Here is a 115,343-nt window from a genome sequence, read left to right as displayed (position 1 = left end):
ATGGCGCCGCTGCTCGGCGAGGTTTCGACGAACCTCGGCCTGTCGGCCGCCCAGGCCGGTTTGCTGACCACGTTGCCGGTGCTGTGCCTTGGCCTGTTCGCGCCACTGGCGCCCGTGCTGGCGCGGCGCTTCGGCGCCGAGCGCGTGGTGCTGGGGATCCTGCTGACGCTTGCCGGCGGGATTGTGCTGCGCAGTTCGTTCGGCCAGGTTGGTCTGTTCGCTGGCAGTGTCCTGGCCGGTGCGAGCATCGGTGTGATCGGGGTGCTGTTGCCGGGTATCGTCAAGCGTGACTTCGCCCGGCAGGCCGGTGCCATGACCGGTGTCTATACCATGGCCTTGTGCCTGGGCGCGGCAATGGCCGCCGGTGCAACGGTGCCATTGAGCGAGCGGCTGAACCATAGCTGGGCCCTGGGGCTTGGGTTCTGGGCGGTTCCGGCTTTGCTGGCTGTCGTGTTCTGGTTGCCGCAGACCGCTCAGAAACAAGGCGTCCACCAGGCGGCATATCGGGTTCGCGGGTTGTTGCGCGATCCACTGGCCTGGCAAGTGACCTTGTACATGGGGTTGCAATCGTCCCTGGCCTACATCGTGTTCGGTTGGCTGCCATCGATCCTCATCGGCCGTGGCTTGACCCCGACCCAGGCCGGCCTGGTGTTGTCGGGTTCGGTCATCGTGCAGTTGATCAGCTCCCTGGCGGCGCCTTGGCTGGCGACCCGCGGCAAGGATCAGCGCCCGGCCATCGTGATCGTCATGGTCATGACCCTCGGTGGGCTGTTCGGTTGCCTCTATGCTCCCCTCGATGGTTTGTGGGGTTGGGCGATCCTGCTGGGGTTGGGGCAGGGGGCGACGTTCAGCCTGGCTCTCGCGCTGATCGTGCTGCGTTCACGGGACGCCCATGTGGCCGCGAACCTCTCCGGCATGGCCCAGGGCTTCGGTTATACCCTGGCCTCCCTGGGGCCTTTCGCAGTGGGTGTGGTGCATGACTGGACCGGCGGATGGCAAGCTCTGGGCTGGATCTTCGGCTTGATCGGTCTGGGCGCGATCATCGCTGGTATCGGCGCCGGCCGGGCGTTGTACGTCGGGGTCCGCAGCGAGAAAATCACCAACCTTCGCTGATGTCATTTTCATGGCGAATGACGATAGTGTTCTCGACAGTGGCGGATTATTGTGGCGAGTCTATTGAAACGCTTTTCGGAGTCCGCCCATGAGTGATGCCCACAACGCCCTGATCAACCGGTTCTACCAGGCTTTCCAGCGCCTGGATGCCGAAGCCATGAGCGCCTGCTACACCGACGACGTGGTTTTCAGCGACCCGGCGTTTGGCGAGCTGCGCGGGCGTGATGCCGGTGATATGTGGCGCATGCTCACCACCCGCGCCAAGGACTTCTCCCTGACCTTCGATAACGTGCGCAGCGATGAGCGTTCCGGTGGCGCGCATTGGGTGGCGACTTACCTGTTCAGCCAGACTGGCAACGTTGTGGTCAATGACATCCAGGCTCGCTTCGTGTTTCGCGATGGCAAGATCTGCGAGCATCACGACAGCTTCGATCTGTGGCGCTGGTCTCGTCAGGCCTTGGGGACCAAGGGCCTGCTGCTGGGCTGGACGCCGCTGGTGCGCAATGCGGTCAGGGCTCAGGCGCTCAAAGGGCTTCGGGCGTTTCAGGGCAGTCGCTGATAAGATCGCGACCTGATTCCCATTTCTGTTGAACATTTCGTGACGACTGCCAACAACACTGCCGACCTGCCTGCGGAGGTTGCAACCGAGCCGGGCAAGCCCTGGTTCGTCTACCTGGTGCGGGCCGCCAACGGCGCGTTGTACTGTGGCATCAGCGATGATCCGGTGCGCCGTTTCGCCAAGCACCAGAGTGGCAAGGGCGCACGTTTCTTTCTTTCCAGCCCGGCGGTGGCACTGGTCTATACCGAGGCCTGCCGTGACAAGGGCGAGGCCTTGCGCCAGGAGCGGTTGATCAAAAAGCTGCGCAAAAGCGCCAAGGAATGTCTGGTGGCGAGTGGGGCGCCGCATCATCCATCACACTGATGAGCCCTCATCAGGTGGGTAGGCCGTACGTCCATGGCGCGCTAAGCTTGCGCACTTCCTCCCTGCATTGGCAAATCTCATGTCAGAGCTGATCCTTCATCATTACCCGACGTCTCCCTTCGCCGAAAAAGCCCGCCTCTTGCTGGGTTTCAAAGGCTTGTCCTGGCGCTCGGTCCACATCCCGCCGATGATGCCCAAGCCCGACCTGACGGCGTTGACGGGCGGCTACCGTAAGACGCCGGTGTTGCAGATCGGCGCGGACATCTACTGCGACACGGCCCTGATTGCTCGGCGGCTGGAGCAGGAAAAGGCCACGCCGACGCTGTTTCCCGAAGGTCGGGAAATGATCGCTGCATCCTTTGCGGCCTGGGCCGATTCGGTGGTATTCCAGCATGGGGTGAGCCTGGTGTTCCAGCCAGAGTCGATGGCCGTGCGTTTCGCCAAGTTGTCGCCTGAGGCGATCAAAGCATTCATTGCCGACCGCGCCGGGCTGTTCAGTGGCGGCGCCGCCACGCGTTTGGCTGCCGAGCAGGCCAGGCATCAGTGGCCGACAATCATGGCGCGCCTTGAGCAGCAGTTGCAGCGCGAAGATGGCGACTTCCTGTTGGGGGAACCGTCGATTGCCGACTTCGCCATGGCTCACCCACTATGGTTTCTCAAGGGCACGCCGGTGACTTCGCCACTGGTGGACGCGTATCCGGCCGTCTCGGCCTGGCTGGCGCGGGTGTTGGCTTTCGGCCATGGTGCATCGAGCGCGATGAGTTCCGAAGAGGCCTTGGAAGCGGCCCGCAACGCTACGCCGGCTGCGTTGCCGGATGAGCCATTCGATGAGTCGAGCGGGTTTGCAAAAGAGCAGCAGGTGAGCGTCGCCGCGACTGACTATGGCGTTGATCCGGTGGCGGGGGAGTTGCTGTTTGCCGGGCGCGAAGAATTGATCCTGCGCCGTGAGGACGAACGCGGCGGTGTGGTGCATGTGCACTTTCCGCGGTTCGGATTTCGGATAGAGGCCTGCTAGGCAACCCATAACCGGTGGGAGCGGGCTTGCTCGCGAAAGCGGTGTATCAGCCTATGTCGATACCGAATGTACCGACGCCTTCGCGGGCAAGCCCGCTCCCACAGTCAGTTTGTGGCGATCACAGGATTTATATTCATCGCCGATCCGGTGTGGGAGCGAGCGTACTCGCGATTGGGGCCGACAGATTCGCAGAGAGCTATGTCGCAGATAAGGCCTTGAGGATAGTCTCGGGCTCATACCCGCGAATCAACGTGCCATTCACGTCCAGGATCGGAATTCCCCGACCACCCAGCGCCTCATAGGCCTTGCGCGCTTCGGGGTCTTTCTCGATATCGAACTCGCGATACGGTACGCCTTTCTCATCCAGGAACCGTCGCGTTGCCTTGCAGTAGCCGCACCAGTCGGTGGCATACAGCGTAACGCGGGCATGGCTGCGGATCTGCTGCGAGACCATTTGCGATGGGTTGAACAGCCGCTCGATCTTGCCCCAGTTCTGGTACGCCACCACCACCAGCAAAATCAGCAGGAACTTCCTCAGGACCCCGCCGAGCATCAATTGCGCCGCTTGAGCTGGTCAGTCAGAGACGTCGGCAATCCCTTGATGATCAACGTACCGGCTTCTTCGTCATATTCGATCTTGGAACCCAGCAGGTGCGCTTCGAAGCTGATGGACAAACCTTCCGCCCGGCCGGTGAAGCGGCGGAACTGGTTGAGGGTGCGTTTATCAGCCGGGATTTCCGGCGACAGGCCATAGTCCTTGTTGCGGATGTGATCATAGAAGGCTTTCGGGCGGTCTTCGTCGATCAGTTCGGACAGTTCTTCCAGGCCCATGGGTTCGCCGAGCTTCGCCTGGCTGCTGGCGTAATCGACCAGGGTCTTGGTCTTTTCCCGGGCATCGTCTTCCGGCAGGTCTTCGCTTTCGACGAAGTCGCTGAAGGCCTTGAGCAGCGTGCGGGTTTCGCCGGGGCCGTCGACGCCTTCCTGGCAGCCGATGAAGTCGCGGAAATACTCCGAGACCTTCTTGCCGTTCTTGCCCTTGATGAAGGAAATATATTGCCTGGACTGCTTGTTGTTCTGCCATTCCGACACATTTATCCGTGCCGCCAGGTGCAACTGGCCCAGGTCCAGGTGCCGGGACGGGGTGACGTCCAGCTCATCGGTGACCGCCACGCCTTCGCTGTGGTGCAGCAGGGCGATGGCCAGGTAGTCGGTCATGCCCTGTTGATAATGGGCGAACAGCACATGGCCGCCCACCGAGAGGTTGGACTCTTCCATCAGCTTTTGCAGGTGTTCCACTGCCACGCGACTGAATGCGGTGAAATCCTTGCCGCCGTCCAGGTATTCCTTCAGCCAGCCGCTGAACGGATGTGCCCCGGACTCGGCATGAAAGAACCCCCAGGCCTTGCCTTGTTTGGCGTTGTAGCTCTCGTTGAGATCGGCAAGCATGTTTTCGATGGCCGTGGACTCTGCCAGTTCGGAGTCCCGGGCATGGAGCACAGCAGGGGTGCCGTCGGGTTTTTTGTCGATCAGGTGGACGATGCAATGACGGATCGGCATGGGCTTCTCGGCTGATGAAAGAGAGGAGGGCACGCTCCCCCGAAAAGCGCCCAGTGTACCGCAATCACTGGTTTTGGAGCGCTGCGAAGGGGATTTCGGAGCCGTCCGACGGCCCATATGCATTTTTTTACCGAATTAGCGCAATAAAGCTGACCAAATGGGTAGCTAAGGGCGGATATTTCACAGGCGTTGTGCTAGTTTTGCCCGGTCTTACGCGAAGGCACTGCGTTAAGCATGCATTCAGCATTTGTCAGGTCGAACCAAACCCGGATTTCGGCATCTATTACCCCGACCCGTCGTGGTGATGACCGAGGGTGTCCGGTCCGAAGAGATCGGGCTCGATGGCTGACACTGCACTCTGCAATCCATATGAATTTGATAGGGAAGGAACACTACATGGCTCTTACCAAAGACCAACTGATCGCTGACATCGCTGAAGCCATCGACGCGCCGAAAACCACCGCGCGTAACGCTCTGGACCAGTTGGGCCAAATCGTTGCCGACCAGCTGGAAAGCGGCGGCGAAATCACCTTGCCAGGTATCGGCAAGCTGAAAGTCACCGAGCGTCCTGCCCGTACCGGCCGCAACCCTTCGACTGGCGCTGCCATCGAAATCGCTGCAAAGAAAGTCGTCAAGCTGGTTCCGGCCAAAGGCCTGGTTGATTCGATCAACGCCAAGTAAGACGCTTGAAAAAAACCGTGCGGCGGAGCAGTCCGGGCACGGTTTTTTGTTGTCTTGAATAAGAGGGACGGCGCAATGCAGCCCATTCAGTCCTTGCGAATCCATCGCGCCTGACGCCAGGCCTGCTGTTGTGCCTCCGTGTGGAAGGTCCAGGCCACGAAGCGGCTCTGCTTTTGTCCCTGGGACATCTCCACCACCTGGCTGTGCATCGCGCCGGCCTTTTTCAGTGCGGCTTGAATCGGCGGCAGGTTCGAGACCTTCGACACCAGGGTGCTGAACCACAGGACCTGCCGGGCCAACTGCGCGCTTTCACCAATCATTTGGGTTACGAAGCGGACTTCTCCACCCTCGCACCAAAGTTCGGCGGCCTGACCGCCAAAATTCAGGACCGGCAACTTGCGCTTCGGATCAGCCTTGCCCAGGGCGCGCCATTTACGCTGACTGCCGCGGGTGGCCTCCTCCAGGGAGGCGTGGAACGGCGGATTACACATCGTCAGGTCGAACTGCTCGGCGTCATCGAGAAGGCCCAGCAGGATCTGCTTGCGATTGGTTTGCTGGCGCAATTGGATAGCCTTCGTCAACCCGTTCGCCTGGACGATGGCCTTGGCCGAGGCGATAGCCGTTGGGTCGATCTCCGAACCCAGGAAGTGCCAGCGGTAGTCGCTGTAGCCGATCAACGGATATACGCAGTTGGCGCCGGTGCCGACGTCCAGCACCTTCACCGCTGCCCCCCGAGGGATTTCCCCTTCGTTATGGCTGGCGAGCAGGTCGGCGAGGAAGTGCACATAGTCCGCGCGACCCGGTACCGGCGGACACAGGTAGTCGGCCGGGATGTCCCAGTGGGCAATGCCGTAGAAGGATTTGAGCAGCGCCCGGTTGAACACCCGTACAGCTTCAGGGCTGGCGAAGTCGATGCTTTCCTTGCCATAGGGGTTGATGATCACGAACCTGGCCAGCTCCGGCGTGCTCTTGATCAATGCCGGGAAGTCGTAACGGCCCTGGTGGCGATTGCGCGGGTGCAGGCTGGCTTTCTCTCGCGGCGCTACGGCCTTGGTTTCGGCGGCTGGTTTGGGCTTCTGGCGTGCGGGTCTGGGGGTGCGAGGCGCGGTCATGGGCGGGTCGATTCGGGGGTGGCTCAAAAAGTGGCGGGTATTGTCCCACATCCCGCACCGTCTTGAGGCTTGCGCCGATTAAATGTGGGAGCGGGCTTGGGAGTGGGCATGAAAAAGGGAGGCCGTTGCGGGCCTCCCTTTTTCATTGCGATATGCCGTTACAGACTGGCAATCCGCGCATGCTGTTCGGCCAGTTTGCCCAAGGCCTGTTCCGCCTCGGCCAGTTTGGCCCGTTCCTTCTCGATGACCTCGGCCGGAGCCTTGTCGACGAAACCGGCATTGGACAGCTTGCCACCCACTCGCTGCACTTCGCCTTTGAGACGCAGGATTTCCTTGTCCAGGCGCGCCAGCTCGGCTGCCTTGTCGATCAGGCCGGCCATCGGCACCAGTACTTCCATCTCGCCAACCAGGGCGGTAGCGGACAGCGGCGCTTCTTCGCCGGCAGCCAGGATCGTCACTGATTCAAGCTTCGCCAGTTTCTTGAGTAGCGCTTCGTTTTCGTTGAGGCGGCGCAGATCTTCGGCGTTGGCGTTCTTCAGGAACAGGGTCAGCGGCTTGCCCGGGCCGATGTTCATCTCGGCGCGGATGTTGCGCAGGCCGAGCATGAAGGTCTTGAGCCATTCGATGTCGTCTTCGGCCGCCGGATCGATGCGGCTTTCGTTGGCCACCGGCCACGGCTGCAGCATGATCGTCTTGCCTTGGGCGCCTGCCAGCGGGGCGATGCGCTGCCAGATTTCCTCGGTGATGAATGGCATGAACGGGTGCGCCAGGCGCAGGGCCACTTCCAATACCCGGACCAGGGTCCGACGGGTGCCGCGCTGGCGTTCGACCGGTGCGTTGTCGTCCCACAGCACTGGCTTGGACAGCTCCAGGTACCAGTCGCAATACTGGTTCCAGATGAACTCGTACAAGGCTTGCGCGGCCAGGTCGAAGCGGAATTGGTCCAGTTGGCGGGTCACTTCTGCCTCGGTGCGTTGCAGCTGCGAAATGATCCAGCGGTCCGCCAGGGTCAGCTCAAAGGCTTCGCCGTTCTGGCCGCAGTCTTCACCCTTGTCCAGCACATAGCGAGCTGCGTTCCAGATCTTGTTGCAGAAGTTGCGGTAGCCTTCGACGCGGCCCATGTCGAACTTGATGTCGCGACCGGTGGACGCCAGCGAGCAGAAGGTGAAGCGCAGGGCGTCGGTGCCGTAGCTGGCGATGCCATCGGCGAATTCTTCGCGGGTGGCTTTCTCGATCTTCTTCGCCAGTTTTGGCTGCATCAGCCCGGAGGTGCGTTTCTGCACCAGGGTTTCCAGATCGATGCCGTCGATGATGTCCAGCGGGTCAAGGACGTTGCCCTTGGACTTGGACATCTTCTGGCCCTGGCCATCGCGTACCAGGCCGTGGACGTAGACGGTCTTGAACGGAACCTGCGGCGTGCCGTCGGGGTTCTTGATCAAGTGCATGGTCAGCATGATCATCCGGGCGACCCAGAAGAAAATGATGTCGAAACCGGTGACCAGCACGTCGGTGGAGTGGAATTTCTTCAGGAACTCGGTCTGTTGCGGCCAGCCGAGGGTCGAGAAGGTCCACAGGCCCGAGCTGAACCAGGTGTCGAGTACGTCGTTGTCCTGCTGCAGCGCAACGTCGGGGCCGAGGTTGTGCTTGGCGCGGACTTCGGCCTCGTCGCGACCGACGTAGACCTTGCCCGATTCGTCGTACCAGGCTGGAATGCGATGGCCCCACCACAACTGGCGGCTGATGCACCAGTCCTGGATGTCGCGCATCCACGAAAAGTACATGTTCTCGTATTGCTTGGGCACGAACTGGATGCGGCCGTCTTCTACGGCGGCAATCGCCGGCTCGGCCAGCGGCTTGGTGGAAACGTACCATTGGTCGGTCAGCCACGGCTCGATGACGGTGCCGGAGCGGTCGCCTTTCGGTACTTTCAGGGCGTGATCGTCGACGCTGACCAGCAGGCCGGCGGCGTCGAACGCGGCAACGATCTGCTTGCGCGCCTCGAAGCGGTCGAGACCGGCGTATTCGGCGGGAATCTGGCCGTCGATACTGTCGTTCAGGGTGCCGTCGAGGTTGAACACCTGGGCTGCCGACAGGACATTGGCATTCTTGTCGAAAATGTTCAGCAGCGGCAGGTTGTGGCGTTTGCCGACTTCGTAGTCATTGAAATCGTGGGCCGGGGTGATTTTCACGCAGCCGGTGCCGAATTCGGGGTCGCAATAATCGTCACCGATGATAGGAATGCGGCGACCGACAAGGGGCAATTCCACGAACTTGCCGATCAGGGCCTTGTAGCGCTCGTCGTTCGGGTTCACCGCCACGGCCGAGTCGCCCAGCATTGTTTCCGGCCGGGTGGTGGCGACGATCAGGTAGCCCTTGCCTTCGGCGGTCTTGGCGCCGTCGGCCAACGGGTACTTCAGGTTCCACAGGAAACCTTTCTCGTCATGGTTTTCCACTTCGAGGTCGGAAATGGCGGTGTGCAGCTTGGTGTCCCAGTTGACCAGGCGCTTGCCGCGGTAGATCAGGCCGTCTTCATGCAGACGCACGAAGGCTTCCTTCACCGCTTCCGAGAGGCCATCGTCCATGGTGAAGCGCTCGCGGCTCCAGTCCACGGACGAGCCGAGGCGACGGATCTGACGGCTGATGTTGCCACCGGACTCGTCTTTCCATTCCCAGACTTTTTCGAGAAATTTCTCGCGGCCCAGGTCGTGGCGATTCTGGCCCTGGGCTTCGAGGCGGCGTTCCACCAGCATTTGAGTGGCGATACCGGCGTGGTCGGTGCCCGGCTGCCACAAGGTGTTGCGACCCTGCATGCGTCGGAAGCGGATCAGGGCGTCCATGATCGCATTATTGAAGCCGTGGCCCATGTGCAGGCTGCCGGTGACGTTCGGCGGCGGGATCATGATGGTGTAGGAATCGCCCGCGCCTTGCGGAGCGAAATAATTCTCGGACTCCCAGGTGTTGTACCAGGAAGTTTCAATGGCGTGCGGCTGGTAGGTCTTATCCATGCGCGGCGGGACCCTATTGGCATTTATTCAGGAAAAGCCGGGAAGTATAGCGGGCGGGGCAGATGCAAGCCACTGGCGGGAGGCGCCGGGCGCAGAGTTTGTGGACACCGTTGAACCTTGTGGGAGCCGAGCTTGCTCGCGATGGCGGCGGGTCAGTTGCATCCAATGCTGGATGTGCCGCCGCCATCGCGAGCAAGCTCGGCTCCCACAAGGTGTTCGCTGTGAGGCAGGAAAATTACTCGTACTGGCTCAGCAGCCGTTCCATCCTGGCATCCAGCCGGCGCCTGATCTCGGTCTCGATGTGCGGGGCGAAGTCGTCGATGACGTCCTGCATGATCAACTGCGCGGCAGCGCGCAATTCGCTGTCCAGGTGCAGCAGGGCGTCGGGGCCCTTGGGCTCTGTCTTGGGCGCCGGCCTGGGCTCGGGCTGGCCGGTGATCGGCTCGAACAGCAGGGGGATCTGTTCTTCATGCACGGGCTCATGCATGACCGTGTCGGTCAGCAATGGCGGTTGCAGGGTGTCGTCGCCGAGCAACTGGCGGATCGACTCAAGGTCATCCAGCAGGTGAGGAGGCTTTTGCGGTGGTTTTGGAGTGTCCATCGTAGGCTCAGAGTCGCTGTAAACGGTGGTCTTGCAGAGGATAGCCCTGTTCGCGGTAGAAACGGAAACTCTCCCGCGCGGCTTGCCGGATGGCCGGATCCTCCACCACCACTTCCGCCACACGGGCGAAACGCGAAGCAAAGGCCGGCACTTTCAGATCGAGGTTGACCAGCAGGTCCTGGTGTTGGCCGCAGTCTTCTCCCAGCCCCAGCACGATCAGTCCTTCGGGTTCGCTTTCGGCCGGGCCATGGGGTACGAAGCTTTCGCCCTTGAAGGCCCACAGGCGTGCGTCAAGTGCTTCGCGCTGGGCGGCATCGCTGCAATGCAGGTAGATGCGATGTCCCATGCGCCAGGCTTTTTCAGTGAGCTTGCAGGCGAAATCCAGCCGGGCCGACGGATCGGCGCTGGGCAGGATATAGAAGTCGACTTTGGTCATTGCAGTTCCTGAGCCACCGATGACACCGTCCGCAGACGGTGCCATCGGCAGTCATTGGTGTCAGGCCTTGGCACGGTCCAGCAGGTACTGGGTCAGCAGTGGAACCGGACGACCGGTGGCTCCTTTATCCTTGCCACCACTGGTCCATGCCGTACCGGCGATGTCCAGGTGCGCCCAGTTCAGGTTCTTGGTGAAGCGTGACAGGAAACATGCCGCAGTGATGGTACCGGCCTTCGGGCCGCCAATGTTGGCAATATCAGCGAACGGGCTGTCCAGTTGCTCCTGATACTCGTCGAACAGTGGCAACTGCCAGGCGCGGTCATCGGCTTGCTGACCGGCGCTGAGCAATTGCCCGATCAGTTCGTCGTTGTTGCCCAGCAGACCGGAGGTATGGGCGCCAAGGGCAACGACGCAAGCGCCGGTCAGGGTTGCGATGTCGATCACCGCCTGCGGCTTGAAGCGTTCCGAGTAGGTGAGGGCATCGCACAGCACCAGGCGGCCTTCGGCGTCGGTGTTGAGAATTTCCACGGTCTGGCCGCTCATCGTCGTGACGATGTCGCCCGGGCGCGACGCCGTTCCGCTAGGCATGTTCTCGGCGCAGGCGAGGATGCACACCAGGTTGATCGGCAGTTGCAGTTCGAGCACGGCGCGCAGGGTGCCGAACACGCTGGCAGCGCCGCCCATGTCGTATTTCATTTCATCCATGCCGGCACCGGGCTTGAGGCTGATGCCACCGGTGTCGAAGGTGATGCCCTTGCCCACCAGCGCGTAAGGCTTCTCGGACTTCTTGCCGCCGTTGTACTGCATGACGATCAGGCGTGGCGGCTGGGCGCTGCCCTGGCCGACGGAATAGAAGGAGCCCATGCCCAGGTCCTTGATTTTCTTCTCGTCGAAGACTTCGACCTTCAGGCCTTTGAATTGCTTGCCCAGGGCCTTGGCCTGTTCGCCGAGGAAAGTCGGGTGGCAGATGTTCGGCGGCAGGTTGCCCAGGTCGCGGGTGAAGGCCATGCCATTGGCGATTGCGGTGGCGTGGGTCACGGCGCGCTGGACTTCAGCCTGGGCGGCCTTGATGGTCAGCAAGGTGATTTTTTTCAGGGCGCGGGGTTCGGCCTTCTGACTCTTGAACTGGTCGAACTGGTATTCGCCGTCCACCAGGGTTTCGGCCAGCAGGCGGGTCTTGCCGTAGCTGTCGCGGCCCTTGACCACCAGTTCATCCAGCGCCAGTGCGGCATCGCTGCCACCCAGGCCCTTGAGGGTGCCCAGCACGCCAGCGATGATCTTGCGAAACGGACGGTCGCCCAGTTCCGCATCCTTGCCCACACCCACCAGCAGCACGCGCTCGGCCTTGAGGTTGGGCAGGTTGTGCAGCAACAGGCTTTGGCCGACCTTGCCGGCGAGGTCGCCGCGCTTGAGCACGGCACTTATGGCGCCGCCGCACAGGGCGTCGAGCTGGGAGGCGACGGCGCCGAGCTTGCGGGCTTCGCCGACGGCAACCACCAGGGTGGCGGTTTTCAACGTTTCTGGGCTAACGCTTTTTACAACCAGTTCCATGTCCGGATCCCTGAATAAATGGTCAAGATGTCGGGCGCCACGCGTCTTGAGTGAAGCAACGTGAACGGTATCGCGCCGGCGACAAAGGCCGCAGTTTGAACCCCGGGCCCCGAAGCTGACAACCCTTGGGGCAGCTATCTTTGCGGCTTCAGCCACCGGTTTAAAGCGCGCGAAGTGACAGGCGCCTCCAATCACAGGATAATGCTGCTCTTTTTTCGGCGGCTCGTGATGGCGAGTGGCTCGATTGCTTGTTTGGCCCCTAGCCTGACAATCCTGGAGTGTCTGGTTTGATCGTTTTTCGATATCTATCCCGCGAAGTCCTGCTGACCCTGAGCGCTGTCAGTGCCGTGCTGCTGGTCATCATCATGAGCGGGCGCTTCATCAAGTACCTCGCCCAGGCCGCTTCCGGCGCGCTGGATCCAGGCTCCCTGTTCCTGATCATGGGTTTCCGCCTGCCAGGTTTCCTGCAACTGATCCTGCCGCTGGGCTTGTTCCTCGGCATCTTGCTGGCCTATGGTCGCCTGTACCTGGACAGCGAAATGACGGTCCTGTCGGCCACCGGCATGAGCCAGCAACGTCTGTTTCGCATTACCCTGTTCCCGGCGACGCTGGTGGCATTGGTGGTCGCCTGGCTGAGCCTGAGCCTGGCGCCCCAGGGCGCCAACCAGTTCCAGTTGCTGATCAACCAGCAGGACGCCCTGACCGAGTTCGATACCCTGGTGCCGGGGCGCTTCCAGGCTCTTCGCGACGGTACGCGCGTCACCTACACCGAGCAGCTTTCGGATGACCGGGTCAACCTTGGCGGCGTCTTCATCACGCAAAAGAACCTGTCGTCCAGCAGTCAGAAGGATCGCGGTATTTCCGTGCTGGTGGCCGAGAAGGGGCGCCAGGAGATCAATCCCGACGGCAACCGCTACCTGATCCTCGAAAACGGCTATCGCTATGACGGCAAGCCGGGGCAGGCCGACTACCGGGCCATCAAGTACGACACCTACGGCGTGCTACTGCCCAAGCCCGAGGCCAGCGAGGAGGTCACTGACCGCGACGCGATGCCAACCGCGATCCTGCTGGGCAGCGATGACATCCGTGCGCGCACCGAGCTGCAATGGCGCCTGTCGCTGCCGTTGCTGGTATTTATCGTGACCCTGATGGCGGTTCCGCTGGCCCGGGTCAATCCGCGCCAGGGTCGTTTCCTCAAGCTGCTCCCGGCGATTCTCCTTTATATGGCTTACCTGACCATCCTGATTTCCGCCCGCAGTGCCCTGGAGAAAGGCAAGATCCCGCCGGCATTGGGCTTGTGGTGGGTGCATGCGATTTTCCTGGCCATCGGCCTGGGGCTGCTCTACTGGGAGCCGCTTCGCCTGAAGCTGGCGAGCCGTCGCAGCGCGCTGGAGGTGGTCCGTGGTTAAACTCGATCGCTACATCGGCAGCAGCGTGTTCATGGCAATCCTCGCGGTGCTGGGGATCATCCTTGGTCTGGCGACCCTGTTTGCCTTCATCGATGAAATGAGTGACGTCAGTGATACCTATACCCTGACGGACGTGGCGAGCTATGTATTGCTGACCGCGCCAAGGCGCCTGTACGACATGCTGCCGATGGCGGCGCTTATCGGTTGCCTGATCGGCCTGGGCAGCCTGGCCAGCAACAGTGAACTGACCATCATGCGTGCTGCCGGGGTTTCCGTCGGTCGGATCGTCTGGGCGGTGATGAAACCGATGCTGGTGCTGATGCTGGTTGGAGTCCTGATCGGCGAGTACATTGCCCCGGCCACCGAGAACACTGCCCAGGCCAACCGTTCCCTGGCCCAGGGTGGTGGCGATGCACAAAGCGCCAAGCATGGTCTGTGGCACCGCCAGGGTGACGAATTCATCCACATCAACTCGGTCCAGCCCAACGGAATCCTCTATGGCGTGACCCGGTATCGCTTCGACGAGCAACGTCACATGCTTTCGTCGAGCTTTGCCAAGCGCGCCCAGTTTGTCGAGGATCATTGGCAATTGAGCGGTGTCACCACCACCCTGTTCCATGAAAAGAACACCGAGGTGGTCGCGACCCCGCAGGAGCGTTGGGATGTGGCGATCAGCCCGCAGTTGCTCAGCACGGTAGTCATGGCACCGGAATCCCTGTCGATTACCGGTCTGTGGGGGTATATCCACTACCTGGCCGACCAGGGCCTGAACAACGGCCGCTACTGGCTGGCTTTTTGGGTCAAGGTATTGCAGCCGCTGGTCACTGCCGCCCTGGTGCTGATGGCCATCTCCTTCATCTTTGGTCCGCTGCGTTCGGTAACCCTCGGTCAACGGGTGTTTACCGGCGTGCTGGTGGGCTTCACCTTCCGCATTGCTCAGGATCTGCTGGGGCCATCGAGCCTGGTGTTCGGTTTCTCGCCCCTGTTCGCGGTGCTGGTGCCGGCGGGTGTCTGTGCGTTGGCTGGGCTCTGGCTGCTGCGCCGGGCTGGGTGATCCCAGGGGCTCTGTGGCGAGGGGATTTATCGAAACGTCGCACCGCCCCGCTGGGCTGCGCAGGCAGCCCCTAAGCAGTCGCCCTTATCTGTCTGACACGCCGGCGTCGCCTGGTTTTGGGACTGCTTTGCAGCCCAGCGGGGCGGTGCGACGTTTCGCTAAATCCCCTCGCCACAGATAAACCCATTGCCATGATAATGTTCGCGACATCAATCCTCGACAGGCGAACGTGACGCTTGCGCGCTGTATCAGGTACAATTCCCGGCTATTTTTCGGCGGGCCTTGCCTGCAGCCTTTTTGAGTGTTGATCCGTGAGTGATTTGAGTCATATCCGCAATTTCTCCATCATCGCCCACATTGACCATGGCAAGTCGACGCTGGCTGATCGCTTCATCCAGATGTGCGGTGGCCTGACCGAGCGTGAGATGGAAGCCCAGGTCCTGGACTCCATGGACCTCGAGCGTGAACGCGGGATTACCATCAAGGCCCACAGCGTCACTCTCTATTACAAGGCCAAAGACGGCGTCACTTATCAGCTGAACTTCATTGATACCCCGGGCCACGTCGACTTCACCTATGAAGTCAGCCGCTCGCTGGCGGCCTGTGAAGGTGCGTTGCTGGTGGTCGATGCCGGCCAGGGTGTCGAGGCTCAATCGGTTGCCAACTGCTACACGGCCATCGAACAGGGCCTGGAAGTCATGCCGGTCCTGAACAAGATCGACCTGCCCCAGGCCGAGCCGGAACGCGTCAAGGATGAGATCGAGAAGATCATCGGCATCGACGCTACCGACGCGGTCACCTGCAGTGCCAAGACCGGCCTGGGCGTGGATGAAGTGCTCGAGCGCCTGGTGACCACGATTCCCGCGCCGACCGGCAACATCGAGGATCCGCTGCAGGCGTTGATCATCGACTCCTGGTTCGACAACTACCTGGGTGTGGTGTCCCTGGTTCGCGTGCGTCACGGCCGCGTGAAGAAGGGCGACAAGATCCTGGTCAAGTCCACCGGCAAGGTCCATCTGGTGGACAGCGTCGGTGTATTCAACCCGAAACACACCGCCACCGCCGACCTCAAGGCCGGTGAAGTGGGCTTCATCATCGCCGGCATCAAGGACATTCACGGGGCGCCGGTCGGTGACACCCTGACCCTGAGCTCCACACCGGACGTCGATGTGCTGCCAGGTTTCAAACGTATCCAGCCCCAGGTCTATGCCGGCCTGTTCCCGGTCAGCTCCGACGATTTCGAGGATTTTCGCGAAGCCCTGCAGAAGCTGACCCTGAACGACTCGTCGCTGCAATACACCCCGGAAAGCTCCGACGCCCTGGGCTTCGGCTTCCGTTGCGGGTTCCTGGGCATGCTGCACATGGAAATCATCCAGGAGCGCCTGGAGCGCGAGTACGACCTGGACCTGATCACCACGGCGCCGACGGTAATCTTCGAGCTGCTGCTCAAGAACGGTGAAACCATCTACGTCGACAACCCGTCCAAGCTGCCAGACCTGTCGGCCATCGAAGACATGCGCGAACCGATCGTGCGGGCCAACATCCTTGTGCCTCAGGAGCACCTGGGCAACGTCATTACCCTGTGCATCGAGAAGCGCGGCGTGCAACATGACATGCTGTTCCTCGGCTCGCAGGTCCAGGTGACCTACGACCTGCCGATGAACGAAGTGGTGCTGGACTTCTTCGATCGCCTGAAATCCACCAGTCGCGGCTATGCTTCGCTGGACTATCATTTCGATCGTTACCAATCGGCTAATCTGGTGAAGCTGGATGTGCTGATCAACGGTGAGAAGGTCGATGCCCTGGCATTGATCGTGCACCGTGACAACGCGCACTACAAAGGTCGTGCGTTGACCGAGAAGATGAAGGAACTGATTCCGCGGCAGATGTTCGACGTGGCAATCCAGGCCGCCATTGGCGGGCAGATTGTGGCGCGTACAACCGTCAAGGCACTCAGAAAGAACGTATTGGCCAAATGCTACGGCGGCGACGTCAGCCGTAAGCGCAAGCTGTTGGAAAAGCAGAAGGCCGGTAAAAAACGCATGAAGCAGGTCGGTAATGTGGAAATTCCACAGGAAGCCTTCCTTGCGGTGCTCAGGTTGGATAGTTAGGTCCTATGTCGCTAAATTTCCCGCTGTTGCTGGTTATCGCCGTGTTTGTCTGCGGTCTGTTGGCGTTGATTGATCTGTTGTTCCTGGCGCCTCGGCGCCGGGCGGCTATCGCCTCTTATCAGGGCAGCGTCAGCCAGCCCGATGGTGTGGTGGTCGAGAAGCTCAACAAGGAGCCGTTGCTGGTCGAGTACGGCAAGTCGTTCTTTCCCGTGCTGTTCATTGTGCTGGTGCTGCGTTCGTTCCTGGTGGAGCCGTTCCAGATCCCGTCCGGCTCGATGAAGCCGACACTGGACGTGGGCGATTTCATCCTGGTGAACAAGTTCTCCTACGGGATCCGCCTGCCGGTGATCGACAAGAAAATCATCGAGGTGGGTGATCCACAGCGCGGCGACGTGATGGTGTTCCGCTTTCCCAGCGACCCTAGCGTCAACTACATCAAGCGCGTGGTCGGCTTGCCCGGCGACAAGATTCGCTACACCGTCGACAAGCGTTTGTACGTGAATGGCGAACTGGTGGCCGAACAACTGCTCGGCTCCGAGCCAGGCACCCTGGGCAGCGCCGAGCTCTACCAGGAGAAACTCGGCGAGGTCGAGCATCTGATTCGCAAGGAAATGAGCCGCTACCGCGCCACGCCGGACCATTCGTGGACCGTGCCGGCCGGGCACTATTTCATGATGGGCGACAACCGCGACAACTCCAACGACAGCCGTTACTGGGATGATCCGAACATTCCCAAGGACATGCTGGGCATGGTCCCCGACCGGAATATCGTCGGCAAGGCCTTCGCGGTCTGGATGAGCTGGCCGGAACCCAAACTCGGACACCTGCCGAATTTCTCGCGGGTTGGCCTGATCAAGTAAACACACGGCGCTGTTGAACACAGCGCCGAATGCATTTCTGGAGCCTGTACAAGGCGCCAACGTTAGTCAGGACTTCATTTTTGAACACAGCGTTAATTGTCCCAAGCCAACGGCGTCTTGCCGACCTGGCGGTGGAATCCAGCCACGAACTCAGCGTGGGTAAACCGTGAGCGTTTCTCTAAGCCGCCTCGAGCGCCAGCTCGGCTACAACTTCAAGGACCCGGAGCTGATGCTCCTGGCCCTCACTCACCGCAGTTTTGCCGGGCGTAATAACGAACGCCTGGAATTCCTCGGTGATGCCATCCTCAACTTCGTCGCTGGCGAGGCACTGTTCGAGCGCTTCCCGCTGGCCCGCGAAGGCCAGTTGTCGCGTTTGCGCGCGCGGCTGGTAAAAGGTGAGACCCTGGCCGTGCTGGCTCGTGGTTTCGATTTGGGCGACTACCTGCGCCTGGGCTCCGGCGAGTTGAAAAGCGGCGGTTTTCGGCGCGAGTCGATTCTGGCCGACGCCCTGGAAGCTCTGATTGGTGCGATCTACCTGGATTCGGGCATGGAAAAGGCTCGCGAGCGCGTGCTGGCCTGGCTGACCTCCGAAATCGACAGCCTGACGCTGGTCGACACCAACAAGGATCCGAAAACCCGTTTGCAGGAGTTCCTGCAATCGCGCAGTTGCGAGCTGCCGCGCTACGAAGTCGTGGACATCCAGGGCGAGCCGCACTGCCGAACCTTCTTCGTCGAATGCGAAGTGGTCCTATTGAATGAAAAAAGCCGTGGCCAGGGCGTGAGCCGCCGTATCGCCGAGCAGGTGGCGGCCGCCGCAGCATTGATCGCCCTGGGCGTGGAGAATGGCAATGACTGATACAACCGTTACCCGTTGCGGCTATGTCGCCATCGTTGGCCGGCCGAACGTGGGCAAGTCCACATTGCTGAACCATATCCTGGGCCAGAAACTGGCGATCACCTCGCGCAAGCCCCAGACCACCCGCCACAATATGCTGGGTATCAAGACCGAGGGCGACGTGCAGGCGATCTACGTCGATACCCCGGGCATGCACAAGGGGGGCGAAAAGGCCCTGAACCGCTACATGAACAAGACCGCTTCGGCAGCGTTGAAAGACGTCGACGTGGTGATCTTCGTGGTCGACCGTACCAAGTGGACCGAAGAAGACCAGATGGTCCTCGAACGCGTCCAGTACGTGACCGGCCCGCTGATAGTGGCGCTGAACAAGACCGACCGTATCGAGGACAAAGCTGAGCTGATGCCGCACCTGACCTGGTTGCAGGAACAGCTGCCCAACGCCCAGATCATCCCGATCTCGGCCCAGCACGGCCATAACCTGGACGCGCTGGAGCGGGTGATTGCCGAACATCTGCCAGAAAACGATCACTTCTTCCCTGAAGACCAGATTACCGATCGCAGCAGCCGTTTCCTCGCCGCGGAACTGGTGCGCGAGAAGATCATGCGCCAGCTGGGCGCCGAGCTGCCGTACCAGATCACCGTGGAAATCGAAGAGTTCAAGCAACAGGGCAAGACCCTGCACATCCACGCGCTGATCCTCGTCGAACGTGACGGCCAGAAGAAAATCATCATTGGCGACAAGGGCGAGCGCATCAAGCGCATCGGCACCGAGGCGCGCAAGGACATGGAGTTGTTGTTCGACTCCAAGATCATGCTCAACCTGTGGGTAAAGGTGAAGGGTGGCTGGTCGGATGATGAGCGGGCACTGCGTTCGCTGGGTTACGGCGACTTGTAATCCGTCCGGCAGTACACCACGGACTGTGTGGGAGCGGGCTTGGTGGGAGCAAAGCTTGCTCGCGATACAAGCGACTCGGTTTCAAGAAGACCGCGTTGTGTTCATCGCGGGCAAGCCTTGCTCCCAGCAGGCTCGCTCCCACAGTGGTTTCTGGTTGTTGGTAATACTGCGTTTCCTTATTGAGAACTGCGACCTCCATGTCCCCCACCCATCCCATCGCCCAAGTCGCCTACGTCCTGCATTCGCGCGCATACCGCGAAAGCAGTGCTCTGGTGGATTTCCTCACGCCGCAAGGGCGTCTGCGGGCGGTGTTACGGGGCGCGCGGGGCAAGGCCGGAACGCTGGCGCGGCCGTTCGTGCCCCTGGAGGTCGAATTCCGGGGGCGGGGCGAGCTCAAGAATGTCGGGCGCATGGAAAGCAACGGAGTCTCGGCCTGGCTCAACGGCGAGGCGTTGTTCAGCGGCCTGTACCTCAATGAGTTGCTGATCCGCCTGTTGCCCGCCGAAGACCCGCATCCTGCCGTCTTCGATCACTACGCCGCGACACTGCTGGCCCTGGCCGAAGGCCGGCCGCTGGAGCCGCTGCTGCGATCCTTCGAGTGGCGGTTGCTGGATGACCTGGGCTACGGGTTCGCTCTAGACGCCGACCTGAACGGCGCGCCCATTGCCGCCGATGGCCTTTACCGCTTGCAGGTTGATGCCGGCCTGGAGCGCGTCTATCTGCTGCAACCCGGTCTGTTCAACGGCGTCGAGCTGCTGGCCATGGCCGAGGCCGACTGGAGCGCGCCCGGCGCTTTGTCCGCGGCCAAGCGTCTGATGCGCCAGGCTTTGGCGGTTCATCTGGGTGGCAAGCCGCTGGTCAGTCGCGAGCTGTTTCGCAAGCCCTGATCAACCCGTATGCTGTGGGCCGAATCTCTGTCCATTCAAGGAGCGCTTTTCGTGAGCACCAGCAATCGCATTCTTCTCGGCGTGAACATCGACCATGTCGCCACCCTGCGCCAGGCCCGCGGTACCCGCTATCCGGATCCGGTCAAGGCTGCACTGGACGCCGAAGAGGCGGGCGCCGACGGCATCACCGTGCACCTGCGTGAGGACCGTCGCCATATCCAGGAACGCGATGTGCTGCTGCTCAAGGACGTATTGCAGACCCGTATGAATTTCGAGATGGGCGTGACCGAAGAAATGCTGGCATTCGCCGAGCGTATCCGCCCGGCGCACATTTGCCTGGTACCGGAAACGCGTCAGGAGCTGACCACCGAAGGCGGCCTGGACGTGGCGGGGCAGGAAGCGCGGATCCGGGCGGCAGTGGAGCGGCTGTCGAAAACCGGCGCCGAAGTGTCGTTGTTCATCGACGCCGACGAGCGGCAGATCGAGGCCTCCAAGCGGGTCGGTGCCCCGGCCATTGAGCTGCACACCGGCCGCTACGCGGATGCCGAAACCCCCACGGATGTGGCCGATGAGCTGCAACGAGTGGCTGACGGTGTCGCGTTCGGCCTGGCACAGGGCCTGATCGTCAACGCCGGCCATGGCCTGCACTACCACAACGTCGAAGCCGTGGCGGCCATCAAAGGCATCAACGAGCTGAACATCGGCCATGCGCTGGTGGCCCATGCCTTGTTTGTCGGGTTCAAGTCGGCGGTGGCGGAGATGAAGGCGCTGATCCTGGCGGCCGCAAAAGCCTGATATCAGCACAAAACTCGATACGGGTGCGATCCATTGTGGCGAGGGGATTTATCCCCGCTGGGCTGCGTAGCAGCCCCAAAGCGTTCTACCCCGTCTATCTGGCACACCGAGGCGCCAGGTTTTAGGGCTGCTGCGCAGCCCAACGGGGATAAATCCCCTCGCCACAGGTTCATCACCGCATCAGGGTTTGTGTGGGGCCGTCAGAGCGGCGGGGTTTCCTGGTTCGGCTTGCTCTTGTCGACGCCCGGCACATGCAGGTTGCCTTCGGCCACCTGGTTGCCTTCGAGCTGCGGCTGCGTGACCCAGGTCAGGATGTCGTAGTAGCGGCGGATGTTCGCCACGAAATGCACCGGCTCGCCGCCCCGGGCGTAGCCGTAGCGGGTCTTGCTGTACCACTGTTTCTGGGACAGGCGCGGCAGGATCTTCTTCACGTCCAGCCACTTGTTCGGGTTCAACCCTTCCTTGGCCGCCAGCTTGCGGGCGTCGTCCAGATGACCGCTACCGACGTTATAGGCGGCGAGGGCGAACCAGGTACGGTCCGGCTCCTGGATGCTCTCGTCGAGTTGCTCCTTCATGTAGGCCAGGTACTTGGCGCCTCCCATGATGCTTTGCTTCGGGTCCAGGCGGTTGGACACGCCCATGGCCTGGGCGGTGTTCTGGGTCAGCATCATCAGGCCGCGCACACCGGTCTTGGACGTGACCGCCGGTTGCCATAGCGATTCCTGATAGCCGATGGCGGCCAGCAGGCGCCAATCGACTTTTTCCCGCTTGGCGTAGGCCTTGAAGTGTTGCTCATACTTGGGCAGCCGTTGCTGCAAATGCTGGGCGAAGGTGGTGGCGCCCATGTATCCGAGAACATCGACGTGTCCGTAATAGCGGTCTTTCAGGCGTTGCAGGGTGCCGTTCTTCTGCACTTTGTCGAGGTAGGCGTTGATTTCGTTGAGCAGGCTGTTGTCTTCTCCAGGGGCCACCGCCCAGCTCTGACTGCGGGCATCGCCCAGGTCGAAGGCCACGCGGACGTTGGGGAAGTACACCTGGTTCATCGCCACTTCGTTGGAATCCACCAGGGTCAGGTCGATCTGGCCCTCATCGACCATGCGCAACAGGTCGACCACTTCAACGGCGTCGGATTCCTCGTATTCGATGCCCGGATACTGCTGTTTCAGTTGCGCCAGTTGCTCGGCGTGGGTGCTGCCCTTGAGCACCATGATCTTCTTGCCCGCCAGGGCTGCCGCGTCCGTGGGGCGTGACTGGCCGTTGCGGTAGATGACCTGCGGGGTGACCTCCAGGTAGGAGTGGGAGAACCGCACCTGTTTCTTGCGTGCCTCGCTGCTGACCAGGCCTGCGGCCGCCAGCACCGGGCCGTTGGGTTTGCCGATCTGGCTGAACAGGTCGTCGAGGTTGTCGGCAGTCTCGATTTTCAGTTCCACGCCCAAATCGTCGGCGAAACGCTTCACCAGCTCGTATTCGAAGCCGGTTTCACCGTTGCGATCCTCAAAGTAGGTGGCAGGGCTGTTTCGGGTAACCACCCGCAGCACGCCATCCTCCTTTACGCGCTCCAGTGTGTTGGGTTTCTCAACACAGCCACTGAGCACCAGGAAGAGTCCGGTTGCGATCAGCCATTTGGCGTACCGCGGACGCAAAGCCATTGGGGAAAACATCTGCGCAGTATACGCAAACGGCCCTTACCGCCATATCTCGACAGCGAAAGGCCAGTCTGCTAGCGGTTGCAAAACATGTCTGCAACACAAGCCGGCTGGCGTGCGGCGGGTTTTGGGTCGATTAAAAAAATCTCGAAACGAACACCGGAACAGACGTTCAACAAGGGTTTCGACGCAAAGACCGACATTCGGCCCGTATCGCGGATGCCGTTTCGGGTGCCGTTGCCGACGGTTTAGGCTAGAATGCACGGCCTCAAAGCACACCCCCTTCCCGAGGCTGTCCCGAAGATGTTGATCCTGCGCGGCGCTCCTGCCCTTTCTGCCTTTCGCCACAGCAAACTCCTTGAGCAACTGAGCCAGAAGGTTTCGGCTGTCAGTGGCTTGTATGCTGAATTCGCTCACTTCGCCGAAGTCACCGGCGGTTTGACCGGCGACGAACAGCAGGTGCTCGCGCGCCTTCTGAAATACGGTCCCAGCGTTCCCGTCCAGGAGCCGGCCGGTCGCCTGTTCCTGGTGCTGCCGCGCTTCGGCACCATTTCGCCGTGGTCGAGCAAGGCCAGCGACATTGCCCGTAATTGCGGTCTGGGGAAAATCCAGCGCCTGGAGCGCGGCATTGCCTTTTATGTCGCCGGTGAGTTCAGCGAGGCCGAGGCCCAACTGATCGCCGACAGCCTGCATGACCGCATGACCCAGGTCGTGCTGGGCAACCTGGAGCAGGCCGCCGGCCTGTTCAGCCACGCCGAGCCCAAGCCACTGACTGCCATCGACGTGCTGGGCGGCGGCCGTGCCGCGCTGGAAAAAGCCAACGCCGAACTGGGCCTGGCCCTGGCCGAAGACGAGATCGATTACCTGGTCAACGCCTTCCAGGGATTGAAGCGCAACCCCCATGACATCGAACTGATGATGTTTGCCCAGGCCAACTCCGAGCACTGCCGTCACAAGATCTTCAACGCCAGTTGGGACATTGACGGCCAGAGCCAGGAAAAAAGCCTGTTCGGCATGATCAAGAACACCTACCAGATGCACAGCGAAGGCGTTCTGTCTGCTTACAAGGACAACGCTTCGGTGATCGTCGGCAGCGTTGCCGGCCGCTTCTTCCCGAATCCCGAGACCCGCCAGTACGGTGCGGTCCAGGAGCCGGTGCACATCCTGATGAAGGTCGAGACCCACAACCATCCGACCGCGATTGCGCCGTTCCCTGGCGCGTCCACCGGTTCCGGTGGCGAGATCCGCGACGAAGGTGCAACCGGTCGCGGCGCCAAGCCCAAGGCCGGCCTGACCGGTTTCACCGTGTCGAACCTGCAGATCCCGGGCTTCGAACAACCGTGGGAAAAGCCGTACGGCAAGCCTGAGCGCATCGTCAACGCCCTCGACATCATGATCGAAGGCCCGCTGGGTGGCGCTGCGTTCAACAACGAATTCGGCCGTCCGGCCCTGACCGGCTACTTCCGTACCTTCGAACAATCCATCACCACCCCCCGTGGCGAAGAAGTGCGCGGCTACCACAAGCCGATCATGCTCGCTGGCGGCATGGGCAACATTCGCGCCGAACACGTGCAAAAAGGCGAGATCGTGGTCGGTTCCAAGCTGATCGTCCTCGGCGGCCCGGCGATGCTGATCGGCCTGGGCGGCGGCGCTGCTTCCTCCATGGCCACCGGCACCAGCTCGGCGGACCTGGATTTCGCCTCGGTGCAGCGGGAAAACCCGGAAATGGAACGCCGTTGCCAGGAAGTCATCGACCGTTGCTGGCAGTTGGGTGACAAGAACCCGATCAGCTTCATCCACGACGTGGGCGCGGGCGGCCTGTCCAACGCCTTCCCGGAGCTGGTCAACGACGGTGGCCGTGGTGGCCGCTTCGAGCTGCGCAACATTCCGAACGACGAGCCGGGCATGGCCCCGCATGAAATCTGGAGCAACGAGTCCCAGGAACGTTACGTCCTGGCAGTCGGCCCGGCCGACTTCGAGCGCTTCCAGGCCATCTGCGAGCGTGAGCGCTGCCCGTTCGCCGTGGTCGGCGAAGCCACTGCCGAGCCGCAACTGACCGTCACCGACAGTCACTTCGGCAACAGCCCGGTGGACATGCCACTGGAAGTGCTGCTGGGCAAGGCCCCGCGCATGCACCGTTCGGCCGTTCGCGAAACTGAGCTGGGCGACGATTTCGATCCGTCCACCCTCGACATCGCCGATTCCATCGAGCGCGTCCTGCACCACCCGGCCGTGGCGAGCAAGAGCTTCCTGATCACCATCGGTGACCGCACCATCACCGGCCTCGTGGCCCGTGACCAGATGGTCGGCCCATGGCAGGTGCCGGTGGCTGACGTCGCTGTGACCGCCACCAGTTTCGACGTCTACACCGGTGAAGCCATGGCCATGGGCGAGCGCACGCCGTTGGCCCTGCTGGACGCTCCGGCGTCGGGCCGCATGGCGATCGGTGAGGCGCTGACCAACCTCGCGGCCTCGCGCATCAGCAAGATTTCCGACATCAAACTGTCGGCCAACTGGATGTCCGCCGCCGGGCACCCGGGTGAAGACGCTCGGCTGTACGACACCGTCAAGGCTGTCGGCATGGAGCTGTGCCCGGAACTGGGCATCACCATTCCGGTGGGCAAGGACTCCATGTCCATGGCCACGCGCTGGAACGAAGACGGCGTGGACAAGAGTGTGACCTCGCCGCTGTCGCTGATTGTGACCGGTTTCGCCCCGGTCACTGACATCCGCCAGACCCTGACCCCGCAACTGCGCATGGACAAGGGCACCACCGATCTGATCCTGATCGACCTGGGTCGTGGTCAGAACCGCATGGGCGCCTCGATCCTGGCCCAGGTGCATGGCAAGCTCGGCAAGCAAGCGCCGGACGTTGACGATGCCGAAGACCTGAAGGCGTTCTTCGCCGTCATCCAGGGCCTCAATGCCGACGGCCACCTGCTGGCCTACCACGACCGTTCCGATGGCGGCCTGCTGACCACCGTAATGGAAATGGCCTTCGCCGGTCATTGCGGCCTGAGCCTGACCCTCGACAGCGTGGCGGAATCCGCTGCCGAAATTCCGGCCATCCTGTTCAACGAAGAACTGGGTGCGGTGATCCAGGTTCGCCAGGACGCTACCCCGGACATCCTCGCCCAGTTCAGCGCGGCAGGCCTGGCCGATTGCGTCTCGGTGATCGGCCAGCCGATCAACAACGCCCACGTCAACATCACCTTCAATGGCGATACCGTCTTCGAAGGCCAGCGTCGCCTGTTGCAGCGTCAGTGGGCTGAAACCAGCTACCAGATCCAGCGCCTGCGGGATAACGCCGATTGCGCCGATCAGGAATTCGACGTACTGCTGGAAGAAGACAACCCGGGCCTGAGCGCCAAGCTCAGCTACGACGTCAATCTGGATGTGGCCGCGCCTTACATCAAGAAAGGCATTCGTCCGCAAGTGGCGGTACTGCGTGAGCAGGGCGTCAACGGCCAGGTGGAAATGGCGGCGGCGTTCGACCGCGCCGGCTTCAACGCGATCGACGTGCACATGAGTGACATCCTGGCCGGTCGTGTCGACCTGAACGACTTCAAGGGCATGGTGGCCTGTGGCGGCTTCTCCTACGGCGACGTGCTGGGTGCCGGTGAAGGCTGGGCCAAGTCGGCGCTGTTCAACAGCCGCGCTCGCGACGCGTTCCAGGGCTTCTTCGAACGCACCGACAGCTTCACCCTCGGCGTGTGCAACGGTTGCCAGATGATGTCCAACCTGCACGAGCTGATCCCGGGCAGCGAGTTCTGGCCGCACTTCGTGCGCAACCGTTCCGAGCAGTTCGAAGCTCGCGTGGCGATGGTCCAGGTGCAGGAGTCGAACTCGATCTTCCTGCAGGGCATGGCTGGTTCGCGCATGCCGATCGCCATCGCCCACGGTGAAGGGCATGCGGAATTCGAAAGCGAAGAAGCGTTGCTCGAAGCCGACCTGTCCGGTTGCGTGTCGCTGCGGTTCGTCGACAACCACGGCAAGGTCACCGAAACCTATCCGGCCAACCCGAACGGCTCGCCGCGCGGAATCACCGGCCTGACCAGCCGCGACGGTCGTGTGACGATCATGATGCCGCACCCTGAGCGCGTATTCCGCGCGGTGCAGAACTCGTGGCGTTCGGATGACTGGAACGAAGACGCGCCCTGGATGCGCATGTTCCGCAACGCTCGCGTCTGGGTGAACTAAAGGCGTGTACAAGCTCTGCTTCTTTGTCCCGGCCAGCCATGTGGAAGAGGTCAAAAGCGCCGTATTCGCTGCCGGTGGCGGACGGATCGGCGACTATGACCACTGCGCCTGGCAAGTGCTGGGCCTGGGCCAGTTTCGCCCCTTGGACGGCAGCCAGCCGTTCATGGGCGAAGCGGGGCAGGTCGAGCAGGTCGAAGAATGGAAGGTGGAGCTTGTGGTGGCCGATGAGTTGATTCGCGTAGTGGTGGAGGCCTTGAAACAGAGCCATCCCTACGAGACACCGGCGTATGAGGTGTGGCGGTTGGAGGGTTTCTGATCCTCTGCCCGTGGAAATGAGAAACCCGCTGATTGATTCAGCGGGTTTTTTATTGGGTGGACGGTTTGTTGCAGTCAGCGACGGCCTCTTCGCGAGCAGGCTCGCTCCCACAAGGGATTCGTGCTGTTCCCAGCATACCCTGCGGGAGCTAGCTTGCTCGCGAAGGGCCCGGTCAGACAACGCAGCTCCAGACCCCGGCATCGACCCAGTCCATCGCCTCTACTGATGCCGACGCTCCAGGCGACAAACCTCTTTCTCGATACCGATGCACTCGACCGGTTCGCTCACACCTTTCTCGAACCGCCGAGCATTCATCAACAATCCGCCCTTGATGCCACCGATGAATGCGTAGGCGCCCTCACGTGCGCCGGTGGTTCGGCCTGATAGATCCACCGCCACGGTGTTGGGCCTGACTTCATATACCCAGCCGCCGTTCGAGGCTTGCTCGGTGGCCCAGAGCTTGGCTTCGCCATAGTCGCTAAACGCTACGACGACCGATTGAGCCAAGGGAGACTCCGGCTGGGTGGCCAGTCTCAGATTCGGCGCAAGAGCGTTCCAGGCCTGCAGGCCCTGGCTCAGTGCATCCGCACCTTGCACGGGGTTGATTATCGTAGAGCCGACGGCCCAGAGGGACTTCTTGGTCGTTACCCAGGCCAGCCCCTCTGGAGGCTCCAGACGAGCCCAGTCGATGGCAATTGCCGCAACCTGCTGCATCGTCTCGTGGCCGGTGGGTTCACGGTAGTCCGGGTTTGTCACGCAGTTGGCCAGGTTGGTTGCCTTGCAGGCCTTGCTGATGAAGTACCCCTTGACCCCACCCGGATAGCTGATTTCCTCCTCGCGAGGGAACGGGCCTCCTGATTGCTCCTGATCGATTCCATGGGGAGCCTTGAACTCGTACACCCACTCGCTGGCGTAGTGCTGGGCGATGAACTGACTGCGGGTTGTGCTGCTGAACACCGTCCCGGCGGAGCCGCCCGCATGGTTGTACCAGTTGTATATCCATTCGTTCTCGGGGATGCCCGCGGCTTTGGGCAGCAGCCCGTCCTGGAAAGCACTGAGTCCCTGGCCCGTTGTATCTCCCCGGTAGAGCGTGTCCATGTCGCTACGCCAGCGCAACGATGGCGTGGTCTTGCGGATATCCACCTCCGGATTCGCCGTGACCTGAAGCCAGGCTTCGTACCAGGGCTCTGTTTCCGGATCTTGACTGCCTTGGGTCGCTGCCCACCCATGAGGGCCAGGCTGCCAAGTAGCTGCCAGTACGACCGCGACAGTCGTCGCCCGTATAAACGTGTCTTTTCGAGTCATGATTGGATGCCTCAGCTGGAACGAGGAGCCAGTCGAATCACATACGTCATGACTACCTATTCTTCGACGTGACAGGTTTGCTTATCGATTGCGGCGAGAGGGCGCCGCTGGGGCGCGCCTCGGTCCGCCGTGTGAACTCAAAGAATAGGTGACGGAAAGTCTGTCAGTCGTATTTTTGGATCCAATCGTGTAACAAACTGCTCCAGTGAAGATTGCTAGAGGGACTGCACACAGGTTTTGCGGTTGTTCAGCATCACCCTTAGTGCTTCGCTCATTGCATTAGCCCGATTGCCCACCAGTACATGCCAGATGCCGCTCTCCATCTGGCTGACACCCTGGCAACCCAGAACCCTCAGATCAGCCTCGGATAGCCGCCGGGCATCTTCGAGCTGCACCCGTAGCCGCGTATGGGCGACGCATTCCAATGCCAGTACATTGTCTTGGCCGCCCAGTGCGTCCAGCCATTGCCCGGCCTGCTCCGCGCTGATCGTGGCCGGCTCGGCCTGTACCGGTTCACTCAACGGCCTGTCGACTGAGCGTGTCATCGGCAAGCCCAGGCGGATTTCATCGGCAATGCTGTCGGCCATCGGCCCAACCACCACCTGTAAGCTGCCGCCGTTGCCGGGACGCACCACGGCCATGGCGCCCAAGGCCTTGAGTTGCGCATCGGAGGCCTTGCTGCGGTCGACCATGTCCAGTCGCAGGCGCGTGGTACAGGCGCCGACGGTAATCAGGTTGTCGGCGCCGCCGAGTGCCGCGATGTAAGCCCCGGCCCGTTCATTCTGGGCAATGACCGGTTTGTCTGCGCTCGGGACGTCTTCACGGCCCGGAGTCTTCAGGTCGAAGCGGCGGATGCAGAAGTCGAACACGGTGTAGTAGATCACCGCATAGGCCAGGCCCACCGGCACCACCAGCCAACCATTGTTCGATCTGCCCCAGCCCAGGACCATGTCGATGAAGCCGCCGGAGAAGGTAAAGCCCAGGCGGATGTTCAGCCAGTCGGTGATCGCCATCGACAGCCCGGTGAGCAAGGCATGCAACAGGAACAGCAGTGGCGCGAGGAACATGAAGGCGAATTCCACCGGTTCGGTGACCCCGGTGAGAAACGATGTCAGCGCCATGGACAGCAGGATCCCGCCCATGACTTTGCGCCGCTGGGGCAGGGCGTTGCGGTACATCGCCAGGCAGGCGGCGGGCAGGCCGAAGAGCATCACGGGGAACATGCCTGTCATGAACTGGCCGCCGTTGGGGTCGCCGGCAAAATAGCGGGTCAGGTCGCCGGTCACCACCGCACCGGTGTGCGGGTCGGTGAAGCTGCCGAAGATGAACCAGGCCATGTTATTGAGGATGTGGTGCAGGCCGGTGACGATCAGCAACCGGTTGAACACCCCGAACACGAACGCTCCCAGGCTGCCGCTTTCCATCAACAGCGCGCCGAAGCTGTTGATGCCTTGCTGGATCGGTGGCCAGACCAGGCCGAACACCAGTCCCAGGCCCACCGCGCTGAAGCCGGTGACAATCGGCACGAAGCGCCGGCCGCCGAAGAACGCCAGATACTCCGGCAGCTTGATGTCCTTGAATCGGTTGTACAGTGCCCCCGCGAGCAGGCCACTGATGATCCCGGCGAGCATGCCCATGTTGATGCTGGCGTCGAGCACCTTCAGCGTGGCGATCATCACCAGGTAACCGATGGCCCCGGCCAGCCCCGCCGTGCCGTTATTGTCCCGGGCGAAGCCCACGGCGATGCCGATGGCGAAGATCATCGCCAGGTTGGTGAAAATGGCTTGCCCGGCATCATGGATGATGGCGATGTTCAGAAGATCGGTGTCGCCCAGGCGCAGCAACAGGCCGGCGATGGGCAGGATGGCGATGGGCAGCATCAGCGCCCGGCCGAGACGTTGCAATCCTTCGATGAAATGCTGGTACATGGCGGATCTCCCTTATTGTTCTTCGACGTACTCAGCCCAGGGGCCAGTGTTGATGACAGGCCTGGCGCACGGCAGCGGCACTGCCCAGGCCCAGCAATTCGGCGCTGAGGCAGGCGCACTTGACGGCATCAAGGTCGCGTACCCGCGCCTTGATCTCGCCGATCTGCGCCGGGCTGACCGACAGTTCGCGCACACCCAGCCCCACCAGCACCGGCGTCGCCAGAGGATCGGAGGCCAGGGCGCCGCACACGCCGATCCAGCGCCCATGCCGGGCCGCGCCGGCGCAGGCCTGGGCGATCAGCCGCAGCAGTGCCGGGTGCAGGGCATCGACCCGGGCGGCGAGGCCGGCGTGGTCGCGGTCCATGGCAAGGGTGTACTGCGAGAGGTCGTTGGTGCCGATGGACAGGAAGTCCGCGTGCTCGGCCAGTTGTTCGGCCAGCAAGGCGGCCGCCGGCACTTCGATCATCACCCCCAGTTGCGGCCGTTCGCTCAGGCCCAGTTCACTGGCCAATGCATCAAGGCGCTGGCGGATGTTCAGCAGTTCGTCGACTTCGGTAACCATCGGCAACAGGATCCGGCAACGGTGCAGCGGACGGGTTTGCAGCAAGGCTCGCAGTTGCTGGTCCAGCAGTTCCGGTCGCACCTGGGCCAGGCGAATACCCCGCAGGCCCAGCACCGGGTTGGCTTCGGTCGGCAGCGGCAGGTAGTCCAGTTGTTTGTCGCCGCCGACATCGATGGTGCGGATGATCACCGGCTTATCGCCCATGGCATCGAGCACGGCTTGGTAGCTTTGACGCTGTTCTGCTTCGTCCGGGGCTGTGTGACGGTCGACGAACAGGAATTCGGTACGCAACAGCCCCACACCATCAGCGCCGTTAGCCAGAGCCTCGGCCGCATCGGCGCTGGAGGCGACGTTGGCCGCCACTTCGACACTTACGCCATCAACGGTGCGGGCCGGTGTGTGGGCCAGGGCTTGTTGTTGAGCGCGGCGAGCGGCTCGCCGAGCGTGTGTCTGTTGCACCTGGGTCATGCGCTCGGCGGTGGGGCGCAGTTCGAGCCGGCCTTCGTCGGCGTCCAGCACCACCGACTGGCCCTGTTCCTGTTCCAACAGTGCAGCGCCCAACGCTACCAGGCACGGCATCCCTTTACCTCGGGCCAGGATAGCCACGTGGGAAGTGGCGCCACCCTCGACCATGCACAGGCCGGCCACGCCTTGGGCGCGGAGTTGCAGCAGGTCCGATGGCGTCAGTTCCTGTGCGGCGACAATCGCGCCGGCAGGCACGTCGAATTGCCACGCTTCTCCCAGCAGTGCCCGCAGTACCCGCTGGCGCAGGTCACGCAGATCGTTGGCGCGCTCGGCCAGCAGCGTACTGCCCAGTTGCTCCAGTACCCGACATTGCGCGTCTATGGACTGGCTCCAGGCGTGGGCCGCGGCGCTGCCCTGGTCGATGCACACATGAGCGGCATCCAGCAGGGCCGGATCTTCCAGCAGCGCCAGATGGGCGCTGAAAATCGCTTCTTCGTCGCTGCTGCGCCGGGCCCTGGCGTGGTCCAGGGTCCGGTGGATATCACGGCTGACGTCGGCCAAGGCACGGCTCAGTTGCTGCCGCTGATCTTCGACGTCGTGGCCGCCCGCATCCTCGGGCAACTGAATGCCATTCAGCCGAACCAGCGGTCCCGTCACAAGGCCGGGGGCGGCGCATACGCCGTACAGCACGCCGTCTTCGGCAGGACGAGCATGGGGTTTGAGTGCAGGCGCTGCGGCGTGGGCTTCTTCGGTCAATGCAGTGGACAGGGTCGTCAGCAACGCTTGCAGTGCTGCTTCGGCATCGTTGCCTCGGCAACTGACCTGCACTTCTGCCTGCTCGGTGATGGCAAGGCCCATCATCCCCATCAGGCTGTCGCAGGAGGCCGACTTGCCGCCGAAGTGCAACTGCGAGCGACTGTTGAAAACCTGGGCGGTCTGGCGCACCAGCGCCGCGGGGCGTGCGTGCAGGCCGCCGCGGTGGGCGATGCGGATCTGGCCGAAGACCTCGATGCCGACGTCCGGATGTTCGTCGGTCGAAACGCCTGTAGCCATGGCGACGATATGCAGCAGCGGCTCGCCGACTTTCACGCCCCTGAGGGTGACGGGGCGCGCCTGGAAGTGCTCGCCATTGGTGATGATCAACAGGCTGACCAGGCTCTTGCAGTGTCGTGCCACTTTGTCCACGTCATAACGCAGCAATGGCTGGCCGTTGCTGACCCGGGCGCCTTCCTTGACCAGCATGGAAAAACCGTCGCCACGCAGCTCGACGGTGTCCAGCCCCAGGTGCAGCAGCAGTTCGGCGCCGTTGTCGGCCCGCAGGGTCACGGCGTGGCTGGTACGGGCGACATGGATCACTTCGCCGTCGCAGGGCGCGTAGAGGGTGTCGTTCAGCGGATCGATGGCGATCCCGTCGCCCATGGCACCGCTGGCGAACACGGCGTCCGGGACATTGGCGAGGGTGAGCACCGGGCCGCTGAGCGGGGCGCTGAGGGTCAACTCTTTATTATTGTTGGGCATGGCGCGCTCTCATCAGGCTGTCATTAGTCAGTGCGTACGGGTGACTTTGCTCAGGTGCCGCGGTTGGTCAGGGTTCAGCCCCCGGGCCACGGCAAGGTGAGCGGCCATTCCATAAAAGCTCTGGATCGCCAGGATCGGATCCAGTGCCGGGTGCTCGGCGCGAGTCAGGGTCAGGTCGCGTTCGGCGATGTCATCGGGCGCCGCCAGCAAGACCCGGGCGCCGCGCTGGCGCATGTCGGCGGCCAGGCTCAACACGCCGGACTGTTCGGCACCGCGAGGTGCGAAGACCAACAGCGGGTAGTTCTCATCAATCAGCGCCATCGGCCCGTGGCGAACCTCGGCGCTGCTGAAGGCTTCGGCCTGGATCGCCGAGGTTTCCTTGAACTTGAGCGCCGCTTCCTGGGCGATGGCGAACCCGGCGCCACGGCCGATCACCATCAACCGCTGGCAGGTGCGCAGAGCCTCGACGGCAACACTCCAATCCTGACGGGCGGCCTCGCGCAAACCTTCGGGCAGGACGTTGCCGGCCTCCAGCAATTGGGCATCGTCCTTCCACTGGGCCACCAGCCGTGCGCTGGCGCTGAGGGTGGCGATGAAACTCTTGGTGGCGGCGACGCTGCTTTCGACGCCGGCACACAGCGGCACGCTGAACTCACACGCCGCTTCCAGGGGCGAGTCGAGCGCATTGACCAGGGCCACGCTCAGGGCGCCGCGCCTGCGCAACAGCCGCAGGCTGTTCACCAGGTCCGGGCTCTGTCCCGACTGGGAAAAACCGAACGCTACCTGACCGCTGACCTTGAGCGGCGCCTGCTGCATGGTCACCACCGACATCGGCAGCGACGCCACCGGCAAGCCCAATTGCTGCATGGTCAGGTAGGCGAAGTAGCTGGCGGCGTGATCGGAACTGCCGCGGGCAATGGTCATCGCCACTTGCGGCGGCTGACGGCGCAGGCGTCCGGCGATTTCCTGCAGGGCCGGGTCCAGTTGCTGCAACTGGCGTTCGACGGCTTCGCTGGCGGCGAGGGCCTCTTCAAGCATTTTGGAGGTCAATGGCTTCTCCTTCGACCATCACGTCGGTCAGGGTCAGGGAACGGTCAAGGCGCACGCAGTCGGCCCAGGCGCCCGGTTGCAGGCGTCCACGCTCAGGCAGGCCGAGGTAGTCGGCAGGAAATTGGGACAGGCGTTGCGAGGCTTCGGCGATGGACAGGCCGATTTTCACCAGGTTACGCAGGGCCTGGTCCATGGTCAGGGTGCTGCCGGCCAGGGTGCCATCGGCCAGCCGCACGCCACCCAGGCATTTGGTCACGGTATGGCTGCCCAGCTTGTATTCGCCGTCGGGCATGCCGGCGGCCGCGGTGGAGTCGGTGACGCAATACAGGCACGGGATCGAGCGCAGGGCCACGCGCATGGCGCCCGGATGCACGTGCAGAAGGTCCGGGATCAGCTCGGCATAACGGGCGTGGGCCAGCGCCGCGCCGACAATCCCCGGTTCGCGGTGATGCAGCGGGCTCATGGCGTTGTACAGATGGGTGAAACTGCTGGCGCCGGCGGCCAGCGCGGCGACGCCTTCTTCGTAGCTGCCCAGGGTGTGGCCGATCTGCATGCGCACGCCCCGGGCACTGAGGGAGCGGATCAGCGCATCGTGGCCGGCAATTTCAGGGGCGATGGTGATCACCCGGATCGGCGCCAGGGCCAGGTAGGCTTCCACCTCGGCCATCAACGCGGTGTGGGCGAAATTCGGTTGCGCGCCCAATTTGCCGGGGTTGATGTAGGGGCCTTCCAGATGTACGCCGAGTACCCGGGCACTGCCATTCTGCCGTTGCTCACAGAACTCGCCGAGGGCCTGGAGTACGCGGGTGATCTCTTCGCCCGGTGCGGTCATGGTGGTCGCCAGCAGCGACGTGGTGCCAAAGCGCACATGGGTGCGGGCGATGGTGTCGAACGCCGGGGCGCCCTCCATGATGTCCTTGCCGCCACCGCCATGGACATGCAGGTCGATGAAACCGGGCAGCAGGTAAGGCAGGTCATTGTCAGCCGGATCGCAAGGCTGGCCTTCGACGGACACGAGCTTGCCGTGGGCGTGGATCAGGCGGCCGCGAACCCAGCCATGGGCGGTGAGGATGTTGTCTTCGGACATAGGCAGTCTCTGATGTCTGGGGAGGCAGTGCTGCTAGCGCCGGAGCTCGGCGACAAAGTCGTAGTAATCGTTGCGGCAGTAGGTGTCGGTGACTTCGATGGGGGTGTTGTCTTCCAGGTAGCCGACCCGTGTCATCAACAACATGGCGGTGCCGGGGGCGATGCCCACCAGGGCGGCGAATTCGTCCGAAGCGTTGATGGCCTGGATGTGCTGCAGGGCGCGCACCACCGGTTTGCCGATGCTGTCGAGAAACTCGTAGAGCGAAGCACCAATGGCCTGGGGCTTGGGAATGATGGCGGCGGGCAGGGTGCTCATTTCGATGGCCATGACTGTGTCGTCGGCCTTGCGCAGGCGTTTGAGCCGCGCGACCTTGTCGGTGGGTGAAAGGCCCAGGCGGATCAGTTCTTCGTGGGTGGGCGGAGTGATTTCCCGTTCCAGCCAATGGGAGCCGGGCACGAAACCCTTGAGCCGCAACATCTCGCTGAAGCCGCTGAGGCGTGACAGCGGTTGTTCCAGGCGCGGGGTGATGAACGTGCCCGAGCCTTGGTTGCGGCGGATCAGGCCTTGCTCGAACAACACTTCCAGTGCTTTGCGGGCGGTGACTCGGGAAATGCCCAGTTGTTCGCTCAAGCTGCGTTCGGACGGCATGGCTTGTTCGGCTTTCCATTGGCCGGCGTGAATCGCGGCTTCCAGGTTGCGGGCCAGTTGCAGGTACAGCGGCGTGGCTTGGGTGTCGTCGGGGCGCAGGGCCAGGATGTCGTTCATAGAGTGTCCGATGCGGTTGTTGGGGGTGTTGTCGCTCGGTGTTAGGGGTGGAAATTAATACCACTTGAATACCACGTCAATGAGAGTTGCTCATGGTTCTGTGGGTATGACGGTGGTCTTTTGATGAATGGATTTCAAGTGGTATTACTTTGAGTCGTTTTGGCGGGAGGAGACCGTAGCTGCTGAGGGTGTCTCTCGGGGAAGTGGTATTTGCGTACCGGACTTGGGTCTGATTTTTTCTGCCGACCGGCGGTTGTTTTGAGGGAGAGTTGGATGGTGTGTATATCCATTTCTTCGGTAACGGCGACTTATGGTTCCGCTCTTACCGGCGTTTTTCAAGGTAGTTGTCGCGTCACCGTCTAACTATGCTGCTCTTTTCTCGGCCTGCAGCTCTCGATCCGGATTCAGCAGCACCGTGCCTATCGGCTCCCAGTTCCGTGTTCGTCCAGACCAGCGTTCCGGGCTTTTCTTTCGGGCTTGCTCGTACAGTTCATGACGCTGAGCCAGGATCTGTTGATCCTGCCCTCGATGCCGCTCCGCCGGGGTCACGAAGCGGATCCGGCTATGCCGGTGTTCGTGGTTGTACCAACGCATGAAATCCCTGACCCAGATGCGTGCGGCGTCCAGGCTGGCAAAGCCATCTGCCGGCCATTGCGGGCAGTATTTCAACGTTCTAAACAGCGATTCCGAGTATGGATTGTCATTGCTCACACGCGGTCGGCCACGTGACGGTGTGATGCCCAGGTCATGCATCTTGCTCAACAGCGTCAGTGATTTCATCGGGGCACCATTGTCCGAGTGCAGTACCAGCGGTTCATGCAAACATTGCTCGCCGATCACGCTACGCTGCAGCAACGCAGCCGCCTTCTCACCGCTTTCCTCTTCGTAAACCTCCCAGCCCACGGCCTTGCGGCTGTAAATGTCCTCGATCAGGTACAAGTAGTAATACTTGCCACGCACCGGCGACGGCAGGTAGGTGATGTCCCACGACCACACCTGATTCGCCCCCTTGGCCGTGTGGGTCGTCGGTGCCGCATGCCGTCGCGGGCGCTGGCTACGACCTCGATGCTGTTGTTGACCCGCAGCCCGCAGCACCCGATAAAACGTGGCTTCCGATGCCAGATAGCGCTGTTGATCGGCCAGTCTCGGCACGATCTGACTCGGCGGCAGGTCGGCGTACGCCGGGCTGTTGCACAGCGTCAGGATTGCCTGTCGCTCGATCTCGCTCAACGCATTACGCGGCGTGGGTCGTAGTGTGGTCGTTCGGGCGTCAGCCTGAATAGCCTCGGTTTCAGTCCAGCGCTGCAAGGTTCTGAGCGAGAGGCCGACTTCCTGGCAGGCCCTGATTTTCCGGGCTCCGGCCATTTGCGCTTCATTCAACCAGGTTACGAGTAACTGCCGCTCTGGCAAAGCCGTTAGCTGTCCTCGTTGTCGATCCCCCAGTAATCGTTGAGCTTTTTTCGCAGCACCAACAACGCGGCGGTTTCAGCCAGCGCCTTGTCTTTGCGGCGCAGTTCACGCTCAAGTTCCTGGATGCGTTTCTTGTCCTTACGGGCTTGTTCGCGATCGTCTTTTTGCTGGGCTTTTTCCGTCTTCTGGCCACTGATGAAGGCTTGCCTCCAGGCGCTGATTTGCTCGGGATACAGGCCTTTACGGCGGCAGTACTCACCCAGTTCAATCTCGGACAGGCCGGCGGCTTCAAGGACGACAGCAAACTTGATTTCGGCTGTCCAGTTCTGGGTCGATGAGGTGTTATCGGGCACTGCGTTTCCTTCAGAACCGACCTGCTTGCGCCAGTTCGACAAAGACATTTCGCTGACCCCTTCGCGCCGGGAAACCTCGGCCATCGACAGGTTGAGCGGAGGAAGCAGCATCTTGAGCAATGCGGCTTTGCGTTCAGGTGAATAGTACGGCACGAACAGTCTCTTTCCGCCCCCGATCTGCTTTTTCAGGAAAATTCGGAGAGGCGACAACTATCCTGACACCGGGGGGGATCGCCCTGATCAATACCATGGGCCAGTTCGGTGGCATTGTCAGCCCAGTCATGGTGGGGCACATCAAGGATCTAACCGGTAGCACCACCCCGGCACTCTACGTGATTGGCTTCACCAGTCTACTGGCAGCAGCCCTGCTGTATTGGGCCTTACCGGAACGCCTAAGAACCAGGGATCAGACTCGGCAGTGAAATACTGGTTTGCCAGGGTCGCCCATGCTGTGTGCGACCCTGAGCTGGTTCTGAATTGGCTCCGCTTGACAAGCTTTCCCTGAAAGTCAGCGAACCCTTGCTCCTCAACCTCTCAGCAATCCTTGAGCGCATAAACAGCCTATAGTCGAGCTCGTTCGCCAGAAAAAGAGCAGACCTCGTAAACCACAGGTTCTTGCTCCGTTCTCGATCGATCATTCAGAACGAAAAGCACTGAAAAAAGCCGCCCCATAGGTGTTATCGTGCCCTCACTGAAACCTCTTTACTTTCGCTGGATATCTTCGTTATGAAGAAAAAAACCACACCTGAACAACAGGCGCTGATCAGTCAACTGGAACAAATTGCGGAAGGCTTGAGCCAGACCTTCAGCCCATTTTGCGAAGTCGTATTGCACGACCTGCGGGATCCCGAGCACGCAATACTGGCCATCCATAATAATCTTTCTGGCCGTGAGACCGGACATCCTGCTACGGAGTTGGGACTTGCCCGGATTGCTGACCCAGCTTATCCCCAGATCATTGCCAACTATCCCAATCAATTTAAAGATGGTCGCCAGGCCAAAAGCACCTCGATTGGAATCAAAGATTCCACTGGACGGTATGTGGCCGCGCTCTGCATGAACATTGATCTCACCCTGTTCAGGGGGTTGCAGGGCATGCTGGATCAGTTCGGATCTTTCAGTGGCGATCGTCCGCATGAGTCGCTCGAATCGAGCGGTGCAGAAACCATTCGAGCGCGCATTGATCAGTTTGCTACACGGCTATCCACCTCTCCCCGTGCGCTGAAAGCCCGCGATCGGAGAGTACTGCTTCAGGAGTTGAAGGAGTGTGGCCTCCTGGATATCAGAAAGGCCATGGAGACGGTCGCCTCACACCTCGGCGTATCCCGCGCAACGGTGTACAGCGATACGAGATGACCAGCACCTCATATCATCTCGGCTATACGGGACAGCCTTTAGCTCTGAGCATCAAATCAAACCGGTCAGGGTCGAGCGTATCTTCTTCAATCCCGTTGAGGACAGACGCTTCTCGATCCAGCAACTGGCGGCAGCTTTCATAAACTCTGGGAAGCTGATCCGGAGCGATGGCAACTACGCCATCAGAATCGCCCACCACCAAGTCTCCAGGATTGACGACCAACCCTGCACACGATACTGGGACATTGATCTCGCCGGCTCCGTCCGTGCTTGGGCCGCGGTGAACGCAACCGAGGGCGAAAACCGGCATCTTGCCGTCCAGCCAGTCGTCATGGTCGCGCAGCATGCCGTTTACGACGATCCCGCGGATTCGGGCTTTGAGCGCCATTGCCCGCATGATCCCACCGATGATGGCTCTGGTCTGGTCACCACTTCCGTCCACCACCAGGATGTCGCCAGGGCGCGCCATCTGGATGGCTTTAAGCGTCATCAAATTATCGCCGGGGCGCACTCGCACGGTAATCGCTGTTCCGCACATGTGGCCGCGACCGTGAAATGGACGAAGGCCTAAACCGCCTACGTTGCGACCCAAGCAGTCACTGATGATTGCGCTGGGAACTTCGCTGAATGCGGTCAGCCACTCCTCAGGGATGGCGGCGGGTGACGGATTGATATAGAAGCCCGTAGGCCAAGTTTCATTCGACGTGACACTGAGCACCATCGATCTCCTCTGAAATGCCAGGAATGGACGTACCTTCAGCGCTTCAAGTTGCGTTGGTCACAGCACGTGCGACAGCCTCGATTTCTACCAAGTACCCATGGTGCAACTCCGGAACCGGTACGACAGCGCGAGCTGGGCGATGACCGCCCAACATTTCGGAGTAGACCCGGTCGAAGGCCGGCCAGTGTTTCACGCCTGCTACGTATACAGTGACTTTGACCAAGTCAGAGGCTTCGCAGCCTGCGGCATGCAGAATGGCCAGCAGGTTGTTGAGTGCAATTTCGGCCTGTTCGGTGAACGACGCGTCGATGTTGTGAGTGCCGTCCGGACTAACTGGAAGTTGGCCAGAGATGTAGAGCGAGCATTGGTGAACAAACGCTTGCGAGTAATGACCAGCCGGTTGCGAAGCCGCATCGGTGCTAACAATTTTCATAGGTAACCTTGTAGGGAGGGAGCCGACGCTGCAGACAAGTCCACGGCGTCAGCTCTTGGTGTATCAATGAGCGTTTGTGAAAGCCGCCTGCACCTTGCCAGGCTCAGTGACGCCGCTGGCGATCAGCAGTTGGGCGAGAATCCGCGACTTCTGTGGGTTCAGATCCATGGAAGCCACAAAGCCGCTTTTGGTGTCATCCACTTCAATGTTGCGGTTGACATAGCCTTTGCTCACGCGAGTCGAGCGGACAACCACAATTCCCTGTGCGGCTGCTTTTTCAAGGGCCGCGAGGGCCTGCTTCGAAGTGTTGCCATCGCCCTTGCCTGCCAAGATGATGCCCTTGGCTTTATCTTCAATGGCATGCTCAATTTGCTTGGCATCCATGTTCGCGTGGCTGTAGATGATGTCGACACGTGGCAATGCCGTGCCTTGAGGCAGTGCCAGCGACGGAGTACGACGCATATCAAGCGGCTGGACATAGCGCACCTGCCCCATGTCCACGTAGCCCAGAGAGCCCAAGTTGGGAGACTGCATCGTTTGAACGCTGGTGCTGTTGGTTTTGGTGACCCCGCGCGCTCCATCGATCTGGTCGTTCATTACAACCAGGACGCCGCGGCCTCTCGATTGTTTGTCCGTTGCCACCTGAACCGCTTCATAGATATTGGCCGGGCCATCAGCGCTCAAACCGGTGGTCGGCCGCATCGAGCCGACCAAAACGACGGGCTTGTCGGTCTTCAGCACCAGATCCAGGAAGAAGGCTGTCTCCTCCATGGTGTCCGTCCCATGGGTAATCACCACGGCGTCCGCTTCGTTCTTGTCGAAGGCTTGCTGAATGCGGTTGGCAAGCTTGAACCAGACTTCATCGTTCATGTCCTGCGAGCCGATTGAGGCAATCTGTTCGGCAGAGATTGAGGCCAAATCCCCAAGTCCCGAAACAGCGGCCACCAACTGTTGAGGGCCAATAGCCCCGGCGTTGTAGGCTCCGGTGCCACGATTATCGGCGGAGCCTGCGATAGTTCCACCCGTTGCAAGTAACAGTACACGTGGCAATGGCATTTGTTGAGGATTCGAACTCATGGTTTTTTCCTGGGCGAGCGCAGACGGAACACCAACGGTTAAGCCTGCCAGAATTGAGAGCATAAACCCCGCCAAAAACTTGCGACTTAAGTTATGGCTGCTATTGAAGCTCAGGGATTGGATAGTCATTTTCCGCCTCTCTTGTTGTTGTTGTTAGAGTTATGTTTTTTATCAAACGACTTGAGGACTTTTTTCAGCATCGATTGCTGTTTCAACTTCCTCGACCTCATCATCGTGTCGTCCTATGACAGCTGTCGCGACACCGCAGCCGAAAACGTTGGTGGCAGTGCGTCCCATGTCCAAGATTGGGTCAACAGCGAGGATGAGAAGTAGGCCTGCTTCCGGAAGACCGATCATCGGCAGTCCCGCGGCCAGGACGACCAGAGAGCCTCGCGCAACACCTGCAGTACCTTTACTGATAACCAACAGGGTCAACAGCACCATGATCTGGTGGGAGGATGTCATTTCGATGTTGTACGCCTGGGCGATGAACATCACGATGAAGGCTTGGTACATCATCGAACCGTCCAGGTTGAATGAATAACCCAACGGCAGGACGAAACTGCTTACGCGCTTGTTGGCGCCGAACTTGTCCATGGCGGCAATGGTTTTCGGATACGCGGCTTCGCTGCTCGCCGTGGAGAAGGCAATCAGAATTGGCTCACGCATATGCTTGAACAGGTCTTTGATGCGAGGGCCGAGTGCCAGGTAGCCGGCAAGCGTGATCAACGACCAAAGCAGCGCCAGCCCCAGGAAATATTGCCCCACCATCTTGCCAAAGGTCACGACCATTTCCAGACCATGCACGGTGATGGTAGCGGCGATAGCAGCAAATACAGCCAGTGGAGCCACGTACATCACGTAGTCGGTGACCCTGAACATGACATTGGCCAGTTCTTCGAGCATGTCCACGATGATGGACTTGCCTTTGCCCTTGACGAACGCCAATGCGGAACCGAAGAACAGTGAGAACACAACGATCTGCAGCACTTCGTTCGTCCCCATTGCCTCAATAATGCTTCGAGGGAACACATGGGTTAGAAAGATCGGCAGACTAAAGCCCGAAGTGTTCAAGCCCGTGTTTACGGCTTCACCGCTTACTGTCAGATTGAGTCCGACACCTGGCTGGAAAATATTGGCTAATAGCAAACCGATGGACAGGGACGCTAGAGAGGCGATCAGGAACCAGGTGATGGCTTTGAAGCCGACACGGCCCATCGAACCGTTCCCTGACATGCTGGCAACGCCGGTCACCAAGGTAGCAAGCACCAAGGGTGCGATAACCATTTTGATCAGACGTAAAAACACATCAGTGACCAGATTCAGATATCCGGAAATTTCTTTTGCGGCCGCAGCATCCAGCTGACTGTGGAGCGTGCCTCCAAGGACTACGCCGAAAATCATCGCGATGACTATCGCTTTAACGAGAAGGCGGCTTTTCATGTGCACCTCTTTTTATAGCGGCCTAATTTAGGCCATATTGTCTGGGCTAATGTATGTTCATTGGATTTCGGCAAGACGCTGCCGTCAGGCGCTGTAGAGCGCCTGATTTTTTCAGTAACTAAAGCGAGTCTTCCTTAGCGTTGGAGAAACTTACCAAGCTTGTCGATATCAATATTACCGCCTGTAATAATGATGCCGACGCGTTTACCCTGGAGCTCATCCTTGAACTTTCTCACTGCGGCAAGGCCCAGGCATCCCGTGGGCTCGACCACAATTTTCATGCGCTGAACGAAGAACGTCATTGCAGAAATCAGCTCATCGTCAGTGACCGTTACAATTCGGTTCACACCCTTCAAAATAATTGGAAAAGTGTAATTACCGAGATGCTGGGTTTGAGCGCCATCAGCGATGGTATCCGGGGTGTCGATGTGAACAATCTCTCCTGAATTGAAAGATTGTTGTCCATCGTTACCGGCTTCAGGTTCAACGCCGATCAGAGTGCATTGAGGTGCCAGTGCGCGCGTCGACAAGGTGGTTCCCGACAGCATCCCGCCGCCACCCAGGCCTACGAACAAGACATCCAGTTGACCGACGCTTTCAAACAGTTCCTTGGCGGCAGTACCCTGACCGGACAAAACGTCTGGATGATCGTAGGACGGGATCAGCGTCATGCCACGCTTGGCGGCCAGCGCCCGCCCGATAGCCTCGCGGTCTTCGGTATAACGGTCATAGAACATAACCTCGGCGCCATAGCCTCTGGTAGCCGCGACCTTGGCTGCAGGAGCATCAGTTGGCATAACAATGATGGCCGGGATCTTCAACAATTTGGCCGCCAAAGCGATGCCTTGCGCGTGGTTTCCCGAAGAGAAGGCTACAACACCACCGCGACGTTGCTCTTCGTTGAATTTCGCGAGCGAGTTGTATGCTCCCCGGAATTTGAAAGAGCCAGTACGTTGGTAGTTTTCACATTTGAAAAACACCTTTGCACCGACTTCCTCATCGATCGTACGAGAGGTGAGAATAGGCGTGACGTTGGCTGCTCCCTCGAGTCGCGTTGCCGCATCGACTACGTCTTGATAAGTTGGCAGAGTGATTTGCATAGCAAAATATCCTCAAAGATTTACCACGGCCAAGAAATATCGTGGCCAATACCTTCGATATTGGCTTGCTTGAACAGAAGCTGGGCAACTGTCAGGTCTTGCAGCGCCAATCCCGTCATGTCGAAGAGGGTGATGTCATTGGCACCACGGATGAATTCGACTTTCCCTGTCAGCAGGTCACCGATTTCCATTACTGGCGAAGACGGCACCCATTGCGTTTCGCCAAGCTGACGAGCTTGGGCTTTATCGTCGACAAAGATTTTGGCCTTGGGCAGAAGACCATTCGGCGCTTCCCTTTTGCCCTTGGTGTCCGCCCCCACGCAGTTGAAATGCGTACCAGGTTGAACGGCTTCCAGGTCAAACAGTACTTTTCCACCGGGCGTTGCTGTGATGACTACATCACTTTGTGATACGGCATCGTTTGCCGATGCGCTGTGGCGCACGGAGACACGTTCGGAAAACTGCGATTCAAATTGCGCACTCGGTATGCCATCCGCCGTCAGGTAGGTGACATGCTTGATGCCGGACATCACACGAAGCGCATAATCAACTTGAATGCTTGCTTGTACGCCAGTGCCGAAAACGCAGAGTTGCGAGCTTTCTTGACGAGCAAGCATTTGCAGCCCCAAAGCTCCGGCAGCACCTGTTCGGAATGTCGTAATGGCGTTGCCATCAATGATGCACAGCGGCCGTCCAGTTGCAGGATCTATCAGCAGGATAGTCGCTTGATGACGCTCACCTTGCAGGGTGCGGTTAGTGGGCCAGAAACCGGCCGCTTTGAACCCGAGCACGCCCTGATTGGCGATACCACCGGATTTGATTCCAAAGATGCCACCCGTGCTAAGCGCTTCGCGAACCACAGGGAAGACTTGGCCATCTCCTGCGCTATGCAGATAGAAGGCTTCGCGTACGGCGAAGAGAATCTGCCCGGGTAGCACTAGGGCATTGACACTGTCCCTATCCAACAGTTTTAGCATTTCGTTCTTGGACATTTCATGCGCCTGGCACAACACATTTTCAGACACATTATCCAAAATCAGACATTTTGTAAACAGAAGTCATAACCGCCCGTCATGAACGAGTGCTCACTCAGCTAAAAACCAGGCAAGGCTGGAATGTCCTGTGGCAGAGGCGGCGCTTTACGCACTACGGGTCGATCACAGTAGTCGCCTGGTAAAGCCAAACCCGACCCATGTTTGGTTCGAATGGTTGTTGGACACTGCTAGAGGAACAATCATCGCACCGTGTCGAAATGTAGGTTTGTGAGTGGTCAAATGAAGCAATGACCGTTTGGTCTTTGTGCACACGCATGCACGCGCTGTTCGGCGCGGCGGATGAACCCTTGCGACCCAGTTCGTCAGAAACAAATCCCAAACTATGTGTACGCGGGTAAAATGGCATAATATGCCAATGGTTGAAAACCGTTTGACCAGCGCTGGAGCTAATTATGGCGACGCGAAACGTAGTACTCACACCTCACCAGGAACAGGTTATCCATGACCTGGTCCAGTCCGGCCGTTACCAGAATGCGAGCGAAGTGATGCGAGAAGGTTTGCGTCTATTGGAACAGCGCGTCGCCGAAGACACCGCAAAAATTGAGGCCCTGCGTCAGGCGACCTCGATCGGCATCATGGACCTTGAGCGCGGGCGTTTTACTCAGTTGAACGAAGGGGATCTGGAGCACTACCTCGAGGGCTTGAGCCTGGAGGCAACGATCCCCGCGAAAGAGCAACACTGAGCATGCCGCCGTATCGGATTTCCAACGCGGCGCGCGCCGACATTGTCGACATCCTCAGGCTCTCCCAAACGCAGTTCGGCGATCAAGCACGCCAGCGGTATCAGGCGCTGATCCTCGCGGCGCTGCAAGCGATTGCCGACACGCCTTATCGCATTGGCAGCCACGACCGCGATGAGCTTGCGCCGGGCCTTCGCAGCTATCACCTCATCTATTCACGTCAGCAGGCCAAACAAACCCATGGCACGGTCAAAAGCCCGCGCCATATCGTGTTCTATCGCGTGGCAAACGACGACGTGATCGAGGTCGTCCGACTTCTTCATGACGCCATGGAAGTGCAACTGCACTTGCCTAATGACTGATCACCTACCTGGCCAAAGGCTTAGCTGGCCATGAACAGCGAAGGTAAGGCGCCCGTCTCTCATCTCAACCTGAGCGCCCTCGCTGTCAGCCGACTCGCGGCCAATTGAAGCGGGAGGTTCTGGGGCCGACCGGATTCTCGAGATCCACGACCAGAAACACGAGGCTCAACTTTGCGTAAATGTCACGCACAAAAAAACGCCACTCATTGAGTGGCGTTTTTTCTGAATCTTGGAGCGGGAAACGAGACTCGAACTCGCGACCCCGACCTTGGCAAGGTCGTGCTCTACCAACTGAGCTATTCCCGCGTCTTGGTGTGGCGCATTCTATAGATTCAGATTACGCCGTCAACCCCTTGATTCAAAAAAGTTTTATTTCTTCTCCACATCCGTCCGCAGATGCGGCCAGGCGGCGCGCAGGTACTGGACCATCGACCACAGCGTCAGGCCGGCGGAAATCAGCAGCAGTGCGTAGCCCAACAGCACCCAGAAGCTGAAGTCCGAGGGGTTGGCCAGGAGGATGACCAGGGCGAGCATCTGCGCGGCGGTTTTCCATTTGCCGAGGTTCGACACGGCTACCTGGGCGCGGGCGCCCAGCTCGGCCATCCACTCTCGGAGTGCCGAGACGACGATCTCACGACCGATGATCACTGCCGCCGGTAAGGTCAGCCAGAGGTTGCCGTGTTCCTGCACCAGCAGCACCAGGGCCACCGCGACCATCAGCTTGTCGGCCACCGGATCCAGGAACGCTCCGAACGGTGTGCTCTGCTCCAGGCGGCGAGCAAGGTAACCGTCCAGCCAGTCCGTTGCGGCGGCGACGGCAAAGACCGAAGCGGAGGCCATGTAGCTCCAGTTGTACGGCAAATAGAACAGCAATATGAAGATCGGAATGAGCAGGACGCGTAGAACGGTAAGCAGATTTGGGATATTCATCGGCACAACTGGCTGCGAGGTTGACGGGCATTCTACTCGCTATGCAGGTTTGCATAAATCGACTCTGCGAGCTTTTTACTGATACCAGGGGCTTTGGCGATCTCTTCGATGCTGGCACGAGACAGCTCCTGCAATCCACCGAAATGTTTCAACAGGTCCCGCCGCCGTGTCGGGCCGACCCCTGCCACACCTTCCAGTGTGGACGTGCGGCGAGTCTTGCCACGGCGGGCACGGTGACCGGTGATGGCGAACCGGTGGGCTTCGTCACGGATTTGCTGGATCAGGTGCAGCGCCGGGGAGTCCCCCTTCAGGGTGAACTCATGGGCCGCGTCATTCAGGTACAGGGTCTCGAACCCGGCCTTGCGTGTGGCCCCCTTGGCCACACCCAGCAGGATCAGGTCGGGAACCATCAGCTCATTGAGTACATCGCGGGCCATGGACAGTTGGCCCTTGCCACCGTCCACCAGCAGGATGTCCGGGAGCTTGCCTTCCCCGTCCTTCAACTTGCCGAAGCGTCGCATCAATGCCTGGTGCATCGCTGCATAGTCGTCGCCGGCGGTCACGCCTTCGATGTTATAGCGGCGGTAATCGGACTTGATCGGGCCTTCCGGGCCGAACACCACGCAGGACGCCACGGTGGCCTCGCCACTGGAATGGCTGATGTCGTAGCACTCCAGCCGTTGCGGCGGCTCGTCCAGATTGAGGACATCAGCCAAGGCATCAAACCGCGCCGCGACGTGCTGGCGGTTAGCCAAGCGCGCACCCAGGGCCTGCTCGGCATTGGTGACCGCCAGCTGTTGCCAGCGCGCCCGGGTGCCGCGCACGCGGTGGCTGATGGTCAGCTCGCGACCGCGAAGCGTATGAATGGCTTCAATCAGGCTAGGAAAGTCCTCGTGGACCACGTTGACGATCAATTCGCTCGGCAGGTCGCGTTCCGGACTGCTGACGTAGTACTGGCCGAGAAAAGCCGACATGACTTCGGCCACGTCTTCCTCGATACCCACCTGGGGGAAGAAGTTCTTGCTGCCCAACACCCGACCGCCACGCACGCTGATCAGGTGCACGCATGCACCGCCCGGATTGATGAAAGCCGCGATCACGTCGACGTCGCCGCTGCCGCCTTCCATGCTCTGCTGGTCCTGCACGCGGCGCAGCAAACCGATCTGGTCTCGCAGCTCGGCGGCCCTCTCAAACTCGAGATTGATCGCCGCCTCTTCCATCGCACTCGACAACTCATCGGCCAGCGCATTGCTGCGGCCTTCCAGGAACATCACCGAGTGACGTACGTCCTCGGCATAGATTTCAGGCTCGACAAACCCAACGCAAGGCGCCTTGCAGCGTTTGATCTGGTATTGCAGGCAAGGCCGGGTGCGGTTCTTGTAATAGCTGTCCTCACACTGGCGCACGAAGAAGGTTTTCTGCAGCAGGCTCAGGCTTTCACGAATCGCACCGGCGCTGGGGTAAGGACCAAAATACCGACCCTTGGCCTTTTTCGCCCCACGGTGGATGCTCAAACGCGGGAACGCCCCATCGGACAGGAACACGTAGGGGTAGGATTTGTCGTCGCGCAGCAGAATGTTATACGGCGGCCGCCATTCCTTGATCAGCGTCTGTTCGAGCAGCAGCGCTTCGGTTTCGTTGGCGGTGATGGTGGTTTCGATCTGCGCGATGCGCCCCACCAATGCGGCGGTCTTGGGCGCCAGGCCGGTCTTGCGAAAGTAACTGGCCAGGCGCTTCTTGAGATTCTTGGCCTTGCCCACGTACAGCAGGCGTGCGTCGCCGTCGAACATGCGGTACACGCCAGGGCGGCCACTGCAGGTGGACAGGAAAGCACTGGGATCAAACGGTTCGGTCATTATCAGGCGCTGGCATCGACCATGCCGTGACGCACTGCCAGCAGCGTCAACTCGACATCACTGCTGATCGAAAGCTTCTCGAAGATACGGTAACGGTAGGTATTGACGGTTTTCGGTGACAGGCACAGTTTATCGGAGATGATCTGCACTTTTTGACAACCGACAATCATCAGGGCGATCTGGATTTCCCGCTCAGATAATGCGTCGAAGGGAGACTCGTTGGTCGGTTGGAACGATTTGATCGCCAACTGCTGGGCAATCTGCGGACTGATGTAGCGCTGCCCGGCGAAGACCAGGCGGATGGCCTGGACCATCTCGTTCAAGCCGGCGCCCTTGGTGAGGTAACCCGCCGCCCCCGCTTGCAACAACCGGGTCGGGAACGGATCTTCTTCACAGACGGTCACCGCGACCACCTTGATATCCGGGTGACTGCGCAGCAGTTTGCGCGTGGCCTCCAGGCCGCCGATGCCAGGCATCTTCACGTCCATGAGGACCACGTCGGGTTTCAATTCACGCGCCTTGATCAGGGACTCCTCCCCGGATTCGGCCTGACCAACCACCTGCAGACCGTCGATGTCAGCCAGCATTCGTGTAATGCCCGTACGAACGAGATCATGGTCATCGACCACTAACACCCTAATCAAGCAGACACCTCACCATTTTGGTCTTATATGGACTGCGTTACACCTTAGCAAAAAGCTTCCGGCAGACCTAGCGCCAAGAGGCATTAAAAAGTTACAGCGAATCTTCCTGGGACAAGTGATCCGAGGCCTCAAGCATCGGCGTCTCGCTGCATCCTCAGGAAACACTCATCCTCGCCCGCGACGTATAGTCCCATGCGTTCATAGAGCTTCCTCGCCGGATTGTCCTTGAACACCGTCAGACGCAATGCCGGACGCCGTTCCAGGGTCACCATGTCCCAGACCTGTCCGATTGCCCAGGTACCGGCACCCTGCCCGCGGAATGCCTGATCGATCTGCAACTCCCGGATATACAGCGCCCGGGCATCACGGCTGAGACTGACAAACCCCAGCACCCGATCCTCGCGACTGATAATCCAGTTCTGGCGAATGATCCACGCCAGGTCGAACGCCTCATCCTGCCAGAGCAAATCATGACGCAGGTAATACGGCAGCATGTTGGCGCAGGTCAATTGCCGGACGAAATCGATGTCCGTAGCCGTGGCCGCACGCCATTGGAAACTCATGGCCACCTCGTCAAAGATCAAAACCCGAGTTTGTCATAATGCCAGCCAGACTCAACACCATGAACAATTGCACCTCGGCGATAGAAACTTCTTATTGAACCCGCGCCCCAGCGTCGAGTAAGCTCGGGACCATTCATCGGAGACAGACCATGTTCAACGCCCTCTCACCGCTTCGTCCCGTCAGCGCCCTGCGCTCGGTTGCGGCTGTCCGGGCGAACAGCGTTGCTGCTCCGGTCAATTTTTATTTTGGGTATTGGTTTAGCCACTGGCGCGCCTGATACCCAACCGGCGCCCACTTTAAACGGGTCGCCTTCCAGAGTTCATAAACCCCCGGTCGGCCTCCCGACCGGGGGTTTTGTTTTTTCAGCCCTGTACGTTTGCAACACCAACAACTTTGAGGATCGAGCCATGAATTACACCACTTATTACCGTTACGACTTTTGCGCCTGGCGATTTACCAGCCTCCGCTCGGGACAGCCTGCCGCCTCCGATCGGTCACCTATCGGTGGCATGCAAACACTTGAGGCCAGTACGGCCAACTGTCGAACACCCCACTAGGGCCGGCGCGGGAACGAACCCGCTGCCCGCCCAGGAAGCCAGATCATGAATTCGTCCGTCTCTGCTTTGCCGCTGTCCACGCTCAACCCTGCCAATGAAGCCCTGACCCTGCGTCTGCCCAGCTCGTTGCAGCTCAAACACCAACTGCCCCTCAGCCACGGGTTGAGCCAACAAGTCGACGCCCATCGCCAGGCCATTCGTGCAATCCTCGACGGTGAGGACGCTCGCCTGCTGGTCATCGTGGGGCCCTGCTCCCTCCACGATCCTAAATCCGCCCTCGAATACGCCGCCAACCTGGCTCGTCTGGCCCACGAGGTGAGCGACCGCATGCTGCTGGTGATGCGCGCCTATGTGGAAAAGCCCCGCACGACGGTGGGCTGGAAAGGCCTGGCCTACGACCCCGATCTGGATGGCAGCGATGACATGGCCGCCGGCCTGACCCTGTCCCGGGATCTGATGCGTGAAATGCTGCAGCTGGGCCTGCCCGTCGCCACCGAACTGCTGCAACCCATGGCCGCCAACTACTTCGACGACCTGCTCAGTTGGGTCGCTATTGGCGCACGCACCACCGAATCGCAGATCCACCGGGAAATGGCCAGCGGCCTGGGCATGCCCGTCGGTTTCAAGAACGGCACCGACGGCGGCGTCGGGATCGCCTGCGACGCCATGCGCTCCGCCGCCCATCCCCACCGGCATTTCGGCGTCGACAGCCAAGGACACCCTGCAATCATCCAGACCCAGGGCAACCCCGACACTCACCTGGTGCTGCGGGGTGGACACCGCGGCCCGAACTACGACCGCCAGAGCGTCGCGCAGATACACAGCGACCTGAGCCGTCTGAAAATACCGGCCCGGATCATGGTGGATTGCAGTCACGCCAACAGCGGCAAGGATCCCTCGCGCCAGCCAGAGGTATTCAATGACGTGCTGGCGCAGCGGCTGCAAGGGAACCGCTCGTTGATCGGCATGATGATCGAGAGCCATCTGTTCGAAGGCTGCCAGCCCATCAGCCCGTCAATGCGCTACGGCGTATCGGTGACCGACGGGTGTCTGGGCTGGGCATCCACCGAGCAACTGCTGCGCCAGGCCCATCGTCAGTTGCTATCGGCCAACTGAGCTTCGTGCGCGCCCTCCTTCGGGAGGGCGCTCCTGGAGCGCACATGCACCTCGACCCCGGCGAAAGGCTGGCTCACATCGTCCAGGCGCTCGACCTGATAGCGAACGCGCACCGATCTGCCTTGTTGACTCTGCCAATAGTCCGCCGGGACTACGAAGGTCATCGGCTGACCGACGTTGGCCGGGACGATTTCGCGCTCGCCGACATAGGCATAGCTGCCATCGCATTGCAGCCAGACCAACTCGCCAATCTCGAAGCCGGCGGTCTCGATGATCACGCTCACCCCTTTCTCCTGTTCGTCGACATTCAGCCCTCCTTCCTTCAGACCCAGGATCCGGGGCGCTTTCAGCGGCGGGCGGACCAGAGGGCCGATATGCAGCGACAAGGACTCGGCACGGCGTACGGAATGCCCGCGCCTGACGACGTAAGAAAGGTCCAGGTGATGCCCCTGATGCGGGGCGATCAGCGCATGATCTATCCAGAACGAGACCTCGCGACCGACGGCATGGGCTTCGATGTCCAGCACGTCACGCCAGAGTGCCCTGGAGTCCCTGCTGCCGATCAGGATCAACCGGTCCCCGACAGCCATTCTTGAATAGGGCCGAATGGTCACGCAGGTGCCCTCGGGGACACGCTTCGGATCGAGACTGCCGCCCACCGCATCTGTGGCAATGGCCGGCAACAGTTGCGGCGCTACGTCACCGATCACCAGTTGCAGGGTCTCCGAATGCATGGGCGCCGGAAGTCGTTTACCGGTGACTTGATAAAAGATCTCCAGCGAGCCGCCGTCCAGCTCGGCGATGTGGGGTTCGCGCACGACGAAGATGACGTCCCGGCCGACCTGTCGCTCCGTGATGGACCTGCGTATTTCATGCCGGTACGGCTCACCGTCCGAATTGAGCCCATGCCAGAACAGCAGGACCTCATCGCCGCACGTCATCAACGGATAGGGTTTGAGGGTGATGGCAACCTTACTCCAGGCCGGGTTGATCACCCCGCCCTTCGCTGCCGCCAGGATGGGGGCTCGGAGTTTAGTCCGAGCGCTAAGCCGGGCTCGCCGGCCAAATGGGTCAGTGGTCATGTATGGATTCCAGTCCTTGGATGAAGACGCCTTCTCCTGACGGCGCCAGATAGAACCATTAAACCCCGCTCCTCGCAGGCTCGCAGTCAGACAAGACGACAGCGTGGGTGGTCCCCTTGCTCTTGAGACTGTAGCTGCATGCAACGGGGCCTATCAGAAGCATCCCGAAACCAAACACATCATTCGGCCACTTTTCTGATTCTTCCGGCCTTCTCTAGTCCGTTTTCGGTCGGCCACAGCGGTTTCTTCCTACACCCCAGGGCAGGAGCCTGCATTACAGTGGTGTCGCAAATTCAACATGAACCTCTTCGAAAAAGGTACGAACATGCAACGGAATGCAACCACTCAATTTCCTATCCTGTTGGTACACGGTTTGTTCGGGTTTGACAGGGTCGCAGGCTCCGAACTTTTCCAAGGCATCAAGCAGGCACTGCGCCGCGCCGGTGCACGGGTATTCATTCCCTACCTGTCGGCAACCTACGCCAATGAGGCTCGGGGTGAAGAGTTACTGGCCCAGATTGATCGGGTCCTGAGCGGAACCGGGGCCACAAGGGTCAACCTGATCGGACATGGCCAAGGTGCATTGGCGTCCCGTTACGCCGCCGCACTGGCACCCACGAAGGTCGCCTCGGTGACGTCGGTCAGCGGCCCCAACCACGGCTCCGAACTGGCCGACTTCCTGCGCAAGGCCCTCACGCCCGGGCGCCTGCCGGAGCATGTCGCAAGCAGAGTCGCCACGTTATTTGTCGACTTCATTTCATTGTTGAGCGGCCAGGCACAGCTACCACACAACGCCATCGCCGCATTGGCGGCACTGACCACCGAAGGCGTGGGCGCATTCAATGACAAATACCCGCAAGGCTTGCCCAGGAGTTGGGGGAGCAAAGGACCGGATCAGGTCAACGGCGTGCGTTACTACTCCTGGAGCGGCACGTTGCAAGACATACCCGGCGCAGGACCCGAGGCAACGCCCCCTTACCAGGCATTCTGTCGGGCGTTTTCCGAGTACTTCATTACTGAAGCCGGACAGAACGATGGCCTGGTGGGTCGTTTCAGCTCGCATCTGGGCAAGGTCATCCGCTCCGACTATCCGATGGATCATATGCAGGCCATCAATCAACCGTCAGGGTACGCGCACAAGGGGGCAACCCCGCTGGAACTTTATGTGCGGCACGCCGAACGCCTGCGCAAAGCAGGCCTGTGATCGGCAGGTTCAAGGTTTTGACGCATTTTTGACAACAAACCCTTTAATGATTCCGGTAGGCTCACTCCCTTTAAATCCATTGAAAGGAATTTCCCATGGCCAAAGCCACTGCCCGCCACATCCTGGTTTCCAGCGAAGACAAGTGCAACGAACTCAAGGCTCAGATCGAAGCCGGTGCCGATTTCGCCGAAGTCGCGAAAGCCAACTCGTCGTGCCCGTCCAGCCGTCAGGGTGGCGACCTGGGTTCGTTCGGCCCAGGCCAGATGGTCAAGGAGTTCGACACCGTCGTGTTCAGCGCGCCGATCAACGTGGTGCAGGGCCCGGTCAAGACCCAGTTCGGCTATCACCTGCTGGAAGTGACCAGCCGCCAGGACTGAGGGTAACGGTGGCGAGGGAGCTGCTCCCTCGCCACAGCAATCTCCTCGCCACACCTCTGACCACAGGACTGGCGACCAGCGCGCCGCTCGCGTACAAATCGTGGTCATCGACTACCCGGCGTTAAGGCTGACAATGCGACTGGCGTTTTCCTCACTGTTCTTGACTGCCGCGCTCCTGCTGACAGGCGCCGCAGGCGTGACTGCCGCACCGCAACATGCCTTGACTGTCTACGGCGAACCGGCCAAATACCCCGCGGGCTTCAGCCATTTCGCCTACGCCAACCCCCAGGCCCCCAAGGGTGGCACCCTGCGCCGCTCGGCCATCGAGATCGGCCAGTTCGACCACCTGCTGCCCTACATCGACAAAGGCATCGGGGTCAGCCAGATCGACGGTTTGCTGTATTCCCCCCTGGCCCAGCGCTCCCTGGATGAGCCCTACACCGTGTACGGCCTGGTCGCCCAGGGCATGGAGCGCGCAGGCGACGGCCTGTCCCTGCGCTTCTACCTGAATCCCAAGGCCCGATTCGCCGACGGCAAGCCCATCACAGCCGAGGACGTGCGCTACAGCTTCGACCTGCTGATGACCCAGGGCAGCCTGCGCTATCGCACCCAGTTCGCGGCCGTTAAAGGCGTCGAAGTCGAAGGCGAGCGCACCGTTCGCTTCGATTTCAAGAACAACGAAAGCCGCACCTTGCCCCTGGACATCGCCACCCTGCCGGTATTTCCCGAGCACTGGTGGAAAACCCGCGACTTTGCCAGCGGAGGCGGTTATGAAGCGCCGCTGGGCAGTGGGCCATACCGGGTCGGCAAGGTGGATTCCGGACGCAGCATTACCTTCGAACGCAACGCCGACTGGTGGGGCAAGGACCTGCCGGTCAGCCGCGGGCTCTATAACTTCGACCATTTCAGCATCGAGTACTTCGGCGACACTGATGTGGCGCGCCAGGTGCTGCGCGGCGGCGCCTACGACTACAACCGCGAATTCTCTGCCACAGGCTTCTCTATCGGCTACGACAGCCCGGCGCTGCGCGACGGGCGCCTGCAGAAAGCCCACCTGGCCACCGAAGCCCCGCAGATCGCCCAGGGCTTCGTGTTCAACCTGCAAAAACCGCAGTTCCAGGATCGCCGCGTACGCCAGGCCCTGGCGATGCTCTGGGATTTCGAATGGAGCAACCGGCAGATGATGCGCAACCTCTATGTGCGTCAGCAGAGCTTTTTCTCCAACACGGACCTGGCCGCCCGACAGCTGCCCGATGCCAGCGAGCTGGAGATCCTTGAACCGTTGCGCGGAAAAATCCCCGAAGAGGTCTTCACCCAGGTGTTCCAGGCCCCGAAGACCGACGGCAGCGGCGTGATTCGCGACAAGCAGTTGCAAGCCCTGGCGCTGCTGGAGCAGGCCGGCTGGAAACCCGACGGTGATCGCCTGGTCAATGCCGAAGGCGAGCCGCTGAGCTTCACCTTCCTCAACAGCCAGAACGGCATGGATCGCCTGCTGCTGCCCTACAAGCGCACCCTGGCGCAGATCGGCATTGACATGAGCATCCGTCGCATCGACCCATCCCAGTACGTCAATCGCCTGATGAGCCGTGACTACGACATGATTGTCACCGGCTACCCGGTCAGCACCTCGCCCGGCATCGAACTCTACAATTACTTCGGCTCGGCGGCGGCCAACGACCCGGGCGCCAACAACTACATGGCCCTGCAGAACCCCGCCGTCGACACTCTGATCGACGGGCTGGTCAAGGCCACCACCCAGGACGACATGCTCCGTCACGCCCACGCCCTGGACCGGGTGTTGCAATGGAATTACTACTGGATTCCCAACTACTACCCACCGGGCAGCTCGACCGTGTGGTGGAACCGCTTCGGCATGCCGAAGGTGCAGGCCGCCAATGACGAAGCAATCGAAAGCTGGTGGGAAGTCAGCACCACACCGTTGACCAATGAGCAGATGACCGCCGAGCGAATCAGGCGTGGCAGCTCTGGAGGACGTCACTGATGTGGGCCTATGTAGTGCGACGCCTGCTGCTGATCATTCCGACCCTGGTGATCATCCTGCTGGTCAATTTCGTCATCGTCCAGGCTGCCCCGGGTGGCCCGGTGGAACAGGCCATCGCCCACCTGCAGGGTATTGGCGGCGCCAGCGTCGGCAGCTCGGGCAATGCCATGACCGCCAGCTCCCGGGCCAGCCGCGGCCTGGACCCGCAACTGATCAAGGACATCGAGAAACAATACGGCTTTGACAAACCGGCCCATGAACGCCTGTGGCTGATGCTCAGCAGTTACGCCCGCCTGGACTTCGGCAAGAGCTTCTTCCGTGGCGCCACGGTCACCGACCTGATCCTGGAAAAGATGCCGGTGACCATTTCCCTGGGGCTGTGGGCCACGCTGATCACCTACCTGGTGTCGATCCCGCTGGGCATCCGCAAGGCGGTGCATCACGGCTCGGCCTTCGATGTCTGGAGCAGCACGGCGATCATCATCGGCTACGCCATGCCAGCATTCCTCTTCGCGATGTTCCTGATCGTGGTGTTCGCGGGCGGAACTCCCCTGAACTGGTTCCCGGTGCGCGGGCTGGTGTCGGACAACTTCGAATCGCTGTCAATCCTGGGCAAGATCACTGATTATTTCTGGCACCTGGTGCTGCCGGTCACATCACTGGTGATCGGCGGCTTCGCCACCCTGACCATCCTGACCAAGAACTCGTTCCTCAATGAAATCACCCGCCAATACGTGGTCACGGCGCGGGCCAAGGGCATGAGCGAGCGACGGGTGTTGTATGGCCACGTGTTCCGCAACGCCATGCTATTGGTGGTATCGGGAATTCCCCAGGCTTTCATCAGCGTGTTCTTCGCCGGGTCGTTGCTGATCGAGGTGATCTTTTCCCTCGATGGCCTGGGCCGCATGAGCTACGAGGCAGCCGTATCCCGGGACTATCCTGTGGTGTTCGGCTCGCTGTTCATCTTCACGCTGTTCGGCTTGCTGATCAAACTCATCGGCGACCTCTGCTACACCCTGGTGGACCCGCGCATCGACTTCGCCGCGAGGAACGCCTGATGTTCGGTTTCTCGCCCTTGGGCCGACGGCGTTTCGAGCGTTTCAAGAAGAACCGCCGCGGCTGGTGGTCGCTGTGGTTGTTCATCGGCCTGTTCATCCTGACCCTGGGCGGCGAGCTGATCGCCAATGACAAGCCGCTGGTGGTGAGTTATCAGGGCTCGCTGTATTTCCCGGTGTTCAAGCGCCACACCGAACAGGAATTTGGCGGCCAGCTGCCGTTCCAGGCCGACTACCGCAGCAGCTACGTGCAGAATCTGATTCACAAGGACGGCGGCTGGATGCTGTTCCCGCCGATCCCGTTCAGCGACGACACTCCCAACTACGACCTCAATCAACCGGCCCCGAGCCCGCCTACCTCCGTGAACTGGCTGGGTACCGACGACCAGTCCCGGGACGTGCTGGCCCGAGTGATCTTCGGCGCCAGGGTGTCGATCCTGTTCGCCCTGGCACTGACGGCCATCAGCGCCCTGATCGGCATCACCGCCGGGGCATTGCAAGGTTATTACGGCGGCTGGGTGGATCTGTTGGGGCAACGCCTGCTGGAAGTCTGGTCCGGGCTGCCGGTGCTCTATCTGCTGATCATCCTGTCCGGTTTCGTCGAACCGAATTTCTGGTGGCTGCTGGGGATCATGGCGCTGTTCTCCTGGCTGGCCCTGGTGGACGTGGTCCGCGCCGAGTTCCTGCGCGGGCGCAACCTCGAATACGTCAAGGCCGCCAGGGCCCTAGGCCTGACCGACCGCAAGGTAATCGTGCGGCACATCCTGCCCAATGCGATGAACGCGACCCTGAGTTATCTGCCGTTCATCCTCACCGGAGCGATTTCCACCCTCACCGCCCTGGACTTTCTCGGCTTCGGCATGCCGGCCGGCAGCGCGTCTCTGGGCGAGCTGATTGCCCAGGGCAAACAGAACCTGCAAGCACCCTGGCTGGGGCTGACGGCATTCTTCACCCTGGCCCTGATTCTTTCCCTGTTGGTGTTTATTGGCGAGGCGTTGCGTGATGCATTCGATCCCAGGTCCTGATCCGGACGCGCATGACAACCTGATCGAAATCCGCGACTTGAGCGTGGCCTTCGATGACCACGCCGTCGTGCGCAACCTGTGCCTGGACATCCGCCCCGGCGAGTGCCTGGCCCTGGTGGGCGAATCGGGTTCCGGCAAGTCGGTGACGGCTCATTCGATCCTGCAACTGCTGCCGCCAACCGAAAGCCGTACCACCGGCAGTATCCGCTATCGCGGCCAGGAGCTGGTCGGAACCCAAACCAGCACCCTGCGCAAGCTGCGCGGCAACCGCATCGCGATGATCTTCCAGGAGCCGATGACCTCCCTGAACCCGCTGCACAGCGTCGAAAAGCAGATCGGCGAAACCCTGATGCTGCACAAAGGCCTGGGCGGCAAAGCGGCACGCCAGCGCATCCTGGAACTGCTGGCCCTGGTGGGCATCCAGAAACCCGTCGAACGCCTCAAGGCCTACCCGCATCAGCTCTCCGGCGGCCAGCGTCAACGGGTGATGATTGCCATGGCCCTGGCCTGCGAACCAGAGCTGTTGATCGCCGACGAACCGACCACCGCGCTGGACGTCACCGTACAACGCAAGATCCTGTTGTTGCTCAAATCCCTCCAGCAACGGCTGGGCATGTCCCTGTTGCTGATCAGCCACGACCTGAACCTGGTGCGCAGCATCGCCCAGCGGGTGTGCGTGATGAAGGCCGGGGAAATCGTCGAGCAGGCGCCCTGCGAAACCCTGTTCAGCGCGCCGAAGCACCCCTACAGCTGTGAACTGCTGCACGCCGAGCCGGAAGGTGAAGCCCCGCCCCGGGACGAGCGCGAAGACGTGCTGCAGGTCCAGGACCTGCGGGTGAGTTTTGCCCTGGGCGGCGGATTGTTCCGGCGCAAGGAATACCTGCACGCCATCGACGGCATCAGCCTGAAAGTCCAGCGTGGCAAGACCCTGGGCATCGTTGGTGAGTCCGGCTCCGGCAAGTCCACCCTTGGCCAGGCGATTCTGCGGCTGATCGAATCCGAAGGCAGTATCCGCTTCCAGGGTCAGGCCCTCGACGCCCTGTCGCAGAAAGAGCTGCGACCGTGGCGCAAGCAGATGCAGGTGGTGTTCCAGGATCCATTCGGCAGCCTCAGCCCGCGGATGTCGGTGCAGCAGATCATCAGCGAAGGCCTTGAGGTTCACAGCCCATCCAGCGCCCAGGAATGCGAGGCCCGGGTAATTCAGGCCCTCAAGGAAGTCGGTCTCGATCCACAGAGTCGCCACCGCTACCCCCACGAATTTTCCGGTGGCCAACGCCAGCGCATCGCCATTGCCCGGGCCCTGGTGCTCAAGCCGGCCTTGATCCTGCTGGACGAGCCCACGTCGGCGCTGGATCGTACCGTGCAGAAACAGGTGGTCACCCTGCTTCGCCAACTTCAGGAAAAGTACGGCCTGACCTATCTGTTCATCAGCCATGACCTGGCGGTGGTGCGCGCCCTGGCCCACGACATGATCGTGATCAAGGACGGAAAGGTGGTCGAGCAAGGGGCAAGTCATGAACTTTTCGAGTCGCCACGTCACCCCTATACCAGAGAGCTACTGGCGGCGGCACATCCCGCATAACCCGCGGGCCAGTCTTTCTCCGCGGTTCAGGCGCTCCGTCGCTGGTCCAGGGTGTTGGCGAAATTACCCATCACCGTCACAACCTGTTGCGCGCCCCGGTGGATATCCAGGATCACCGCGCCTGCCTCGTTCACCAATGTGACCCCCTGTTCTGCCTTGAGGGTGCTCGACTGCATGCTGGTGACCGCTTGCCTGGCGAGTTCGCGGTTCTTGCCGACCACCTCGGTGATGGCGACGGTGGCCTGGCTCGTACGCCGGGCCAGGTTGCGTACCTCATCGGCCACGACCGCGAAGCCGCGCCCTTGCTCCCCCGCGCGGGCAGCTTCAATGGCGGCATTGAGGGCCAGCAGGTTGGTCTGTTCAGCAATGCCCCGGATGGCATCGACAATACTGCCAATTTCCTCGGACTGCGCGCTCAGAGCCCCTATGCCCGTTGCCACAGCCTGGAGTTCATCGGCGATGCTCTGCACGACGGTCACGGTTTTTTGCACGACGGCGGTGCCAAGCCGAGTGTGCTCATCGGTCTGTCGGGACGTCTCGAAGGCCAACTGCGCCGCCTTCGATTCGCTCTGACGTTGCTCAATCTCTGCGGTGCAATCGGTGGCGAACTTGACCACCCCATACAGATGGCCCTGGGCATCATAGAGCGGGTTGTAGGTGGCCTGCAGCCAGACGGTCGCGCCGCGCTTGTCAACTCGCTGGAAAAGCCCTCCCATGTACTCGCCCCGGTTCAGCCCGGCCCAGAAGCCGCGATAGGCTTCGCTCTGCGCTTCGCTGGACGAGCAGAAGAGACGGTGATGCTGGCCGCGTACTTCTTCCAGGCCATACCCCATTACCTTCAGGAAATTCGCGTTGGCACTCACCACCTGCCCGTTCAGATCAAACTCGATGACCGCCATCGACCGGTCAATCGCCTGGGTGAAGCTGGATTCGGCCTGGGAGCGAAGCACCTCATCGGTAACGTCGCGAACAATGCAAATAATGCGCTGTACGCCTGCATTCGCCTGGCGCACCGGAACATAATCCGCTTCCACCCAGGCCCCGTGTCCCTCGCGGGCAAGCTGCAAAAACCGATCGCTGGCACTTGCCCCCTGCAACAAGCGCTGCCACAGCGCTGCATACTTTGGACTGCGGGCGTACGCCGGGGCGCAAAATGTCTGGTGAGGCTTGCCCAGAATCTCGTCGAGCGAGTATCCAGTCATTTGCAGGAACAGAGGACTGGCGCCCAGCACTTCACCTGTCGGTGCGAGCTCGAGCACGGCCATTGAGGCATGCAAGGCATGGCACTGCGCTTCAAGGTAAGCCTGCCTGGCCTGAATTTCGTGCAAGGCCTGCTGATGCTTGCGCGTACGAATGAACATGGGCACCACTCCGGAACGTTGGATGCGTGGATCGAGCCACCTGAAGACGCAGGCGTCTTTTCGCTGGAGAGATGCCATTAAGCCATGACCGCAAAATAACTGTACAGATTTTTATTTCTGTACAATTTTTATGTGACCAGCGGCGCGCCTTCGGCCGCCCGGTCTCTTTCATTTCCAGCCAATGCGCCACCGCTTGTCATCTCGCAATTCGCGCCAGTCCAGCAGCTCCGTGCGCCCGCTGTGTACCGCTTGCAGTTCGACTTGCAGCGGCACGCCGAGCTCGTCGCAGAGGAGCCTGATGACCAGGAAATGCTTCTCTCGATTAACCGGTGCACAGGCAGTCCATTTGGAAAGCGTGAGTTTGCGAGAATTGAATGGGTTCATGGGACATCCAAAAAAATGTACAAGACAAAATCAAATGTACAACTTCCCCCTTATTGATACCACGACCCTCAGGGACTCTCGACCGAGTCGCGACGCGTCAGCTGCGTCTACGGCATAATGCCGCTGGCAACAGACTCATCAGAGGACGCCATACCCCCACCTCTTTCTGGGAATGCCCGATGCGCCCCACCGAAAACCTCAAGGATTACCAGCGCGTACGCACCCTGGCGATTCGTTCATTGTTCGAAATCATCGAGCAATCCAGCGAAGGAACGGTCATCGTCGACCGTGACGCCAACATCGTCTGGATGAACGAACGCTACGCCCGGCGCTTCGGCCTGAACTCGGCACAGGAAGCGATCGGACGAGCCTGCGAAAGCGTGATCCCCGGCAGCCTGCTGCGGGAGGTGGTGCGTACCGGACAACCGATATTGCTCGATATGCAGGAGATGCCCAAGGAGCCGCTGGTGGTGATGCGCCTACCGATCCACGACAGCGCCGGTGCGGTAATCGGCGCCATCGGTTTTGCCCTGTTCGGTGAACTGCACAGCCTGTCGCCGATGCTCAAGCGCTACCAAAGCATGCAGGAAGAACTGGTTTCGACCCGTTCGCTGCTGCGGGCACGGCAAACCAAGTACAACTTCGCCCATTTCATTGGCACCAGCAGTGCCGGGCTGGAGGTCAAGCGCCGCGCCCGACGCAGCGCCAGTACCGATTCTCCGGTGCTGCTGCTCGGCGAGACCGGCACCGGCAAGGAGTTGCTGGCCCAGGCGATCCACAGCGCCTCGCCACGGGCGCACAAGGCATTCGTCAGCATCAACAGCGCGGCGATTCCGGAATCGCTGCTGGAAGCCGAGTTCTTCGGCACGGCCCCCGGAGCGTTCACCGGGGCTGACCGCAAGGGCCGCGCCGGCAAGCTGCAGATCGCTCAGGGCGGCACGTTGTTCCTCGATGAGATCGGCGACATGCCCTTGCCGCTGCAAAGCAAACTGCTGCGCGTGCTGCAGGAAAAGGAATATGAACCGGTGGGCTCCAACGAGGTGCTGCAAAGCGATGTCCGCGTAATCGCTGCCACGTCAATGGATCTGGAAGCGGCGATCAAACGCGGCGAGTTCCGCGCCGACCTGTACTACCGCCTCAATGTGTTGCCTATCCAGGTCCCGCCCCTGCGCGAGCGCCTGGATGACCTGCCGGCCCTGAGCGAAGCAATCCTCGAAGACCTGCGCAGCCAGCACGAACTGAACCCCGATGCTCTCGACCTGCTGGGGCAACACGCCTGGCCGGGCAACATCCGCGAGTTGCGCAACGTGCTGGAGCGGGCCGCGCTGCTCAGCGATAACCTGCTGCTCACCGCCGCCGACATCCGCGCGGCCATCGGCACGTTCTCACCGGTCACCCGGACAACCAACCCAAGCCTGGAATTGCTGCCGCAGGAAACCTTCAGCCAGGCCCGGGCGCGATTCGACCGGCAGTTGATCGAAACCACCCTCGCGCAATGCGACGGCAAGGTGATCGAAGCGGCTGAGCGGCTGGGGCTGGGGCGGTCGACGCTGTACAAGAAGATGGTGGCGCTGGGGATTGCCGAGTCTCAATAGAGAGAAACACATTCTCTTTTTGTAGACAATTCCTTCCGAGCGCTTCGCGCTCATCGCGAGCAGGCTCGCTCCCACAGATGACCGCATTCCCCTGTGGGAGCGAGCCTGCTCGCGATAAGGCCATTCGAATCAAAAAATCTCAAAAAAGAGACAGCACTCTCCGTATCTCCTCAAGCCAAACAAGAAACATCATATATTTCAACAAGTTACCAACCTGGCACAAAACTCGCTAAAGCCCTCCCACCGCTTCACCACAAAAATAACAATCCAGGAGACACACCATGAGTGTGATCATTGCCTTGGCAGCCCTCGCGCTGCTGATGGTTGCCGCCTACCGTGGCTACAGCGTCATCCTCTTTGCGCCCATCGCCGCCCTCGGCGCCGTCCTGCTCACCGACCCCTCCGCCGTCGCCCCTGCCTTTACCGGGGTGTTCATGGAGAAAATGGTCGGGTTCATCAAACTGTACTTCCCGGTGTTCCTGCTCGGCGCGGTGTTCGGCAAGCTGATCGAGTTGTCGGGTTTCTCCCGCTCCATCGTGGCCGCGGCGATTCGCCTGCTGGGCACGCGCCAGGCGATGCTGGTGATCGTGCTGGTCTGCGCCCTGCTGACCTATGGCGGCGTGTCGCTGTTCGTCGTGGTGTTTGCGGTGTACCCGTTCGCCGCCGAGATGTTCCGCCAGAGCAATATTCCCAAGCGCCTGATCCCGGCCACCATCGCTCTCGGTGCGTTCTCTTTCACCATGGACGCCCTGCCCGGCACGCCGCAGATCCAGAACATCATCCCCAGCACCTTCTTCAACACCACTGCCTGGGCCGCGCCGTGGTTGGGGGTGATCGGCACGCTGTTCGTGTTCAGCGTCGGCATGCTGTTCCTCCAACGCCAGCGCAACAAGGCCCAGCGCGTGGGCGAAGGCTACGGCAGCGAATTGCGCAACGAGCCGGAAACAGCGGAGGACATCCAGTTACCCAACCCGTGGATCGCCGTTTCGCCGCTGCTGGCGGTCGGCATCATGAACCTGCTGTTCACCCAGTGGATCCCCCAGTGGTACGGCAAGACCCACAGCCTGGCGCTGCCGGGGATGGCAACACCAGTGACCAGCGACGTCGCCAAGCTCACTGCGATCTGGGCGGTTCAGGCCGCGCTGTTGGTGGGCATCATCATGGTCTTGCTGTTCGGCTTCCGGGCCATTCGCAGCAAGCTGGCCGAAGGCAGCAAGAGTGCGGTGGGTGGTGCGCTGCTCGCGGCGATGAATACCGCCTCGGAATACGGCTTCGGCGCGGTCATCGCCTCGCTGCCGGGATTCCTGGTGCTGGCCGACTGGCTCAAGAGCATTCCCAACCCACTGGTCAATGAAGCCGTGACCGTGACGCTGCTGGCTGGCATCACCGGTTCTGCATCGGGAGGCATGAGCATCGCCCTGGCGGCGATGTCCGAAACCTTCATCAATGCCGCCCACGCCGCCAACATTCCCCTGGAAGTGCTGCACCGGATAGCGGCAATGGCCAGCGGCGGCATGGACACCCTGCCGCACAACGGCGCGGTGATCACCCTGCTGGCGGTGACCGGGCTGACCCACCGTGAAGCCTACAAAGACATTTTCTGCATTACGCTGATCAAGACCCTCGCGGTTTTCGTGGTGATCGGTGTGTTCTACGCCACTGGTATTGTATGAGGTGCTTATGACGACAACTCTTTCCGGCAAGACCGCCCTGGTCACCGGTTCTACCAGCGGCATCGGCCTGGGCATTGCCCTGGTCCTGGCCAAGGCCGGCGCCGATTTGATCCTCAATGGATTCGGCGATGCGTCGGCAGTGGTCGCCGAAGTACAACAGTTCGGCGGCAGGGTTGGCCATCATCCGGCCGACGTCAGTGATCCGGCGCAGATCGCCGACATGCTCGCCTATGCCGAGCGGGAGTTCGGCGGGGTCGACATTCTGGTGAACAACGCCGGCATCCAGCATGTGGCCGCGGTGGAGGATTTTCCGGTGGAGCGCTGGGACTCGATCATCGCCATCAACCTGTCCTCGGTGTTTCATGCCACCCGCCTGAGCCTGCCGGGCATGCGCAGCAAGGGCTGGGGGCGGATCGTCAATATTGCCTCGGTACACGGCCAGGTCGGCTCGGTGGGCAAGGCCGCCTATGTCGCAGCCAAACATGGGGTGATCGGCCTGACCAAAGTGGTTGGCCTGGAAACCGCCACCAGCAACGTCACCTGCAATGCCATCTGTCCGGGCTGGGTGCTGACTCCGCTGGTGCAGAAACAGATCGATGATCGCATCGCCAGCGGCATCGACCCGCAACAGGCCCAGCATGACCTGCTGGCCGAGAAGCAGCCGTCGCTGGCGTTCGTCACCCCACCGCAACTGGGGGAACTGGTGCTGTTCCTGTGCAGCGAAGCCGGCAGCCAGGTGCGCGGCGCGGCGTGGAATATCGATGGTGGGTGGTTGGCCCAGTAACCTGTGTGAACCCTGTGGGAGCAAGGCTTGCCCGCGATGAAGGTATCTCGATTCCAAGGTGAACCGTATCGACCTCATCGCGGGCAAGCCTTGCTCCCACAGGAAGTTGATCCCGGAAGCTCCGGCTCGCTCTATAGTTTGCGTGTACATAAAGAATAAGAGATACGCCATGTCCGACATCCTCTGGCAACCCAGCCCTGAACGCATCGCCCGGTCGCGCATGAACGCCTTTCGCCAGTTCGTCAACGAACGGCATCATCTGCAACTCAGCGACTATCCCGCCCTTCACGCCTGGAGCATCGACCAGCGCGAAGCTTTCTGGCAGGCCATCGTCGATTTCTTCGGGATCCGCTTTCACCAAGCGCCCACCGAGGTACTGGTGGAAGGCGCGCAGATGCCCAGCGCCCGGTGGTTCCCAGGGGCGACGCTGAACTTTGCCGAACATTTGCTGCAACGTCGCGATACCGCGGTGGCGGTGGTTGCCATCGACGAAAACGGCGGCCAGGAACATCTGACCTGGGTTGAACTCGCGACCCACGTCGCCGGCCTGCAGAAAAGCCTGCAAGCGGCCGGTGTGACCCAAGGCGACCGCGTCGCCGCGTGCATGCCCAACACCTGGCAAACCCTGGTGGGCATGCTCGCCACCACCAGCCTGGGGGCGATCTGGTCCTGTTCGTCGCCGGATTTCGGCACCCAGGGAGTGATCGACCGCTTCGGCCAGATCGAACCCAAGGTGCTCATCACCTGCGCCGGGTATCGCTACGCCGGCAAGGTCATCGACCAACGGCCCAAGGTCAACGAGATCCTCGAACGGCTGCCGTCGCTGCAGCAACTCATCGTGCTGCCCTATGCTCAGCCGGATGCCTGCGCCGAAGACTTCACGACTCCGGCCAGCGTCGCACTGTGGGACGGGTTCTACCAAGCCGGTGGCGAGCCGCAATTCGTCGCCGTGCCGTTCGATCATCCGCTGTACATCCTGTACTCCAGCGGCACCACCGGCGTACCGAAGTGCATCGTCCATGGCACCGGCGGGGTACTGCTGCAACACGTCAAGGAACATGGCCTGCACGTCGACCTCGGCCCCGAGGATCGGCTGTTCTACTACACCACCTGCGGCTGGATGATGTGGAACTGGCTGGTGTCTGCCCTTGCCGTTGGCAGTGCGGTGGTGCTCTACGACGGCTCACCGTTCCACCCCGGCCCCGAGCGCTTGCTGGACCTGATCGACCAGCAGCGCATCAGTGTGTTCGGCACCAGCCCAAAATTCCTGGCCGCCCTGGAGAGCCAGGGCTTGAAGCCTCGACAGAGCCACGACCTGGGCAGCCTCAGGACCCTGCTGTCCACCGGCTCGGCGCTGGCGCCCCATAGTTACGACTATGTGTACCGCGACTTCAAGCCAGACGTCTGCCTGGCGTCGATGTCCGGTGGCACCGACATCGTGTCGTGCTTCGTCAACGGCAACCCGTTTTCGGCAGTGCGCCGCGGCGAGATGCAGGGCAAGAGCCTGGGCATGGCGGTACAGGTCTGGAACGAGGCCGGGCAGGCAGTCATCGGTGAGAAAGGTGAGCTGGTATGCACTCGGCATTTTCCGGCGATGCCCGTTGGTCTGTGGAACGACCCCCGGCAGGAAAAACTGCGAGCGTCCTACTTCAGCCAGTTTCCCGGCGTGTGGGCCCAAGGTGATTACGCCGAGGAACTGCCCCATGGCGGCTTCCTGATCCATGGCCGCTCCGATGCCGTGCTCAACCCTGGCGGCGTGCGCATCGGCACGGCGGAAATCTATCGGCAGGTGGAAAAGGTCGAACAGGTGCTGGACAGTGTCGCCATCGGCCAGCAATGGCAGGGCGATGTGCGGGTGGTGCTGTTTGTGCGTCTGCAAGAGGGCGTGGTCCTGGATGCCCCCCTGGAACAGCGGATCCGCCAAGTCATCCGGGCCAACACCACGCCGCGTCATGTACCGGCGAAGATCCTCGCGGTCAGCGACATTCCGCGAACCATCAGTGGCAAGGTGGTGGAGTTGGCGGTACGCAATGTGGTGCACGGCGAAGCGGTGAAAAATACCGACGCCCTGGCCAACCCGGAGGCGCTGGAGCAGTTTCGGGATCGGCCGGAGCTTACCTCCTAGGCACCACACAAAACCGCTTTCTGTGGCGAGGGGATTTATCCCCGCTGGGCTGCGCAGCAGCCCTGAATCCAGACACCGCGGTGTATTAGACAGACTTGTATTGATGGGATTGGGGGCTGCTGCGCAGCCCAGCGGGGATAAATCCCCTCGCCACAGGGAATGTGCAAAACCCCATCAATCCATCAACCCCCACTCCCCCGCCGCCGGATCGGCCGCAGGCGCGGCGCCCGATTCGGCATGCAGTTTCAACCGCAGCCGCAGGTTGTTCGCCGAGTCGGCATTCTTCAGGGCTTCTTCCTCATCGAGCACCCCTTCGACTACCAGGTTGAAAAGGGCCTGGTCAAAGGTCTGCATGCCCAGTTCTTCCGACTTCTCCATGATGCCCTTGAGTTCGCCCAGCTCGTTGCGCCGGATCAGATCGGCCACCGTGGGCGAGCCGAGCATGACCTCCACCGCCGCCCGGCGCTGGCCGGTACGGGTGCGCACCAGGCGCTGGGACACGAATGCCTGGAGGTTGTTGCCCAGGTCGCTCAACAGCTGCGACCGGCGTTCTTCCGGGAAGAAGTTGATCACCCGGTCCAGGGCCTGATTGGCGTTGTGGGCATGCAAGGTAGAAATCACCAGATGCCCTGTGTCGGCAAAAGCCAGGGCGTGTTCCATGGTTTCCCGGTCGCGAATCTCGCCGATCAGCACCACATCCGGTGCCTGGCGCAAAGTGTTCTTGAGGGCGGCATGGAAACTGCGGGTGTCGACACCGACCTCGCGCTGGTTGATGATCGACTTCTTGTGCCGGTGGATATACTCCACCGGGTCCTCGATGGTGATGATGTGGCCGCTGCTGTTGCGATTGCGATAATCGATCAGCGCCGCCAGGGAGGTGGACTTGCCTGACCCTGTCGCGCCGACGAACAACATCAGCCCCTGCTTTTGCATGATGGTATCCAGCAGCACCCTGGGCAGCTTCAGGTCCTCGAAGCGCGGGATGTCCAGCTTGACGTTGCGGATCACCATGGACACGTCATTGCGCTGCTTGAAGATATTGACCCGGAAGCGCCCGACACCCGAGAGAGAAATGGCCAGGTTCATTTCCAATTCCCGATCGAACTCAAGGCGTTGTTCGGCGTCCATCAGAGACTCGGCGAGCCCGGCGATGTCACCGACCTTGAACGCCTGGTTGCCCAGGGGCTTGAGCACACCCTCGAATTTTGCACAGGGCGGTGCCCCGGTGGACAGGTAAAGATCGGAGCCTTCCTGGCTGGCCAGGATGCGTAACAAGGGATCGATTTCCATGGACTGAAACTTCCGCGAGATATCAATGAAACAAGCTGACCCGAGCACGTACCTCTGCAGACCAACCCGCGCTTACCTCCTTCAGAGGATAGTCGACGTGACACGCCACCCAGGGATTCCGTGATGAACGCAACACCCGCCAGCAGCGGCACACAGCGCCTGATCGACCGACGGGACTGGAGTTCCAGCCCGCTGGGCGCTGTCCAAACCTGGCCCCAGAGCCTGCGCACCGCCGTGGACATCGTGCTGCACTCGCCGATGCCGATGGCCTTGCTGTGGGGGCCGCAACTGATCCACTTCTACAACGACGCCTTTTCCCGACTGGCCGGTGATAAACATCCCCAGGCGTTCGGCCAGCCAACCCACACGGCATGGCCTGAACTCAAAAGCGTCAGCGCACCGATTTACCACAACGTGTTGCAAGGCCGCACACACACCAGCCGCGACCAGCAATGGCGCCTGCCCTTTGCCGGCCGCCTTTGCGACCTCTGGCTGGACCTGACCTACAGCCCCGTGCGTGACGAAGGCGGTGCCGTGGCCGGCATCCTGATCACCGCCATCGAGACCAGCGAGCGGCGACGCCTGGCCCTGGAGTTCGAACGCCGCTCCGAAGCCAGCCTCAAGGCCCAGCAGGAAAGCGAAGAGCGTCTGCAATTGGCCTTGGCGGCTGCCGATGCCCTGGGCACTTGGGACTGGGATATCAGCGAAGACCGCTTCATCGCCGATGCGCATTTCGCCCTGTTGCACGGTGTCGATCCCAGTCTGTCACGGCAATTGCCCATCAGTGCCTACCTCGAAGGCGTACACCCCGAAGATCGGGCTATGGTCGCCCGCAGCATCAAGCACTGCATCACCCACGGCACCGAATATGCCGAGGAGTACCGCCTGCTGCAGCCCGACGGCGAACTGCGCTGGGTCTTCGTGCGCGGTCGCTGCTACAAGGATCGCCACGGCCGGCCCAAGCGCTTTCTCGGCGCGGCTCTGGACCTGACCGAGCGCAAGCGCGCCGAACAGGCCCTGCGCCAGAGCCAGACCGAGCTGCAGCTGATCATCAACGCCATGCCGATCCTCATCAGCTATGTGGACCGCGAAGAACGTTTCCGCCTGAACAACAGCGCCTACCTGGACTGGTTCGGGCTGACCCCGCAGGAACTCTATGGAAAGACCATTCGCGAAGTGATCGGCGAGGAAGGCTATGCGGCCCGCGCCGAACAGATTGCCGCGGCCCTGGCGGGCAAGTCGTGCAGCTTCGCTGTCCAGTCGGACCACCGCGACGGCCGGCCGCGGCATGCGCTGACCAACTACCTGCCCCGTCATGGCGCGGACGGTGCCGTGAATGGTTTCTACATCTTTGTGATTGACGAAACCGAGCGCAAGAAAACTGAGGAAGCCCTGCGCAACCTCAACGAAACCCTGGAAGAACGGGTGATCGCCCGCACCCAGCAATTGGCCGAAGCCAATCACCGCCTGCAGAACGAAATGTTCGAACGCGAACGCGCCGAAGAAGCGCTGCGCCATGCCCAGAAGATGGAAGCCGTGGGCCAGCTCACCGGGGGCATCGCCCATGATTTCAACAATATGCTCACCGGCATCCTCGGCAGCCTGGACCTGATGCAGCGCTACATCGCCAACGGCCGTGCCGATGAGATCGGACGCTTCACCGAAGCGGCGGTGTCATCGGCCAATCGCGCAGCGGCCCTGACCCACCGGCTGTTGGCCTTTTCCCGGCGCCAGTCTCTGGACCGCAAACCGCTGGACGCCAACAACCTGGTCCTGTCCCTGGAAGACCTGCTGAGTCGCACCACCGGTGATCACATCGCGCTGCGCCTGCAACTGGCCGATGAGCTTTGGTCCGTCAGCACCGACGCCAGCCAGTTGGAAAACGCCCTGCTCAACCTGGTGATCAACGCTCGGGACGCCATGCCCGATGGCGGTGAACTGACCGTCGAAACCGCCAATATCTACCTCGACGGCAGCGACATCAGCACCCTGGAACCGGTCAAGGCCGGGGATTACGTGATGATTGCCGTCAGCGACAATGGCAGCGGCATGACCCCGTCCGTGCTGGCAAAGGCCTTCGATCCATTCTTCACCACCAAACCCATCGGCCAGGGCACCGGCCTGGGATTGTCGATGATTTACGGCTTTGCCCAACAGTCAGGTGGGCTACTGAACCTGGACAGCGTACCGGGCCAGGGCACACGAGTGCAGTTGTACCTGCCGCGGCTGCACGTAGCACCCGTCGAACAATCGACACAGCCCGCGGCTATGGAGGCTCCGGCGGCTATCGCAGGCGAAACCGTATTGCTGGTGGAAGACGACCCGGCGGTGCGGATGCTGGTTCTCGATCTATTGCAGGCGCTGGGGTATACCGCCCTTGAAGCCGAAGACGCCAACGCTGCCCTGCCGCTGCTGGAGTTGGACCAGCGCATCGACCTGCTGGTCACCGACGTCGGCCTGCCCGGCATGAATGGCCGGCAACTGGCGGAAATCGCCCGCCAGCATCGGCCCGATCTGAAGGTGCTGTTCATGACCGGTTATGCGCAGAAAGCCGCCGAACGCCAGGGCTTCTTGGAACAGGGCATGGACATGGTCGCCAAGCCTTTCACCCTCGATTTGCTGGCGAACAAGATTCGGACGATGATCAACCATGCCTCCTGAGTTGAGGCATAATCGCTCCCTTTTGTTCAGGTCACCGCTGCGATGAAAGCCCAAGCCCGCCATATTCTGGTGAAAACCGCCGAAGAAGCCGAACAGCTCAAACAACGCATCGCCAAGGGCGAAGCGTTCGATGTGCTGGCAAAGAAATACTCCACCTGCCCTTCCGGCAAACGCGGCGGCGACCTGGGTGAAGTGCGGCCGGGGCAGATGGTCGGCGTGATCGATGCGGTGATCTTCAAGAAGCCACTGCGGGTGGTACATGGGCCGATCAAGAGCAAGTTCGGGTATCACCTGGTGCAGGTGTTTTATCGGGATTGATATCGGGCCCAACGCAGGTCACATGTGGGAGCGAGCCTGCTCGCGATAGCGGTGGGTCAGTTGATATTGATGGTGACTGACACACTGCCATCGCGAGCAGGCTCGCTCCCACAGGAGGCTCTGCGGTGGTTCATGACCGGGGAATCAACGCCCCCGGCACCTGGATCACCCGACTCGCCAACAGATGCCCGGCCTCGGCGGCCTCCACCGGATTCCCGCCCATCAAACGGCGCGCCAGGTAGGCCGCGCTGAACGAGTCCCCCGCCGCGGTGGTGTCCACCACTCGTTCGACCAACTGGGCCGGTACTTCATACGATTGGCCATCGCACCGGATCAGGCACGCCTCGGCACCGCGCTTGAGCACCACTTCCGGGGTGCCGAGCTCTTCGTAGGCGGCGAACACCGCTTCGCTGTCGGCATGTCCGAACAGCGCCTGCTCGTCGTCCACCGTCAGCAGCGCCAGCCCCACATAAGGCAATACACTGCGGTAGGCCGCGCGGGCGGCGTCGACCGAGGCCCATAGCCTTGGCCGATAGTTGTTGTCAAACACCACCAGGGCGCCTCGCCGACGGGCTTCGATCAGGGTTTCGATGAGCTTGCTGCGTCCCTGCTCGCCAAGCACTGCCAGGGTGATGCCACTGAAATACAGCACATCGTAATCCGGCAACGCCGCCAGGATCGGCGCGGCGGCCGGCGTGGTAAAGCAATCGCGCACTGCCGCTTCGTTGCGCCAGTACAGGAACCGGCGCTCACCGGCCGCATCGGTCTGGATGCAATACAAACCCGGCAAGCGGCCGGGCAGGCGCTGGACTCGTTCCAGGCCGATGTTCTCCTCGGCCCAGCTCCGGCACATGGCATCGCTGAAGCTGTCGTCGCCCAGGGCGGTGACGTAGTCCACCGCCGCCCTGTCGCCCAAGGCGCGTGACAAGTAGACCGCCGTGTTCAGGGTGTCGCCGCCGAAGCTCTGCTGCAGACTGCCGTCGGCGCGTTGTTGCAGTTCGATCATGCACTCGCCGATCAGGGCGATGCGGGGTTTGGAGTGGCTCATGGATAATCCTGATGATTCGGTGGTGTCTGGCAGGCCGTCGTCGCGGGCAAGCCTTGCTCCCACAGGTCCTGCTCCCACAAGCCTCTTGGAGCAAGACCTATGGGAGCAAGACCTGTGGGAGCAGGACCTGTGGGAGCAAGGCTTGCCCGCGATAGGCGCAACTCGGTTTCAAGCCTAGAAACAAGTCTCCATGCTTTCGACCACCCGCAATTGCTCATCCACCAGGCATCCCACCCGCCATTTGTCGAAGGTCAGGCACGGATGGGAAGTACCGAACGCAATAATGTCGCCGATCCGCAACTCAACCCCCGGCGCCACCGTCATAAAGGCGTGCTGGTCCATCACCGCCGTCACCTTGCAGGCGCTCACATCGTCGCCGGCTATCACGTCAGATCCGGGTTTGTAACGCTTGAGCGGCACCGGCAACCCCGCGTCGTAGGCCACGTCGCGCTTGCCCAGGGCGATGACCGCGAAGCCCGGCTCCGGCAGCGATTGCACGTGGGCCCAGACCTCCAATGCCGGCTGCAGACCTTGGTGCAGGTCGCTGCGCCGTTCCAGTACGCAGCACTGGGCCTCCTTGTAAATGCCATGGTCGTGGGCCACGTAACTGCCGGGACGCAGCACGCTGAGGAAACGCCCGTGGGCATTGCGGGCCTCGAAGGATTCGGCGATCAGGTCATACCAGGCCGAACCCGAGGCGGTGATGATCGGTTTATCGAGGGCAAACGCGCCGCTGTCCTGCAACTGCACCGCCAACCCCACCAGGGACGCCGCGAATGCACGGATGCCGCTGACGGCGTGGTCACCATGGATCACCCCTTCGTAGCCTTCGATGCCGGTCAGGGCCAGCGCCGGTTGCGCCCGGATCGCCTCCGCCAGGGCCAACACTTCGGCCTCGCTCCGGCAGCCGCAGCGACCACCGACCACGCCGTACTCGATCATCACATTCAGCCGCGCACCGCGGGATGCGAAGTACTCGCCCAGGTCGGCAACGTTGTCCGGATGATCGACCATGCAGTGGAATTCGAACGTCGGGTCGGCCAGCAGATCGGCGATCAGTGCCATGTTCGGCGTGCCCACCAACTGGTTGGCCATCAGCACCCGCCGCACACCGTGGGCGTACGCGGCACGGGTTTGCACGGCAGTGGCCAGAGTCAGGCCCCAGGCGCCGGCATCGAGCTGCCGACGGAACAGCGCCGGGGTCATGCTGGTCTTGCCGTGGGGTGCCAGCTCGGCACCGCTGTTGCTGACGAACTGTTGCATCCAGCGGATATTGTGTTCCAACGCTTCGCGATGCAGCACCAGCGCTGGCAGGCTGACGTCGCGCAACAGGTGAGCGCCGACGGTGGCGGCGCCCTTCTCTACGGCAGCGTCCTGAATGGTAGAAGACATGGTCGAACTCCTCTAACGGTCGCGGGTGACCGCTATCGTCTATTCATTGATGCGCCGGGCCAGGCTGTTGGCGCTGTCGATCAGCACCCGGCGGTAGTCGGCGTAATTGTTCTTGGCGTCGGCCCGGGGGGCGACGATGCACAGGGTTGCAATGGCCACGCCGCCGGGGTCTTTGACCGGTGCGGCGAAGCAGTGGGTGAAGGTGTCGGCAACGCTGTCGAAGGAGAAAAATCCGTCGCGGCCGGCCTGGCGGATCTCCTTGATAAACTGCTCCACCGGCAGGCGCTCGCCGTCCGGCAGGATGAAGTCGTCGGGGTCGACGAGATCGACGATCTGCTGGTCGCTCAGATGCGCCAGCAGCAGGCGGCCGGAGGCGGTCCAGGGGATGGGCGCGTTTTCACCGATGTCCGATGAAATGCGAAAATGCCGCTCGCCTTCCTTCATCAGCGCCACCGTGTACTTGCGCCCGTTGAGCAAGCACATCTGCGCGGTTTCCCGGGTCTGGCGGACGATCTCCTGCAAGGCTTGATCGGCCTCGCGGCTCAAATCGAAATGCCGCAAATGCGCCTGCCCGAGAAAGTACAACTGGCGGCCCAGGTAGACATGGCCATCCTTGCCCACCGGCTCGAGAATGCGCCGTTCCAGCAACGATGCCACCAGTTCGTAGACCGTGGACTTGGGGCTGCCGATGCCGCTGGCAATGTCGTTCGGGCGCAGCGGCTGGCCGATCTCCTTGAGGAAATCGAGGATATCGAACGCCCGATCCAGTCCCCGGGCCCGGCGTTTGATGGTATCTTCGGTCATGTATTGGGTTCCCATTCAGTTGGCCGCGAGTGTAACCAGACAGCGGTGGCGTCTGGTAGATCGCTATCGCGGGCAAGCCTTGCTCCCACAGGCACAGCTTGATCTTGTGGGAGCAAGGCTTGCCCGCGATGGCCTCACTTTTTCTTGTAGGCCACACAATCGATCTCGACCTTGCAATCCACCATCATGCTCGCCTGCACACAGGCCCGAGCCGGAGCGTGTTCGGGGCTGAAGTACTCGCCGAACACCTTGTTGAAACTCCAGAAGTCCCGCGGGTCATCCAGCCACACACCGCAGCGCACCACATCCTTGAGCTCGTAACCGGCCTCTTCGAGAATGGCGATCACATTCTTCATGGTCTGGTGAGTCTGCTCGACAATCCCGCCGGCGATGATCTCGCCGTTCACCGCCGGCACCTGGCCGGACACGTGCAGCCAGCCATCGGCCTCGACGGCGCGGGCAAATGGCCGTGGCTGCCCGCCACCCGCGGTGCTGCCGGTACCGTAGCGCTTGATGCTCATGAGTGAATCTCCTTGTTCAATGGATTAAAAACGAGTGTTCTTGAGAAATTCCGCCAGGCGCGGTGACTGCGGCCGCTCGAACAGTTCCTTCGGCGGGCCCTGCTCTTCAATGCGCCCCTGGTTCATGAATACGATTTTGTCGGACACCTCGAAGGCGAAACGCATTTCGTGGGTCACCAGCAGCATGGTCATGCCGTCTTCGGCCAGGCCCTTGATCACGTTCAGCACTTCACCCACCAGCTCCGGATCGAGGGCCGAGGTGACTTCGTCGAACAGCATCAGACTGGGGTTCATGGCAATCGCCCGGGCAATCGCCACCCGCTGCTGCTGGCCACCGGACAACTGACCGGGAAAGTGGTTGCGGCGCTCCAGCAGGCCGACCCGCTCCAGCCACTTCTCGGCCAGGGCCACCGCTTCGTCCTTGGGCAGTTTTTTCACCTTGAGCAGGCCCAGGGTGACGTTCTGCAACGCGCTCAGATGGGGAAACAGGTTGAATTGCTGAAACGCCATGCCGGTCATCGCGCGGTGCCGGGCGATGACTTTTTCGGGATGGCGCACACGCTTGCCGTCGACTTCGTCATAGCCGATGGACTCACGGTCGAGCATGATCCGCCCGCCCTGGAACTCTTCCAGCATGTTCACGCAACGCAGCAGCGTGGTCTTGCCGGAACCGCTGGAGCCGATCAGCGTGACGACGTTGCCGCGCTGCATGCTCAGGTCGACGCCCTTGAGCACTTCCAGCGGGCCGTATTGTTTGCGCAGGCCGCGAATGTCGAGCAGCGGCTGGGCGTTGGAGGGAGTCGAAACGTCAGTCATGGCAAGGCCACCCGCTTTTCAATGTGCCGCCCGAGCAATTCGATGGCGTAATTGATGATGAAAAAGAGAAACCCGGCGAACAGGTAGAACTCCAGGGTCATGAAGGTCCGGGCGATGATCTGCTGGGTGCTGAGCAGCAGCTCGGCGACGCCGATCACCGACAGCAGGGTCGAGGCCTTGACGATCTCGGTGGAGGAATTGACCCAGGTCGGCAGGATCTGCCGCAATGCCTGGGGCAGCAGCACATAACCCAGGGCCTGGGAGAACGTCAGGCCGATGGCCTGGCTGGCTTCCATCTGTCCACGAGGCAATGCTTGCAAGGCACCGCGCACGATCTCGGCCACGTGGGAACCACAAAACAGCGTCAGGCCCAGGACACCGGCCTGGAACGCGCCGATCTGCCAGCCCAGCGCCGGCGCCATGTAGAAGCAGGCCAGCACCAGCACGAACACCGGTGTACCGCGAATCAGGTCGACATAGAAGCGAAACGGCGCGCGCATCCAGGTGCGGCCGTAGGTCAGCACCAGACCGGCAACCAGGCCAATCACCGTGCCCAGCAAAATCGCCAGCAACGAACATTGCACGCTGGTCAGGAACCCGGCCCACAGCGTCTCCCGGGCAACCCAAAGCTCATGCAACCAACTGGGGGATTCGTACATGGGACGCTCCTAACGGCGGATTGCCAGGCGCTGCTCGAAATACCGCAGCAGCATGGCAATGAGATAACAGGCCGCGACATACAGGGCCGTGGTCACCAGCCAGGTTTCGATCACCCGGTAGCTCTCCACGTTGATCTTGCGGGCGTAATAGGTCAGCTCCGGCACGGCAATCGCCGCCGCCAGGGACGTGTCCTTGAACAGCGAAATGAAGTTGTTCGACAAAGCCGGCAGCACGTTGCGCAGCATCACCGGCACGGTGACATAGGCTTTCACTTGCCACTCGCCCAGGCCAATCGCCAGGCCCGCTTCCCGCTGGCCCTTGTGGATGCTCATCAACCCACCGCGGAACACTTCGGTCAGGTAGGCCCCGGCGTACAACGACAGGGTAATGACGAACGACGGCAGCTTGTCCAGGCGAATGCCAAGGCTCGGCAAGGCGAAGTAGATCAACAGGATCAGCACCAGGATCGGCGTATTGCGGATCACCGTGACATACACCGACGCCAGCACGCGCAAGACACGGTGCTTGCTGAGCAGCGCGAATGCCATGGCCAGGCCGATCACGCAACCGATGGCGATCGACACCAGCGCCAGGGCAAGCCCCAGGCCAAGCCCCGCCAGCAAGGTGTCGAAATCGCGCCAGACGGCGGCAAAGTTCAACTGATAATTCATGGTCGGCAGTACCTTCGACGGGGCGCCCGCATGGGGTGCCCCGGGCTCACGGGATCATTTGAACTCAACGGGGAAACCGATGGCCGGCGACGGCAGGTCCACGCCAAACCACTGCTTGAACGATGCGGCGTAAGTGGGGAATTCCACGCCGGTCATGGCTTCATGCAAGGTGGTGTTGACGAAGTTCAGCCAATCCTGGTCGCCGCGCTTGACCGCGCAGGCATAGGTTTGCGGACTCCAGGCATACGCCGGGCTGCGATAGCGGCCAGGGTTCTGCACCATCAGGTACTTGACCGAGGACTGATCGGTGGCTGCCGCGTCGGCACGACCAGAGTTCACCGCCTGGTACATCAGGTCGACGCTGTCGTACTGGTCGACCTTGGCCTTGGGCAGCGCCTGGTGCACCAACTCTTCGGCGTAGACGTTCTGCAACACCGCGACGGTGACGCCGTCGCCGGCGGCCTTGAGGTCGTCGATTTCCTTGTACTTGCTGTTGGCCGGCAACAATAGGCCCACGCCTTCGCGGTAGTACGGCAAGGTAAAAGCCACTTGCTGGGCACGGCTGGCGGTCACAGTGATGAACTGGCAACTCATGTCCACCTTGTCGGTCAGCAGGTTGGGAATCCGCGCATCGGAAGACTGCACCACGAACTCGACTTTCTCCGGGTCGTTGAACAGGCCCTTGGCGACCATCCGTGCGATGTCGATATCAAACCCCTGCAACTTGCCATCCGCTCCCTGGAAGTGCCACGGCGCGTTGGTGCTGCCCGTGCCCACGATCAATTTCCCCCGTTGCAGCACGCTGTCCAGCTTGCTGTCGGCCGCCTGAGCGACACCCATGGCAGCCGTCGTGGCCGCGAAGAGAAAAACACACGCTTTGAACAAGGAAGGTCGGCGATGCATGGCAAGCACTCCAGGATGAGTTTATTCCGCTATAACGGAACATAGTATGTAACAACGGAATATACAGCAGAAAGTGTGCCACAGGCTGGACGCCCATGGGCGAGGAAAATGGAAAGTGAATGGAATCAGGGAGATGGAGAAATCGGCCGGGCGTGGACGACTTGGGACGTGATCCCGAGACTGCTACCGTTGGCTACGACGCGCGGGTAGCAAGGCCCCAAACCGGTGCCGCATGCCCTCTGTGGGAGCGGGCTTGCTCGCGATAGCGGTGGGTCAGTTGGAATTGATGCTGAATGTGAAGCCGTCTTCGCGAGCGGGCTCGCTCCCACAAGGGTCGGCGGTGCCGGGACTACTTGCGCTTGTAGCAATAATTGCCGCTGCCGCTAGCGGCCGCAAAACCTCACCCTCGACAACATCCGCAGATCCCCGTCGCGGTAATAGTCATCGCTCCAGCTGTCATCCACCGCCAACGGCCTGACCTGCTTGAGCGCAAGCTTCCTGGCGAAATAACGAAAGCGGTAATGCTCGTAGAAACGCAGCAGTTCCAGCCCGTAGCGGTCGGCCAGGTCGGTGTCGCCCTGAATGATGAGGTAGTTCTCGTCGTTATTGCTGCTGGCCGCGGCGCTGAGGTTGTGGCTGCCACTGATGATGGTTGGCGTGTCGCTGGTGAAGTCGGTGACGATGGCTTTGGTGTGCACCAGCAGGTTGCCCTTCTGGCCTTTCATGTTTTCCCTGAGCCAGCCTTCGAGCCCGGTGTTGAGCAATGCGGTGGCGGCGAATTCGGCGGTGCGGTCGGCATGGAATCCAGTGATGCGGCTGGTGGTGTTTTGCAGGCCGTAGCGCAGGACATCGTCGTTGGGCTGGCCGAGCAAGGCGTCAAGGATCCGGTCGGGCAGGACGAAGGCGGTAACGAACAGCAGGTCCTTGCGGGCGGCATTGATGATCTCGACGAAGCGGTCCAGGTCGCCCTCTCCCGTGCGCGGCGAGAACCCGGTGAATAACCGTTGCTGCGGGTCCATGGGGTTGCTCTGGGTCAGCCACTGGCGGGTGGCATCGACGTCCCGGGGTGCGGCCCAGATCTGCTCGAACACCTGGCGATAGCTGTCGCTCACCCGGGGGTCGTCCAGCACATGAACGACATTGGCCTGGCGGTAGACACCGTTGGCGGTGAAATTGGTGCTGCCGCAGAGCACGGCCTCGGGACGCGACGCACCGCTGCCATCGACCTTGCTCAAGACGATGAACTTGTCGTGGAAAATGCCTTGGGTCACCCGTCCCCGCTTGTTGGCCGGCGGCAGTTTTTCCAGGCTGGCCTCGTTGCGCAGTGTGGTGTCGTCGCCCGGCTCGGCATGGTACAGCACCCGCACCTGCGCGCCGCGGGTGAAAGCGGCATTCACCGCATCGATGATCACCGGCAGTTCGTACTCGTAGATGGCGATATCCAGGGCCCAGGTGGCATCCAGTGCCCGGTCGATGAAGCCGGTCAGGCGCCCCAGCAGACCGTTTTCCAGCCAGCGACGTGGTGCATCGGGCCAGTCGTCGATGGACAGGCTCCGGTTGGCACTGATCAACGCGTCCAGTTCGGGAAACTTGCGCTGGAACGCCTGGCTGGCGGCTACGGCACGATTGAAGATCACTTGCTGGTTGGCGGGTTGTCCGTTATCGCTGGTGACCGTGACCTCCAGGGACTCTCCCAATTGCGGTGCGTCGGGACTGCCGTAGGCCAGATGCACACGGTAATGAATGGTCACACCGGGATTGATGGCATAGTCGGCCCAGCGAAATTTCTGCAACGGCGCCTTGTCGCTGGGCGTGGCGTGGAACTGGGGGAAGGTGTGAGCCTTGTCGGGGAACGTCAGGCTGTTGAACAGGAACAACCAGGGCTTGTTGCCCTGCTGCTTCTCGATGGCAAACCCCAACAGGCCCTCGCGCCGCGATTCGGCCAGGTCCATGGCGAGCAGCACGCCATTGGTACCGGCATAGGCCTTGACCCGGAAGTCGTCCTGGGGGTTGGTGACGAGTATGCGCATGGTTCACTCCTGTGAAGTTGCCTCAGCATAGATCAGGGATTCGACTGGGGTAGATCGGGGACCGAGGTGATGCTATCGCGAGCAGGCTCGCTCCCACATGGGATGTGCTGTGAATACATGATTGATCTACGCCACAACTCCCTGTGGGAGCGAGCCTGCTCGCGATGGGGCCCATCCAACCAACGGATATCAGTCAGATACCCCATCATCAATATGCCGATACTCCGCCCCCAACTGCTCCGCCAACTGCCGGGCCCGGCCCAGGCGGATCGGGCCGCGCTCGATGTCGACCAACAGGCAGGGGCAATCGAGTGGCGAAAGCGGCAAGCCCTCCTTCACTCGCCCATCCGTCATCAGCAACACCCTTTGCTGCTCCGCTGGGTAGCGCTTGCGCCGGGCGACCAGCCAATGACCGGCCTCCTGCAGCGCCGCCAGCAACGGCGTACCGCCGCCGGCGCCCAGCCCGTCGAGCCAGTCGCGCAAACCGGCCGAGGCCTTGAGCCCCTGCACCTGCCAGTTCGGGACACTGCCGCTGGCCGTCAGCAGCGCCAGCCGGGCGCGCTGCCGGTAGGCGTCGTCGAACAGCTGCGCCAGCAGGCCCTTGCCATCGCTCAAGGCCCGATAACGACGGGTCGAGGCCGACGCATCGACGATCACCAGCCAGAGCTCATGGGGCGAGCGATGACGTGCCTGCCAACGCAAGTCTTCACGCAAACGCGGACGACCGTTCAACAAGGTGCCCGGCCAATTCACCACGCCGCTGGCCGCCGCTTTGCTGCGGCCTTGACGCCCCCGCTGCAACAGCCCGGCACGGGGTCTGGCATTCGCCCCCGCGGCCGAACGGGGGAGAATGCCTAGGGCTTTTTTGGCCAGCTCGGCACGTCACGCCGGGCGCCGGTCGGTAGCGCCTGGGCCGGCAGATCGCCCCACTGGCCCTGGCCTTCGCTCGGCTCGGCGGCTCGGTCGCCAGTCGAGGGCGCCTGGGACGGTGAAGGTGCCGGGACTGAGTGCCCACGCCGACGGTGGCGCAAGGCAAACTCGGCGACCGCATCGACGTCTTCGGCGGCGATAACCGGCGCCCCGCGCCAGGCCGCATGGGCCCGTGCGGCCCGCAACCAGACCAGGTCCGCGCGCAAGCCATCGACGCCGGCGGCAAAGCAGCGCTCGGTGATCTGCGCCAAGGCCTGATCGTCCAGGGGAATCTGTGACAAGCGCTCGCGAGCGTTCTGGCAACGCTCGCGCAGTTGGCCCTGGGCCGATGCCCATTGCGCGCAAAACGCCACGGGATCACTGTCGAAATCCAACCGTCGCCGAATGATCTGTCCGCGTTCCGTCGGCGCGGTATGACCGTCGAGGGCCACGTTCAGGCCAAACCGGTCGAGCAGTTGCGGGCGCAACTCGCCCTCCTCCGGGTTCATGGTGCCGATCAGCACGAAACGCGCCGGATGCCGATGGGAGATGCCATCGCGCTCGATCAGGTTGGTACCACTGGCGGCGACGTCCAGCAGCAGGTCCACCAGGTGATCGGGCAACAGGTTCACTTCATCGACGTACAACACGCCACCGTCGGCCTTGGCCAGCACACCGGGAGAGAATTGCGCACGCCCTTGCCCCAGGGCGGCGTCCAGATCGAGGGTGCCCACCAGTCGCTCCTCGGTGGTGCCCAGGGGCAAGGTGACGAACTGCCCACTGGCCAGCAGATCCGCCAGTCCCCTGGCAAGGGTCGACTTGGCCATGCCCCGGGGACCTTCGATCAGCACACCACCGATCTTCGGATCGATGGCGGCCAGGCACAGGGCCAGTTTCAGGTCATCGGCGCCGACCACGGCGGAGAGCGGGAAATGGGGGGTGTCGGTCATCGTGAGTTCTCGGGAGTGGTCGGTAAGTTCAGTGTGAACACAGCTCTGTGCCAAGGGGATTTATCCCCGCACTGTGGGAGCAAAGCTTGCTCGCGACAAGACGCCTCGATTTCTGAAGGACCGCACCGCCTGTATCGCGGGCAAGCCTTGCTCCCACAGATGACCTCGCCACAGGTTCTGCACATGGCCAGCTGATGGTACACATCAACCATCTTCTTCAATGTCGAGCAACAGATTCTCCAGCGCCTCGCGATACGCCCCCGGCGCCTGCCACATTCCCCGCTGCTGCGCCTCAAGCATGCGCTCGGTCATGTCCCGCAAGGCGTCGGGGTTGTGTTGACGGACGAAGTCCCGGGTGTCCGGGTCGAGCAGGTAGGCATCGGCCAGCAAGGCGTACTGGTGATCGTCGATCAGCTGTGTCGTGGCGTCGAAAGCAAACAGGTTATCCACCGTTGCCGCCAGTTCGAATGCGCCTTTATAGCCGTGCCGCTTGACCCCGTCGATCCACTTCGGATTGGCTGCCCGGGAACGGATGACGCGGTTGAGCTCTTCCTTGAGGGTACGGATCCGGGGCAAGTCCGGTTGGCTGTGATCGCCGTGGTAGCTGGCCGCGGCGGTACCACCGAGGGTTTCCACCGCCGCCAGCATGCCGCCCTGGAACTGGTAGTAATCGTTGGAATCGAGCAGGTCGTGCTCGCGGTTGTCCTGGTTCTGCAACACCGCTTGCACCTGGCCCAATCGCCGGGAAAACTGATCTCGCGCAGCGGTGCCTTCATCTGAGCCGCCGTAGGCGTAGCCGCCCCAGTTCAGGTACACCTCGGCCAGGTCTTCGCGACTCTGCCACAGGCGACCGTCGATGGCGCCCTGCACGCCCGCGCCATAGGCTCCGGGCTTGGCGCCGAAGATCCGCCAGCCGGCCTGCCGGGCGGCGGTTTCCGGCTCGACGCCCGAAGCCAGCAGGGCCTCCCGCTCGCTCCGCACCTTGGCCGCCAGGGGGTTCATGTCTGGCGGCTCATCGAGCGCGGCGACGGCCTGCACCGCCGCATCGAACAGCCGGATCAGGTTGGCAAAGGCGTCCCGGAAAAACCCCGATACCCGCAGCGTCACATCGACCCGGGGCCGATCCAGCAGGCTCAGCGGCAGGATCTCGAAATCATCCACCCGTTGGCTGCCCGTAGCCCACACCGGGCGTACACCCATCAGCGCCATGGCCTGGGCGATGTCATCGCCGCCGGTGCGCATGGTGGCAGTGCCCCACACCGACAGGCCAAGCTGGCGCAGGTGATCGCCGTGATCCTGCAAGTGCCGCTCCAGAATCAGGCTCGCCGACTGGAAACCGATGCGCCACGCCGTGGTGGTGGGCAGGTTGCGTACGTCCACCGAGAAGAAGTTGCGTCCGGTGGGCAACACGTCCAGGCGCCCACGACTCGGCGCACCGCTGGGGCCCGCCGGCACGAAGCGTCCGCCCAGGGCATCGAGCAGGCCGCGCATTTCCGCCGGGCCACAGGCATCCAGGCGCGGGGCCACGACGGACCGCAGACTCTCGATGATGCTGCTCACGTCCTGCCAACCCGGCGCTTCCAATTGCTCGACCCTGCCCTCCAAGGCCTGCTCGATCAAGCTTGCCGCAAACAGCTCCAGGCGCTCGCGGGTATCGCCGGCGGTGCGCCAGGGCTCATCGCTGACCTGCCGCAACGCCTCGGGACAGTCGCCAGCCCACGGGTCGGCCAAGGCGCAATCCAACGGATCGAAGCCCAGCCCGAACGCCTTCGACAGTGCCCGCAACAGGCTCGACTGCGCGCCTTTGCCATCGCCCCGGGGGATGCGCAGCAACGCCAGCAAGGTGTCGATGCGCAGCCGTCCGCCGGGCGATTCGCCAAAAATGTGCAGGCCGTCGCGGATCTGCGACTCCTTCAGATCGCACAGGTAGGTGTCCAGGCGCGGCAGCCAGATCGCCGCGTCCGCGTCGGCGTCCAATTGCAGCTCGCGATCGATATGGGTTTCGCGCACCAGGTTCAGGATGTCCCGCTGCAGCTCTCGGGCACGTCGCGGGTCGAGCAATTGCGCTTCGTAATACTCGTCGGCCAGCAACTCGAGGTTACGCAGCGGTCCGTAGGTTTCGGCGCGGGTCAGCGGCGGCATCAGATGATCGATGATCACTGCCTGGGTACGCCGCTTGGCCTGGGCCCCCTCGCCTGGGTCGTTGACGATGAATGGATAGATATTCGGCAGCGGTCCCAGCAGCGCGTCCGGCCAGCAGCTTTCCGACAACCCGACGCCTTTGCCCGGCAGCCATTCGAGGTTGCCATGCTTGCCGACGTGGATCACGCCATGGGCACCATAGGTATGGCGCAACCAGAAATAGAACGCCAGGTAGCCATGGGGCGGCACCAGGTCCGGGTCGTGGTAGACCGCACTCGGATCGACCTGATACCCCCGGGCCGGTTGGATGCCGACAAACGTCAGGCCCAGGCGCAGGCCAGCGATCATCAGGCGACCGGCGCGGAACATCGGGTCCGTCTCGGGCGCGCCCCAGCGCTCCAGCACCGCCTGGCGATTGGCCTCGGGCAGCGTGTCGAACATGGCCTGGTAAGCCTCCAGCGCCAGGCTCTGATGACACGGCCGCAGGTCGAGACTGTCCAGGTCGTTGCTGACCCCGCCCAGCAACTGCTGGATCAGCGCGGTGCCACTGGCAGGCAGTTCGGCGGGCAGCGGATAGCCCTCGTCCTGCATGGCCCGCAGGATGTTCAACGCCGCCGCCGGTGTGTCCAGACCGACACCGTTGCCGATGCGTCCATCCCGGGTCGGGTAGTTGGCGAGGATCAACGCCACGCGCTTCAGCCCATTGGGCAGGCGCGCCAGTTCGGTCCAGCGCCGGGCCAGCTCTGCAACGAAATCCATGCGCTCGGGCACGGCCCGGTAGCAGACCACATCACTCTGACTGCGCTCGCTGCGCCAGGCCATGTCCTTGAAGCTGATGGGGCGGCTGATGATCCGCCCGTCCAGCTCCGGCAAGGCGATGTGCATCGCCAGGTCCCGCGGGCCCAGGCCCTGCTCGCTGGCACGCCAACCGGGTTCGTTGTCCTGGGCGCAGATCGCCTGGATCACCGGGATGTTGCGACGAAACGGCCGCAAGTGCGGCGCTTCCGGGCTCGACTGGGCAAACCCGGTGGTATTGAGGATCACCCCTGCCTCGACCGCGTCCAGCCAGTCTTCGACCTGCGCCAGGCAACCAGGCTCCTTGAGGCTCGCTACCGCAATCGGTAACGGATTGAGTCCCGCCACTTGCAGACGCTGACAGAACACGTCGATGAACGCCGTGTTCGCCGCTTGCAGATGAGAACGGTAGAACAGCACCGCCGCCACAGGTTGATCGGCCTGCCAGCCGGCTTGCCAGTCGTCGAGGCTGGCACTGGTTTTCTGCGGATGGTAGATGGCCGTGCGCGGCAGGGTCCGCGGTTCAGCCCAGGCGTAGTCGCGACCGAACCACTGGCTGCCGAGGTTGTGAAACAGGTCCAGGGCGTTGCCTAGCCCACCCTGGCGCAAAAACTGCCAGAGCCGGTCGCGGTCGGCGGCGGGCACGTTGCTCAAGTCGCTGAGTTCCGGGTCCGGACGGTCGTCCCCCGGCACCAGGATCAGCGTCACCCCGCGCCCGGCCAGCTCCATCAAGCGCTCGATGCCGTAGCGCCAATAACCGATACCGCCGTGCAGTGACAACAGGATGACCTTGGCGTGACGCAGCACGTCCTCGACGTAAAGATCCACCGAAGCGTGGTTCTGCACCTGCATCGGGTTGGCGAGGCGAAACTGTGGGTAATCATCCGGCAACTGCCGCGCCGCTTCGGCCAACAGCGCCAGGCTGGAATCGCCGCTGCACAGGATCACAAGCTCTGCGGGGGTTTGCCCCAGGTCGGCGATGTTGTCGTTCGAGACGAAGCCGCCGGGCTGAGTCCTGAGCAGGTGCATGACTTAGACGCTGAGGGCGGCGCGCAGTTGCGCTTCAAGCAGCCCGGCATCCAGCGCCTGGCCGATCAACACCAGACGCGTTACCCGTGCTTCGTCGGCGTTCCACTGCCGGTCGAAATGCTTGTCGAAACGCGTGCCAACCCCTTGGATCAACAGGCGCATCGGCTTGTTCGGGATCGCCGCGAAACCCTTGACCCGCAGCACGCCGTGCTGGACCACCAATTGGGTCAGCGCGTCCAGCAGCAGGCTTTCGTCGGCCTGGGGCAGCTCGATGGAAATGGAGTCGAAGGCGTCATGATCGTGGTCATCGTCGTCGCCGTCATGGTGGTGATCGTGATGACTATGGCGGCTATCGATGTGCTCTTCGGAACCGGCACCCAGGCCGATCAGCACTTCCAGCGGCAGGCGACCGTTGCTGGCTTCGATGACCTTGACCGCCGGTGGCAGTTCTTCGGCCACTTCAAGACGGACTTTCGCCAGGTCTTCCGGGCTGATCAGGTCGGCCTTGTTGAGGATCACCAGGTCGGCGCTCGCCAACTGATCGGCGAACAGTTCATGCAGTGGCGACTCGTGGTCCAGATTCGGGTCGAGCTTGCGCTGGGCATCGACCTGATCGGGGAAGGCGGCGAAAGTGCCGGCGGCCACGGCCGGACTGTCGACCACGGTGATCACCGCATCGACGGTGCAGGCACTGCGGATCTCCGGCCACTGGAAGGCCTGGACCAGCGGCTTGGGCAAGGCCAGACCGGAGGTTTCGATGAGGATATGGTCGAGGTCGCCGCGCCGGGACACCAGCTCGCGCATCACCGGGAAGAACTCTTCCTGCACGGTGCAGCACAGGCAGCCGTTGGCCAACTCATAGACGCGGCCGCTGGCTTCTTCTTCGGTGCAACCGATGGAGCACTGCTTGAGGATCTCGCCGTCGATGCCCAGCTCGCCGAACTCGTTGACGATGACCGCGATACGTCGGCCCTGGGCATTGTCGAGCATGTGTCGCAGCAGCGTGGTCTTACCCGAGCCGAGGAAACCGGTAACGATGGTGACGGGAAGTTTGGCCAGTGTTTTCATCGGATGCCCTTTGGCAAGGTGGCGGGCAAACGGGACGACAACCGCAGGCACAGGCGTGCGCGGAAGATTTCGCCACCGGATCACCCCGCCCGGTTGTAGTGAGAATCTGTCTCGAGGCAGGTCTCCTGGCTGACGGCGGGCCGGTCCCGGCTTTTCATAGAAAGCCCTGGCAATTCCTGCGCCTTCCCGTGCTGCATGCACAGTGGCCTGGCAGGAACGTCACCGTTCACAGTTGCGGGGGCAGCCGCGGCTTGGACCGCGTTCCCTTCTTAGCTTCGGCGCAAACCGAAGAACCTCGAAGGCGCAAGGCTACGCAGGGTGTGCGGGCGGGTCAATGTCTGCAAGCAGGCTCAAGGACAACTCATACCATGGGAGCAAGGCTTGCCCGCGACAAACGATGACGTGGTTTGCTCCATAGCACCGCGTCGTCTGGATCGCGAGCAAGCTTTGCTCCCACGGTAGGGTGTTCCCACATCAGATCCAGTTGCTGACAATTGACGCCCCACCCCGCCCCATGCTCTCCTGTGCGCCTAGTTACGGGTGCCCTTCACAGGGTGAAACGGGAAACCGGTGAATCGTGTGCTTTACTTCAAGGCCACGTCAGTCCGGTGCTGCCCCCGCAACGGTAAGCGAGCGAAGCGTCAGATCCACTGTGCCTGATGGCATGGGAAGGTGACGCTTGCAGGCAAGGCCCAGGCCCTGCCCCTCGTGAGCCCGGAGACCGGCCCATGACTCAAACATCAACAAACCCGCGGTGGGCGGGCGCTGTTCGGATCCTGACGGGCCTTGGCCCGGGGTTTCATTGCGCTCGATCTACCCACTGGCCAAGACAAGAACAGAGGGAAGCGCCATGTCGACCATCAGCACCACCGCCCGCACCGCCAGCAACACCACGACCCTGAGCCAGCGCCTGAGCGCGGCGATCCTCGCCTCGATCCTGGGGGCTGGCCTGGTCTATTTCGCCGGTTTCTCCCACATCGAGGCGGTGCACAACGCGGCCCATGACACCCGCCACAGCGCCGCCTTCCCGTGCCATTGAGACCTGCCGACATGATCAAGCGTATCGCGCAAACCGCCGGGTTCAGTGGTTTGCTGGCCGCCCTGCTGCTGACCCTCCTGCAAAGCCTATGGGTTTCGCCGCTGATCCTGCAGGCCGAGACCTATGAAAAAGCCCCGGCTGCCGAAGCCCCTGTCGAGGCCCATCAGCATGCCGACGGCGTCGCCCATACCCACGATGCCGAAGCCTGGGAACCCGAAGATGGCTGGCAGCGCGTGCTGTCCACCACCGGTGGCAACCTGGTGGTCGCAGTGGGTTTCGCCCTGATGCTCGCGGGCCTGTACACCTTGCGTACACCTACCCGCACCTCCCAAGGCCTGCTCTGGGGCCTGGCCGGTTATGCCACCTTCGTCCTCGCGCCGACCCTTGGCCTGCCGCCGGAACTGCCCGGCACTGCCGCGGCCGACCTGGCTCAACGACAGATGTGGTGGATTGGCACCGCAGCGTCCACGGCCGTGGGCATCGCCCTGATCGCGTTCGGCAGGCATTGGCTGCTCAAACTGCTGGGCGTGGCGACTTTACTGGTGCCCCATGTCATCGGCGCACCGCAGCCGGAAGTCCACTCGATGCTGGCGCCCGAAGCCCTTGAAAGCCAATTCAAGATTGCCTCGCAATTGACCAACGTCGCGTTCTGGCTGGCCCTCGGCCTGATCAGCGCCTGGCTGTTCCGCCGTGACGGTCAAGCTCACCACGAGGCATGAATAGCGGGCAGGTGCTGGTGGTCGGCCTGGGCTGCCAGCGCGGTTGCCCGGCCAGCGTGTTGCGCGCGTTGCTGGATGAGGCATTGCTGAACCACGGCATCGCGCTTGAAGCGGTGGGGGCCCTGGCCAGTATCGATCTCAAGTGTGACGAACCAGGCCTGCTGGCATTGGCGGGGCAACTGGCCCTGCCGCTGACCTTCTTCAATGCCGGCCAGTTGTCGGGTTACCGGGAACGCCTCAGCCACCGCTCGCAGATCGCTTTCGAGCGCACCGGTTGCTACGGCGTTGCCGAAAGCGCGGCACTGGCCCTCGCCGAACAACTGGGGCAGACCGCTGCCACCTTGCGTATTCCTCGCCAGAAGTGCGCCCAGGCCACACTGGCATTGGCGGTCGCGTCGTAAAAACCGATAATCGCCCTCCATGGATCATGAGCGATCTTCATTCAGGCATCGCTCTCCCCTCTTTTTTCAGGAACCGGTCATGACCGTCTACTTCATTGGCGCCGGCCCCGGCGATCCGGAACTGATCACCGTCAAGGGCCAGCGGCTGGTGCGCAGCTGCGCGGTGATCATTTATGCCGGCTCCCTGGTGCCCGCCGCCGTGCTCGAGGGCCATTGCGCCGAACAGGTGATCAACAGCGCTGAACTGCACCTGGAACAGATCATCGCGCTGATGGTGACAGCCCATCGCCACGGTCAGGACGTCGCCCGGGTGCATTCCGGCGACCCGAGCCTGTACGGCGCTATCGGCGAGCAGATACGTTGCCTGCGGGAACTGGGCATCCCCTTCGAGATCGTTCCCGGAGTGACCGCGACCTCAGCCTGCGCCGCCCTGCTGGGTGCCGAACTGACCTTGCCGGACGTCTCCCAGAGCGTGATTCTTACCCGCTACGCGGACAAGACCGCGATGCCCGCCGGTGAAGAACTGGCTAGCCTGGCGCAGCACACAGCGACCATGGCGATCCACCTGGGGGTCAATCATCTGGAAAGAATCGTCGAAGAGTTGTTGCCCCACTACGGCGCGGACTGCCCGATTGCCGTGATTCACCGGGCGACCTGGCCGGATCAGGATTGGGTCATGGGGACGCTGGCCGACATTGCCGCAAAGGTGCAGGCCAAGGGCTTTCGCCGCACGGCGCTGATTCTGGTGGGACGGGTGCTGGGCAACGACGTGTTCAGCGAATCATCGCTCTACCGCGCCGGGCATGCCCATCTCTACAGGCCCTGACCGCTCAATATCCACTGTCTGTGGGAGCGAGCCTGCTCGCGATAGCGGTGGATCAGGCAGAAATGATGTTGAATGTACCGCCGCAATCGCGAGCAGGGCTCGCTCCCACAGAGTTCTGGGTGATCGCAAATTCAGCGTTCAGCCCAATCCTTGTGGGAGCGAGCCCTGCTCGCGATTGCGGTAGTCCAGGCTGCAACAATCAGTAGTAAGCGTTTTCTTTCTGCGTGTGGTCGGTCACGTCGCGCACGCCCTTGAGTTCCGGGATACGCTCGAGCAGCGTGCGCTCGATGCCTTCCTTCAGGGTCACGTCAGCCTGGCCACAGCCCTGGCAGCCGCCGCCGAACTGAAGCACGGCGATGCCGTCTTCCACCACGTCGATCAGCGATACCTGGCCGCCGTGGCTGGCCAGCCCCGGGTTGATCTCGGTTTGCAGGTAATAGTTGATGCGCTCGTTGATCGGGCTGTCGGCGTTGACCATCGGCACTTTCGCATTCGGTGCCTTGATGGTCAGTTGGCCGCCCATCCGGTCGGTGGCGTAATCGACCACTGCATCGTCCAGGAACGCTTCGCTGAACGAGTCGATGTAGGCGGTAAAGCTCTTGAGCCCCAACGCGGTATCTTCAGGTTTTTCTTCCCCCGGCTTGCAGTAGGCAATGCACGTCTCTGCGTACTGGGTGCCGGGCTGGGTGATGAAGATGCGGATCCCGATACCCGGCGTGTTCTGCTTGGACAGCAGGTCGGCCAGGTAATCGTGGGCGGCATCGGTAATCGTAATGGCGGTCATGGAAACTCCTCGCAGGCTTGCCGGCAGTTTACGCCAAATCAGGGCGCCGGACAAAGTCCCAGTATTTTTGTCAGGAAAGCAGCCGGCGGCACGGGGGCGCCGCCGGATACATCGATCAGAGGTTCTGGTAGCGATTCATGTCCAGCACGCCCGCCTCCAAGGGCTCGGTTTCCTCGATGTAACGGCTCAGGTCATGGAAGTAGTGCCAGAACTGCGGGTGACTGCGGCGAATCCCCCAACGCTCGACGATCCGCTCGAAAGCCTGCTCATCCTGGGCATTCTCCATGGCGTCGACGAACGCAGGGACTTGCGCGGCGGGAATATTGAACATGAAGTTCGGGTAGCTGCTGAGCACCCCCGGGTAAACCGTCAACGTGTCCAGCCCCGGTTGGTAACGCAGCTCCTCGCCCAGCAGGAACGCCACGTTGCTATGGGCACGGTTGCGCAACAGGCTGTAGATCTCGCGATGACCGTCGGCGGTTTCGACGCGCAGCATCGTCGCTTCCGGCAACTGGTCGATGACCCGAAGCCCCGCCGCCGGTCGCGACACCAGCCGACTGAGAGACTGCTCGGCGCTCTGCAGGTCCGGAACGATGTTAGGACGCGAGCAATAGGCGCCGTCGCAACGGTTGATCGGATCGGGGCGCGCATTCAGCTCGCCATAACGGAGCAGCAATTGCCGGGCGAAATCACCCTTGGGATCGCGCCCATCAAGCTTGAGGGCAGTCGGCTTGTCATTGTCGATGCTCTCGTAATCCAGCCACATCTTGAATTTGCCGCCGGACTGGTACCAGTCATCGAGGTAGCCTTCCCGGGCATCGGCCGGCATCAGTCGCAGGAAGTTCTGTTCTGCGCCATTGCGAATCAGGTCGAAGTACAGCCGCGTCTGGGCCTGGTGGGACACGTTGCCGAACACATCGAAATTCACCGCCAACTGGTAGTAGGTACGTTCCAGCAACGGGAAGTCGAACAACCACATCGTCTGCGGTACTTCGCCAATCAACCCCTTGGTGACCGAGGCGCTGTCGAAGTGCCTGAAAATACTCAACAAGGCATTGTCGTTACCAGCCCACAGCGCCGACCAGCTCGGCGCCGGCAATTCGGCGTAATTGTCCCGGCGCAGGGCCTCGTAGGCGTTGCGCTTGTCCCGGTAGTCGAGCCACAGGCTGACGACGCTGCCTACATCGTCGTTCTGCCCCGGCATCGCCAGCAATGGCGTAGCCTGCCCGCGATAGTTCGGATCGGTGATGTACAGGTCGTGCTCAGGGGCCTGAAACAGCGCCCAGAAGTTGTCGCGGATCACATCAGTGGCGATCTGACCCCGGCACACCGGGCCACGGATAAAGGTGCGCACGAAATATTCGGCGTTATCGAGCATGAACTGATAGCGGGCCTGGGCCGGAATCGCTTCAAAGGTGGAGAACGGGTTCGACCGGCGTTCCGGCCCGTAGCCGGGCAACGCCGTTACCTGCCAGTTACCCTTGTAGAACAGGCTCTTGATCCGCGCCATCTTGGCCGCGCTCAGCCCGTAGGTGATGTGGGTCTTGTGCACGATCACCCCTTGTACCGCCCAGAGCCGGTAATAGACGCGGGTGCCGGGGTCGTCGTTCGGGCGACGGGTGTTGATCAGGTCGATCGGCTGGCCACTGGGCGTGCGCGAACGCACCCACTGGAAGAAATGCCCCGGCTCGCCGTCCTTGAAATAGATGTGCGCCAGGAACCAATGCTCGAACAACCAGCGGGCCACCAGGCTTTCCCTGGCGCCGGGGGCATTGAGCAGGTTTTCCCATTGCACCACCTGCAAGGCTTCAGCGGCACTTGGGGCCAAGGCTTGCTGGTCGATGGGGGCGCCGGCGGCCAGCCAGCGCTGCAAGGTCTGGTATTGCTGCTCGGTCAGGCCGGTGACCGCCATGGGCATGCCCTCCCTGGGGTGCGCGGCGGCGTATCCATCGAATTGCCCCGGCATCGCGCAGCTGTTTTCACGCCCGAGCCCCAGCACGATCTCTTCCGGCAGCTTGGCGTTGGGCTGTAGCGGCGCGCCGTGCCCCAGCGCCAACATCTGCGCCATCAACGCAGCCTGGCTGCCCTGGGCGTCGAGCACGGAATAAAAGCCTTTGCGCTGCCAGGCCTGCGGGCCGGAAGCGTCATAGAACAAGCGGGTCGGGACGGCGGCCTCGCGGCGCTCGCCGTCATACACCGACATTTTGCTCGCGCCCCGGGCCACGCCTTCGCCACTGCCCAGGTTCAACTGGCAGGCGGAGTCGTAGCAGGCGTGGCAGGCCACGCATTTCTCGGTAAAGATCGGCTGGATGTCGCGGGTGTAGGACAGCGCTGGCACGGGATCCTTGGCGGCTGCGGCAAAAGACAACAGCAGCAACAGACTGCCGAATAAGACGCGGTACGGCATGTCTTGATCCCTAAGAGATGGAGCAGCGATTCTACCGGGCCAGCAACCGGTTGCAAACATGAGCAACATTCATGCAAAAGCCACCCATGATCAAATCCGGCACAGGTTTGCTATGATTCCCGGCTCCGTAATGGTCTTTTTTCCAGGTAGTCCTATGTCCGATCGCAGCGCTCGCCTTTATCTTCTCCAGCAAGCCCTCAAGGAACGCATCCTGATCCTCGACGGCGGCATGGGCACGATGATCCAGAGCTACAAGCTGGAGGAGCAGGACTACCGCGGCAAGCGTTTCGCCGACTGGCCGAGCGACGTCAAGGGCAACAACGATTTGCTGGTGCTGACCCGTCCCGACGTCATCGGCTCCATCGAGAAAGCCTACCTGGATGCCGGCGCCGACATTCTCGAAACCAACACCTTCAACGCAACCCAGGTATCCCAGGCCGACTACGGCATGCAGGGGCTGGCCTATGAGCTGAACCTGGAAGGTGCGCGTCTGGCCCGCAAGGTGGCCGACGCCAAGACCCTCGAGACCCCGGACAAGCCGCGCTTCGTCGCCGGCGTGCTCGGCCCGACCAGCCGCACCTGCTCGCTGTCGCCAGACGTGAACAACCCCGGCTACCGCAACGTGACCTTCGACGAACTGGTGGAGAACTACACCGAGGCCACCAAGGGCCTGATCGAGGGCGGCGCCGACCTGATCCTGATCGAAACCATCTTCGACACCCTGAACGCCAAGGCGGCGATCTTCGCCGTGCAAGGGGTTTACGAAGAACTGGGCGTCGAGCTGCCGATCATGATTTCCGGCACCATCACCGACGCCTCCGGCCGCACCCTCTCCGGCCAGACCACCGAAGCCTTCTGGAACTCCGTGGCCCACGCCAAGCCGATCTCCGTCGGCCTGAACTGCGCCCTGGGCGCCAGCGAACTGCGACCGTACCTGGAAGAGCTGTCGAACAAGGCCAGCACCCACGTCTCGGCGCACCCGAACGCCGGCCTGCCCAACGAATTCGGTGAATACGACGAACTGCCGGCGCAAACCGCCAAAGTCATCGAAGAGTTTGCCCAGAGCGGCTTCCTGAACATCGTCGGCGGCTGCTGCGGCACCACCCCGGCGCACATCGAAGCCATCGCCAAGGCAGTGGCCGGTTATGCGCCACGACCGATTCCGGACATTCCCCGGGCGTGCCGCCTGTCGGGCCTGGAACCGTTCACCATCGATCGCAGCTCGCTGTTCGTCAACGTCGGCGAGCGGACCAACATCACCGGTTCCGCCAAGTTCGCCCGGCTGATCCGCGAAGACAACTACACCGAAGCCCTGGAGGTGGCCCTGCAGCAGGTCGAGGCCGGCGCCCAGGTGATCGACATCAACATGGACGAGGGCATGCTCGATTCGAAGAAGGCCATGGTGACCTTCCTCAATCTGATTGCCGGTGAGCCGGACATCTCCCGCGTGCCGATCATGATCGATTCGTCGAAATGGGAAGTGATCGAAGCCGGCCTCAAGTGCATCCAGGGCAAGGGCATCGTCAACTCCATCAGCATGAAAGAAGGCGTCGAGCAATTCATCCATCACGCCAGATTGTGCAAGCGCTATGGTGCCGCCGTGGTGGTGATGGCGTTCGACGAAGCCGGCCAGGCCGACACCGAGGCGCGCAAGAAAGAAATCTGCAAGCGTTCCTACGACATCCTGGTCAATGAAGTGGGCTTCCCGCCGGAAGACATCATCTTCGACCCGAACATCTTCGCCGTTGCCACCGGTATCGAAGAACACAACAACTATGCCGTGGACTTCATCAACGCTTGCGCCTATGTCCGCGACGAGCTGCCCTACGCGCTGACCTCCGGCGGAGTGTCCAACGTGTCGTTCTCGTTCCGCGGCAACAACCCGGTGCGCGAAGCGATCCACTCGGTATTCCTGCTGTATGCGATCCGTGCAGGCCTGACCATGGGGATCGTCAACGCCGGCCAGTTGGAGATCTACGACCAGATCCCGGTGGAACTGCGCGACGCCGTGGAAGACGTGATCCTCAACCGCACCCCGGAAGGCACGGACGCCCTGCTCGCCATCGCCGACAAGTACAAGGGCGACGGCAGCACCAAGGAAGCGGAAACCGAGGAATGGCGCAACTGGGAAGTCAACAAGCGCCTGGAGCATGCACTGGTCAAGGGCATCACCACCCACATCGTCGAAGACACCGAGGAGTCGCGCCTGTCGTTCGCTCGCCCTATCGAAGTCATCGAAGGTCCGTTGATGGCCGGCATGAACATCGTCGGCGACCTGTTCGGTGCCGGCAAGATGTTCCTGCCCCAGGTGGTCAAGTCCGCTCGCGTGATGAAGCAGGCCGTGGCCCACCTGATTCCGTTCATCGAGGCGGAAAAAGGCGACAAGCCGGAGGCCAAGGGCAAGATCCTGATGGCGACGGTCAAGGGCGACGTCCATGACATCGGCAAGAACATCGTCGGCGTGGTGCTCGGTTGCAACGGTTATGACATCGTCGACCTGGGCGTGATGGTGCCAGCGGAAAAAATCCTGCAGGTGGCCAAGGACGAGAAATGCGACATCATCGGCTTGTCTGGCCTGATCACGCCGTCCCTGGATGAGATGGTGCACGTGGCTCGCGAGATGCAGCGCCAGGATTTCCATCTGCCGCTGATGATCGGTGGCGCGACGACGTCCAAGGCCCACACGGCGGTGAAGATCGAGCCCAAGTACAGCAATGACGCGGTGATCTATGTCACCGACGCCTCCCGCGCCGTCGGGGTGGCAACCCAATTGCTGTCCAAGGAACTGAAACCGGCGTTCGTCGAGAAAACCCGTCAGGACTACATCGAGGTTCGCGAGCGCACCGCCAACCGCAGCGCCCGTACCGAACGCCTGAGCTACCCCGCCGCTGTCGCCAAGAAACCGCAGTTCGACTGGAGCAGCTACCAGCCGGTCAAGCCGACGTTCACCGGTGCCCGGGTGCTGGACGACATCGACCTGAACGTCCTGGCCGAATACATCGACTGGACGCCGTTCTTCATTTCCTGGGACCTGGCCGGCAAGTTCCCGCGCATCCTCACCGATGAAGTGGTGGGCGAAGCCGCCACTGCGCTGTACGCCGATGCCCAGGCGATGTTGCGCAAGCTGATCGATGAGAAACTCATCAGCGCTCGCGCGGTGTTCGGCTTCTGGCCGGCCAACCAGGTGCATGACGACGACCTGGAAGTCTACGGCGACGACGGCAAGCCGCTGGCACGCCTGCATCACCTGCGCCAGCAGATCATCAAGACCGACGGCAAGCCGAACTTCTCCCTGGCCGACTTCGTTGCGCCGAAGGACAGCGGCGTGACCGACTACGTCGGCGGCTTCATCACCACCGCAGGCATCGGTGCCGAAGAAGTGGCGAAGGCCTACCAGGAAGCTGGCGACGACTACAACTCGATCATGGTCAAGGCCCTGGCCGACCGCCTGGCCGAAGCCTGCGCCGAGTGGCTGCACCAGCAGGTGCGCAAGGAACATTGGGGTTATGCCAAGGACGAGATCCTGGACAACGAGGCGCTGATCAAGGAGCAATACACCGGTATCCGCCCTGCCCCTGGTTACCCGGCGTGCCCGGATCACACCGAGAAAGCCACGCTGTTCCGCCTGCTCGATCCCGAAGCCAGCGAACTGAAGGCCGGCCGTAGCGGCGTGTTCCTGACCGAGCACTACGCCATGTTCCCGGCGGCGGCAGTCAGTGGCTGGTACTTCGCCCATCCCCAGGCGCAATACTTCGCCGTAGGCAAGATCGACAAGGACCAAGTGCAGAGCTACACCGGCCGCAAGGGTCAGGACCTGAGCGTGACCGAGCGCTGGCTGGCGCCGAACCTGGGTTACGACAGCTGATCCGGAAGATCGCGGCCGGCAGCGGCCGCGATCTTTTTGCAGGGGTTGTCTATGCTTGTCCCATACCCATGGCAGACGAGGGATTTATGGACGATCCAGTCGACAACAAGCCGCCGACCCTGCTGCAGATGATGCACAGCGTACTGGCCGCCGCTTTCGGCGTGCAGAGCGGCAAGAACCGCGCCCGTGACTTCACCCACGGCAAACCCAGTCACTTCGTGATATTGGGGATCGCGTTCACGGTGATCTTCGCCCTGACGCTGTTTGGCATCGTCAAGCTGGTGGTGCATCTGGCGGGGCTATAGAACGATCTTCCTGCACATCAATCCCTGTGGGAGCGAACCTGTGGGAGCAAAGCTTGCTCGCGACGCAAACGACACGGTCGAGACCGCGTCATCGTTCATCGCGAGCAAGCTTTGCTCCCACAGGCTTTGCTCCCACAGGTTTTTATTGCGTTGTACGACCGATTACTGATGACTGACCCAGAACACCGCCGTGCCTACCACCAGGATTATCAGGAACAGAATGGCCCAGGCATCAACAGTGCTGTCGCTTTTCCTTGCTTTGGTCGGATTGCTCATTGCATCGCCTCTTGTCGGTTTTTTAGGTGATTGCATAGGGACTCGACCACAGTTAAGACGATGATTGCCCATACGACAAATGTGGGTTCCGAGCCGATAGATCCCATTAGGTCATTTGGTTCTTTACATATACTCAAACATCACTTTTGCGCATAACTCAAAACAGGTATCTTGCACCGGCTCCTATAGGAGTGCGCGGCCGTGCGCGCAGAATTGCCGAGGCAGAACCCGATTCCAGCGAGCCAATACGCAGCTGTTTCTGATCGGCCCAAGCCTGAGACCGAGACTTATATGTACGTATATGACGAGTACGATCAGCGGATCATCGAGGACCGCGTCAAGCAGTTCCGTGATCAAACCCGACGCTATCTGGCAGGCGAGCTGAGCGAAGAAGAATTCCGCCCTCTGCGCCTGCAGAACGGCCTGTACATCCAGCGTTTCGCCCCCATGCTGCGAGTGGCGGTGCCTTACGGCCAACTGACCTCGCGCCAGGTGCGCAAGCTGGCCCAGATTGCCCGTGACTACGACAAGGGCTACGCCCACATCAGTACGCGGCAGAACGTCCAGTACAACTGGCCGGCCCTGGAAGATGTGCCGGAGATCCTGGCTGAGCTGGCCACCGTGCAGATGCACGCGATCCAGACCAGCGGCAACTGCCTGCGCAACGTCACCACCGACCAGTTCGCCGGTGTCGCCGCCGATGAATTGATCGACCCGCGTCCGTGGTGCGAGATCGTCCGTCAGTGGACCACTTTCCACCCGGAATTCGCTTACCTGCCGCGCAAGTTCAAGATCGCCATCAACGGCTCGACCTCGGACCGCGCCGCCATCGAAGTCCACGACATCGGCCTGGAGGCGGTCTACAACGCTGCAGGCGAACTGGGCTTCCGCGTGCTGGTGGGCGGTGGCCTCGGTCGCACGCCGGTGGTGGGTGCATTCATCAATGAGTTCCTGCCCTGGCAGGACCTGCTGAGCTACCTCGACGCCATCCTGCGGGTGTACAACCGCTATGGCCGTCGCGACAACAAGTACAAGGCGCGGATCAAGATCCTGGTCAAGGCGCTGACACCAGAAGTGTTCGCCGAGAAGGTCGAAGCCGAAATGGTTCACCTGCGTGGCGGCCAGACAACCCTGACCGAGGCCGAAGTCCACCGCGTTGCCAGGCACTTCGTCGACCCGCAATACAAGGCCCTGGACAACCAGGACTTCGCCGCACTCGACAAGGAACATCCGGGCTTCGCCCGCTGGCGCAGCCGCAACACCCTGGCCCACAAGAAGCCTGGCTACATCGCGGTCACCTTGTCCCTGAAGCCGACCGGTGTTGCGCCAGGCGACATTACCGACAAACAGCTGGACGCCGTCGCCGACCTGGCCGAACGCTACAGCTTCGGTCAGCTGCGCACGTCCCACGAGCAGAACATCATCCTGGCAGACGTCGAACAGAGCCAGTTGTTCACCCTGTGGGGCGAGCTGCGCGAGCAAGGCTTCGCCACGCCGAACATCGGCCTGCTGACCGACATGATCTGCTGCCCGGGCGGCGACTTCTGCTCCCTGGCCAACGCCAAGTCGATCCCGATCGCCGAATCGATCCAGCGTCGTTTCGACGACCTGGACTACCTGTTCGATATCGGCGAACTGGACCTGAATATTTCCGGTTGCATGAACGCCTGTGGTCACCACCATGTCGGCCACATCGGCATCCTCGGCGTGGACAAGAAAGGCGAAGAGTTCTACCAGGTTTCCCTGGGTGGCAGCGGCACCCGCGACGCCAGCCTGGGCAAGATCCTCGGTCCTTCGTTTGCCCAGGACGACATGCCCGACGTGATCGAGAAGCTGATCGACGTGTACATCGAACAACGTACCGAAGACGAGCGTTTCATCGACACTTACCAACGTATCGGCATCGACCTCTTCAAGGAACGCGTCTATGCAGCGAATCATTAAGAACAACGAGGTCATCGACGAAACCTGGCACCTGCTGCCCAAGGACGCGACCCTCGATGGTATTTCCAACTGCGACGACCTGATCGTGCCCCTGGCCCTGTGGCGTGACCATTCGCACTACCTCAAGGCCCGCGACGGCGGCCTGGGTGTGTGGCTGGACGCCGACGAGGAAGCGGAAGAGATTGGCGACGACGCCAATCAGCTCCAGGTCATCGCGCTGAACTTCCCGGCCTTCACCGACGGCCGCAGCTACTCCAACGCTCGCCTGCTGCGTGATCGCTACGGCTTCAAGGGCGAACTGCGGGCCATTGGCGATGTGCTGCGCGACCAGCTGTTCTATATGCGCCGCTGCGGTTTCGACGCGTTCGCCCTGCGTGCCGACAAGGACCCCTACGAAGCTCTCGAAAGCCTCAAGGACTTCTCGGTGACCTACCAGGCTGCCACTGACGAACCGCTGCCGCTGTTTCGTCGCCGCTGAGCCCGCTGCAATGAAAAAGCCCTGGACCGGACATTCCGGCTCAGGGCTTTTTTATTTCCAGCAATCACCGAAGATCAGTGTGGGAGCGAGCCTGCTCGCGATGGCGGTGATCCAGTCGATGCTGCAGTGACTGACAGACCGCTATCGCGAGCAGGCTCGCTCCCACAGGATTGAGGGAGCAGAGTTACCAGAACCGCTGCTGGGTCAATCGGCTCCACCAGCTCAACAGCACACGATCCACCGAGCCGCTGGCCGCCATGCCGACGCGCTCCTGCAGGCTTTTGCGTTCGGCATAGTGCAGGTGGTAAAGCTCGGCGCTCTTGGCCCGGTCGGCCAGGTATTCGTCGCTGGTCTTCAACTCGTCCACCAGATGCTTGCCAAGCGCGGCGACACCCAGCCAGACCTCGCCGGTCGCCACTTCGTCAATGGCCAGTTGCGGACGGTAGTTGGACACGAAGTTCTTGAACAAGTCATGAGTGATGTCCAGGTCCTGCTGGAATTTCTCCCGGCCTTTCTCGGTGTTTTCGCCAAACACCGTCAGCGTGCGCTTGTACTCGCCGGCGGTCAGGACTTCGAAGTCGATATCATGTTTCTTCAGCAGGCGGTTGACGTTCGGTAGCTGGGCCACGACGCCGATGGAGCCAAGGATGGCGAAAGGCGCACTGATGATCTTCTCGCCAATGCAGGCCATCATGTACCCGCCGCTGGCCGCGACTTTGTCGATGCACACGGTCAGCGGTATGCCGGCCTGACGGATCCGCGCCAGTTGCGACGAAGCCAGTCCATAGCTGTGGACCATGCCGCCACCGCTTTCCAGGCGCAGTACCACTTCATCCTTCGGCGTCGCCAGGGTCAGCAGCGCGGTGATCTCATGGCGCAGACTCTCGGTGGCCGATGCCTTGATATCGCCGTCGAAATCCAGCACGAACACACGGGTCTTGGCCGCCGGCTTTTCCTTCTGTTTCTTCTGCGCCTTTTCAGCCTTGCCTTCGCTCTTGCGCAGGGCCTTGAGCTGATCCTTGTCCAGCAGCGTCTGTTCCAGGCGCTCGCGCAGGCCCTTGTAGAAGTCGTTGAGTTTGCTCACCTGCAACTGGCCGGCCGCCTTGCGTCGTCCCTTGCTGCGCAAGGCAGCAAAACTGGCCAGCACCACCAGAATGGCGATGACCAGCGTCACGGTCTTGGCCAGAAACCCGGCGTATTCGATAAAGAACTCCACGATCACTCCTAATTGATTCTCGACTCGCCGCTCGACGGCGGACTCTAAACGTTCCCAGCATACCCATGCGCCTGCGTCGCTACCAGCCGGGAAACCTGTGGTTACCTTAAGCCCGGCCCCGGCTGGACAAGGCTGTAACGGACATTTCAAACAAGCGTATGTTTTTTCATTGACAGCACACTGTCATCCTCATAACCTCGCCAAACCTTCAACGTACCGGGATGACGCGGACGTGGGCAGTATCTATCTGATTCGACATGGCCAGGCCTCCTTTGGTGCGGACAACTACGATGTCCTTTCACCCAATGGCATACGCCAGGCAGAGGTGCTGGGCAACCACCTGGCGGAGCTCGGTGTGGTGTTCGATCGTTGCCTCTCGGGTGACCTGCGTCGTCAGCAGGATACCGCCAGCGGCGCCTTGGGCCAGATGTCCGCAGCCGGAATTCCGGTTCCCGAAGTGGAAACCGATGCTGCGTTCAACGAGTTCGATGCCGACGCAGTGATCCGCGCCCTGCTGCCGGACATGCTGCCCCAGGAACCCGAGGCCCTGTACATCCTGCGAAATGCCGCGCAGAACCGTGCAGAATTCCAACGCATTTTCGCCCTCGTGATCGAGCGCTGGCTCAGCGGCCAATATGACCCGCCCGGGCTGGAGAGCTGGCAGGGTTTCGTCGAGCGGGTCCAGGCCGGCCTGCAGCGCATCCTGGAACAGGCCGACAGCAGCCACAAGATCGCCGTGTTCACATCCGGCGGCACGATTACCGCCCTGCTCCACCTGATCACCCGGATACCGGCCCAACAGGCGTTCGAACTGAACTGGCAAATTGTCAACACCTCGCTCAACCACCTGAAATTCAGGGGGCGCGACGTGGCCCTGGCTTCTTTCAACAGTCATGCTCACCTGCAACTGCTGAAGACCCCGGACCTCATCACCTTTCGCTGAGGCCGAATTAATCGTAGACCCTTGCTGTATCAACCCGATAAGGATCGAAACCATGACCTCCGTAATCGACGCCGTACAAAAGATGAAAGAAAAATTCAACCCAGCCGCCGCTGCCGGCCTGGACCTGGTATTCGGTTTCAATATCACCGACGAAGACAAACAGTACGCCCTGATCGTCAAGGACGGTACCTGTGAATTGCAGGAAGGCGAAAATGCCGATGCCAACTGCACACTGGTGATGGACAGCGAAACCCTCAAGGGCATCGTCAGCGGTGAAACCGACGGCATGCAAGCGTTCATGGGCGGCAAACTGCGTGTCGAAGGCGACATGATGCTGTCGATGAAGCTCTCCGAGCTGTTCCCGGCCTGAGACTGCACGCCCGCGCTGGGCGCCCCCGGTTGTAACGAATCCCGCCCCCGTGGCGGGATTCGCATTTCTGCCCCCTCCCCGATTTCGCCTTGCGTACGCAACCTTGATCCCGGTCAGTGGCCGCTCGCCTTCCAAGCGCTAATTTAGCGCCTCCATCAGAAGCCAGGGACGGCTCATCGGGAGCCGGTACTTGCTCATCTCAAGGAAGAGAATTTCATGTCCACATTGAAAATCATCCTGCTGTCGACCGCGTTCAACGGCCTGACCCAACGCGCCTGGCTGGACCTGCGCGAGGCTGGGCATCGTCCCAGCGTGGTGTTGTTCACCGATCCGGATTCGGTGTGTCGGCAGATCGAACAAAGCGGGGCCGACCTGGTGATCTGTCCCTTTCTCAAGGACCGGGTACCCGAGCAACTGTGGCGTAATCTCCGACGGCCGGTGGTCATCATCCATCCGGGCATCGTCGGTGATCGTGGTGCCAGCGCGCTGGACTGGGCCATCATGCGGCAACCCGAACGCTGGGGCGTCACGGCGTTACAAGCGGTGGAGGAAATGGATGCCGGGCCGATCTGGGCCACCTGCGAATTCATCCTGCCCGAAGGTCTGCGCAAATCAGAGTTGTATAACGGTCCGGTCAGCGATGCGGCCATCCGCTGCATCCGCGAAGTCGTGGAAAAATTTGCCAGCGGTTTCGTCCCGGTACCGCTGGACTACAGCCGTCATGACGTGGTCGGGCGTCTGCGGCCGAATATGACTCAGGATGATCGCACGTTCAGCTGGCACGACAGCGCGGTGTTCATCAAGCGCAGCATCGACGCCGCCGATGGTCAGCCAGGCGTGCTGGCGAGCCTGCTTGGAAACCAGTTCTATCTGTATGACGCCCATCTGGATAGCCGTCGTGGCCTGCCTGGTGCGCTGCTGGCCGTGCGTGACGATGCGGTGCTGGTGGCAACCGGTGATGCGAGCCTCTGGATCGGCGCCCTGCGCCAAAAACCGCGCCCCGGTGAACAGACCTTCAAGCGGCCGGCGCGACATGTACTGTCGGGGCGACTCGACGGCGTGCCGGTACTCGACAGCTCATTGGCCCGACAGCCGTTCAGTAACGAGGCTTATCAACCCATTCGCTACCGGGAATGCGGCCATGTGGGTGAACTGACCTTCGAGTTCTATAACGGTGCGATGAGCACCGAGCAATGCCGGCGCCTGGTGGACGCGCTACGCTGGGCCAAGTCCAGGCCTACCCGAGTGCTGTTGATCCGCGGCGGGCGTGGCAGTTTTTCCAACGGTGTGCACCTGAACGTGATTCAGGCCGCCGCTCAACCGGGCCTGGAGGCCTGGGCCAACATCCAAGCCATCGACGATGTCTGTCTGGAGCTGTTGAGCGCCCGGCAGATGGTCGTCAGTGGTCTCACGGGCAATGCCGGCGCGGGCGGTGTGATGCTGGCCCTGGCCGCCGATGTCGTGCTGGCACGCAGCGACATCGTGCTCAATCCCCATTATGCAACCATGGGCCTGTACGGCTCCGAATACTGGACCTACAGCCTGCCTCGCGCCGTTGGGCCGGACCTGGCCTGGACACTGACCCAGGACTGCCTGCCCATCAGCGCCCGCCAGGCGTTGCGCTATGGCATGGTCCAGGAAATCGGTCCACGCTGCCCCGACGAGTTCGGCCTGTGGTTGCTGCAACGGGCCAACGGTGCATGGCACGATCCAGCCTATGAAACCATCCGGGCCCGCAAGACCGAACGAAGCCTGCCGGCGATCCAGGCATGTCGTGATGGCGAGCTCCAGTACATGCAGCGCGACATGGTAGAAAATCGCCACGGTTTTGCCGAAAAGTGCCGCAACTTCGTGTTCAAACGCAAGGCCTGTCGCACGCCGGAACGCCTGGTTGCGCCATGGGCGCGGATGACGGAGGCCGAAGCCGTCCAGTGATTGTCGGTATCGGGGAGGCGTGCCAGCTCTTACAATGCCGCATCCCCCGCATCGGCCTGACCATGGACATCGACCTCGCCCGCACCTTCCTGGAAATTGTCCGCCACGGCAGTCTCGCCGCAGCGGCCGACAGGCTGCATGTCACCCAGACGGCGATTACCGCTCGGGTACAGAAACTCGAAAGCCAGCTTGGCTGCGCGCTGTTCGTGCGCAACCGAGCCGGCGCGCGACTGACCACCGACGGCGAGGCCTTCGTCGTCTACGCCAACCAGCTCGTGCAGACCTGGGAAGCGGCCCGCCGGGACCTGCCGTTGCCCGAGGGCTATCGCAATGTCCTGCACATCGGTGGCGAGGTCAGCCTGTGCAATCCCTTGATGCTCAGTTGGGCCCGTGAACTGCGTCGGGCGATTCCCGGCCATGCCTTGCGCATGGACATCCGCGACGGCGAGAAACTGCTGCAACAGCTGGAGCTGGGCCTGTTGGATGCTGCGGTGGTGTATCAGCCCGAATACTGGCCGAGACTGCAGGTTGAACAGCTCCTGGAAGAGAAACTGATCCTGGTGCGCCTGGCCAGCCACCCGGAGCCCTACGTGTACATCGACTGGGGCATCGATTTCCGTCGCCAGCACGATACCGCCCTGCCAGACAAGGCCAAGGCTGCAGTCACCTTCAACCTCGGTCCCCTGGCCTTGCAATACATCCTGGAAAACGGCGGCAGCGGCTACTTCCGCACACGGGTCGTGCAGAGCTACCTGGACAGCGGCATCCTGGAACGAGTGCCCAAGGCACCGGAATTCAACTATCCGACTTACCTGGTCTATTCCCGGGACCGGGATTCGGCGGCGTTGCAACAGGCGTTCGAAGTGCTGCGTACAATCGTCAAGAGCGGCAGCGATTGGTCTCAGCGCTGGGATCCGCTGAGTTGATGCATTGGGTTAAAGAGCGGGGGCCGCTTCGCAGTCCGCGGAGCGGTGCGACGTTTCGCTGAATCCCGCCACGGAAACAGCCCCCGCGCCATCAGGTTACTTGCGCAAGTGCTCCATGATCTCGTCCTTGACCTGCAATCGTTTCTTCTTGAGCGTCTCCAGGGCAACGTCGGACAGTGCGGCGGACGTCGGTTTCTCGGCGTCTACCACCTCGGCATCAAGCTGGGAGTATTTTTGAAGCAGCGAGTCGAGTCTTGGATTCTCGCTGCGCTTTTGCTGGATGTGGTCTTTTTCGCACTTGAGATCCTGGCACAGATCATGGGACACCGGCATGGAACACCTCCTTCTGACGGTCAATGACAGGCGCCTTCGAGGGGCGCCTCAACCATCAGGATGGCCTTGCCGACGGGGTTCTGTCGACCGCCAATCCGACCAGCGGCGACCGTTCGTCGTACCGTGTCGCTTTGCGATCAAACCTTTGCCCTCACGTCGCCCTCCATTGAACAGTGACATCAAGATCACTTGTACAACCTGTTCGGAGAATACCTATGGACGGATTTACCCTGCGTCAACTCGGCCTGGCAGTTGCCCTGAGTACCAGCATGGGCATGGCATGGGCCGCGAGCTCCAACGACTTTGTCGACAACGCGGCAGCCGGTGGCATTGCGGAAATCGAAACCAGCAAACTGGCGCTGGAAAAAAGCGCATCGGCGGACGTCAAGGAGTTCGCCAACAAGATGATTTCCGACCACACCAAAGCCAACCAGGAGTTGATGACCCTGGCGAAAAAGCACGACATCGAAGTGCCGGACGAAACCACACTGGTGAAAAAGGCAAAGGCCAAGATTCTCGATATGCGCGATGAATCCTTCGATGCCGCCTATGCCAACAATCAGGTCAAGGCCCACGAAGAAACCATCACCCTGTTCAAGAAAGAAGCCGAGACCGTGACGGACGACAAGAAGCCCGGCAATACCGAGCTCAAGGCGTTCGCCCAGAAGATGCTGCCGGATCTGCAGCACCATCTGGAACTGGCCAAGAAACTCCAGGCCGCACACCCCAGCAAGTAGTTTTTCCTGGCAGTGAACGTAAAAAGGCTCGCCCTCCAGGAGGACGAGCCTTTCTTGCGCAGGTCGATCAGCCGCCGTCGGTGTCGATATCGGCGTCAGTGTCATCGCCGGACTTCGGCCGGTCAGGATCGGGCTTGAAGCCAGGACTGAAGGTGTTGTCATTTTCCTGGTGGTGTTTCTTCTGATCGACCTCCTCTGCAGCGCTCTGGGCCTGGTCCGCTCCAGCCGGGCTGATCGGCCTGGCACCAGGCAGTTGGGGATCGATAGCCGGGTCGTTGCGTGGTGACGGGTTCTGTGTCTGACCTTGTTGCGCAGTGTTTGCACGATCATCGTTCATGGGCACCTCTTCGTGACTGAGACCGGGTTGATGACCGGCCTTGATCATTCGAAGGGAACGCGACGGCTTCGGTTCCATTTGTTTGCGGCAGCGCGATCAACCGCCAAGCACCGACCGGACCATACGGGTCAACGCTTCCGGCCCATAGGGTTTACCCAGCAGATGGGTGTCGGGGCTCAGTTGATGGTTGCGGGAAATGATGTCCCGTGTGTGACCTGACGTGAACAGTACCGGCACTGGTGGCGTCTGCACCTTGGCCCAGGCCGCCAGGTCGGAACTCTTGATCAGGCCGGGCATGACCACATCGGTGAAAATCAGGTCTACCTTGGCGCCTTCGAGCAACAGCTTCATGGCCGCATCGGCGTTGACAGCAGTGAGGGTTCTATAGCCGGACTGCTCAAGCAACTCCACCGATGCACTGCGCACCGCATCGTTGTCCTCCACCACCATGATCGTCTCATGTCTGCCGGGCTGAGGCGTGTAGTCGTGGGGCTGCTCTCTGGCTTCAGGCTGCAAGCTGCGAGGAAAGTACATCTGCGCCCGCGTGCCCTGGCCCAGGTCGCTGGTTATCTCGATATGCCCGCCGCTCTGCTTGACGAACCCGAACACCATGCTCAGGCCTAACCCGGTGCCCTGGCCATCGCTCTTGGTGGTGAAAAACGGCTCGAATACCTGGCTGAGAATATCCGGCGGCATGCCTGTGCCACTGTCGATCACCGACAACCGCACATAGTCACCCGCCGGGATGCCTTTGCCGGCACAGGAGACTTCGTCGAGCACGATGTTCTCGCCCCGTATCTGGATGGTGCCTTCGCCACCCATGGCATCGCGGGCATTGATCGCCAGGTTCAGCAGGGCATTTTCCAGCTGGTTGCGATCCACATGGATGCACCAGGGCTCGTCGGGCAGGGTCACTTCGATCCGGATGGTCTCGCCCAAGGCACGTTGCAGCAACTCCTCCAGGTCGTCATAGATGCGACGTGGGTTGTAGACCGCCGGCGACAGCGGCTGGCGGCGGGCAAAGGCCAGCAGTTGCGATGACAGCTTGGCGCCCCGCTCCACCGCCTCGATGGAGGCACTGATCCTGCGCTGCACATTGGCATTGTCCGGCTCGTGACGTGCCAGCAAGTGCAGGTTGCCAGCGATCACTTGCAGCAGGTTGTTGAAGTCATGGGCGACGCCGCCGGTGAGGCCGCCAATAGCCTCGAGTTTTTGCGACTGGCGCAACTGCTCTTCGGCCGCCAGCCGCGCCTGGACCTCATTGGCGACCCGCTGTTCCAGGTCACGGGTAAATCTGAGCAGCGACGCCTCGGCGGTCTTGCGTTCGTTGATGTCAATCAGCACACCGGGGAAACGCAGTGGCTCGCCCAACGCATCGAACTCGCATCGACCGCTGGCCTGCACCCACAGGTCATCGCCTTCGGGACGACGCACCCGGTATTCGACATTCAAGGGCGACCCCGTGCGCAAGGTCAGTTCAATGCGCTGATTGACCTCATCGAGGTCATCGGGGTGGATACGTTGGCGGGCAATCTCGATGGGCAATGCCTCCAGCGGCGTGTCTGGCGGATAGTCGAAAGTGCGGGCGAAACGCTCGTCGCCGGACAGCGTATCGGCTTGGACATCCCAGACAAACGAGCCCAGCAGTGGCCCGGCCGAAAGGGCCAGCTGGATGCGTTCATTGACGGCGCGATAACTGCGTTCCGCTGCCTGGCGAGCCCGCTCTGACAAGACCAGCTCGGTGGTTTCCACAACAATTGCCAGCACCCCGGCGGGAGCCTGATCATCGCCAGGCACCGGGCTGTAGAAAAGGTCCATCCACACATCTTCGGGCTTGCCATCACGCAACAGGACCAGTTCCTTGCTGCGATAGGACAACGTGCCTCCGGCCAGGCATACGTCCAGCACGTGACGATTGAACTCGGCCACTTCCGGCCAGCCCAGTTCCACCGCGCAGCCCAACAGATAGGGATGACGCCCGCCAGCGAACTCGGCGTAGGCGTCGTTGTAGATCATGAAGCCCTGGCGACCCCATAACATGACCATCGGCAAGGGTGAAGCCAGCAATACCTGGACAGCACTGCGCAAGCTGGCGGACCAATGTTCGATAGGGCCCAGTTCGGTCTGGCGCCAATCGTACGCCCGGATGCGCCGGGCCATTTCACCGTCCCACCCGGGACATCCGTGAGGCTGGGATAAGAACTGCATGGGCGACTCTGAACCTCGAATGGCTGCTGGGAATCGGCAAGTCGCGAGCCCCTTGTGCTCAGACCTTCGAGCGCAAGGTTGGCATTTGGTTTCATGCCGGCCGAGCCAAAAGCACCCGTGGCCAGATGACAACGGGCTCAGCGAAAATCGCGGCTGCGCACGTTGATGCCCGCCAGCAACCCGGTCAGGTCGCTCAAGCGCCCGGCAATCAGGTGACGGACTTCGCCGACGCTTTCCCAGCGCCCATCGACCCGAAGCAACTGCGAGCCCACCAGGACCTTGCGCTGACGCTCCGCCAGGTCGCGCCAGACCACCACGTTGAGGTTGCCGAATTCATCTTCCAGGGTAACGAAGGTCACGCCACTGGCCGTGCCGGGGCGCTGGCGACCAGTGACCAGCCCGGCGACGCTGACATTGCGGCCATGTTCCACCCCCTGCAACTCCCGCGAGCTGCGACAGCGTCGGGCACGCAGTTCAGGCCGCAACAAGGCCAGAGGATGAGGACCCAGTGTTGTGCCAAGGGTGGCGTAGTCGGCGAACAGGTCCTCCCCCAGCGAGGGCTTGGGCAGATTCACCGACGGTTCTTCCTGGCGGGGCAGCCCGGCAAACAGACCCAATTGCTTTTCCACACCGGCCACTTCCCAACGCGCACGATGGCGATCACCGGCCAAACCACGCAAGGCCCCGGCGTCAGCCAATTGCGCCTGGGCACGGGCATCGAGTTGCGCGCGCTCGCCCAGGTCGGCCACGTCACTGAACGCCCGCTGCAGACGGGCCGCCTCGATACGCCGGGCATCGTCTTCACGAAAGCCTTTGATCAGACGCAAGCCCATGCGGATCGCCGGTTGCCGCCCCTCCAGAGGCTCGAGACTGCAATCCCAATCGCTGGCGCGCACGTCCACCGGACGGATCTGCAATTGATGCCGGCGGGCATCCTGCAGGATCTGGTCCGGACTGTAGAACCCCATGGGCCAACTGTTGATCAGGGCGCAGGCGAACGCTGCCGGCTCGTGGCATTTGAGCCAGCTGCTGGCATAGGTCAGCAAGGCGAAACTGGCGGCGTGGGACTCCGGGAAACCGTAGTTGCCGAAGCCCTTGATCTGTTCGAAGATCTGCGCGGCGAATTCGGCGGTGTAGCCGTTGCGCTCCATCCCCTCTGCCAGGCGCTCGCGGTGCGGCTCAAGCCCGCCGTGACGTTTCCAGGCGGCCATGGAACGGCGCAACTGGTCCGCTTCGCCGGGGGTATAGTCGGCCGCCACGATGGCGATCTGCATGACCTGCTCCTGGAATAACGGAATGCCCAGGGTACGCCCGAGCACTACCTCCAGTTTTTGCGACGGGTAGGTGACGGCTTCCTCTCCATTTCGCCGCTTCAGGTACGGGTGCACCATGCCGCCCTGGATCGGCCCCGGCCGCACGATCGCCACTTCGATCACCAGGTCGTAGAAACTCTTGGGCCTGAGCCTGGGCAACATCGCCATCTGCGCCCGTGATTCAATCTGGAACACACCGATGGTGTCCGCACGGCTGATCATCTCGAAGGTGGCGGTATCTTCACGGGGTAAACCCGCCAAGGTGTATCGCTGCCCCCGATAGTGCTCGATCAAATCGAAACACCGACGGATTGCGCTGAGCATGCCCAGGGCCAGGATATCCACTTTCAACAGCCCGACCGCATCCAGGTCGTCCTTGTCCCACTGGATGATGGTGCGCTCGGCCATGGCGGCGTTTTCCACCGGCACCAGGGTATCCAGGGGTTGCTGGGAAATCACGAAGCCGCCGGGATGCTGGGACAGGTGCCGGGGAAAGCCGATCAGTTGCTGGGTCAGGCCCAGCACCCGGCGCAAGATCGGAGTGTCCGGGTCGAAACCACCCTCGCGCAGACGCTCCACGGGAGGCGCCTCATCGCTCCAGCGACCGCAACAGTCGGCCAATGCGTTGACCTGATCCGGTGGCAGGCCCAGGGCCTTGGCGACGTCCCGCACCGCCCCGGCGCCATGGTAACTGCTGACCACTGCCGTCAGTGCTGCGCGATGGCGACCGTAGCGCTGGAAGACGTATTGCAACACCTCTTCGCGGCGCTCATGTTCAAAATCCACGTCAATGTCCGGCGGCTCGTTGCGCTCTCGGGACAGGAACCGCTCGAACAACAGGTTGGTTCGGCTCGGGTCGATTTCGGTGATGCCCAGGGCATAACACACCGCCGAGTTGGCCGCCGACCCGCGCCCCTGGCAGAGAATGTTGCGCTGGCGGGCAAAGCTGACGATGTCCTGCACGGTGAGGAAGTAGCTGTCGTAGCCCAACTCGGCGATCAGTTCCAGCTCGGTGTCGATCTGTCGCCGAATCCGCTCCTCCACACCTTTCTTCCAGCGCTCGCGCAGGCCCCGCTCGGTCAGTTCCCGCAACCACGACGCCGGATCATGCCCCTCGGGCACCAACTCCCGAGGGTATTCATAGCGCAACTGACCCAGGTCGAAGGTACAACGCCGGGCGATCACCAGGGTTTCATCGAGCAATCTGCGGGGATAGAGATCAGCCAGGGCCTGGAGACTACGCAGATGGCGCTCGCCGTTGGGGTGCAGGCGTTGGCCGGCCTCGGCCACCGTGACGTGATGCCGGATGGCGGTCATGGTGTCCTGCAAGGCGCGACGACCGCGCACGTGCATGTGCACATCGCCCGTGGCGACAGCAGGCAGTGTCAGGCGGTCCGCCAGCGCCAGCAAGTCGGCCAGGCGACGCCGGTCGTCCTGTCCGCAGTGCAACTGGACCGACAGCCACAGGCGCCCGGCGAAGACCGACTGAAGCCAGCGGCCCTGCTCTTCGGCGTCTTTGCCATCGGGTACCCACAGCACCAACAACCCTGGCATGGGGTCGTCGAAGTCTTCCCGCACGATGCGATAGTGGCCCTTCTCGCTACGACGGCGGGCACGGGTGATCAACCGGCACAAGGCTTGGTAGCCTTCAAGATTTTCCACCAGCAGCACCAGTTTCGGACCGTGTTCGATCCGGATCTCGCTGCCGACGATCAATTGCAGGTTCAGTTCCTTGGCCGCTTGCCAGGCGCGAACGATGCCGGCCAACGTGCACTCGTCGGTGATCGCCAGTGCCCGATAGCCTTGTTGGCTGGCCCGGCGACACAGTTCCAATGCGCTGGAGGCACCACGCTGGAAACTGAAATTCGACAGGCAATGCAGTTCGGCATAGTCGACGTTCATGCGAACCAGCCCTGCAACCATAGCGGACCACCCTCGCCCACCGGTCGATAAGCCCAGCCCCGTTGCCCCCCACGGGTTTCGACCAGGTAGTAATCGCGGCGCACGTCGGCGCCGTCCCACCAGCCGGTCTCGAGGCGCTCCGGGCCCATGAGGACGCGCACCTGACCTTCCGGCAACGCCTGGGGTTCGTCCAGCAGCCAGCCGGGACGCTGCACACCGCTGCGCACCACGCTGGCCTGGGGCCGGGGCTGAGGTGTCATCTGCCAGGCACACTCCGGTCGATGGTCGTCGCGAAACCCCAGGCCCTGAACCGCCTCGTCCCCCAACCGTGCGCGCAACCGCTCCCGCAGTTGCTCCCAAGGCAAGGACTGCTGGGGACGCTCATCGAACAGCTCCAGGCGCTGGGGCACGAAGCTCGGCAGGTCCTCGGCGCACAAGCGAAAGCCACGCACTGGCGCCTCGACCTGCACCTGTTCCAGACGGCCACGGGCCAGTTCGAAGAGCATCGAGGGGTCCCGCTCGGCACTGAGCAGGCCGACCTTGATGATCGTGTCCGGCAACCCGGCGTGTTCCAGGTGCAGGTCAAAACGCTGCACGCCACTGTCCCGGCCACACAGGAAGGCCGACAGGTCACCGGTCAGCCGGCGTAACGGGAACAGCAGCGCCTGATGGGACTGGACGTCGTAGTTGAGTTCGATGCGCACATCGAAACGGTCCGGCGGCAGGTAGAACGACAGCGCCAGGGTGCGACTGCCGATCAATGCGTCGAGGTGTTTGAGGACCTGGGCTTCGAAGCGCCGTGCCAGCGTGTGCCGAGGCAAGTCCTGGACCTGTTCCAGGCAGCGCAGCCCCATGCGCGACAATGCCGTGGCGACGTCGGGGGGCAGGCCGATCCGATCCACCGGCATTTGCCACAGGCGTTGTTGCAGGCTCTCGGCATCCGGTACCACCAAGGCGTCATGGGCATTGGCGAGCACTCGCGCCGCCACCGGGTTCGGGGCCGCGACGATGCGATGACGAAACCCCAACTCTGTCAGTTCGGCCCGCAGCCGTGCCTCGAAGACCGGCCAGGGCCCGAACAGGCCCAGGCTCGACTCGATCTCGAACAGCACCGTGCGCGGGTAATGCACGCTGACCTGGGAGCTGAACCGGTAGGCCCAGGCCGCCAGGAACTGTTGCCAGTGCTCGATCTGCGCCGCGTCGTACTCAGCGGTGGCAAAGCCTTTGCTCAGGGCCTGGGCGGCGGCCATGGTCTGACCGGGACGCAGGCCCAGGGCCCGTGCGGGCTCGTTGACCGCTTGCAGCACCCGACGCTGGGCCGGGCCGGTCAACAGCGCCAGGGGCTCCTCTGGATCGGGGCGCTGACGCAGCGCAGCGTCCAACGCCAATTGCGGAAAGAGGATACAGACCCAGCGCATCGCAACCTCAATGCTCTGTTGGCGTGGTGTGGGCAAAGGCAATCGGTGCCGAACGGACCAAACCACCGCGGCATTTAAGCACGCGCAGTTGTCCGGGCCCGGCATCGATGACAATGCGCAGGGCGGCCGGCGACGGATTGATGGCTTCCTGGACAGGACGCCAGGCGAACGCCAGGGTCTGGCCGGTTTCCGCGGCCACTTGCAGGCGACGCAAGGCACGATCGTCCGCCTGGCGTGGCCAGCACAGCACCGCCCCGCAACTGCCCGAACGCAGGCATTGTTCAGCGGCCCACAGGGCATCGCGCTCATCGGCCCGGATCACCGACAGTTGGCTCAGGTCCACCCCGGCGCTCTGCCAGGCCTGGGGATAGGGCACGAACGGCGGTGCCACCAGCACGATCCGCTCCCCTTGCGCAGACAGTCGCGCCAGGGTCGGCCACACCAGTTGCAACTCGCCCAGGCCCGGCGCGGCGAGAAGGATTTCCGTCAACGCTGCTTCCGGCCAGCCACCACTGGGCAATGCCGCGTCCAGTGCGGCATGGCCGGTGGGTTGCGGACTGGCGGCCGGAGGCGCAGGCCGGCCTTTCCAGACCTGGCCGCCATTGAACAGCGTGTCCAGCGCAACGACCGCGCCCATCAGCCTTGCCTCAACAGGCCACAGAACACCCCTTCTATCGCCAGGTCCTGGTCGGCCTCGACGATGATCGGCTGATAGGCCGGATTGCGCGGCAGCAAGCGCACCCGCTCGCCGACTCGCTCAAAGCGCTTGATGGTGACTTCACCGTCGAGCCGCGCCACCACGATCTGTCCGTTCGCGGCCTGGGGCGTGCGCTGGACACCCACCAGGTCGCCGTCGAGGATGCCGTCGCCGATCATCGAGTCGCCCTGGACCCGCAGCAGGTAATCCGGTGCCCGGGTGAAAATCGCCGGGTCCAGCATCAGGCGGTCGTGAACCTCGGCATCGGCGCCGATCGGCCGGCCGGCGGCCACGCGCCCCAGCACCGGCACGTCCAGCAGCTCGGGCCGCCGCGGCTGGTTCAGCAAGC

General features: G+C 61.7%; 95 protein-coding genes, 1 tRNA gene, 3 pseudogenes and 2 riboswitches (2 of these 101 running past the window's edge). Of the genes and pseudogenes, 45 read left to right on the top strand and 54 right to left on the bottom strand.

The window, feature by feature from the left end:
• The 4 genes from AD665_RS08045 to AD665_RS08030 form a co-directional block, all read left to right on the top strand.
• A protein-coding gene (locus tag AD665_RS08045) for a CynX/NimT family MFS transporter (RefSeq protein WP_053191654.1) crosses the window boundary here: on the top strand, positions 1 to 1,113 show its 3' portion. The gene continues 192 nt to the left of window position 1, outside the view; 1,113 of the gene's 1,305 nt are visible here — the last part of the coding sequence; the start codon falls outside the window, past its left edge; it ends in the stop codon at positions 1,111 to 1,113.
• An 88-nt stretch (positions 1,114 to 1,201) separates the two neighbouring features.
• Positions 1,202 to 1,672 carry a nuclear transport factor 2 family protein gene (locus AD665_RS08040; protein WP_053191652.1) on the top strand — a complete coding sequence of 157 codons (471 nt, stop codon included), beginning with the start codon at positions 1,202 to 1,204 and terminating at the stop codon, positions 1,670 to 1,672.
• A gap of 39 nt (positions 1,673 to 1,711) precedes the next feature.
• Positions 1,712 to 2,035 (top strand): GIY-YIG nuclease family protein, encoded by a 324-nt coding sequence (locus AD665_RS08035; protein ID WP_024777634.1) that lies wholly within the window; start codon positions 1,712 to 1,714, stop codon positions 2,033 to 2,035.
• Positions 2,036 to 2,114: 79 nt separating this feature from the next.
• Positions 2,115 to 3,050, top strand: a complete 936-nt coding sequence (locus AD665_RS08030) for a glutathione S-transferase family protein (RefSeq protein WP_024777635.1) — start codon at positions 2,115 to 2,117, stop codon at positions 3,048 to 3,050.
• Between the two features lie 196 nt (positions 3,051 to 3,246).
• On the opposite strand, the gene AD665_RS08025 is transcribed toward AD665_RS08030, so the two are convergent.
• Positions 3,247 to 3,603: a glutaredoxin family protein gene (locus tag AD665_RS08025; RefSeq protein ID WP_024777636.1), complete on the bottom strand. Its 357-nt coding sequence runs from the start codon at positions 3,601 to 3,603 to the stop codon at positions 3,247 to 3,249.
• Positions 3,603 to 4,607 carry a nucleoid-associated protein YejK gene (gene yejK, locus AD665_RS08020; protein WP_024777637.1) on the bottom strand — a complete coding sequence of 335 codons (1,005 nt, stop codon included), beginning with the start codon at positions 4,605 to 4,607 and terminating at the stop codon, positions 3,603 to 3,605. The genes AD665_RS08025 and yejK overlap by 1 nt, the downstream gene beginning before the upstream one ends.
• Before the next feature lie 396 nt (positions 4,608 to 5,003).
• Between yejK and AD665_RS08015 the strand changes: the two genes are divergently transcribed.
• Complete coding sequence (locus AD665_RS08015) at positions 5,004 to 5,288, top strand: HU family DNA-binding protein (RefSeq protein WP_024777638.1); 285 nt, start codon at positions 5,004 to 5,006, stop codon at positions 5,286 to 5,288.
• 86 nt (positions 5,289 to 5,374) lie between these two features.
• Here the strand turns inward: AD665_RS08015 and rlmF are convergent, their stop codons facing one another.
• The 5 genes from rlmF to AD665_RS07990 form a co-directional block, all read right to left on the bottom strand.
• Positions 5,375 to 6,400, bottom strand: coding sequence for a 23S rRNA (adenine(1618)-N(6))-methyltransferase RlmF (gene rlmF / locus AD665_RS08010; RefSeq protein WP_053191683.1), 1,026 nt, complete (start codon positions 6,398 to 6,400; stop codon positions 5,375 to 5,377).
• Positions 6,401 to 6,558: 158 nt separating this feature from the next.
• Entirely contained in the window at positions 6,559 to 9,405 is a 2,847-nt protein-coding gene (locus AD665_RS08005; protein ID WP_053191650.1) for a valine--tRNA ligase, read from the bottom strand.
• 235 nt (positions 9,406 to 9,640) lie between these two features.
• Positions 9,641 to 10,006, bottom strand: a complete 366-nt coding sequence (locus AD665_RS08000; protein WP_053191648.1) for a hypothetical protein — start codon at positions 10,004 to 10,006, stop codon at positions 9,641 to 9,643.
• 7 nt (positions 10,007 to 10,013) lie between these two features.
• On the bottom strand, positions 10,014 to 10,442 hold the full coding sequence (locus tag AD665_RS07995) for a DNA polymerase III subunit chi (protein WP_024777642.1): 429 nt from the start codon (positions 10,440 to 10,442) through the stop codon (positions 10,014 to 10,016).
• A 60-nt stretch (positions 10,443 to 10,502) separates the two neighbouring features.
• A complete protein-coding gene (locus tag AD665_RS07990; RefSeq protein ID WP_053191646.1) occupies positions 10,503 to 11,993 on the bottom strand; it encodes a leucyl aminopeptidase in 1,491 nt (496 codons plus the stop codon).
• 287 nt (positions 11,994 to 12,280) lie between these two features.
• Between AD665_RS07990 and lptF the strand changes: the two genes are divergently transcribed.
• The 8 genes from lptF (at position 12,281) to pdxJ (ending at position 20,860) form a co-directional block, all read left to right on the top strand.
• Positions 12,281 to 13,402, top strand: a complete 1,122-nt coding sequence (gene lptF / locus AD665_RS07985; protein WP_024777644.1) for an LPS export ABC transporter permease LptF — start codon at positions 12,281 to 12,283, stop codon at positions 13,400 to 13,402.
• Positions 13,395 to 14,456 carry an LPS export ABC transporter permease LptG gene (gene lptG / locus AD665_RS07980; RefSeq protein ID WP_024777645.1) on the top strand — a complete coding sequence of 354 codons (1,062 nt, stop codon included), beginning with the start codon at positions 13,395 to 13,397 and terminating at the stop codon, positions 14,454 to 14,456. The genes lptF and lptG overlap by 8 nt, the downstream gene beginning before the upstream one ends.
• 311 nt (positions 14,457 to 14,767) lie before the next feature.
• Entirely contained in the window at positions 14,768 to 16,567 is a 1,800-nt protein-coding gene (gene lepA, locus AD665_RS07975) for a translation elongation factor 4 (RefSeq protein WP_024777646.1), read from the top strand.
• A 5-nt stretch (positions 16,568 to 16,572) separates the two neighbouring features.
• Positions 16,573 to 17,427: a signal peptidase I gene (gene lepB, locus AD665_RS07970; RefSeq protein WP_024777647.1), complete on the top strand. Its 855-nt coding sequence runs from the start codon at positions 16,573 to 16,575 to the stop codon at positions 17,425 to 17,427.
• 166 nt (positions 17,428 to 17,593) lie between these two features.
• Complete coding sequence (rnc, locus tag AD665_RS07965; protein WP_024777648.1) at positions 17,594 to 18,283, top strand: ribonuclease III; 690 nt, start codon at positions 17,594 to 17,596, stop codon at positions 18,281 to 18,283.
• Positions 18,276 to 19,178, top strand: coding sequence for a GTPase Era (era, locus tag AD665_RS07960; protein ID WP_024777649.1), 903 nt, complete (start codon positions 18,276 to 18,278; stop codon positions 19,176 to 19,178). The genes rnc and era overlap by 8 nt, the downstream gene beginning before the upstream one ends.
• Before the next feature lie 197 nt (positions 19,179 to 19,375).
• Complete coding sequence (gene recO, locus AD665_RS07955; RefSeq protein WP_024777650.1) at positions 19,376 to 20,065, top strand: DNA repair protein RecO; 690 nt, start codon at positions 19,376 to 19,378, stop codon at positions 20,063 to 20,065.
• Positions 20,066 to 20,116: 51 nt separating this feature from the next.
• Positions 20,117 to 20,860, top strand: a complete 744-nt coding sequence (pdxJ, locus tag AD665_RS07950) for a pyridoxine 5'-phosphate synthase (RefSeq protein ID WP_024777651.1) — start codon at positions 20,117 to 20,119, stop codon at positions 20,858 to 20,860.
• Positions 20,861 to 21,060: 200 nt separating this feature from the next.
• Here the strand turns inward: pdxJ and mltF are convergent, their stop codons facing one another.
• The gene (mltF, locus tag AD665_RS07945) at positions 21,061 to 22,521 is read right to left on the bottom strand and encodes a membrane-bound lytic murein transglycosylase MltF (protein WP_024777652.1); all 1,461 of its coding nucleotides are present in this window, start codon (positions 22,519 to 22,521) and stop codon (positions 21,061 to 21,063) included.
• Positions 22,522 to 22,809: 288 nt separating this feature from the next.
• Between mltF and purL the strand changes: the two genes are divergently transcribed.
• Together purL and AD665_RS07935 are read left to right on the top strand one after the other, a co-directional pair.
• Complete coding sequence (purL, locus tag AD665_RS07940) at positions 22,810 to 26,706, top strand: phosphoribosylformylglycinamidine synthase (RefSeq protein WP_053191644.1); 3,897 nt, start codon at positions 22,810 to 22,812, stop codon at positions 26,704 to 26,706.
• A gap of 4 nt (positions 26,707 to 26,710) precedes the next feature.
• The gene (locus tag AD665_RS07935) at positions 26,711 to 27,022 is read left to right on the top strand and encodes a YqfO family protein (protein ID WP_024777654.1); all 312 of its coding nucleotides are present in this window, start codon (positions 26,711 to 26,713) and stop codon (positions 27,020 to 27,022) included.
• A gap of 219 nt (positions 27,023 to 27,241) precedes the next feature.
• Here AD665_RS07935 and AD665_RS07930 read toward each other — a convergent pair whose 3' ends face one another.
• From AD665_RS07930 to AD665_RS26755, 7 genes are all read right to left on the bottom strand, one after another.
• Positions 27,242 to 28,327, bottom strand: a complete 1,086-nt coding sequence (locus tag AD665_RS07930; protein WP_147460409.1) for a scabin-related ADP-ribosyltransferase — start codon at positions 28,325 to 28,327, stop codon at positions 27,242 to 27,244.
• Positions 28,328 to 28,542: 215 nt separating this feature from the next.
• Positions 28,543 to 30,255, bottom strand: coding sequence for an N-acetylglucosamine-specific PTS transporter subunit IIBC (gene nagE, locus AD665_RS07925; RefSeq protein WP_053191640.1), 1,713 nt, complete (start codon positions 30,253 to 30,255; stop codon positions 28,543 to 28,545).
• Between the two features lie 31 nt (positions 30,256 to 30,286).
• Complete coding sequence (gene ptsP / locus AD665_RS07920; protein WP_053191638.1) at positions 30,287 to 32,800, bottom strand: phosphoenolpyruvate--protein phosphotransferase; 2,514 nt, start codon at positions 32,798 to 32,800, stop codon at positions 30,287 to 30,289.
• Positions 32,801 to 32,827: 27 nt separating this feature from the next.
• Positions 32,828 to 33,850 carry an SIS domain-containing protein gene (locus tag AD665_RS07915; RefSeq protein WP_122319434.1) on the bottom strand — a complete coding sequence of 341 codons (1,023 nt, stop codon included), beginning with the start codon at positions 33,848 to 33,850 and terminating at the stop codon, positions 32,828 to 32,830.
• Positions 33,831 to 34,937 carry an N-acetylglucosamine-6-phosphate deacetylase gene (gene nagA / locus AD665_RS07910; RefSeq protein WP_024777659.1) on the bottom strand — a complete coding sequence of 369 codons (1,107 nt, stop codon included), beginning with the start codon at positions 34,935 to 34,937 and terminating at the stop codon, positions 33,831 to 33,833. The genes AD665_RS07915 and nagA overlap by 20 nt, the downstream gene beginning before the upstream one ends.
• A gap of 33 nt (positions 34,938 to 34,970) precedes the next feature.
• Positions 34,971 to 35,702: a GntR family transcriptional regulator gene (locus AD665_RS07905; protein ID WP_053191634.1), complete on the bottom strand. Its 732-nt coding sequence runs from the start codon at positions 35,700 to 35,702 to the stop codon at positions 34,971 to 34,973.
• A gap of 363 nt (positions 35,703 to 36,065) precedes the next feature.
• Positions 36,066 to 37,618 (bottom strand): IS3 family transposase gene (locus AD665_RS26755; protein WP_155514776.1). Its coding sequence is split into 2 segments (ribosomal slippage): positions 36,066 to 37,156 and positions 37,156 to 37,618, totalling 1,554 coding nucleotides; the frame shifts between segments, so codons are not numbered across the junction.
• A 71-nt stretch (positions 37,619 to 37,689) separates the two neighbouring features.
• Here AD665_RS26755 and AD665_RS26750 point away from each other — a divergent pair.
• Positions 37,690 to 37,887, top strand: a pseudogene (locus AD665_RS26750) (MFS transporter); the annotation flags it as partial.
• Between the two features lie 304 nt (positions 37,888 to 38,191).
• Complete coding sequence (locus tag AD665_RS07890; RefSeq protein WP_053191632.1) at positions 38,192 to 38,821, top strand: helix-turn-helix transcriptional regulator; 630 nt, start codon at positions 38,192 to 38,194, stop codon at positions 38,819 to 38,821.
• A gap of 22 nt (positions 38,822 to 38,843) precedes the next feature.
• Here the strand turns inward: AD665_RS07890 and AD665_RS07885 are convergent, their stop codons facing one another.
• The 6 genes from AD665_RS07885 to AD665_RS07860 all read right to left on the bottom strand — a co-directional run bounded on the left by AD665_RS07885 (position 38,844) and on the right by AD665_RS07860 (position 44,587).
• Positions 38,844 to 39,542, bottom strand: a complete 699-nt coding sequence (locus AD665_RS07885) for an RraA family protein (RefSeq protein WP_053191629.1) — start codon at positions 39,540 to 39,542, stop codon at positions 38,844 to 38,846.
• Between the two features lie 43 nt (positions 39,543 to 39,585).
• Positions 39,586 to 39,975, bottom strand: coding sequence for a RidA family protein (locus AD665_RS07880; protein ID WP_053191628.1), 390 nt, complete (start codon positions 39,973 to 39,975; stop codon positions 39,586 to 39,588).
• 63 nt (positions 39,976 to 40,038) lie between these two features.
• The gene (locus AD665_RS07875) at positions 40,039 to 41,181 is read right to left on the bottom strand and encodes an asparaginase (RefSeq protein ID WP_080996572.1); all 1,143 of its coding nucleotides are present in this window, start codon (positions 41,179 to 41,181) and stop codon (positions 40,039 to 40,041) included.
• A gap of 42 nt (positions 41,182 to 41,223) precedes the next feature.
• Entirely contained in the window at positions 41,224 to 42,495 is a 1,272-nt protein-coding gene (locus AD665_RS07870; protein WP_053191626.1) for a dicarboxylate/amino acid:cation symporter, read from the bottom strand.
• A 134-nt stretch (positions 42,496 to 42,629) separates the two neighbouring features.
• Positions 42,630 to 43,595, bottom strand: a complete 966-nt coding sequence (locus AD665_RS07865) for a threo-3-hydroxy-L-aspartate ammonia-lyase (RefSeq protein ID WP_053191624.1) — start codon at positions 43,593 to 43,595, stop codon at positions 42,630 to 42,632.
• 20 nt (positions 43,596 to 43,615) lie between these two features.
• Complete coding sequence (locus AD665_RS07860) at positions 43,616 to 44,587, bottom strand: ornithine cyclodeaminase family protein (protein ID WP_053191622.1); 972 nt, start codon at positions 44,585 to 44,587, stop codon at positions 43,616 to 43,618.
• Between the two features lie 455 nt (positions 44,588 to 45,042).
• On the opposite strand from AD665_RS07860, the gene AD665_RS07855 reads away from it, so the two are divergent.
• Both AD665_RS07855 and AD665_RS07850 read left to right on the top strand, forming a co-directional pair.
• Positions 45,043 to 45,333, top strand: coding sequence for a type II toxin-antitoxin system ParD family antitoxin (locus tag AD665_RS07855; protein WP_053191620.1), 291 nt, complete (start codon positions 45,043 to 45,045; stop codon positions 45,331 to 45,333).
• 2 nt (positions 45,334 to 45,335) lie between these two features.
• Positions 45,336 to 45,692 (top strand): type II toxin-antitoxin system RelE/ParE family toxin, encoded by a 357-nt coding sequence (locus tag AD665_RS07850; RefSeq protein WP_053191618.1) that lies wholly within the window; start codon positions 45,336 to 45,338, stop codon positions 45,690 to 45,692.
• Positions 45,693 to 45,922: 230 nt separating this feature from the next.
• On the opposite strand, the gene AD665_RS07845 is transcribed toward AD665_RS07850, so the two are convergent.
• The 5 genes from AD665_RS07845 to AD665_RS07825 form a co-directional block, all read right to left on the bottom strand.
• Positions 45,923 to 45,998, bottom strand: a tRNA-Gly gene (locus AD665_RS07845).
• 63 nt (positions 45,999 to 46,061) lie between these two features.
• Positions 46,062 to 46,622, bottom strand: a complete 561-nt coding sequence (gene pgsA, locus AD665_RS07840) for a CDP-diacylglycerol--glycerol-3-phosphate 3-phosphatidyltransferase (RefSeq protein WP_024781215.1) — start codon at positions 46,620 to 46,622, stop codon at positions 46,062 to 46,064.
• A gap of 32 nt (positions 46,623 to 46,654) precedes the next feature.
• Positions 46,655 to 48,478, bottom strand: a complete 1,824-nt coding sequence (gene uvrC / locus AD665_RS07835) for an excinuclease ABC subunit UvrC (protein ID WP_053191617.1) — start codon at positions 48,476 to 48,478, stop codon at positions 46,655 to 46,657.
• A gap of 2 nt (positions 48,479 to 48,480) precedes the next feature.
• The gene (gene gacA / locus AD665_RS07830; RefSeq protein ID WP_024781217.1) at positions 48,481 to 49,122 is read right to left on the bottom strand and encodes a response regulator transcription factor GacA; all 642 of its coding nucleotides are present in this window, start codon (positions 49,120 to 49,122) and stop codon (positions 48,481 to 48,483) included.
• 128 nt (positions 49,123 to 49,250) lie between these two features.
• Positions 49,251 to 49,685, bottom strand: coding sequence for a GNAT family N-acetyltransferase (locus tag AD665_RS07825; RefSeq protein WP_024781218.1), 435 nt, complete (start codon positions 49,683 to 49,685; stop codon positions 49,251 to 49,253).
• Positions 49,686 to 50,288: 603 nt separating this feature from the next.
• On the opposite strand from AD665_RS07825, the gene AD665_RS07820 reads away from it, so the two are divergent.
• On the top strand, positions 50,289 to 51,359 hold the full coding sequence (locus tag AD665_RS07820) for a 3-deoxy-7-phosphoheptulonate synthase (RefSeq protein ID WP_053191616.1): 1,071 nt from the start codon (positions 50,289 to 50,291) through the stop codon (positions 51,357 to 51,359).
• Here the strand turns inward: AD665_RS07820 and AD665_RS07815 are convergent.
• On the bottom strand, positions 51,338 to 52,441 hold the full coding sequence (locus AD665_RS07815; RefSeq protein ID WP_231995043.1) for a hypothetical protein: 1,104 nt from the start codon (positions 52,439 to 52,441) through the stop codon (positions 51,338 to 51,340). The genes AD665_RS07820 and AD665_RS07815 overlap by 22 nt on opposite strands.
• Positions 52,442 to 52,766: 325 nt before the next feature.
• Here AD665_RS07815 and AD665_RS07810 point away from each other — a divergent pair, with 325 nt between their 5' ends.
• From AD665_RS07810 to AD665_RS07785, 6 genes are all read left to right on the top strand, one after another.
• A complete protein-coding gene (locus AD665_RS07810) occupies positions 52,767 to 53,645 on the top strand; it encodes an esterase/lipase family protein (RefSeq protein ID WP_053191678.1) in 879 nt (292 codons plus the stop codon).
• A gap of 95 nt (positions 53,646 to 53,740) precedes the next feature.
• A complete protein-coding gene (locus AD665_RS07805) occupies positions 53,741 to 54,022 on the top strand; it encodes a peptidylprolyl isomerase (RefSeq protein WP_016774509.1) in 282 nt (93 codons plus the stop codon).
• Between the two features lie 133 nt (positions 54,023 to 54,155).
• On the top strand, positions 54,156 to 56,024 hold the full coding sequence (locus tag AD665_RS07800) for an extracellular solute-binding protein (RefSeq protein WP_053191613.1): 1,869 nt from the start codon (positions 54,156 to 54,158) through the stop codon (positions 56,022 to 56,024).
• Positions 56,024 to 57,082: a microcin C ABC transporter permease YejB gene (locus tag AD665_RS07795; RefSeq protein ID WP_053191611.1), complete on the top strand. Its 1,059-nt coding sequence runs from the start codon at positions 56,024 to 56,026 to the stop codon at positions 57,080 to 57,082. The genes AD665_RS07800 and AD665_RS07795 overlap by 1 nt, the downstream gene beginning before the upstream one ends.
• Positions 57,082 to 58,104: an ABC transporter permease gene (locus AD665_RS07790; RefSeq protein ID WP_053191609.1), complete on the top strand. Its 1,023-nt coding sequence runs from the start codon at positions 57,082 to 57,084 to the stop codon at positions 58,102 to 58,104. The genes AD665_RS07795 and AD665_RS07790 overlap by 1 nt, the downstream gene beginning before the upstream one ends.
• Positions 58,082 to 59,686 carry an ABC transporter ATP-binding protein gene (locus tag AD665_RS07785; RefSeq protein WP_053191607.1) on the top strand — a complete coding sequence of 535 codons (1,605 nt, stop codon included), beginning with the start codon at positions 58,082 to 58,084 and terminating at the stop codon, positions 59,684 to 59,686. The genes AD665_RS07790 and AD665_RS07785 overlap by 23 nt, the downstream gene beginning before the upstream one ends.
• 26 nt (positions 59,687 to 59,712) lie before the next feature.
• Here AD665_RS07785 and AD665_RS28110 read toward each other — a convergent pair.
• From AD665_RS28110 to AD665_RS07775, 3 genes and pseudogenes are all read right to left on the bottom strand, one after another.
• Positions 59,713 to 60,159 (bottom strand): annotated as a pseudogene (locus AD665_RS28110) (methyl-accepting chemotaxis protein); the annotation flags it as partial.
• Positions 60,160 to 60,267: 108 nt separating this feature from the next.
• A pseudogene (locus tag AD665_RS28105) lies at positions 60,268 to 61,047 on the bottom strand (PAS domain-containing protein); the annotation flags it as partial.
• A 168-nt stretch (positions 61,048 to 61,215) separates the two neighbouring features.
• Positions 61,216 to 61,431 (bottom strand): TIGR02450 family Trp-rich protein, encoded by a 216-nt coding sequence (locus AD665_RS07775; protein WP_053191604.1) that lies wholly within the window; start codon positions 61,429 to 61,431, stop codon positions 61,216 to 61,218.
• 179 nt (positions 61,432 to 61,610) lie between these two features.
• Between AD665_RS07775 and AD665_RS07770 the strand changes: the two genes are divergently transcribed.
• The 4 genes from AD665_RS07770 (at position 61,611) to AD665_RS07755 (ending at position 67,608) form a co-directional block, all read left to right on the top strand.
• Positions 61,611 to 63,026 (top strand): sigma-54 interaction domain-containing protein, encoded by a 1,416-nt coding sequence (locus AD665_RS07770; protein ID WP_053191602.1) that lies wholly within the window; start codon positions 61,611 to 61,613, stop codon positions 63,024 to 63,026.
• A gap of 281 nt (positions 63,027 to 63,307) precedes the next feature.
• The gene (locus AD665_RS07765; protein WP_024781229.1) at positions 63,308 to 64,699 is read left to right on the top strand and encodes a GntP family permease; all 1,392 of its coding nucleotides are present in this window, start codon (positions 63,308 to 63,310) and stop codon (positions 64,697 to 64,699) included.
• 7 nt (positions 64,700 to 64,706) lie between these two features.
• Positions 64,707 to 65,483: a 3-hydroxybutyrate dehydrogenase gene (hbdH, locus tag AD665_RS07760; RefSeq protein ID WP_053191600.1), complete on the top strand. Its 777-nt coding sequence runs from the start codon at positions 64,707 to 64,709 to the stop codon at positions 65,481 to 65,483.
• Between the two features lie 169 nt (positions 65,484 to 65,652).
• Positions 65,653 to 67,608, top strand: coding sequence for an acetoacetate--CoA ligase (locus tag AD665_RS07755; RefSeq protein WP_053191598.1), 1,956 nt, complete (start codon positions 65,653 to 65,655; stop codon positions 67,606 to 67,608).
• Between the two features lie 174 nt (positions 67,609 to 67,782).
• Here AD665_RS07755 and AD665_RS07750 read toward each other — a convergent pair whose 3' ends face one another.
• Positions 67,783 to 68,898, bottom strand: coding sequence for a PilT/PilU family type 4a pilus ATPase (locus AD665_RS07750; RefSeq protein ID WP_053191596.1), 1,116 nt, complete (start codon positions 68,896 to 68,898; stop codon positions 67,783 to 67,785).
• A gap of 123 nt (positions 68,899 to 69,021) precedes the next feature.
• Between AD665_RS07750 and AD665_RS07745 the strand changes: the two genes are divergently transcribed.
• Positions 69,022 to 71,559 carry a hybrid sensor histidine kinase/response regulator gene (locus AD665_RS07745; protein WP_053191595.1) on the top strand — a complete coding sequence of 846 codons (2,538 nt, stop codon included), beginning with the start codon at positions 69,022 to 69,024 and terminating at the stop codon, positions 71,557 to 71,559.
• Positions 71,560 to 71,601: 42 nt separating this feature from the next.
• Positions 71,602 to 71,877, top strand: coding sequence for a peptidylprolyl isomerase (locus tag AD665_RS07740; protein ID WP_003182808.1), 276 nt, complete (start codon positions 71,602 to 71,604; stop codon positions 71,875 to 71,877).
• A 130-nt stretch (positions 71,878 to 72,007) separates the two neighbouring features.
• Here the strand turns inward: AD665_RS07740 and AD665_RS07735 are convergent, their stop codons facing one another.
• From AD665_RS07735 to cobW, 13 genes are all read right to left on the bottom strand, one after another.
• Positions 72,008 to 72,925: a sugar kinase gene (locus AD665_RS07735; protein WP_053191594.1), complete on the bottom strand. Its 918-nt coding sequence runs from the start codon at positions 72,923 to 72,925 to the stop codon at positions 72,008 to 72,010.
• A gap of 174 nt (positions 72,926 to 73,099) precedes the next feature.
• Positions 73,100 to 74,317, bottom strand: coding sequence for an amino acid deaminase (locus tag AD665_RS07725; protein ID WP_024781236.1), 1,218 nt, complete (start codon positions 74,315 to 74,317; stop codon positions 73,100 to 73,102).
• A gap of 39 nt (positions 74,318 to 74,356) precedes the next feature.
• A complete protein-coding gene (locus AD665_RS07720; protein ID WP_024781237.1) occupies positions 74,357 to 75,121 on the bottom strand; it encodes an IclR family transcriptional regulator in 765 nt (254 codons plus the stop codon).
• A 134-nt stretch (positions 75,122 to 75,255) separates the two neighbouring features.
• A complete protein-coding gene (locus tag AD665_RS07715; RefSeq protein WP_024781238.1) occupies positions 75,256 to 75,642 on the bottom strand; it encodes a RidA family protein in 387 nt (128 codons plus the stop codon).
• A 24-nt stretch (positions 75,643 to 75,666) separates the two neighbouring features.
• Complete coding sequence (locus AD665_RS07710) at positions 75,667 to 76,458, bottom strand: amino acid ABC transporter ATP-binding protein (RefSeq protein ID WP_053191592.1); 792 nt, start codon at positions 76,456 to 76,458, stop codon at positions 75,667 to 75,669.
• The gene (locus AD665_RS07705; protein ID WP_024781240.1) at positions 76,455 to 77,117 is read right to left on the bottom strand and encodes an amino acid ABC transporter permease; all 663 of its coding nucleotides are present in this window, start codon (positions 77,115 to 77,117) and stop codon (positions 76,455 to 76,457) included. Before AD665_RS07705 ends, AD665_RS07710 begins: the two co-directional genes overlap by 4 nt.
• Before the next feature lie 9 nt (positions 77,118 to 77,126).
• Complete coding sequence (locus tag AD665_RS07700; protein ID WP_053191591.1) at positions 77,127 to 77,789, bottom strand: amino acid ABC transporter permease; 663 nt, start codon at positions 77,787 to 77,789, stop codon at positions 77,127 to 77,129.
• A 54-nt stretch (positions 77,790 to 77,843) separates the two neighbouring features.
• Positions 77,844 to 78,692 carry a transporter substrate-binding protein gene (locus AD665_RS07695; RefSeq protein WP_053191589.1) on the bottom strand — a complete coding sequence of 283 codons (849 nt, stop codon included), beginning with the start codon at positions 78,690 to 78,692 and terminating at the stop codon, positions 77,844 to 77,846.
• A gap of 383 nt (positions 78,693 to 79,075) precedes the next feature.
• Positions 79,076 to 80,722, bottom strand: coding sequence for a phospholipase D-like domain-containing protein (locus AD665_RS07690; RefSeq protein ID WP_053191587.1), 1,647 nt, complete (start codon positions 80,720 to 80,722; stop codon positions 79,076 to 79,078).
• Positions 80,723 to 80,911: 189 nt separating this feature from the next.
• On the bottom strand, positions 80,912 to 81,523 hold the full coding sequence (locus tag AD665_RS07685) for a vWA domain-containing protein (protein WP_231995044.1): 612 nt from the start codon (positions 81,521 to 81,523) through the stop codon (positions 80,912 to 80,914).
• Positions 81,524 to 81,576: 53 nt separating this feature from the next.
• Entirely contained in the window at positions 81,577 to 82,581 is a 1,005-nt protein-coding gene (locus AD665_RS07680; protein WP_053191585.1) for a magnesium chelatase ATPase subunit I, read from the bottom strand.
• Positions 82,582 to 82,785: 204 nt separating this feature from the next.
• On the bottom strand, positions 82,786 to 86,547 hold the full coding sequence (cobN, locus tag AD665_RS07675; protein WP_053191583.1) for a cobaltochelatase subunit CobN: 3,762 nt from the start codon (positions 86,545 to 86,547) through the stop codon (positions 82,786 to 82,788).
• A gap of 3 nt (positions 86,548 to 86,550) precedes the next feature.
• Entirely contained in the window at positions 86,551 to 87,615 is a 1,065-nt protein-coding gene (gene cobW / locus AD665_RS07670; RefSeq protein ID WP_024781246.1) for a cobalamin biosynthesis protein CobW, read from the bottom strand.
• Positions 87,616 to 87,713: 98 nt separating this feature from the next.
• Positions 87,714 to 87,928: riboswitch (cobalamin riboswitch) on the bottom strand.
• Between the two features lie 208 nt (positions 87,929 to 88,136).
• Positions 88,137 to 88,359, top strand: a riboswitch (cobalamin riboswitch).
• 106 nt (positions 88,360 to 88,465) lie between these two features.
• On the opposite strand from cobW, the gene AD665_RS07665 reads away from it, so the two are divergent.
• The 4 genes from AD665_RS07665 to cobM all read left to right on the top strand — a co-directional run bounded on the left by AD665_RS07665 (position 88,466) and on the right by cobM (position 90,600).
• Positions 88,466 to 88,654, top strand: coding sequence for a CbtB domain-containing protein (locus AD665_RS07665; protein ID WP_024781247.1), 189 nt, complete (start codon positions 88,466 to 88,468; stop codon positions 88,652 to 88,654).
• Between the two features lie 11 nt (positions 88,655 to 88,665).
• Entirely contained in the window at positions 88,666 to 89,373 is a 708-nt protein-coding gene (locus AD665_RS07660; RefSeq protein WP_024781248.1) for a CbtA family protein, read from the top strand.
• Entirely contained in the window at positions 89,370 to 89,774 is a 405-nt protein-coding gene (locus tag AD665_RS07655; RefSeq protein WP_053191580.1) for a cobalamin biosynthesis protein, read from the top strand. The genes AD665_RS07660 and AD665_RS07655 overlap by 4 nt, the downstream gene beginning before the upstream one ends.
• A gap of 79 nt (positions 89,775 to 89,853) precedes the next feature.
• Positions 89,854 to 90,600, top strand: a complete 747-nt coding sequence (gene cobM, locus AD665_RS07650) for a precorrin-4 C(11)-methyltransferase (RefSeq protein WP_024781250.1) — start codon at positions 89,854 to 89,856, stop codon at positions 90,598 to 90,600.
• A 199-nt stretch (positions 90,601 to 90,799) separates the two neighbouring features.
• On the opposite strand, the gene nfuA is transcribed toward cobM, so the two are convergent.
• The gene (gene nfuA, locus AD665_RS07645; protein WP_024781251.1) at positions 90,800 to 91,384 is read right to left on the bottom strand and encodes a Fe-S biogenesis protein NfuA; all 585 of its coding nucleotides are present in this window, start codon (positions 91,382 to 91,384) and stop codon (positions 90,800 to 90,802) included.
• Between the two features lie 115 nt (positions 91,385 to 91,499).
• Entirely contained in the window at positions 91,500 to 93,791 is a 2,292-nt protein-coding gene (locus AD665_RS07640) for a fatty acid cis/trans isomerase (protein ID WP_024781252.1), read from the bottom strand.
• A 154-nt stretch (positions 93,792 to 93,945) separates the two neighbouring features.
• Between AD665_RS07640 and metH the strand changes: the two genes are divergently transcribed.
• The 4 genes from metH (at position 93,946) to AD665_RS07620 (ending at position 100,659) form a co-directional block, all read left to right on the top strand.
• Entirely contained in the window at positions 93,946 to 97,656 is a 3,711-nt protein-coding gene (gene metH / locus AD665_RS07635) for a methionine synthase (RefSeq protein WP_053191578.1), read from the top strand.
• 86 nt (positions 97,657 to 97,742) lie between these two features.
• Entirely contained in the window at positions 97,743 to 97,961 is a 219-nt protein-coding gene (locus AD665_RS07630) for a DUF2970 domain-containing protein (protein WP_024781254.1), read from the top strand.
• Positions 97,962 to 98,528: 567 nt separating this feature from the next.
• The gene (locus AD665_RS07625) at positions 98,529 to 100,181 is read left to right on the top strand and encodes a nitrite/sulfite reductase (RefSeq protein WP_053191575.1); all 1,653 of its coding nucleotides are present in this window, start codon (positions 98,529 to 98,531) and stop codon (positions 100,179 to 100,181) included.
• Complete coding sequence (locus AD665_RS07620) at positions 100,165 to 100,659, top strand: DUF934 domain-containing protein (protein ID WP_024781389.1); 495 nt, start codon at positions 100,165 to 100,167, stop codon at positions 100,657 to 100,659. The genes AD665_RS07625 and AD665_RS07620 overlap by 17 nt, the downstream gene beginning before the upstream one ends.
• A 184-nt stretch (positions 100,660 to 100,843) precedes the next feature.
• Here AD665_RS07620 and sohB read toward each other — a convergent pair whose 3' ends face one another.
• The gene (sohB, locus tag AD665_RS07615; protein WP_024781388.1) at positions 100,844 to 101,875 is read right to left on the bottom strand and encodes a protease SohB; all 1,032 of its coding nucleotides are present in this window, start codon (positions 101,873 to 101,875) and stop codon (positions 100,844 to 100,846) included.
• 232 nt (positions 101,876 to 102,107) lie between these two features.
• On the opposite strand from sohB, the gene AD665_RS07610 reads away from it, so the two are divergent.
• The 4 genes from AD665_RS07610 to AD665_RS07595 all read left to right on the top strand — a co-directional run bounded on the left by AD665_RS07610 (position 102,108) and on the right by AD665_RS07595 (position 106,049).
• The gene (locus AD665_RS07610; RefSeq protein ID WP_053191573.1) at positions 102,108 to 102,818 is read left to right on the top strand and encodes a histidine phosphatase family protein; all 711 of its coding nucleotides are present in this window, start codon (positions 102,108 to 102,110) and stop codon (positions 102,816 to 102,818) included.
• 52 nt (positions 102,819 to 102,870) lie between these two features.
• Positions 102,871 to 103,188, top strand: coding sequence for an SCP2 sterol-binding domain-containing protein (locus tag AD665_RS07605; RefSeq protein ID WP_024781386.1), 318 nt, complete (start codon positions 102,871 to 102,873; stop codon positions 103,186 to 103,188).
• Positions 103,189 to 103,404: 216 nt separating this feature from the next.
• Entirely contained in the window at positions 103,405 to 105,123 is a 1,719-nt protein-coding gene (locus tag AD665_RS07600; RefSeq protein WP_024781385.1) for a hydrogenase maturation protein, read from the top strand.
• 62 nt (positions 105,124 to 105,185) lie between these two features.
• A complete protein-coding gene (locus tag AD665_RS07595; protein WP_024781384.1) occupies positions 105,186 to 106,049 on the top strand; it encodes a LysR family transcriptional regulator in 864 nt (287 codons plus the stop codon).
• 96 nt (positions 106,050 to 106,145) lie between these two features.
• Here the strand turns inward: AD665_RS07595 and AD665_RS07590 are convergent, their stop codons facing one another.
• Positions 106,146 to 106,382, bottom strand: a complete 237-nt coding sequence (locus AD665_RS07590) for an HP1242/YdcH family protein (protein WP_024781383.1) — start codon at positions 106,380 to 106,382, stop codon at positions 106,146 to 106,148.
• A gap of 215 nt (positions 106,383 to 106,597) precedes the next feature.
• On the opposite strand from AD665_RS07590, the gene AD665_RS07585 reads away from it, so the two are divergent.
• Entirely contained in the window at positions 106,598 to 107,119 is a 522-nt protein-coding gene (locus AD665_RS07585; protein WP_024781382.1) for a DUF4142 domain-containing protein, read from the top strand.
• 67 nt (positions 107,120 to 107,186) lie between these two features.
• On the opposite strand, the gene AD665_RS07580 is transcribed toward AD665_RS07585, so the two are convergent.
• The 6 genes from AD665_RS07580 to lexA form a co-directional block, all read right to left on the bottom strand.
• Positions 107,187 to 107,456, bottom strand: coding sequence for a hypothetical protein (locus AD665_RS07580; RefSeq protein WP_024781381.1), 270 nt, complete (start codon positions 107,454 to 107,456; stop codon positions 107,187 to 107,189).
• A 96-nt stretch (positions 107,457 to 107,552) separates the two neighbouring features.
• Positions 107,553 to 109,664: a hybrid sensor histidine kinase/response regulator gene (locus tag AD665_RS07575; protein WP_033035300.1), complete on the bottom strand. Its 2,112-nt coding sequence runs from the start codon at positions 109,662 to 109,664 to the stop codon at positions 107,553 to 107,555.
• Positions 109,665 to 109,801: 137 nt separating this feature from the next.
• Positions 109,802 to 112,900: an error-prone DNA polymerase gene (locus AD665_RS07570; RefSeq protein WP_162232176.1), complete on the bottom strand. Its 3,099-nt coding sequence runs from the start codon at positions 112,898 to 112,900 to the stop codon at positions 109,802 to 109,804.
• On the bottom strand, positions 112,876 to 114,297 hold the full coding sequence (locus tag AD665_RS07565; protein WP_053191571.1) for a Y-family DNA polymerase: 1,422 nt from the start codon (positions 114,295 to 114,297) through the stop codon (positions 112,876 to 112,878). The genes AD665_RS07570 and AD665_RS07565 overlap by 25 nt, the downstream gene beginning before the upstream one ends.
• Positions 114,298 to 114,304: 7 nt before the next feature.
• Complete coding sequence (gene imuA / locus AD665_RS07560; protein ID WP_024781377.1) at positions 114,305 to 114,934, bottom strand: translesion DNA synthesis-associated protein ImuA; 630 nt, start codon at positions 114,932 to 114,934, stop codon at positions 114,305 to 114,307.
• Positions 114,934 to 115,343, bottom strand: the 3' portion of a protein-coding gene (lexA, locus tag AD665_RS07555; protein ID WP_024781376.1) for a transcriptional repressor LexA. 208 nt of this gene lie beyond the right edge of the window; 410 of the gene's 618 nt are visible here — the last part of the coding sequence; the start codon falls outside the window, past its right edge — the gene reads right to left on this strand; it ends in the stop codon at positions 114,934 to 114,936. The genes imuA and lexA overlap by 1 nt, the downstream gene beginning before the upstream one ends.

Origin of the sequence: Pseudomonas corrugata (assembly GCF_001269905.1) — a bacterium.
Classification (GTDB): domain Bacteria; phylum Pseudomonadota; class Gammaproteobacteria; order Pseudomonadales; family Pseudomonadaceae; genus Aquipseudomonas; species Aquipseudomonas corrugata.
This window is presented reverse-complemented; position numbering and strand designations above follow the sequence as displayed.

What these genes read in the sequence shown, in the direction of transcription:
- AD665_RS08040 (WP_053191652.1), top strand. Translation starts at nt 1,202, where the DNA reads ATGAGTGATGCCCACAACGCCCTGATCAACCGGTTCTACCAGGCTTTC.
- AD665_RS08030 (WP_024777635.1), top strand. Translation starts at nt 2,115, where the DNA reads ATGTCAGAGCTGATCCTTCATCATTACCCGACGTCTCCCTTCGCCGAA.
- AD665_RS08025 (WP_024777636.1), bottom strand. Translation starts at nt 3,603, where the DNA reads ATGCTCGGCGGGGTCCTGAGGAAGTTCCTGCTGATTTTGCTGGTGGTG.
- yejK (WP_024777637.1), bottom strand. Translation starts at nt 4,607, where the DNA reads ATGCCGATCCGTCATTGCATCGTCCACCTGATCGACAAAAAACCCGAC.
- AD665_RS08015 (WP_024777638.1), top strand. Translation starts at nt 5,004, where the DNA reads ATGGCTCTTACCAAAGACCAACTGATCGCTGACATCGCTGAAGCCATC.
- rlmF (WP_053191683.1), bottom strand. Translation starts at nt 6,400, where the DNA reads ATGACCGCGCCTCGCACCCCCAGACCCGCACGCCAGAAGCCCAAACCA.
- AD665_RS08005 (WP_053191650.1), bottom strand. Translation starts at nt 9,405, where the DNA reads ATGGATAAGACCTACCAGCCGCACGCCATTGAAACTTCCTGGTACAAC.
- AD665_RS08000 (WP_053191648.1), bottom strand. Translation starts at nt 10,006, where the DNA reads ATGGACACTCCAAAACCACCGCAAAAGCCTCCTCACCTGCTGGATGAC.
- AD665_RS07995 (WP_024777642.1), bottom strand. Translation starts at nt 10,442, where the DNA reads ATGACCAAAGTCGACTTCTATATCCTGCCCAGCGCCGATCCGTCGGCC.
- AD665_RS07990 (WP_053191646.1), bottom strand. Translation starts at nt 11,993, where the DNA reads ATGGAACTGGTTGTAAAAAGCGTTAGCCCAGAAACGTTGAAAACCGCC.
- lepB (WP_024777647.1), top strand. Translation starts at nt 16,573, where the DNA reads ATGTCGCTAAATTTCCCGCTGTTGCTGGTTATCGCCGTGTTTGTCTGC.
- era (WP_024777649.1), top strand. Translation starts at nt 18,276, where the DNA reads ATGACTGATACAACCGTTACCCGTTGCGGCTATGTCGCCATCGTTGGC.
- recO (WP_024777650.1), top strand. Translation starts at nt 19,376, where the DNA reads ATGTCCCCCACCCATCCCATCGCCCAAGTCGCCTACGTCCTGCATTCG.
- mltF (WP_024777652.1), bottom strand. Translation starts at nt 22,521, where the DNA reads ATGTTTTCCCCAATGGCTTTGCGTCCGCGGTACGCCAAATGGCTGATC.
- purL (WP_053191644.1), top strand. Translation starts at nt 22,810, where the DNA reads ATGTTGATCCTGCGCGGCGCTCCTGCCCTTTCTGCCTTTCGCCACAGC.
- AD665_RS07930 (WP_147460409.1), bottom strand. Translation starts at nt 28,327, where the DNA reads ATGACTCGAAAAGACACGTTTATACGGGCGACGACTGTCGCGGTCGTA.
- nagE (WP_053191640.1), bottom strand. Translation starts at nt 30,255, where the DNA reads ATGTACCAGCATTTCATCGAAGGATTGCAACGTCTCGGCCGGGCGCTG.
- ptsP (WP_053191638.1), bottom strand. Translation starts at nt 32,800, where the DNA reads ATGCCCAACAATAATAAAGAGTTGACCCTCAGCGCCCCGCTCAGCGGC.
- nagA (WP_024777659.1), bottom strand. Translation starts at nt 34,937, where the DNA reads ATGTCCGAAGACAACATCCTCACCGCCCATGGCTGGGTTCGCGGCCGC.
- AD665_RS07905 (WP_053191634.1), bottom strand. Translation starts at nt 35,702, where the DNA reads ATGAACGACATCCTGGCCCTGCGCCCCGACGACACCCAAGCCACGCCG.
- AD665_RS07890 (WP_053191632.1), top strand. Translation starts at nt 38,192, where the DNA reads ATGAAGAAAAAAACCACACCTGAACAACAGGCGCTGATCAGTCAACTG.
- AD665_RS07885 (WP_053191629.1), bottom strand. Translation starts at nt 39,542, where the DNA reads ATGGTGCTCAGTGTCACGTCGAATGAAACTTGGCCTACGGGCTTCTAT.
- AD665_RS07880 (WP_053191628.1), bottom strand. Translation starts at nt 39,975, where the DNA reads ATGAAAATTGTTAGCACCGATGCGGCTTCGCAACCGGCTGGTCATTAC.
- AD665_RS07875 (WP_080996572.1), bottom strand. Translation starts at nt 41,181, where the DNA reads ATGACTATCCAATCCCTGAGCTTCAATAGCAGCCATAACTTAAGTCGC.
- AD665_RS07870 (WP_053191626.1), bottom strand. Translation starts at nt 42,495, where the DNA reads ATGAAAAGCCGCCTTCTCGTTAAAGCGATAGTCATCGCGATGATTTTC.
- AD665_RS07865 (WP_053191624.1), bottom strand. Translation starts at nt 43,595, where the DNA reads ATGCAAATCACTCTGCCAACTTATCAAGACGTAGTCGATGCGGCAACG.
- AD665_RS07860 (WP_053191622.1), bottom strand. Translation starts at nt 44,587, where the DNA reads ATGTCCAAGAACGAAATGCTAAAACTGTTGGATAGGGACAGTGTCAAT.
- AD665_RS07855 (WP_053191620.1), top strand. Translation starts at nt 45,043, where the DNA reads ATGGCGACGCGAAACGTAGTACTCACACCTCACCAGGAACAGGTTATC.
- AD665_RS07850 (WP_053191618.1), top strand. Translation starts at nt 45,336, where the DNA reads ATGCCGCCGTATCGGATTTCCAACGCGGCGCGCGCCGACATTGTCGAC.
- pgsA (WP_024781215.1), bottom strand. Translation starts at nt 46,622, where the DNA reads ATGAATATCCCAAATCTGCTTACCGTTCTACGCGTCCTGCTCATTCCG.
- uvrC (WP_053191617.1), bottom strand. Translation starts at nt 48,478, where the DNA reads ATGACCGAACCGTTTGATCCCAGTGCTTTCCTGTCCACCTGCAGTGGC.
- AD665_RS07825 (WP_024781218.1), bottom strand. Translation starts at nt 49,685, where the DNA reads ATGAGTTTCCAATGGCGTGCGGCCACGGCTACGGACATCGATTTCGTC.
- AD665_RS07820 (WP_053191616.1), top strand. Translation starts at nt 50,289, where the DNA reads ATGAATTCGTCCGTCTCTGCTTTGCCGCTGTCCACGCTCAACCCTGCC.
- AD665_RS07815 (WP_231995043.1), bottom strand. Translation starts at nt 52,441, where the DNA reads ATGACCACTGACCCATTTGGCCGGCGAGCCCGGCTTAGCGCTCGGACT.
- AD665_RS07810 (WP_053191678.1), top strand. Translation starts at nt 52,767, where the DNA reads ATGCAACGGAATGCAACCACTCAATTTCCTATCCTGTTGGTACACGGT.
- AD665_RS07805 (WP_016774509.1), top strand. Translation starts at nt 53,741, where the DNA reads ATGGCCAAAGCCACTGCCCGCCACATCCTGGTTTCCAGCGAAGACAAG.
- AD665_RS07800 (WP_053191613.1), top strand. Translation starts at nt 54,156, where the DNA reads ATGCGACTGGCGTTTTCCTCACTGTTCTTGACTGCCGCGCTCCTGCTG.
- AD665_RS07795 (WP_053191611.1), top strand. Translation starts at nt 56,024, where the DNA reads ATGTGGGCCTATGTAGTGCGACGCCTGCTGCTGATCATTCCGACCCTG.
- AD665_RS07790 (WP_053191609.1), top strand. Translation starts at nt 57,082, where the DNA reads ATGTTCGGTTTCTCGCCCTTGGGCCGACGGCGTTTCGAGCGTTTCAAG.
- AD665_RS07785 (WP_053191607.1), top strand. Translation starts at nt 58,082, where the DNA reads ATGCATTCGATCCCAGGTCCTGATCCGGACGCGCATGACAACCTGATC.
- AD665_RS07775 (WP_053191604.1), bottom strand. Translation starts at nt 61,431, where the DNA reads ATGAACCCATTCAATTCTCGCAAACTCACGCTTTCCAAATGGACTGCC.
- AD665_RS07770 (WP_053191602.1), top strand. Translation starts at nt 61,611, where the DNA reads ATGCGCCCCACCGAAAACCTCAAGGATTACCAGCGCGTACGCACCCTG.
- AD665_RS07765 (WP_024781229.1), top strand. Translation starts at nt 63,308, where the DNA reads ATGAGTGTGATCATTGCCTTGGCAGCCCTCGCGCTGCTGATGGTTGCC.
- hbdH (WP_053191600.1), top strand. Translation starts at nt 64,707, where the DNA reads ATGACGACAACTCTTTCCGGCAAGACCGCCCTGGTCACCGGTTCTACC.
- AD665_RS07755 (WP_053191598.1), top strand. Translation starts at nt 65,653, where the DNA reads ATGTCCGACATCCTCTGGCAACCCAGCCCTGAACGCATCGCCCGGTCG.
- AD665_RS07750 (WP_053191596.1), bottom strand. Translation starts at nt 68,898, where the DNA reads ATGGAAATCGATCCCTTGTTACGCATCCTGGCCAGCCAGGAAGGCTCC.
- AD665_RS07745 (WP_053191595.1), top strand. Translation starts at nt 69,022, where the DNA reads ATGAACGCAACACCCGCCAGCAGCGGCACACAGCGCCTGATCGACCGA.
- AD665_RS07740 (WP_003182808.1), top strand. Translation starts at nt 71,602, where the DNA reads ATGAAAGCCCAAGCCCGCCATATTCTGGTGAAAACCGCCGAAGAAGCC.
- AD665_RS07735 (WP_053191594.1), bottom strand. Translation starts at nt 72,925, where the DNA reads ATGAGCCACTCCAAACCCCGCATCGCCCTGATCGGCGAGTGCATGATC.
- AD665_RS07725 (WP_024781236.1), bottom strand. Translation starts at nt 74,317, where the DNA reads ATGTCTTCTACCATTCAGGACGCTGCCGTAGAGAAGGGCGCCGCCACC.
- AD665_RS07720 (WP_024781237.1), bottom strand. Translation starts at nt 75,121, where the DNA reads ATGACCGAAGATACCATCAAACGCCGGGCCCGGGGACTGGATCGGGCG.
- AD665_RS07715 (WP_024781238.1), bottom strand. Translation starts at nt 75,642, where the DNA reads ATGAGCATCAAGCGCTACGGTACCGGCAGCACCGCGGGTGGCGGGCAG.
- AD665_RS07710 (WP_053191592.1), bottom strand. Translation starts at nt 76,458, where the DNA reads ATGACTGACGTTTCGACTCCCTCCAACGCCCAGCCGCTGCTCGACATT.
- AD665_RS07705 (WP_024781240.1), bottom strand. Translation starts at nt 77,117, where the DNA reads ATGTACGAATCCCCCAGTTGGTTGCATGAGCTTTGGGTTGCCCGGGAG.
- AD665_RS07700 (WP_053191591.1), bottom strand. Translation starts at nt 77,789, where the DNA reads ATGAATTATCAGTTGAACTTTGCCGCCGTCTGGCGCGATTTCGACACC.
- AD665_RS07695 (WP_053191589.1), bottom strand. Translation starts at nt 78,692, where the DNA reads ATGCATCGCCGACCTTCCTTGTTCAAAGCGTGTGTTTTTCTCTTCGCG.
- AD665_RS07690 (WP_053191587.1), bottom strand. Translation starts at nt 80,722, where the DNA reads ATGCGCATACTCGTCACCAACCCCCAGGACGACTTCCGGGTCAAGGCC.
- AD665_RS07680 (WP_053191585.1), bottom strand. Translation starts at nt 82,581, where the DNA reads ATGACCGACACCCCCCATTTCCCGCTCTCCGCCGTGGTCGGCGCCGAT.
- cobN (WP_053191583.1), bottom strand. Translation starts at nt 86,547, where the DNA reads ATGCACCTGCTCAGGACTCAGCCCGGCGGCTTCGTCTCGAACGACAAC.
- cobW (WP_024781246.1), bottom strand. Translation starts at nt 87,615, where the DNA reads ATGAAAACACTGGCCAAACTTCCCGTCACCATCGTTACCGGTTTCCTC.
- AD665_RS07665 (WP_024781247.1), top strand. Translation starts at nt 88,466, where the DNA reads ATGTCGACCATCAGCACCACCGCCCGCACCGCCAGCAACACCACGACC.
- AD665_RS07660 (WP_024781248.1), top strand. Translation starts at nt 88,666, where the DNA reads ATGATCAAGCGTATCGCGCAAACCGCCGGGTTCAGTGGTTTGCTGGCC.
- AD665_RS07655 (WP_053191580.1), top strand. Translation starts at nt 89,370, where the DNA reads ATGAATAGCGGGCAGGTGCTGGTGGTCGGCCTGGGCTGCCAGCGCGGT.
- cobM (WP_024781250.1), top strand. Translation starts at nt 89,854, where the DNA reads ATGACCGTCTACTTCATTGGCGCCGGCCCCGGCGATCCGGAACTGATC.
- nfuA (WP_024781251.1), bottom strand. Translation starts at nt 91,384, where the DNA reads ATGACCGCCATTACGATTACCGATGCCGCCCACGATTACCTGGCCGAC.
- AD665_RS07640 (WP_024781252.1), bottom strand. Translation starts at nt 93,791, where the DNA reads ATGCCGTACCGCGTCTTATTCGGCAGTCTGTTGCTGCTGTTGTCTTTT.
- metH (WP_053191578.1), top strand. Translation starts at nt 93,946, where the DNA reads ATGTCCGATCGCAGCGCTCGCCTTTATCTTCTCCAGCAAGCCCTCAAG.
- AD665_RS07630 (WP_024781254.1), top strand. Translation starts at nt 97,743, where the DNA reads ATGGACGATCCAGTCGACAACAAGCCGCCGACCCTGCTGCAGATGATG.
- AD665_RS07625 (WP_053191575.1), top strand. Translation starts at nt 98,529, where the DNA reads ATGTACGTATATGACGAGTACGATCAGCGGATCATCGAGGACCGCGTC.
- AD665_RS07620 (WP_024781389.1), top strand. Translation starts at nt 100,165, where the DNA reads ATGCAGCGAATCATTAAGAACAACGAGGTCATCGACGAAACCTGGCAC.
- AD665_RS07605 (WP_024781386.1), top strand. Translation starts at nt 102,871, where the DNA reads ATGACCTCCGTAATCGACGCCGTACAAAAGATGAAAGAAAAATTCAAC.
- AD665_RS07600 (WP_024781385.1), top strand. Translation starts at nt 103,405, where the DNA reads ATGTCCACATTGAAAATCATCCTGCTGTCGACCGCGTTCAACGGCCTG.
- AD665_RS07595 (WP_024781384.1), top strand. Translation starts at nt 105,186, where the DNA reads ATGGACATCGACCTCGCCCGCACCTTCCTGGAAATTGTCCGCCACGGC.
- AD665_RS07590 (WP_024781383.1), bottom strand. Translation starts at nt 106,382, where the DNA reads ATGCCGGTGTCCCATGATCTGTGCCAGGATCTCAAGTGCGAAAAAGAC.
- AD665_RS07585 (WP_024781382.1), top strand. Translation starts at nt 106,598, where the DNA reads ATGGACGGATTTACCCTGCGTCAACTCGGCCTGGCAGTTGCCCTGAGT.
- AD665_RS07580 (WP_024781381.1), bottom strand. Translation starts at nt 107,456, where the DNA reads ATGAACGATGATCGTGCAAACACTGCGCAACAAGGTCAGACACAGAAC.
- AD665_RS07575 (WP_033035300.1), bottom strand. Translation starts at nt 109,664, where the DNA reads ATGCAGTTCTTATCCCAGCCTCACGGATGTCCCGGGTGGGACGGTGAA.
- AD665_RS07570 (WP_162232176.1), bottom strand. Translation starts at nt 112,900, where the DNA reads ATGGTTGCAGGGCTGGTTCGCATGAACGTCGACTATGCCGAACTGCAT.
- AD665_RS07565 (WP_053191571.1), bottom strand. Translation starts at nt 114,297, where the DNA reads ATGCGCTGGGTCTGTATCCTCTTTCCGCAATTGGCGTTGGACGCTGCG.
- imuA (WP_024781377.1), bottom strand. Translation starts at nt 114,934, where the DNA reads ATGGGCGCGGTCGTTGCGCTGGACACGCTGTTCAATGGCGGCCAGGTC.